Here is a 96,391-nt window from a genome sequence, read left to right as displayed (position 1 = left end):
GCTACATCCAGCGTCGGCTGCAGATCGGCTACAACCGGGCGGCCTCGCTGATGGAGCGGATGGAGAACGAGGGCATCGTCGGGCCCGCAAACCATGCCGGTAAACGCGAAATCCTGATCGACCATCTGACGATGGACGATTGAGGCTCCGGCATTGTGTCAAAGAGAACAAAAAAGGCGGCTCATGGGAGCCGCCTTTTTGTTTTAGGTCTGCAAGAGATTATTCGATGACCTGCACGACCGTGCGAGTGCGCGGATCGACGAGAACCGTCTGGTCGTTCACGATGGTGTAGCTGTAGGGGTTCTGGAGGCCGACGCTCGAGGGCACGTCATAGAGGCGTACACGCGAGGGAAGAGGCTGGCCGACGACGACCTCTTCCGACATCCGCATCGAAGGACGGCGCTGGGCGACAGTGTAGGTGCGAACGCGGGTGGATTCATCCGCCGACAGCACAGTGCCTACGGCTGCACCGGCAACTCCGCCGACGGCAGCACCGATGGGGCCGCCCACGATGGCGCCGGTCACAGCGCCGCCAGCGGCACCTGCAGTGGTTCCGCTCTGACAGGCGGCGAGAGCGAGAGGGAGGGTGAGAACGGCCAGCGTGGCAGCCGAACGTAGGACACGATTGCGCATGACGGACTCCTTTCCGATTGGCAGAATGCGAACGCGAGAAAAGCTTGGCCAGTTCCATGAGGAGGGACGTCATGTCAGGAAGTTCCAAAGTTGCCATCGTCACAGGTGCGGGCAGTGGTGTCGGAAAGGCGATCGCCGCCGGGCTTGCAGAGGCAGGTTACAATGTTGTCATGGCGGGGCGGCGCAAGAAGGCCTTGGAAGAGGCTGCTGCCGAGATGGATGCGAATGGCCGCATCCCGCTGACCATTCCGACCGACGTCACCGATCCGGAATCGGTTGCGGCGCTTTTCGCCAAAACCAGGAAAGCTTACGGCAGGCTCGACCTTCTCGTGAACAATGCCGGCATTGGCGCTCCTGCGGTTCCATTGGAGGATATTTCACTTGAACAGTGGCGCAGCGTCGTCGATACGAACCTCACCGGAGCGTTCCTCTGCACGCAGGAGGCGTTCAGGATCATGAAGGCACAGGATCCACGCGGCGGGCGTATCATCAATAACGGCTCGATTTCCGCCTATGCGCCGCGCCCGTTCTCGTCGCCCTACACCGCAACGAAACATGCCATCCTGGGGCTGACGAAATCCACGTCGCTTGACGGGCGTGCCTACGACATCGCATGCGGCCAGATCGATATCGGGAATGCGGCCACCGACATGACGGCGAGAATGGCGACGGGCGTTCTTCAGCCGAACGGCACGATCACTGACGAGCCGACGATCGATCCCGTCCATGTGGCCGAGGCTGTCGTCTATATGGCAGGCCTGCCGTTGAGCGCGAATGTGCTGACCATGACGGTTATGGCCACCAAAATGCCTTTTGTGGGACGCGGGTGATCTGAAAATCGCGTGTATATGTCTAGCCGTTCCGGACGAATAGCCTAGCTTCTCCCTGAGGATGAAAGCGGTCCTAAAACAGCCGTACTATCCAGCTTACATTCAGGTTGTCTGCCATAGCGTGTTTCGGCTGTCCGGTCGCTTTCACCATGATCCGAGGGAGCCGATCGTTCAATGATGGCGGTGGAATGAGCGCTATTCTCGTCAAGATTTTTGCAACGGCCCTGACTCTGAGTCAGGTTCTCGTCGATCCTGAGTCGGTGAGAACATCGTTCGATCCTGTTGCGGATCAGGAAAGGGTTGCTCAAATCCTCAAGAGTGGCTGCACGCATATGCGCCGCGCCTTCGACATCGAGGACATCAATCTCGATGATCTGATGGTGACTGCCATGGACGATCCAGAGGCCGTCACCGGCGAGCTGAAAATTCTGCAGGGCTTGAGCTTCAGTGACCTGCATGCCAGTTACCGGCTCTTCTGTAAGAACGAGCAGGTGGAGCCTTCTCCGGTCAATCTCGGCGAGGTCGTCACTTACTATAATGGGGCTGTTGCCGATCTTCCTGATGCAGGCAAGCTGAAAGACCTCAAGTTACCTGGCGCCAGTGTCGTTCTGGACGGAGAGGGCAAAAAGTTCGCGGAAGTGTTCGAGGCAGATCACCGGCGCGTCTGGGTGCCTTTGTCGGGGATCCCGAAATCCGTGCAGCAAGCCTTCGTCTCGGCCGAGGACAAGCGCTTCTACCAGCACAAGGGAGTCGACGAGCGCGGCGTCATCCGGGCCTTCGTGAACAATCTCGCCAATCCAGGACGGCCCGCGGGCGGCTCCACGATCACGCAGCAGGTCGCCAAGAACCTGCTCGTTGGCGACGACGTGACCTATGAGCGGAAGATGCGCGAGATGATCGTGGCATCGCGGATCGAGAGCACGCTGAGCAAATCGGAGATCCTGGAGATCTATCTCAACTCCATCTATCTCGGCCGCACCTCCTGGGGCGTCGAGATGGCCGCTCGAAGCTATTTCGGCAAGAACGCCGGGGCGCTATCCGTATCCGAAGGTGCGCTCCTGGCGGGGCTTGCGAAGGGGCCGAACTATTACAACCCGGATACGCAAGCCGAGCGCGCGCGGGAGCGGATGGCCTATGTCTTGAGCCGGATGCAGGAAGATGGTTTCCTGACGCCCGATCAGGTGCAGCAGGAGGTCCAGGCGCTACCGAAGACGATACTCTTCGAGCGCCCACGCCGCACGACCGGATTTTATTTCATCGATCACATCAACCGGGATGCACGCACGCTGGCCGATATCGAGAACCTGACAGCAGGATCCTACACCGTGCTCTCGACCATCAACGCTCCCTTGCAGCAGGCGACCGAAGCCGCCTTGCAGGAAGGGCTGGCGCGTTACGAGATGAGCATCGGACGGCAGCGATTTCAGGGTGCCGAAGCCAATCTTGCCGAGGCCGTGAAGACTCTCAAGAATGCAAAGGATGCGCCGGAGCCTCCATGGCAGCGGGCTCTCAATGCCGCGCGGCTGCCGCTCTACGATGTGCAATGGCCTGCAGCTGTCGTCATCGAGAAGGGCAAGGACCGCAAGACGGGCGCCAACATTCTGCGCGTTGGATTGAGCGATGGGCGTGTGTTGCCGCTCAATGCCTGGGAGGCAGCGCGGCGCGACCTGAAGCTTTATGATGTTGTCCGCGTCCGGCTGATCGAACAGAAGGACAAGGGCGTGGCGCGCGCCGATTTGCGCACGCCCCCATCCGTGCAAGGCGCGGCTGTTGTTCTGGAAAACAAGACCGGCCGTATTCTCGCGATGGCAGGTGGCTTCTCCTATCCGTTGAGCCAACTCAACCGCGTCACCCAGGCGCAACGGCAGCCTGGTTCTGCCTTCAAGCCGCTGACATATCTTGCAGCTCTCGCGAAAGGTCTGCAACCGAACACGCTTGTCTGGGATTCTCCCGTCACTCTCCCGCCCGTGAGAGGCGAGGACGGCAGGAGGAGCGGCGATTACTGGCGACCGAAGAATTATGATGGCGGCGGCTCGGGCATCGTCACCCTGCGGAGGGCCTTGGAGAACTCGAAGAACCTCGTGACCGCGCGCCTTCTCGACGGCGGCATCGAAACCTCGCCAGAGCAAAGTCTGGAGCGGGTATGCGAGTTGGCCGTGGAGGCGCAGCTCTATCTCGAATGCACGCCGCACTATCCTTTCGTTCTCGGTGCTCAGCCGGTCCGCATCCTCGATCTCGCGGCCTTCTATGCCGCCATCGCCAATGAAGGAACGATGCCCGTGCCTCATGCCTTCGAGAGCATCGAACAGCGCGGGCGCATCATCTATAGCCGCAGATCGAAGGCCCCGGTGCGGCTCGGTTCGGCGGATGCGGCAGCCTTCTATCAGTTGAAGACCATGCTCCAGGGTGTGCTGGAGCGCGGTACGGCGCGCAATCTGAAAGCACTTGCTCCCTATGCCGCCGGAAAGACTGGCACATCGGACAATGAAAACGATGCATGGTTCGCGGGCTTCACGAATGATGTCACGGTCGTGGTCTGGGTCGGCCATGACAATGCGGAGGGCAAGCGACGGACCCTGGGGCGCGGGCAGACGGGCGCGAAGGTGTCAGCGCCCATCTTCAAGGATATCGTGGAGGCAGCCTGGGTTCATCACGCGCCGAAAACGCCCTTGAGTCCACCATCGCCGCAGGCTGCAAGGCAGCTCATCGCCATGCCGATCGATCTCAATTCGGGCGAGCGCGTCACCGACGGGCAGAGAGGGGCTTTCACCGAGTATTTCCGGCTCAACTGGTTCGGGCGCCTGAGCGAGACGCAGTACCGTCTCGTGCCGCAGGAGGAGGTCTATGCCTACCGTCATCCCGATCCATGGAGCGATGGCGACGAGCAGGGCGGCTACGATCCTTATGAGGAAGCGCCGTCTCCTCATGGTCCCGGCTGGCTCGACAGCTTGCGCCAGAATGCGCCTGCGCAGCCACGCTCCAATTACGGCTCGCGTTGGTGGTGGGAGGATGACCCTCCGCCACGGGCGCGGCGTGTCGATCCGGATTATCCCTGGGGTTCAAGGCGAGTTTATTGATGCGATTGTTTGATTGGTTGCGCTGTGGCCTGGTCGGCCTGGCGGCATTCTCCGGCTCTGCGCCAGCCTTGGCGGAATTCCGGATCGAGGACGTGCCTTTGGTGACGAGCGTCCCGCCATCCCAGTTGAAGACGAACACGATCCTGTTCAGTGACAGAAGCGGCGGCAAGTCGACCGAGGCTGAGACGGGCCTGATCCGCTTCGAGGACTGGGCGCGCGAGAACCCGCAACAGAAGCAGTTCTTGAGCCTTTTCCCGGATTATGCAGAGCCGACGATCAAGGTCTCCGTTCATGGCATCGTGAAGCCCTATACCGAGAAGCTGCATATATATGTGGCGGAAGCCCGGTTCCTGACCGGCAAAGCCGCGAGCGCCATCGATCTCACCCGCTATACCAACCTCGACGTGATCGAGAAGATCGATCCTTCCATCAAGCACCGTATCATCACGGCGGATCAGGCGCGTCCCAACACCGATCCGAAAAGCGCGCACAATCGCAATCCGAACCGGCGATGGTGCGAGGCCCCGCAAAGCATATGCATCGAGTCCCGCTACCCATTGGAAGGCAAGCTGCCGACCGGAGTTCGGCTTGCCAACAAGCTTGAGGAAGGTGGGAAGAAGATATCGGAATTCATGGAGTTCCAGAGCGAGATCAGGGTACTGCCATCGCAGGACATCGATCAGGCCGGATTGGCCAAGCTTACGGGATTGAATGCTCCGATTTCGGGGGTGCTCGAACAGACGATTTTCGACGTGAACCAGGTGATGCAGTTCGGGAAGTTGCTGGCCATATTGCAGGCGCATCCGGCAGACAGCGGCAAGACGGTTGCGACCGTCTTCATGGTGCTTGGCGTGGAAACGGATGTGTTGCAGCAGAAAAAGGAGTTCGCGAACGTCCCGGTGCTGCGCAATCTGATTCCGGCTCAGGTTCTGATGGGGAAGAGTTCCTTCAATTCCGGCAATTCCATCAGTGCCGGATTGCCAAGCTATGTACGCAATCGCATCCGTGCGATTGCCGAGCTCTTTTAGCAGGAAAAAGCCCCGTTCCAGGCAGGCTGAACGGGGCTGCGAGTTGGCGGAGGCGACAAGGGGTTGCGGGTGTGATGCCTCCGTATCAAACCAATTTATTCAGGGCATTGCGGGTTCCTTGCCATTGTGGGTAACAGCAAGCTTGGCAGGTTCACATTTTCTCGACTGCAACCAGACGTTCTCCGATTTTATCTCCCAGGTCGAAAACTGCTTCCGTCAAGCTTCCCTGCCTGCTAGTGCAAAAACGCTTCATTGAAACAGCAGGGCTCAACCCATGGCGAAGACCATCCATTCCATGATCCGGGTTCTGGACGAGCAGCGCTCGCTGGATTTCTACGGCAAGGCTTTCGGCCTCAAGACGGCCGAGCGTTTAGGCTTCGATGGCTTCACGCTCATCTATCTGAGCAATGAGGAGAGCGAGTTCGAGGTGGAGCTGACCATTAACCACGACCGGACGGAGCCTTACGCTTTGGGCGACGGTTATGGCCATCTGGCGGTGTCCGTCGATGACCTTGAGGCGGAGCATGCGCGCATGACGTCGCTTGGCCTGTCGCCACTCCCCATCAAGGAATTCATGCACGAGGGCAGGCTGCTGGCGAAGTTCTTCTTCATCCAGGACCCTGATGGCTACAAGATCGAGGTCCTGCACCGCGCCGGGCGCTACAAGTAGCTCCATGACCATCCGCCCCATCGTCCGTTTCCCAGACCCGCGCCTACGCCAGAAGGCTGAGCCTGTCCTCGCCTTCGATGGTGGGCTTGCGACCCTGGCGCGCGACCTGACCGAGACCATGCGGGCTGCGCCTGGAATCGGGATCACGGCTCCCCATATCGGAGAGCTCAGGCGCGTCGTCGTCATCCAGCTCGAAGCCGATCCTATCCCACGCATCTATATCAATCCGCATATCCTGTGGGCGTCGCCCGAAATGATCCGTCATGTGGAGGGCAGTGTCTCGATGCCGGGCGTGACGGACGAGATCGAGCGCCATGCGAGGGTTCGTGTCGGCTATCAGGGGCTCGATGGTGCCGCGCACGAGGAGGAAGCGGAAGGTCTCCTGGCTGTGTGCCATCAGCATGAGATCGATCAGCTCGACGGGATCTTCTGGATCGGCAGGCTGTCGAAGCTCAAGCGGGATCGCCTGATCAAGAAATACGAGAAACTGCAGCGCCTTCGGGCGTGACGGCGGCATCTCATCAAACTGGAGTTTCAGCTTCGTGATCGAAGTTTATCGCATCGAGACAGTCGCCTCCGAGGAGGCGGGAGGAGGGGTGATCCGGCGGATCATGGTCCGCACGGATTCCCTGGATAAGGCGAAGGAGAGGGCGCTCAAGGTTTTCTCGCTCGCCTGCCGTCCGCAATCCCGCGATCCCGAGATCCAAGCCGTGCGCATCCTCAATGGAGCCGGCTACGAGGTTTTTTCGATCAGCACACAGGACTGATCGAAGAATTTCGTCAACGCATGTGCATGACTGGACGAAAACGTCTCCAAACCATTTGACAGCATGCTCATTCACCGGTACGAGCGCACCTCCATCACTTGAAACCGGACTTCGGCCAGAGAGTGCTGGACAGGAAAATGCGCGGGCGTAGCTCAGTCGGTTAGAGTGCCGGCCTGTCACGCCGGAGGTCGCGGGTTCGAGCCCCGTCGCCCGCGCCATTTCTTCCCCTGACATTTTATCGACATCGGAAGCCTCTCGAGGCACCCTTTGTCGTGCCTCGCTCCAGGCGCCTGACAACACCTTTCGTCTTCCCCACAGCCCTCATCCTGAGGAAGTCGCGGAGCGACCGTATCGAAGGACGAGGGCGTTTCCAGAGATTGTTGGACGATCCTTCGAGACGCCAATGCGTGGCCCTCAGGATGAGATTGATGGATTGGAATCGAGAGCTCGGATGCAAGCGAGAGAAGAAGCTGCTGAAGCTACTTCATCGATTCCTCATTCAACCACGTCGCTACGCGATCTTCTCGCGTCCGTGCTTGGGGATCGCTGGAACGAAGGCGGGCCTTGTGCAGTCCATTTACTTTTCTCCGTCTTGGTGACGGGGCGTGGTTTAAAACCGCTCCATGTAAGCTGAATGACAGACTGAGCGGATCGAGCATGGACGATGTTTCAAATACCGGGACAGCGCTGCCGGGATCGTGTATGGATCGGAAATGACGAACGATGTTTCTGCCCTTCGGGCGCAATTATCCGACGAATGGCAAAAGCTTGCCATCGAACTGATTAAAAAGGGACTGCCCGCCGAGTTGATCTTCGAGACCCTGCTGACAGTGGGTCTCGCGGGGCAGGTGGAGGTGCTGGGCAAGGACGTGGCGGCAGGTCGCCTCGTGGCCATTGCAGAGCAATTGTCCGAACAGGTGTGCCGGGAAAAGGAGGCTTTGCAGGAAGCCTCGAATGCTACCAAGAACTGACTTTAGCCATTGCCTGCAAAAAAGTTCGTCGAGTTCACTCAGCCGGTGCAACACCTCGGCAGATTGCCGCGTTAAGCTCAGAAGGAGCCATGCGTGGCAGTGCGGCGCTGCTTCCTAGCAACGAATGATTGAGGTGATGTCCTCATGCAGCTGGCACCCGACAGAACTCTTCTGAACCGCTTGGCCATCCTTGGACGCGAGCGAGGACATCTCACTACGGAAGACCTGCGGCTCAATCTTCCCGTGGACAGGATGAGCGCGGAAGAGATCGCGCTGATCGTTGTGCAGCTCGAAGGATCGGGCGTGGCGGTCGAACTGGAAGACAGCCTGATCTCGCCGGCGCCTGAGCCGGCTCCACGCCGGAGCGCTGAGATCATTCCTTTCCCCAAACGTCCCACTACCGACCGAGCCCGCCCGAGGCCGGTACCGCTCAAGCCGGCGATGCCTCACCCGGTTGTGGAAGATCCGATTCAAGTCGAGGAAACGACGCCGCTGTCGCTCTGGATCTTCGCCTTGGCGGGCGTCCTGGCTTTCGTAGCCTTCACGCTGATCATTCTCGCGACTGCAATTTAGGACGGTCAGTTCGTCCGGGGTTCGGCTCCCGCCCATTGAGTAGCAGGCATGTCCGGAACACCGTCAGGCGCCCTCACCGCTGGCCCGGTGAACCGCGTCGTGCTGAGATCGTCCGCGAGCTTGGGTGCGAAGCCGTTATCGGCAAGGGCGATCCTGGGTTCGAACAGAGACCGGATTGCGGCTTTCTCATTGAAACCGAGGATGGGCTGAACCAATCCGATGCGCCGTGTCGAAGTCTTCTGCTCATCCGCCTCGCTGACAATGAGGGCATTCGGCTCCGCGACGGCGACCTGTGTCGCTTCCAGTCTCGGGCGCTGCGGCGGAAGCGGAACGACGGTCGGTTCGATTGCCGCAGCCTTTTCAGGCTCGACCGAGGCGACGACTGTCTCGCCTGCCGGGACCGGAGCGGATGCCGGCGTCTTTCGACCAAAAATATTGGCGAACAGGCTGCCGATGGAGCCTCCGCCCGCCGAGGCCTGAGTGGCGAGAGTCTCGTTGCGGGCCGCGATCTGGACACGCGCCTGTTCATAGCCGGGCAGGGGCTTTCCACTTGAAGGCAGATGAGCCGTGTTCCCGTCCGGGAAAAGGCGTGCCAATTGCTGCTGGGACATGCGCGGCCATGCGCGCACATTGCCCGTGTCCACATGGACGAAGCCCGATGAGGCGTAATAGCCGACGCCGCCATATTGCATCTTCATCGCGATTTCCCGAAGCCGCTCCGTCGTGACATCGGGCAATCGAATGTCCATCGCCTTGCCGAGCATGTGCTGGCTGTTCTCGGCCACGCCACTCGATCGCCGCCGCAGCGCTGAGTTCGTTTCGGGCGAGCGGTAGGACGAGATGATATGGATCGGCTGCCGGGAGCCGGATTCGCGATAGACTTCCCACAGAATGTCGAAGAGGCGCGGATCCATCTTCGTGGGCTTATCGTTGCGCCAATCGCGCAGGAACCAGTTGAGCTGAGTGAGAGCCTGTTCATCAAAGCGTCCGTCCCGGCGGAAAGTGACGGTGGCGGTTTCCTGGCTATGGGTGTGGAAGAAGGAGAGGCTGCGCGTCTCGCCTTCCGCATGGGCGCCGGCCCAGAATGATCCCGCCAGCAACAAGGCTGTGCAGGACGCTATCGGCGCGAAAGTAAGGATGTTTTTCCTGCTGGTAAGGCGGCTGATTGCAGGCGCACGAACTGATTCACGTCTGCCCTGCGACCCTGATGGTCGGGCAACAATATCCCACATGTCGGCTTATGTCCCGCTTCCCTTACGAGACATGTGACGGCCAACAATGGCGAAAATAGGCGCAAATGGCCTGTTCTCGCCAAGGTCGGATCAAAATCAGAGCCGGGCCGCGGTCTGATTACGTTTCGGCCGTGCGGAACCGACCACGACCACCTTCGTGCCATCCGGAACGTGGCTGTAGAGATCGATCACGTCCTGATTGATCATGCGGATGCAGCCGGAAGATACGTTTGTACCGATGGTCCACGGCTCGAAGGTGCCATGGATACGGTAGAGCGTGTCCTTGTTGCCCTGCCAGAGATAGAGGGCTCGCGCACCGAGAGGGTTGCCGGGACCGCCCGGCATTCCCGGGCCTCCCGGCAACTCACCCATCTGCTCCATCAGCTCCGGCTGGCGGCCGAACATCTCCTTGGGCGGGTACCAGTCCGGCCATTCCTGCTTATTCTTGATCACGGCATTGCCGGACCAGCCGAAGCCCGCGCGGCCCACGCCGACGCCGTAGCGCACAGCCATGCCGTCCCGCAGGACGAGATAAAGGTAGCGGCTTCGCGGATCGACAACGATGGTGCCCGGCGCCTCGCTGGTCTGGTAGGGCACGACCTTGCGCAGATAGTTGGGATCGACCCGGGTGAGATCGATGCCGGGGATCGGATAGATGTCATCGTCGATGGGCGCGTACATTACCTGATAGGTCGACCGGCTGATCGTGGCCTGTGCAAGGCTGGGGCCGGATTGAAGGCTGGAGCAGATGGCTGCGGCTGGCACACCCAGCAGGAACGAGCGCCGATTCAGATCCATCTCGCATTCTCCCAAATATTAACTCGACAGTAAGAAGACGCGGGAGCATAGGGCCGGGTTTCATCCTGCCTCACTTGAAGCGCGGCATGACAAAGCTAATAAGTTCACGAAAGCGTGGGCATTGGAGAGTGATGGTGGATTGGCAATTCGGACAGGGAGCGTGGATCGGGCTCGCAGGCATAGTCATGCTTGCCCTGCTGATGGTGTTGTACCTGTCGTGGGCCCGGCGCCCGCGCTTCAAGCGTTGCACGGTGATGACGGCCAATGAGCGTGAGTTCTACCAAAGGATTCTCAAGGCCTGCCCCGATTGTGAGATCTGGCCGCAAGTGCCGCTGCTCGCTCTTGTTCGGCCCGAGGGCAGGGAGGGCTCCCGCGCCTTCTGGACAGCTTTTCGTCAGATTTCGAACACGCGTGTGGATTGGGTGATTGCGCAAGATACGGAAGTGCTCGCGGTTATCGAACTCGACGACCGTTCCCACGACGCGAAGCGGGATGCCAGACGCGACGACATCCTGAAAGGCTGCGGCTATCGGGTGCTGCGGTTTCAATCGAAAAACCGGCCTGAGCCTCAGCAGATCCACGATGCGATCTTCACAGGGCGCTAGGCTTTAGGCGCGTGTGCTGGCCTCGAGCAGAGGGGCCGGGCAGCTCTCTTAGCCGCCCGGCCTTCAAAACAGATCAGGCTTCGTCGGCTTCGTCCGGATCGGTTACGTCGACCAGAAACATGATGTAGGGACCTTCATCCTCGTCATCATCGCTTTCCTCGTCGTCGAAATCCGCATCCTCGAACTCGGCCTTTTCGGTGTCGTTCGCAGCGCGGACGTTAAGGCTCGCAAAGCCATCCCACAGAGGAGCGCCGTTGCTCTCAAGGACCTTGAGGTCATCCTTGAAATCATCGCTCAAGAGGAGTTCGCGGGCTTCCTCCTCGTCGGCATTCGTGATGGCAATCGGCTTGTCGCTGATTGTGAGTGTGAACATGGTTCTTCCTTTCCATTTGCCCGCAGGGAATGCTCGTTAACGCACGACCCCGCCGGTTGGAACCAGGTCACGGTCGCTGAATGCGCAATGGCCAAGCTCTACACGTTCCAGGCTGGCATTGACACCTCAAAGGTGACGGGCTGCGCATCCTTCTGGAAAGGACAATCGCCCCAAAGTCTTAGGCCCCAGGGCGATGCCGAAGGTAGGGGCTTACTTAAAGCCCTTCTTTTTGAGCCATTCCCGCATCTCGGCGATCTCGCGTTCCTGTTCGCGGATTACGTCCGTCGCCCATTTGCGGATCTGCTCGTCCTTGGCGTGCTGCAGGGCAACCTTGGCCATGTCGATGGCGCCCTGATGATGGGGAATCATGCCGTGCACGAAGTCCACGTCGGAATCGCCGCTAAAGGCGATGTCCATGTCGCGATGCATTTTGGCATTGGCCTCGCGGTAGCCTTTCGTTGACGAGGCTTCGGATGAGCTCTGGCTTTGCATCGGCGTCGAGTGAGCGCCATGCGGATGGCCTTGGGCGAATGCCAGGGAAGGAACAAGCGCAACCATGGCGGCCAGCATCAGATAGCATCGTTTCATCTCGGCTCTCCTGAACGAAGGATGGGGTCTGAAGCGCCTAGACCTTCCCACCATTGCAAGGTCAAGCGGCTCCTCGCGCGGCGTGTAAGCCGAAAGAGGGGCATGAAGGTGTAGAGAAAGGGTGTATCGATGATGCCGGGTGCTATCCTGTCACCTATGGTTAAGGTTATATGCGTGGTTGTAGGGAGTTGAGTCCTACGGCTTATGAAGGAATTGGGCGGTGCCGGTGGCAAGAGGTAGGGTTTCATGAAGGTCGTTACCCATAGCGGAACCTTCCATGCCGACGATGTCTTCGCCTCTGTCGTTCTGCGCGCCGCTCTCGGCTCGTTCGATCTGGTCCGCACCCGCGATACCGATGAGATCGCTTCAGCCGATATCGTTTTCGATGTCGGCGGAATCTATGACGCCGACGCCAGGCGCTACGATCACCACATGCGGGACCTTCCTCGCCGGGAGAGCGGCACGCCCTACAGCTCGGTCGGGCTGGTCTGGCGCGATTACGGCCGGAAGGCCCTTGAAGCCTTCATTCCCGGCATCGAGGCCGATGCGGTCGAGATGGTCTGGCAGGACATCGACAGCGGCATCATCCTTTCCATCGATCAGGCGGATAACGGTGTTGCTTCCACCAGCCCCGGTCATCTGTCCCTCCTGATCGAAGCCTTCAACCCCACCTGGGACTCGGCTCAGAGTTTCGATGACGCCTTCGCCGAGGCCGCCGATTTCGCTCGCGGCATTCTCGTGCGCTCCTGCCGTCAGGCGCATGCCGAAGCGCAGGCCATAGCATTCGTGATGGCCGCCGCGCGGAAGGCGAAAGACCCGCGTGTGATCGTCTTGGATCGGAAGCTGCCGTGGGAGAAGGCGGTCTTCGAAAGTGGCCTCAACGACCTGCTCTTCGTCATCTACCCCAATGAGGATTCGACCTCCTGGTACTGCCGAACCGTGCCGCCGGAGCCGAACTCTTTCGGCCAGCGCCTTTCCCTTCCAGAGGCCTGGCGGGGATTGCAGGAAGAGGCCTTCTCGGAAGTGGCCTGCATCCCGGACGGTGTCTTCTGCCACCCGAGCGGCTTCATCTGCGGGGCGCGCTCGCAAGCCTCGACTTTCAAGCTGGCAGAGCAGGCGATTGCCGAGGGGCGGCGGATCGGCGCGATCTAGGCTCGCGGCATGAAGCGGGGAAAATCATGTTTTTGACCAACCAGGATGTGGTGGATCTCACCGAATGGCGGCGCGAATTGCACCGCGTTCCGGAGGTATCCCGGGAGGAAGCCGAGACGGCTCGCAAGGTCCAGGCTTTCCTGAAGGCCAATTGCGCCGACAGCATCATCTCCGGCCTCGGTGGACATGGGGTTGCCGGTATCTTCGCGGGAAGCGAGCCCGGACCGACAGTTATGTTCCGGGCAGAGCTCGATGCCTTGCCGATCGAGGAAATCTCCAACGCTTCCCACCGTTCGTCCGTCCCTGGTAAGGCCCATCTATGCGGTCATGACGGACACATGGCGATCCTCGCGGCATTGGCTCGCGGCCTCGGCCGCGAACGTCCGCAGCGCGGGCGCGTAATCCTGCTGTTCCAGCCTGCCGAGGAGGACGGTTCGGGAGCCGAAGCCGTTGTTGCCGATCCGAAATTCTCCGAAATCCAGCCCGATTTCGTCTTCGCGCTTCACAATCTGCCGGGCATGAAGCTCGGCAAAGTCGCGCTCATCGAAGGGCCGGTCAGCTGCGCGTCGCGAGGAATGCGCATCACGCTGACCGGCAAGACCGCCCATGCCTCCATGCCTGAAACCGGCCTCTCACCGGCCAATGCCATGGCGCGCCTGTTACCGGCGCTGACGGCGCTCGGCAGCTTCGGCCCGATGGACGAGACATTCGCCATGGTGACGGTGACCCATGCCAGGTTGGGGGAGGCCGCCTTCGGCATCGCTCCGGCCCATGGTGAAATCTGGGCGACCCTGCGGACAATGACGGATGCCGGCATGGACGATCTCGTCGCCAGGGCCGAAGGCTTGGCGAAGGATGCCGCGCGGGAGCACGGGCTTGCTCTCGAAATCACCTATGACGACATCTTCCGCCACTGCGAGAATGCACGGGAAGCAGTGGAGCAGCTGAGACGGGCGCTCGATACTGAAGGCGTGCCCCATGATCGGGGCGATCTGCCCATGCGTCCCTCCGAGGATTTCGGAAATCTCGGTGCGAAGGCTCCTGCTGCCATGTTCTTCCTGGGTGCAGGCGAGCGGCATCCAAGCCTTCACAACCCGGATTACGATTTTCCCGATGAGCTGATCGCCATCGGTTCAAGGGTGTTCATGCGCACCCTGCGCAACCTTCTCGGTTAAGGCTGTTTGGGCCGCGCGGCATCTGGATTGGCCGTATCCGGATTTGAAGGGATCGTACCCGTCGTCTCCTGGCTTTCTACCCGCCCCGGCGCAGTATCTTGAGCATTATAAGTCGAGTGCAGGGCGAAGAAGATAAGGACGATTGCCCATGCGATTGACGCAAGCGCGACCCAGCGGCGCGCACCCCATGATGCGCTCCTGAATTTGAAAGATCAGAAGGGCTGAACACGGGGCACGTGGGGTGGTTCCGCAAATACTCCTGGCTCGTAAGCCGGGAGCAGGTCCGATAGGTTGATCTCACGCAGCCTTGGTCGATTTCTGAGTGGATCTTTCAACGCTGTCCACCTGAACCGTCATATTGCGGGTTGCCTCATCCGCCATCTGGATCGCGAGTTCTGCGATGCGGCGGCTGTTGTTGACGGTCTGCTCCACATTGTCCCGGATGAGGGAGCTTTGAATGGCCAGGAGGTCCGCCATTGAGCGGCAACGGACAAGATCGTTGAGCCCATCGAGATTGCGCTGCATCCGCTTTTGACTCAGCTCGAAGCATTCGCGGGAAACATCCTGGAGACCGCGCGCGACGACGGTGCCGGAAAGCATTGCGGCACGCATGTTCTGTGTCGCTTCCTCGGTCAGGTCCCGGGTTTCCCCGTTGGGTTGCGAAAGCATCTGCATGTTTCGTCCCGTCGAGTAGCGGGTCAGTTCCGAGAAGGCGTAGAAGCTGTTCTGGAGGGCCTCCTGCATGGTCTGGACGACGTTTCGGGTGCTCTCGGCGCTGACACGCATCGTATCGGCCACTTCATCCGTAACCTTGCGAATGGCTTCCGTCTGTTGCTGCGCCCGGCGCGAGTCGATCCGCTTGATCTCGCCGATGCTAGCCATTTCGTCCTCCACCTTCTCCACGACGGCTTCGGCCTCTTCTTTGCTGAGCACTTCGAGCACGGCGGGGATCAGCTCCTTCTTATCGTCGCGAATATGCTGCTGGAAGATTTTTTCCAGTTCACCGATCCGTGTCAAAAACTCCCCGGAGTTCTTGGGCATGCTCTCGATCTCGACGAGGAGCGCCACGGTTTTCTCGTTGTCACTCGTTGCAGCATCCACGAGGTCCTGCATTCCGCTGCCTGTGAGAACCGGGAAGAGATGTTCTTCCTGAAGGTTGGCGAGAAGTTGCAATTCTTCCTTTAGCTCCGCAAACAGGCGCTCGCGGGTCTTGAGGGCGGACTCCGATGTGGCGAGAATTTTCTCGAAGAGCTCGTTCGCCTTGTCGGGCGGAGTTTGGTTGAATCGTCTATTCGTAGGCATGGTTCCTCGCAAAAATGTAAAGGGTGGCGTTAAATCATTGGAACGCAAACAAGTGGGTTGAGACGGTTCTTGGCTAGGGCCGCGAAGCTTCATCGAAACGCACGCTTAAGGAAGCGGACGAAGCCATGACAGAGATGTGTCAGATGCCGGGCCGCTCTCTGGTGGGGCGACGCATCGCAGGCCTCTTTGAGGCAGGCCGTCCGGCGCACTCGCCGGACGGAGGAATACATATCGGATAAATCTATGTTGTTTTTGGGGCGTGAGGCTCACGGCCGCTGCGGAATTTCAAGTCCGCGCTGTACGGCAGGGCGGGCAAGACCACGTTCGAGCCAGGCGGGTACGTTCTTCAGCGTGTCGTATTCCACCAGTTCACCCGCCCCGTAGAAGCCGATAAGGTTGCGCACCCATCCCAGCAGAGAGATATCGGCGATGGTGTATTCGTCGCCCATGATCCACTGACGCCCTTCGAGGCGCGTTTCCAATACGCCGAGAAGGCGCTTCGACTCGGCGCGGTAGCGCTCGAGCGGGCGCTTGTCCTCGATCTCCCGTCCGGCAAATTTATGGAAAAAGCCGAGCTGGCCGAACATGGGGCCGACCGCGGCCATCTGGAAGAACACCCACTGAATGGTCTCGTAACGCTGCGCCGGGTCCTTCGGCAGGAATTTGCCCGTCTTCTCCGCAAGGTAGAGCAGGATCGCCCCTGACTCGAACAAGGCCAACGGTTTTCCATCAGGGCCATTGGGATCGATGATTGCCGGAATCTTGCCGTTGGGGTTGAGCAACAGGAATTCGGGCGTCCAGGTTTCGTTCTGGCCGATATTGATCGCATGCGGCTCATAAGGCAGCCCGGTCTCCTCAAGCATGATGGAGGCCTTCACCCCGTTCGGGGTCGGCAGGGAATAGAGCTGGATGCGGCCCGGATGGCTGGCGGGCCAGCGGCGAGTGATGGGAAAGGCGGACAGGTCGGTCATAGGATCTCCGTAAGGCCTCTGGGAATCTTCGAGCCTCGGCCTCCTCACTCAGTTAAGCGGCCCGTTTGCCTGATGAAAGGCCGGCGCCAAGCATGGCTGCCATGACGGCTAAGCCTCGTCATCCGCACGATGATTGAGAGGATCGGCCTGAATACCTTATTTTTGAGCTTTATGAGCGGGGACATCCTGTCCTTTGCCCTAAGGGAAGATGTCCTTTATGGTAATAGGGTTCAGTCGTTTCTGGCCCCGATGACCCATTTTGTTTCAGATCTCAAGGATGAGACCCTAAGCTGCCTCGTGGAGGCGCTCGGCCAAAGCGGGCAGGCGGTTTCCATCTACGACTCCGAGGACAATCTCCGCTTCGCGAACGTGGCCTATGCGGGCATGTTCCTAGGCGACTTCAAAGGCCCTTTCACTTTCACCGAAATCCTTCGCTACGGAGCGAAGAAAGGGATTGGTGTGCGTATCGATGGTGACGATGTGGAAGCCCTCATCGCCCGCACGCTTCCCCGGCGGCGAAGCATGCCGCGCAAGTCCTTCGAATCCGATTTCATGGACGGCCGGTGGTTCTGGTGCGAGCATACGGTGCTTCCCAATGGCTGGGTGCTGACGGTGGCAACCGACATTACCGCGCTCAAGCATAATGAGAAGACCTTGCGGCAGGCCCACGAGGCAGCCCTCGAGGCCTCGCGTACGGATCAGCTTACGGGCTTGGCGAACCGGCGCTACATTCTGGAACTGCTTGACGATGCGCTTGGGGTCCATGAGGATACAGGCTGCGGGCTCTGCATGGCCTCAATCGACATCGACCTCTTCAAGACTATCAACGATGCCTATGGTCACGATGCAGGCGACACGGTGCTCCGGCACTTCGCCCATTTCTGTACCGAGAGAATGCGGACTCAGGATTGTCTGGGTCGGATGGGCGGCGAGGAGTTCCTGCTGCTTCTCCCCGAGACGAAGCTTGAAGATGCCCTGGACCTGATCAACGGGATCCGTGAGGACTTCCCGGTGGCCCTGCTCGACGAGGAGGGCATAAAACTGGCCTACACCTTCAGTGCGGGCCTGACGGAGGCTCTGCCTGGCGAGACCCGCAGCTCCATTCTTCGCCGCGCCGACCGCGCCCTCTACAGCGCGAAGACGGAGGGGCGTAACCGCACAGAAATCGGCCAGGAACTCGCCAGGTGAAATTGACGGCGGAGCGGAGACGCTTCGCCGAAAAATGCTCTATAGCATCGGACCTAAAAGTGGATTTGCACTTCTGGGATAGACCCGATGCTTTCTCCTTCAATGAGAACATCGTTCCTGCAAAAACCGGATCCACTTTTTTGCACGATGCTCTATGTGTTCCGCGCGGAACGTCCCGTGCGGTTGTTCACGATGGGAGGCAGGAGATCCTGCCCACGCCCGGCCGTCACGACCATGCGCTTCACCTCGCCGCGCAGGAAGGCCTGCAGGAACTTGTTGTAATCCTTGAACGACACGCAGCCATTCGAGTCGCCACGCGGCCCTAGCATGTAGGTATGCGCCAGGATGCCGTCGCGTCCGTAGATCGACGCGCTGCCGCCGACCGGGTTCATGCGGATGGCGCGCACGCCATGGAACAGGGCTTCGCGTTCGGTGAGAACGTAAGTTCCGGGCGGTGTCGCGCCTTTCATGCGCACATTCACGTGGCGCGGATCGTCCATCTTGTCGCCGAGGCCCGAATGAGCCTCCAGCTTCTCGCCGTTGGGCATGTAGACGATCTTCGCCGAGATGTCATAGACGGCCGTTCCAGGCTCAGGCGCGAAGGCCGAGCCGAAGCGCGCGGTAGGATTGATGCTTCCCGTTCCCCTGTCCAGAGCCGCATAGCTCAACGCGTTACCGGGCGGGGAGGCTGGTTTGACGCCGAACATCTTCTCGAAGAAGGACCGGTCGTCCGACGGCGCGCTCGGTGGCGCAGGCTCGGACTGAGCGACACTCCTTTTGGGGGCAGGGACATCCGCGCTTGCCACCTGGCGCGGCTCAGCCGGCTTTTGGTAGCGGAACTCAGGTGGGCGTGGAACCGGCAGCGGCGCAATCGCGATAACTTCCGCCGTCTGCGTTTCCTCGGGCTGCTTCTGGGGAATGGCGGCAATGTCATGATCCATTCCGGCCTTCGGCGTGCCGAGGATGCTGAAGGCGGTCGGCGATGGTGCATGATGAGCCAGCTTGAAGGTCTGAAGCTTCAGGGCGGGCGCCGGGTCGAAGAGGGGCGAGAGGCTTGCCGGCTGAGGCGTTTCCGCGACGACTTGAGGAGTGCGCTTCTGCAGCGGCGCCGGTGTCAAGGAAGCCACCGCCTCCGGCGTCGGGGCTTTGTCCTTCAGATCCGCGAAATAAGCCACAGGGCTCAGCGAGACCGCCACGAGCAGAGATGTCGTGAAGAGACTGCGCCGGCTGCGGCGCGGGACATGACGGGGAGAGGAGGTATAGCGGTGCGCCATGGCGGTTCTCTACGCAACAATTTGAACTGCGCCCGGCATGCCCCGTCCCTGGAGACGAGAGCAAACCCTTGTGCGCCAAGGGCCGCCGCGCGCGAAAAGGCAATTTCAGTCTTCGCCCATTAAAAGACGGCTTGGTTAAAACATGGCTAACCGCGTGCTTGTGGAGTTAGGCTATCTTTCGAGCTTGCCTCCGACTCGGCTGCTCGCCCTTCAGGGCGTCAAGAGCTTCCGCCTGAGTCTTCGTATTGGATGATCTTGCTTTTTGTATGCATGATTTAACAATTGTATCGTCATTGTATCTATGATGCAGTCGCCTTGCACAGCAGTTCGTCCTCGACCTTTATGATCGTGACGGTTGGCCATGGGTGATAGGGAGGGTATCGATCATGCGCGATGTCGTATTGGTGACGGGCGGCGGAAGAGGGATCGGAGCCGCCATTGTTCGCGCGGCGGCTTCCAGGGGGTATGCCGTCTGCTTCAGTTATCTGCGGGACAATGAGGCCGCCGGGCAGCTCGTCAATGAGCTGAAGAATGCCGGGCACGAGGCTTATGCCATTCGCGGCGATGTTGCCGATGCCGCCTTCGCGCAGACTTTCTTCGATGAGGCCGAGGCCACCTTCGGGCCATGCACGGCGCTGGTGAACAATGCGGGCATCACGGGCCGTATCGGCCTCTTCCGCGATGCCGATCATACGACGATGCGCAAAATCCCGGACACAATGTCCTCGGCACGATGGTGATGGCGCAGGAGGCCATCCGCCGTTGGGGCGATGCGGGCATGGCTGGGCGAATGGTCAACATCTCCTCCATCGCCTCGACCCTGGGAGCGCCGAACGAATACGTTCATTACGCCGCGAGCAAGGCCGCCGTTGAAACCTTCACCATCGGCCTTGCCAAAGAAGTCGCCCCATCCAGCATACGCATCAACGCGGTCGCTCCAGGTACGATCTACACGGATATCCATGCGGCCGCGGGAGAGCCCGAGCGTCCCGCTCGCGTCGTTTCACGCGTGCCTATGGGGCGGATCGGGCAAGCGGACAAGATCGCCAATGCGGTGCTGTGGCTTCTGTACACTGAAGCGTCTTATGTGACCGGCGCAGTTCTGCGCGTATCTGGCGGATTGTGAAATCAAGGAGACACACATGGATTATCCCATAGCCGTCAAGGCTATCGACGCGCCTCCGCGCGTGAAGCTTTCCAATTACCCGGAGCCGTTTGCCTCGCGCATGAATGGGCGGACCAAGCGGCCCCTCGGTGATCTCTTCGGTTTGTCCAATTTCGGCGTGAACCTCACGACGCTCGCGCCCGGAGCCGTCTCGGCTCTCCAGCACCGCCACACCTTGCAGGATGAGTTCGTCTACGTGGTCCAAGGAGAGGCGGTTCTCGTCACGGGCGATGCGGAAACCGTTCTGACTGCCGGCATGTGCGCAGGCTTCAAGGCCGGCGGCGTCAGTCATCACCTCGAAAACCGCTCGGATGCACCGGCTCTCTATCTCGAGATCGGAGATCGCACGAAGGGCGACGAGGCTACTTACCCTGCCGATGACCTCCTCGCCGTCGCCGGGCCGAATGGCTGGATATTCGCCCACAAGGACGGCTCACCGTACTGAAAGGATTTCGACTATGCCGACACAAATGGAGAAGGCTGCGCTCTTTCGCAAAATGCATGAGGAGCGACGGGCTTTCGTCATGGCCAATGCCTGGGATGCGGGCTCCGCCGGAAGGCTGACGGCGCTCGGCTTCGAAGCCTTAGGCACCACGAGCGCCGGTCTTGCGCTGTCCCTGGGGGTTGAAGATGGACATGTGGGGCGCGAGGGTACGCTCGCCAACGCCTACCAGATCGTGCAGGCGACGCATCTGCCGGTGTCGGCTGATCTCGAGAATTGTTTCGCGGATGATCCTGCGGGTTGTTCCGAAACGATCCACTTCGCTATCGATGTCGGCCTCGCTGGCGGTTCCATTGAGGATGCCACGGGAAACGCGGATGAGGCGATCTACCCATTCGAGCTCTCTGTTGCGCGCGTGCGCGCCGCCGCCGAGGAGGCAAGAGGAAGCGGGACCGGTTTCGTGCTGACTGCCCGCGCGGAGAACTTTCTGCACGGACGCCCAGATCTCGACGACACGATTGCGCGCCTTCAGGCCTATGCCGAGGCCGGGGCCGATGTGCTCTATGCGCCCGGTCTGCCTGATCTACGTTCCATCCAGGCAGTCTGCGAGTCTGTGAGCAAACCTGTGAACATGCTGATGGGACTGAGCGCCCCGCTTGTCTCGGCCTCCGACCTCGCCAGGATCGGCGTTGCCCGCATCAGCCTGGGCAGCGCGCTTGCCCGCACCGCTGACGCTGCCATGCTTCACGCCGCATCCCAAATCCGGCAGCAGGGTCATTTCACCTACGGACGGCGCTAAGGCATCGGACCAAAAAGTGGATTTGCACTTTTTGGATGAATCCGATGCTTTCTCTCTGAAGGAGAGCATCGTTCGCGCGCAAAACCGGGTCCACTTTTGCGCACGATGCTCTAAGGCATTTTTCGGCGAAGTGGATCCGGCTCGCGGCGGCAGGGCCGCTTAACGAATACGCTTTCAGATCACCGCTTCATCCGGATTGGCGATGAGGCCTTTGATGGTGCGCAGAGCGCGCTCCAGCTCGTTACGTCCAGACGGCGCCAGGACGCAGAGGCGGATGCCTCCGGCGCTGGAGCCTTCCACCACCATGGAATCCGGCGGAGTAAGGCGAACGCCATGTTCGCGCGCGCGGCGGGCCAGCTTCTCGGCGGCGAGTAGGGGTATCGGCAGCCAGACATGCGGCGAGCCGTCGGGCATAGGCAACGACGGCAGGCCGATGATGCCGGCCGTAAGCTTCAGCCGCTCCTTGGCCTCCGCGCGAAGAAATTCGGCGGCTCGGATATCCGCCTCGCTCTCGACCAGCGCACAGCCGACGCCTATGGCCAGCGACGATGCTCCCCAGATCTCCGCCCGCAGGCGCAGCGCCACCTTCGGCCGCCGCTCCGATGGCGGTAAAATGATGCCGGTGCGAACGACCGGCGAGAGAACCTTGGACAGGCTTGTCACAAAATAGACGAGATCCGGCGCGAGCGACTTGTACGTGATGCGCCCCTTCGTGCCGTAAAAGCCGTAGATGTCGTCCTCGACGATGAAGGCGCCGTGCTTGCGGCAGACGGCGAGGATGTCTTTGCGGCGCTGCAGGCCCGTCTCGAAGCCGAGGGGATTGTGGCAGACGGGAGTGGTGTAGATTGCCTTGCACGCGCCTTGTTTCAGCACGCGATCAAGGTCGCCGGGGATCATGCCTTCCTCGTCATACGAGACGGGAAGAACCTCGAGACCTAAATTTTCGGCGGCAACCATGGCGCCGTTAAAGGTCGCAGCCTCCGTCGCGATCGATGGAGTGATGGAGGAGAGGTCCGCGAAGCTTAGGAAAATGCCGTGCTGGGCGCCGACGCAGAGGATGAGATCATCTGCGTCGAGTCCTTCGAGGCGCGTGCGGTTGAGCCAGGCGGCGAGCGTCGCGCGCTGGTCGGGCGTGCCGGTAAGGTCCACATAGCCGCCATGGGGAAGGGAGGCTGCGTAACGGGCGGCTCGCTCGGCGGCGGCGGCTAGCACATCGGGCTTTATCACGGGTGGGGGGGCGTTGATGCTCAGATCGATTGGGCCCTGCACCTGCGGTGTCTCCGCGTCCTCGACGAAAGTGCCGCGCCCAATCTCGCCACGCACGATGCGGCGGCGGCTTAAAGAGTCGATGGCCTTCGTCACGGTGCCGATGCCGACCTCGAAGCCTTTGGAAAGCTCGCGATGCGTCGGCAGCCTCTGCCCGGCCTTGAGGTTGCCGCGCAGGATCGCGCTCTCGATGGCATCGGCCAGGCGTTCATGCAGGGGCAGGTCTGTGTCGGGCAGGGAGATGTGGGCAAGGCTGGAAGTTTTTCCCGACAAGGGCCGTCCTTCGAATGCTGAAATCTGCAATGGGCCGGATCATATCGGCCGGGCGGGCACGAGACAAATACAATCGGGCAGCGCAGCGTGACAAATCCCGCGTGCCGGCCTGAAAAGCCCTGAAGCCTGAGCCGTGCCTACTGAGACTTGCGCGGGTCGTCCGCCGGGTTCACGTAGGCGATGCTCCAGGGGCCGCGCGTGCTCAGCTGCACGACGGCTTCCTTGTTGGTCTGGACGTAATGCTGCATGCCCGGCGGCATGGCGGCGACGGCGCCTGCTGTCAGGGTTTTCGTCTTTGCGGCATCGAATTGCGGCCCCATGCCGAATTTGATCTCGCCGCTGACCACGGTCACGATCTCATCGACCGAGTGAGTGTGAGGCGGGATCTTGTAGTTGGCCGGGAATTTCAGACGCATCACGAAGATGCCGTCCTTCGTTGGATCGCCATAGAGAACCGACATCTGCGAGCCTTTCGGCAATGACGGAGGCCCTTCTTTCCAAGCGATGTCGCCCGGATTGACCATGGCGTGCGGCTGTTCTTGCGCGAAGGTGGGACCAAGTAAAGAGAGAAAGCTTAAGCCGCAGGCTGCGGCCAGGAGTTTGGACTGCATCACGACCTCCCGATGCGGGTGATGTGGCGGACGCAAACGCGGGCGGAAGGGCAAGGGCCTGTCGCTCAGTCGAGGCTCTGCCTTCCCGGGCCGGATGTCAAGGAATGCAAGGGTTACGCGGTGAGGCCTAAGCCCATGCGGGCGATGAAACCTGTTGCCAGCCCTCCGGGAAATCATCAAGGCGAGAAATGATAATGTTTCATTATCACAGGTCCGTATATCGAGAAGCCGACGTGCTTTAAACACGCCTATACGACGCTGTTCCCCCTGGGAGTGGCATACCAGCCCCACGCTCTCGGCATTTGCGAGACGTCATTAAGTTGCGTTATCACACATCATGTCCTTCCGCGATTTCCTCCTGATGTTCTTCGTCTGCTTCGTGTGGGCCGCTCATACAGTCGTCAGCAAGCTCGTCGTCTCAGGCATGGAAATCCCGCCGCTGTTCTACGCGGCGATCCGCTTCGGCATCGTAGGCCTAGTCACCCTGCCATGGCTGCTGCCTGCACCGAGGCCGACATGGCGCATGCTGGTGGTAGGCTTCCTCATGGGCGGCGGCGGTTTCGCCCTGTTCTTCCTCGGCATCAGGACCGCGAGCCCTTCCAGTGCCGCGGTGGTGGGCCAGCTTGGTCTGCCGATCACGACGTTGCTTTCCGTCGCCATGCTCGGCGAGAAGATCTACTGGAGGCGGGGGCTCGGCATCACGCTCACCTTCATCGGCGGCATGCTCGTCATGTGGGATCCGTCGAGCGGGTTCCCCCTGTCGGGCGGCCTCGTTCTGATCCTGCTCGGGGCCTCCGCCGGCTCTCTCGCCGCCGTGATGATGAAGCAGATCAAGGGCGTCCATCCGCTGCAGTTTCAGGCCTGGATCGGGCTGGCTTCCGTGGTGCCTCTCGTTCTCCTGACGACGGGTCTTGAGACCGGGCAGATCGCGCGGTCCATGGAGGCCGGATGGCCGTTCGTGGCGGCGCTGCTGTTTTCCGCCCTTGTCGTGTCGCTCGGTGCTCACACGATCTATTACGGCCTGATCGGCAAGTACCCGGCCAACCTGATCGCCCCTCTGCTGATCATGACTCCGCTGCTGACGGTGGCGATGGGCATCGTGGTGACAGGCGACCGCTTCGACACAAGGATGGCGCTCGGGACGGGCATAGCCCTTTGCGGCGTGCTGATCATCGCGCTCAGGCGCAATCACGTCATGCCGCTCGCCACCGTGCTGTGGGGACGCTTTCGCTGAAGGGCGAGCTCTCAAAGAACATGCGGGAATATCCTCGCGGCGTCTGTGGCCCGAGGCTTGATGGTCGAGGGAGGGCGCGAAGGGCGATCCGGCTCGATGTGAGGTGAGGGAAGAGCAGGACTGCCCCTCGCGCACGGCTTTTTTAGGCGGACAAGCGCGGCTGGCTCACGAACTGCCGGAAGCGGACACCGTCTCTATTACGGGCGGCTTCTGACCAGAACTGAACCCGGCCTCTCGCCTGGGCCTCCCGTCACATAGGCTTGCGTCAGCCCATGCACGAGACCGTGCCCGACCCCACAATCACGACGCCTCGCGAGCGCGCCCCTCGGTGGATCAGGCTGTGCCAACCATAGCCAAGGTTAGGAGTATTGTCAAGAACAAATGCAGAACATAGCGGCGCGACGGTATTCCCTACCCCTTGCGGGGAGGACCAGGGTGGGGGTGGTCTGGCTGGGCGAGCGACTAGATCAGTCCATGCTCACGTCATCACCGGCCTTGTGCCGGTGATCCCGATCATGGTGAGCGCTGCGCTCTTCTCATCGGGATGGCCGGGACAAGCCCGGCCATGACATCGTAGGGCTGTTGTAGTGTCTGGATGGCACGAAGCACTCTGACTTTGCGACCCCCACCCTGACCCTCCCCGCAAGGGGGAGGGAAACATGCGCCTCATCCTGCATCCGATCCCGGATCGGCTCCGCCTTCCGGGATGACAGCTCGACGTCCTCCGCGCCTCAGTGCGGCGGGTGAGGGTATGCGGTATCGGGACAGGGCATGCCCTTACCTCTGCCCCTCACTAGGGAGAGGGATATTTTCGCGCTATGATCGTCAATCAACCCCGGGTTCTGCTTCGCAGCCCTGGGGTGACAGTGCGGCGAGGGGGCGTCGCGGGCTTGGACAGGAGAGATCGGCGCCATGGTCGACACGGCGGATCATGCTCACGTCATCATCCGGCCGCCACTGGCCTGGGGGCTTGCGGTTCTCGCCGGGCTTGTCCTGCGCTGGCTCGTGCCCTTGCCGTTCCTGCCGGATGACCTGCCTGCGGGCTGGATCGGCGCGCTGATATTCGTCGCCGCATTGGCGCTGGGTGCCTGGGCCATCAGGACGATGACCGGCGCCGGATCGAACGTCCCGACAAACCGGCCCTCCACCACCATCGTCGAGAGCGGGCCGTACCGCTTCACGCGCAATCCCATCTATCTCGGTATGTTCTTAAGCCTCGTGGCTTTAAGCACCGCTTTCAACGATCTCTGGCTGCTCGTGATGCTGGTGCCCTTCGCACTCGTCATCCGCTACGGCGTCGTGGCGCGAGAGGAAGCCTATCTCGAACGCAAGTTCGGCGATGCCTATCGCGGGTATCGTGAGCGCGTGCGGCGGTGGCTCTAGCGCATCGTGCGCAAAAGTGGCCCCGGTTTTGCGCGCGAACGATGCTCCGGTTCAAAGAGAAAGCATCGGATCGATCCAAAAAATGCAGATCCACTTTTTGGTCCGATGCTGTAGCGCCTCGCAAAAAACCCGTTCCCCGTCATGCCGGACACGATCCAGGCATCCACGCATAAACCCGCTCAAAGACATGGATGGGCGGATCAAGTCTGACCGTGACGGCGCTTATGATGAGAGATCGCGGTTTTCGCAGGCGCTGACGAACGCCGCCAGCCCGGCGCGCAGCGCATCGGATGCTTCCGCGCTTCGCATGTCTATGGTCACATCGGCCTGTGGCACGAGCCGCGCCGACATGGTGGCGAGCACTTCGCGCAAAGCCGCCTGCGCATGAGAGGCGCGGGGAGAGGTATTGRCGAGCATCACCGGCTTGCCCGGAAAATTCTCGCAGCCGACGAGCCAGTCGAGCGCATTCTTGAAAGCCCCTGGAATGCCATGGGCATATTCGGGACAGGCAATCACCAACCCATCCACCGCCGCCACCTGCCGCCGGAAGTGAGCGACACTCTCCGGCAAGGCGCTCATCTCCAGATCGGGATTGAAATGGGGCAGGGCGCTGATGCCTTCATACAGTGTGAGCGCGATCCTCTCCGGCGCGAGCTTTTGCAGCGCGCGTAGAGCCATGGTGTTGAAGGAGCTCGCGCGCAGGCTGCCGGAGAGGGCGAGAAGGTGCATGGGCTTAAGCTTCAGAGTGCGCCGACGCGCTTAGGGCCGAGGGCAGGGCATCGAGGACCGATGCCACCGCATCGGGCGCAAACGCACAGGTATCGACCACGAGATCGAACGAGCGGTCCTTGAGGCTTGAGAGATCCCGATGCCGATAGCCGACAAGAACCTCGATCCCCTCCGGCACCGCATCCCGCTCTTTCTGCCCCCGGGTAAAGATCGCAACCTCATGCCCCTGCGCCAGCGCATCCCGCGCAACGGCGCCGCCGAGAAAACCCGTTCCGCCTACGACGAGGATGTTCATGGTGTGCTCCCCAACCGCGTTCAGCAGTTCATGCATTTGTGTTGCATAGGGAGGAAGCTGGCAAGTTAAAGCCTCATATTCTTTGATTCTACTTGTCTTCAATCGCTCCCATCTTAGCTAGCGTTCTTTCCACGGCAGGTTTTATTAAACGATCAAGGAAACCGTTATTTTTAGTAGAGGAGTCCTGAGTTGAGGTGTGCCCAGGGTTCGTTAGCAGCTCCGTGAAAACTGCAGCTGCTATCTGCTCTTGATATGCAGGTGCTTGAGTTTTGAAGCCCTCCACCGATGCCGCAATAGCCCACTTATGGCTATACTGTTCTCTTAGGCGGAAGAGCGCAGAGTGGCGTTTGGCAGCAAACCCAATAAGAAGAAGCCCAGGTAGAATTACTAGGAACCTAGAAGCCATATTCGTGAATGCTTGGATTGCAGCCGTGCCTGTTGATGCATCGATAATGTTATTAAATGCTGTATCTTTCTGCGGGCCTGCTTCTGCCTTAAATTTATTTGTTTCTTCGGCGCCTGCATCGGCGCGCGGCTGCGGCGCAGCCGACGTTGTTGGTAAGAGGTTGCTAGTACTTGGCCGATTTGCAGAATTAGCAGAGCTAGCGGCTGGTAAAGATATTGCATCACGGCCTGATGCTTTCTCTGTTGTAGTTGCACTCGTAGCTTGACTAATATTGCTCTGGTTGGATGATTTTGCAAAACTATGAATCAAATCAGCTATCTGATTTAGATTTACTGCAGCTAGAACGGAAATGAACAGGAAAAACACCGCTCCGTGGAATCCTCTCTTGGCTGCCTTCAATTGAAGATCGATGTCTTCAAAGTGAGATTTATAAGCGTGAGAGAGGCCGGCGGTGGTAGCGCCTCCTAGCATCTCCTTTGCTTTAGACATTAACCCTTCAATTTCTGCGTCCTTTGCAGAGAGCTCTGCTCTAAGAGTTGCAAGGGCTTCGCTTCCTTCTCGGAAGTTCTTCTCGCGTTGATCTAGTGCTGCCTGAAAGGCATTAAAATCACTCTCATATTCGGTTATCTGAGATTCTAGTGAAGTGGCATCTGATACAATATTGTTGATTTTTGTCGCTGCTGCGATTGCCTTCTGTTCATTCTCTTCCGTAGTTCGACGAGATTTTTCGATCTCTCCTAAAATTCGAGATATCTCCTCTGCCCCGGAATTAGCAGATTCAGTATAGATCTTAGCTTGACCTAATTCTTTCTTTGCATTGGTAAGGACGGAGTCTAGTTGATGTGCAATTTCTGTGGCTTCTGTTGCACTATCTTTCAATACCTTTGAGGCAGCTCCGAAGCTCAACGTAGCGCGGGGCCGCGTGATGGGGGCAACGTCAAAATAACTATCTAAGGATTGTTCTGTTAGGCTGTTGAGATTTCGAATTGGGTTGTGAAAGTCAAAAGCGGTTCCGTTAATCGCATACACATGGAAGTTCGATGCATCGTAGCGAGCGTATCCGCTCGCTTGAGTTAGTTGGTTTAATAGGGAATTGACCTGAACAACGTGCGTGCCAAGTGTTTTTACGCGATCTCGTAATTGAGCTATCCTTGTAAGCGGCACAAGGTTGAATTTCTCGTCGCTTTCATTGAGTAATGCTTTTGCTAGACTCTCAAATTTTGTCAAACGTAAGATTGATTCATCTACTGACAGGGAATTACTTATGGCCGTTTCTCTGACTGACTCCGGAAGAGCAGGGATTCCTTTCAGCAGGGTTGCGGTTTGATCGCTCAGAGAGCCAACTTCTGTCCGTAAATCACTTAGAAGAGCCGTCATCTTAGACCTGTACTTTAACTTCTCTGTCGATGGTTATGCGATGATCGCGGCCTATGGTAGAGGAGTGTGTACTAAAAGTTGCTTTGCAGCACTTTTTGCCCACACGAAAGAAAATAGCCGGGTCACCCCGGCCATTCCTTGGAAGCTGTAGACGCCCCCAAAGGATGCCTCGCCCTTTGTTCTAAGTGCTTGAAAAGCAAGGGTTCTATATTTTGAAATGCCTCATGCGAAGGGCGTTGTAAGGCATTAGACCGCCTCACCTTCGTAGGCATCAGTACGCCTCATGATGAGGCAGTCTTTGGCTACCGGCACGAAAAAAGCCCCGGCGGTGCCGAGGCTGCTGGAGAGTCAGTCGGCTTGATCGGTCAGGTGATCAAGCCGGCTTGGAAAATGCTTATGTGCGTATCCCCGTGACAGAGTTCCGGTCGTAGAACGTGGCATGCACGATCTCTGGTGGGAAAGCCGGATCGATGTCGGCCGAGGTCAATCGCGACTTCAGCCACAGGAAATGAACCCCTGCGTTCTTCGCAGCCGCATGCAGCGTGACGTAGCGGGCTATGAACGCATCCAGGTCTTCTTGCTTCACAACTTGTCGGGGACAACGGTTCACGGGATTTATCTCAATTTTTGATAGCAAGTGGCCTTGTTCAATCAAGGCTTTGACTACCGGAGTGCTGGTGCCGAGCCGCCGTTCGACCTCGCGAAGGGTGAGGCTGCCCTCGGCCTGCCCATGCACGAACGGCTTCACCTCCTCGGGGTCGACCAGGACCGACATATAGCCAGGCACGTCGTCCCGGTGCCGGACTCGGGTTAGTTGCCGGTCGAGGAGCAGCCGAACGATCTCCATTGCGGAGCAAGACGCCCGCTTGGCCGCCGACGGGATCGGCAACAGCGCCTCATCCTCTTGAACCGCGTCGGATGCGTCCGCCAGCAAACGCCCCAGGAAGGCATCGAGGTCGCGCTTGGCGAACGCGTGATCGTTCAGGGTGCCGTTTCCACCCCTCACGAACGGCACGATGAACCCGGCCTCGTACAGCAGGCGCTCGTGCGGACGCGGTACATTGAGATAATCCGCAGCTTCCCTGAGCGTCATCGCCTCCGACACACGTTCGAGGAAGCCCTGTGTCGCCTCCGCGTCGAACATAACCCGCGCGTCCGACAGGGCCATGGCCTCGGACGTAACGTGGCCCGCCGCGTGCAGAAGCTTGCGCAGGCGCTTAGGATGGGTACCCGTCTCCAAAGACGCCGAGCGAACGGAATGGATGTGCCGCACCGTTACCTCGCGCCCGAACACGTTGTCACCTGGACCTACCGGCATCGTCTCGACTACGTGACGCCTGATTATGTCGCGGAGTGGATCAAAAGCCGGATCGTCCGATTCATGAGCAAGCCACTCATAGAGGCGGCCGAAAACCAGTCGCGGGCCCCAGTCGCTTCTGGTTGATATGAAGCGATCCTGGAGGCCAGAGAGGAAGGCACGGATGCTATCCTCTCCCTCTGAGGCGATCTCGAACCCGGCAGCTCCCGCCTCATGCCACTGGTCACTTGAGAGATGCTCAGCCCTGAACCGGATGCCATGCAGTGCGACCGCTCCGATCACCTCGCATCCCTTTGTCGCCGCATAGAGCGGCAGGGCGCTTAGGAAGGGCAAATTGTCCGATCTGCCAGCTGCACAGCGGGCGATGACGTAGTTCTCGAGGGCAGAAACGGCACGCCTCGGGGCATTCGCTTCAAGGTTCACAAGAGCCGGCAGAGCTGGCTGCACCAAAGCGGCGAAGTCGTGGACCCGATGCGGATGACCGTCTTCAGAAATCGAAACGAGACCGATACCATGCTCCGGGCAGGTGCGGACCGAGCCAATGAGCCAGAGGGTCCTGCCGAATGGGCGTGTGCCTGACGGACCATCCTGAGTATCCATGTCACAGACCAAGCAGCGAGGACAGACACGCAATGTCTTGCGGCTCAGGCTCTCGCGAATGAAGGCTTGGCCCTCGAACGTGTAACGGCGTTCTCCGATCTTTGTGACTGAGCCCGTTGCGAGTTGCCTGGAGTCCGAATGCGTTCTCCGAGCCAAAACTTCGAGCGCTTCAGGTTCTCCATCCACAATCTTCTGGAACGGTCTCCCCATGTCGAGGCTGAAGGCGCGAGCGGTAAGGCCCAGCAGCAGAGCGCTACGGGAGCAGAAGCTTTCTGGAGTCTCTTTGTTTCTGAGAGGAAGCGTCAATGAGGGGTGCAATGGTCTCATGGATTTCTCCTGTCCCGGGGCTTGGGTTGTTTGCCCTCATTGCGCCCGCAGTGTTCGCTATCCTCCTTGACTCCATCGCCAGCATATTTGTGCACGAGGCCCTCGCGAGGCTTGATCAGCCACCAATGGCTCTCGGCCGTGAATAAGTTCTCCTCAGGTAGGCAGCCTGACCTGGCCATGTATGCCGCGGCGAAATGCTCAACGGTGAGGGCTTCGCTCTCACGCAGAAGAGCCTCCCGGATCGCGTCCTGAATAATCTCGATAAGGATACCAAATCGGCCGAGTGCGGCGTGAAGCAGCCGCGCAATGAACGAGTCGCCCATGACTGTGTCGGTCGAGAGATGGGCCTTGTCCTGCGCGTAGGATGTGATCAGCCGGCAGACGAGAGACGCATCCTCTTCAAGGATTAAGTCGTCGAAGGTGACATGCCGTGACCTGCGCCACACCTGCTCGTCGTCGGCAAAGAAACGCCCAATCTCCGGTAGCCCGGACAAGATAAGCCACACGGGCCACGTTCTATTCTGCATCAATCTCTTCAGTGTGTCCTGAACCTTGCCGATCTCGACGGGGTTTCGGGTCTGAAGGACATGCTGAAGCTCGTCGATGTGGAGGAAGCGGACCTGACGTAAGGCCAATTGGCTTTGCACCATGTCCCAAACGACGTTTTCCTCGAGCCTACGGGAGGTTTCGTATCCGAGCGCTGCCAGCACCTCCATCCCCAGCAGCCGTAATGTACATGGGGAAGGCGTTGATACCGAAACCAGAATACAGTCCGCATTACGATCGCCATATCCGTTGAATTCTTCCCGTTTGAGGAAGTGGCGCTCAAGCGTTCGGGTCTTGCCCGCTCCCGATTGTCCCGTCAGCGTCAGCGCCCGACCCTCACGCAGGCGTCCAACCTGCCGGGGCAAGCCGTCATCGACGGCTTGCTGTGCGAGCAGAAAGCTATCGATGAGGCCGTCCAATTCGGCCTCAAGGATTTTATCGCGTGGGGTAGTGATGTAGGCGGAGAGCACTCCCGCCATCACCGCGCTGCTCCGGGCACGCCGCTCCGATTGAAGGCGCCGCATCCGGGCAATTGTATCCTCGCCATCTTGATCGATCACACTGGTGTTCATGATCAATCCTCCAGACCGTAACTGTCATCGTCGGTCGGGTCATTCTCGCTGCTTCTCGCCTTGGGAGCCGGATCAAATTGATCCGGCATCTCAGCGCCGTCCTGTGTGGTGATATCGACAGCGTCGAGTACTGCCGGGCCGTTCTCAGGACCGCGGTCGAAGGCAAAGGTGCGGAACACACTGCGGTCCAGACCGTCGATGTCTGCCGAAGTGATGATTGGGGAAGCGATGCTGGCACGCTTCGTGGCGGAGGCCGAGAAGGCCTTGATGTCGGCCAGGGCCTGGAGGACAACATCCTCGGCCAGGTGCGCCCTGTCGGCATGCCCACGGCGCAGGTTGCGTTCCGCCGCAACCCAGTGCTCGAGCGGGACACCATCGAAGCCCGCCTTCACGCAGGGGACGGTCAGCCAACCGTCTGGGGTCCGAACCGATACATAGCCGAGGTCCCCTTCGTCGATGCGCACCAGAACGGGCTTCTGATGGGCAATCCGGCGCAATCGCTGGAGCTCCTCGGACTGGTAGTGGAGACCAAGCACCCGAACGCCGGTGTTGGTGATCCGGCACTCAACCGTAACGCCGAAAATGTGGCGGCACACATCAGGGCTCGGCGGAGGCAGCACCGGGTGCAGGCGCGTGGCACGGATCCAACAGTCGCGCGGGGTCTCGCCGCCCAGGCCGTCGTGAGGCGTGTTGTGGTAGACATCCACGATCCAGCGCACGATGACGCGTCCGAGCTCATCGGGGTCGATGACAGCGTTGAGGTCCGACTCGTAGTCGCCCTTGGCAACGACGTTCTCAAACGTACGACCGTGGAAAAGAGCCACGAGCTGGACGTGAATGGTGCGGAAAAAGCGCTCGATCCTGGCACGGTTCTGTGGGGTTCCAGCCGGCGGGAATAGCATCTCGCTCCCCATATCGGTCACCGCGGCCCGCGTCTCGTAGGCTGTGTAGGCCGTATCGTTGTCCATCACGTAGCTTTCACCAGTCCCATCGTAGTCCCAGGGAGTGATGCAGCCAGCCTCTTCTGCGAAACGCGACTTGTTCATCACCGACATTGCGATCGTCGACACGGCGGAAGTGGAGGTGTTGCTGCTAATGATCCGAGCCGCCAAGACACAGCGGGTGTAGCAGTCGATAGCCACCGACAGCCAAAGCCGTGCACGCTCGACCTCCTTCCTGAGCTCAGGCGCGAGTAATGCCCATACGCCGGCCTCCTCGAGAATGACGTGAAGAGAGACGAGCCAGGCGTCCATCTCCACGCGCTCAAGGGGGCGCGACACGTCGAGCCCACCACGGACGATAAAGAACTTCTTGCGCGCTGCCTCTTCGCCCTCGCGTCCGGCGTAGACCATGAACGGATCGAGGCTTTCGATCACCCGCTCGAACGCCGCACGGCTTGGCTTTTTCAATAGCCGCTTGCCGGTCTGCTCGCGCTCGTTGTTGGCATCCTTGATTGCCGTGGCTAGGTCAGAATAGAGCGAAGCCTTGGTGGGCTTGAGACGGCTCGCGTAGCGCTCGGCGACCTCGCGCATCAGCGTGCGCTCCTCGATCTCGACCTTCGGCGTGCGGTTGCCGCTACGGCCATAGCCATCGCGAAGCGCCATGGCATCGAAACAGCACGCCTCGTACTTGCGCAGCGACTTTCGCAGGGCCGTCGGGCTTGGCGGACGCTTCAGGATGATGTCGTCACTACCGCATCGTCCCTGCGGTAACAACGCCATGAGGATGTTGATCACGTTGTCCTTGAGCCAAGGTTTCATGGAATCATCGGAACGAGAGACCTTGCCTGCGGCCTCGTCAGCGAGAAACGCGTCGCAGATCGCCTTGCGGGCGAGCAGCCTCTCGCGGCGCTTGGGCTTGAGTTCGGTGATCAGCCTTTCCGGTCCCTCCAGCCGGATCGCCGCCGCAGATGAGCGGTGGTAATCCCGGATGATGTTCAGCCGACCATCATTGAGCAACGCTGCGAACTCATCATGAGAAAAGGACACGCACAGGTCCGGATTGTCGGCGCGGCGCAGGACATGGCCGAATTCGTCGCTGGACTTCGCCACGAACTCAGTGACGCCGTCGATGACGTATTTCGCATGCCTTTCGAGGCGATATCGCGGCACAGCCGGGACCGGGAGAGAACTTTGGATCTGGGCATTATTTGAATTTGACATGGTTGGGCGCTCTCTCAGTGCGTGCGGGTCACAATGTGGACGATGCGAATGATGCTATCGTGGGAAATTCGGTCGGTGCCGACGTGCTCCAGCACGCCATCCGAGATCAGGCAGAGCACTGCCATGAAGCCGTATCCGTCATTCCGAGATGCTGCGAGCAGGGTGCTGATCTTCACCGAGCCGCAGAGGGTGGATGCAACGGCGTTGACGGCAGCTACGTCCTCCGCGTTTCTCATCCGAATGCCTTTGGCAACGATGCGGGCGTTGTAGGCGCGATTTCGGGTGATGTGATCACCGGTTCGAATCTCAAAACTGTCCGCGAAGCCTCGGGGGCATTGCGAACGGATCGCGCTTATGACGTCCGCAGTGCCGCTTGATGCGACCTTGGCAGCAGGCTTGACTGCGAAGGCAGTGCGCGACCCATCGGTCTTGCGGATAAGGAAGTCGAACGTATGCTTTCGAGTGACACCTTCACTGTCGATGTATTCGACCGCTTCCGGCTGGTCCTGGACCGCTGTCACGCATGGAGATGCTAAAAGGATGTAGGCGAGGTCGCGCTCCAGTGTGCTCTCGAAAACAATTTCCCGATTCGTTTTGGGGTTGACGAGAGCGCCTCGGAACGAGCCGCGAGATCGCAGGGCTGGCCGGCGGCTTGCGAGCGACGCGGAAGGAGGAATCCAGACTGCTCCGCAACGGTCGCCCTGAGGATCGGATTTCTGTTGGTACTCAGTAGTAGGCATGACTTGTCCTTTGCCGCTGATGACGTGAGACGGCCCAACCAGTGGCTCCGGTTGGACAGCGTCTCGCCAAAGGGCGGTTCATTTGGGAAGGTATTGGAATGGGTTCAGTCGATCTGAGACGACCTGGCGCTGTTCATGCAGGCGGTCTTTGTCTCAAGCGACCTGTCGTTTGGACCGATCGGACAGTGCTGTGAGGCATCTGGCCTAAATGTCGGCAAACGGCTTGGGCCGACCCGGCCTAAATTTGGGGTTTGTCCTTCATGGATACGCCTCTGTTGGCGGATCTGCGGGAGCGAAGGGGCCTTTCCAAGAAGGCTCTTGCCTATCTTCAGCAAATAGGTAAGATCTCACCATCGCTGGCAGAAATGCCGGGGTGTCTACAAAGCTCGTTTTACCGGGTTGGTTGGCGAGCAGATGAATTTTAAAGGCTCTCAAGTTGGCGCTTGAGGGCCTTTTCTTATGCCGTGGTGGCTAAATGCATAGGCTTCTCCAGAATTTGATGTAGATCCATCTCATGACGAGTGGAGCGCTCAAGAGAACGAGAACTGCACAAAGAGTCGAGAGCCGAGACGAACGATAAGGCGGGGGCGAGCACTTATATTTTGAGGCCCATCTTGATGTTCATATGAGCATGTGGTATGTGTCTACTGTGTGTTTTAGGGCAAAAAAACGCACCAAATCTGAACGGTTTAGGCGCCGAACTGCTTTTTCAACAGGCTGATTTTTCGCTTCAAGATTTATTTTTTTTTGCCCGATAGCCGAGCCACTTATCCACAGTTTTTCAGGCGCTACCGGCCAGTGCGAGTTGAATCGCTTTCGTGCCGTGACTGTTCTTCGATCATTCGACTCTTGTGAATAGAGGCTCGCCTGACGGAGCTCTTCCCGTATAATCCTGCTGGAGGAGAGCTTCGAATGCCCGGTTCGCCAGATCCGCTAGTTGATAGTGACGTCGCTATAGGCATGAAGGCGGCAGCTCGTGCCGCTGAACGTCTTCAGGTTTCAGATCATGTGCTGGGGCTAATCTTGGGATTGCCGGAGGCGATGGTGCCCCAGATAAAGGATGGCGCAGCGCCCGTCGATCTCACCCGACATGCCGTTGTGCCGGCGCTTCTTTTCGTGCGCGTCTATCAGCTCCTCAATACCATCGTGGGCGGGAACGAAGCCGCAGCAGCCTCATGGTTCAATAGCTACAACACAGCCCTGAATGCGCGGCCGGTTGATGCGGTCCAGTCCGTCCCAGGGCTTGGGCAGATCGTCGAGTACTTAGAGGTCCGTCGCGCGTGATCCGTTCCTAATTTCGGGGTGTGGGGAGCGCTGAAAAATGGACAAGTACTCTGTCAATAAGCCACATCAGAACAACTGGGGCCAATATTAGGCTGAGCGAACCCAAGTGGAGACCCGAATGATCCATGCTGACGATGTTCACTTGCTCCACGATTGGGCCATCTATGGGCCTCGAAACGAAGAGATTGCTAAGGTGGTTGAGGCCTTGGCCGAGAAGGGCATGCGGGTCGAAGCAATCGAGGCGCAGATAGAGGCTTTCTTGAGGGGGGCTCCGTAAATTGGAACAGGCATAGGGACGCCTATCTTGCTCGTGAGCGGAGACCCGTTTTTCATCGCCAGGCCGGCGCCGGAGCGCCATGCATCAGGGCGACTGCTTACAAGTGATAAGCAGACATTTGGACGGCCTTACTCGGGGCCGGCCCCAGTCTGAGCCAGACCCGAAATTCAATCTCCTAATGTCGAGAACTGAAGCGACACGGTCCAAGGGCGCTGAGCTAAGACGGTTATTGCTTTCGGCATTCACCCTTAGGTTAAATACCCGCGCAAGGGGACTTTACACACAGCGGATCCGTGCGATGTTCAAAGTACCTATCGAGCTATCGTCTCGATGGGCTGGGGGCAACGATCATGACCGACAATCCCGCGGAAGACGGGGTCTCTCATGCTGCTGGTACACGCCGGCAGATCCTTCTGCATCTTGAATCTTCCCTTATCAAAGACCTCAAGAGAGCGGCCGTCGACCTTGAGACCTCTGCATCTGCCAACGCGAACGAGGCGGTCGATGCGTGGCTTCGTGCCCGCAGCCTGAGACGCGACGACGTCCAAATGGGCAGCCAGCTGGAGACCGGACGATGACCGGCTCCGTGACGCCTTCAACCTTCGACCTGCTATCGAACGCGTTCGCGCTCCTGGGCGTGAAGATGACGGCCGACACACGCGAGATCGAGGATGCCTTTGGGGACGCGGTCGCGGACGAAGTCGCCCCCGAGCAGGATCTTCAGCGGGCCCGCCAGATCTTGATGACACCGCGCATCAGACTGGAAGCCGAGGTGTCCTACCTCCTCGATGTCGATCATGGAACAGTCCAGGAGGTCCTGAAGACCCTGAAGTCTTTCGGACTTACTCGAGATGCGGCAGCCGCTCTTTCGACGAAGCTCCATTCGCTTCCACGTTCGAACTTCCTAGCACATGTGCACGCGCGGGTGCCTGCTGACGGATCGGCCCTTGCAGCATTGCTCCAAGCGCAGGCAGCAGCGGCCCCAGGTGCCGTTCTCGACGCCATCAACGATGCCCGCGAAGCTGCCGGCATGGTCAAGGCCGATCGCGAGGCGGTCGCCCAGGCGCTGCGAGAGCTCTTCGAAACCCAGGACAAGGCGGTCCTCGCCACTTTTACGAACCCGGACACGCTGACAGAAGCGGTCACCCAGGCGATAGAACCCCTGCTCGAGACATCCGACTCTGCCTTGGCCGAACGCCTCGACGTGTTCCTGAGCGCCTACGGGCAGATCTTGGACCCCGAGCTCTCGCGGCGACTCGAGGCCATCCGTGCAGCCTGTGAACAGCTGAAGGAGAGGCCCAAGGACCCTGAGCCTCCCGAGGCCCTCATCCGGAACCTCCACGCCTGGAGCTGCATAGGTCGGCCTCTGCAGATCCTTGAGGAGCACAAGGGACGGGATGACCCGAGGGCGCGAGAGGTGTTCGGTGAAGTCAGGGAAATCTACCTCTGGGTCGCCAACGAGCACAGCCAATACTCCCTGTCAGGGAAGATCTTGCACGCGGCCATCGAAGCTTTCGCCCGACTTCCTCGGGCGAGCGAGCAGATGGCGGAGGATCTTGAGACTCTCCAGAGTAACCTCGCCTTCGAGCCCGTCAGACCTCTCGTCGAATACATCCGGGAACTGAAGAACGCCCTTACCTTCCTGGATGCCGATCTCCGGCGCGGTGGTTTCGGCGCCGAGGCCACGGGACAAGCCAATCGCCTCTTCGAGTTGTTCGTGGCCGCGGTGGCGGGAACGAAGGGCACGGATCTGTCCGATGCTCCATGGATGGCGATCCGTGACTTGGCCATCTCCCTGAACAACGACCTCGATGCTCCCCAAGGTGCGCTGGCACTGCTGAATGGCGTGCTGTATCACGCGAGCCGCCACCCATCGTCGCAGGAGGTCAGCGACCGCCTGAAGTCAGACAAGCGCGACATCGAGGGCATCCTTGCCCAGCGCGAGCTCATGGAGCACGCCAAGGCGGGGCGTCACGATGAGGCGCTTGCGATCGTCAACAGACTTCTGGGCGATGCCCAAGTCACTGGGGAGGAGAGAGACTTCCTTCTGAAGGTTCGTACAGGCCTTGAGCATCAGAGGAAGCAGAAGAGTAAGCGGCTCGTGAGCCGGCTGTTCTGGGGGGGCGCAGCCGTCGTCGGCATCGCCCTCTACGTTTCCAATCAGAAGCCAACCCCCACCCGGACGACGTACTCGCAACCCCCGTACACGGCGCCGGCCCCACGCCCAACGCTGCCCCAACCTCCCACCGTCCCGAAGTCCGATCCTGCACCAACGGTTCCTGCGCGACCGGATACCGAGGAAATGCCGCCGGTCGGCGACGGCTCCCGCCTGTTCACTGCATCGCAGATCAGGTACTGCCTGTTCCAGCAGGTCCGACTCGAAACCATCCGGACCGAGCTATCCGAGAGCCAGGACGTTTCCCGCTTCAACGGTATGATCGACGACTGGAACTCCCGCTGCAGCCGGTATCGCTACCGGGAGAGCGAAATGACGGCTGCTCAGTTCTCACTCTCGTCGAAGCGATCGGAACTTCAAGCTGAGGGCCGGCGTATCGCCTCATCAATGCCCTCGAGCCCGCCGCCCGCTTCCAGCAGCACCTACAATTCCGCGCCGGCCGCTCCAGTGGCCATCCCGCAGACTCAGCTCCCACCGCCTGCCAGCGCCCCGGCGCCCTCGCCGGTGCAGCCGCTGCCGCCTCCGGTGGAAATCGCCCAGACCCCGAGTGCCGGGGCTGGGAGCTATGCCGCTGAACCCAGCGACTTGATGAGAGTGGAGAATGCGACCCGGATCCAGCAGCGTCTAGCGGATTTGGGATACTTCTCTGGGATCGTCGACGGGATGTGGGGGCCAAGGTCTCGAACCGCCTTGCGCGACTTCAAGCTGGCCAATGGCCTTGCGCGGGATGACGTTTGGGATGAGCGGACTGAGACGACCCTCTTCACCCAATACGCCCGATACGCATCTGGGACGCTGACGAGTAAGACGGATCGATGGGTACCGGCCGACTACCCGCCGCCTCTCGGTGCATCACTCAACCCTTTGAACAAGCCTGATGCGGTCCGCGTGCAGCACCGCCTCTCTGAGCTCGGGTTCTATAGCGGGGCGGGCGATGGCGTCTGGGGCCTGGGCTCACGCTATTCTCTCCGCGACTTCAAAGCGGTCAACAACCTTCCAGGTGACGATTCCTGGGACGCCAGAACCGAGAAGGCCCTCTACGGATCGCGAGTAACTCGTGCTGACGAGACAGTCATCGGAGTCTGGGCACGAGAATCAACCTATTGCCCAACACCGGGAGGCAACGCGTCCAACTCCCTTCGCATCACCTCGTACGAACTCGAAGGGCTCGGGCGCGAGTGCAAGGTCCTCGGCTTGTCGCGATCCGCCAAGAACTGGACTGTCACCGTAGAGTGCCCAGCGGGCATCGGGAACCTTGGATACGTTCTCTCGAACGGTCGTCTGTACCGAGAAGAAGACCTGCTGAGATACGCCTATGTGCGCTGCCCCACAAACTGAGAGAGTTCGATGGACGATGTTAAAACCATAGCCGCCCTGGCGACAGAATTCTGGAAGGTGCTCCGCACGCTAGAGCGGGCCGCCGAAAACGTGCCGGATGCGTCGAAGGCTCGCCTCCAAGCGCAGGCCCGATATGCGGCCGGCAGGTTAGATGCGATCCTCTCCGAGCGCGGGATGTCCGTCCTCGGGTTCGACGGCCGCACGTTCGAGGTCAACCTTCCGGTCTCAGCCGTGAACGCGGACGATTTCTCTGACGAGGAAGGTCTCGTCATCGAACGAACACTCGAGCCTGCGGTTGTGGCCGACATGGTCCCCGTGGTGACGGGCAAGGTTTTTCTCGCCAGGAGCGAAGCGAATGCATCTCGGGATTGATCTCGGCACCTCGAACTCAGCCATCTTCGGCAACGACAAGGGCGCTCTTCGGCTGTTCAAGACCGTCGAGGGTGCGGATGTTCTTCCCAGCGCGATCCTCATCGATCGGCGCGGAAATATGCATGTCGGCAGGAAGGCTTACGAGCAGACGGCGTTCTCCCCGGAGAACGTCGCCCAGGGCTTCAAACGCCTCATGGGGACGAGCAGCACGGTGAGCTTCCCAGGGCCTAACAGGACCATGAGCCCCGAGGAGGCCAGTGCGGAAGTGGTCAAGGCTCTCCTCGCGCAGACCAGATTGGCAGCCGGAGAGTTTCTGGTAGAGGGGACGATCATCACGATTCCCGCGGCCTTCAACCAGATGCAGTCCGAGGCCACGATGCGTGCCGCGGCGGCGGCAGGCCTCGACAAGGTCGGACTCCTCCAGGAGCCGGTAGCAGCGGCGATGGCCTCGATCGCTGAGGCCTCAAATAAGAACGGACAGTTCCTTGTCTACGACCTCGGTGGCGGCACGTTCGACGTCGCCATCGTCCAGAGCGTCGGCGGCACGGTGAACGTGGTCGCACATGCCGGTATCAACATGCTTGGTGGACGCGACTTCGACCGTGTGATCGTGAATTCGGTCGTGCGTCCCTGGCTCATGGAGAAGTTTGACTTGCCGGAGAACTTCCAGACTGATCCGACCTACAATCGCATGCTCAGGGTCGCCCAGTTCTACTCCGAACGAGCCAAGATCGAGCTTTCGGTCCAGCAGACCGCCCGCGTGTTCGCCGACGAGAACCAGATCGGGGCTCGGGATCGCAGCGGAGTGGAAATCTACCTCGACGCCGAGCTCACCCGCGCTCAGCTCGAACGGCTTATCGTGGACGAAATCGACCGCTCGATTGCCCTGTGCCGCAAACTCCTCGCGGACAACGGGTACCAGCCCGGCGACATTGATCGGATTGTATTCATCGGCGGCCCTAGCCGCATGCCGATCGTCCGCTCCCGCGTGCCAGAGCAACTCGGTATTGCTGCGGACTTGGATACGGATCCTATGACGGCTGTGGCCAAGGGCGCCGCCATCTATGCCGAGAGCCGTAACTGGAGCGGGACGGCCTCAAGCGCCAAGTCCACCCGCGGCTTGGCCCGCGCGGAGGGACCGGTCGACATCCGCTTCGACTACCCCGCACGCACGTCCGACAGCCGGATCAGGATCAGAATCAGGCCGGGTGAGTCGGTCGCCAGCGGCTACCGCGCTCAAGTCGACAATGCGGAGGGCTGGACATCCGGCCAGGTCGCGCTTGAGGGGAATACGTCGGTCAACGACGTTCCGGTGCCGAGCCGCGGCGACAACCGATTCCGGATCACCGTCTTCGATCCGAATGGCTCGCCTGTTCCCGAGGCTAGTCTCCAGTTCACCGTGACACGGACAGATGCCAGTGCAGTGGGTATTCCCGCGACCCAAACAGTCTCGGTCAAAGTCGTCGAGGGCCCTCCAGGAGCCGAGTATAACGCGCTCCACGAGCTTGTCACTAAGGGAACACTCCTTCCGGCGAGCGGAACACAAAAGTTTCGCTCCGCAAGAGACATGCGTGCTGGCGACGGAACTCACCTCGATTTCGAGTTGTTCCAGCAGGCCGAAGGTGTACGCGATCCGGACCTCAACCTGAACATTGGCGCCTTCCGTATCGACTCCGATCATCTCGAGCGAGGCGAGGTGGTCAGGCGCGGAGACGAGGTGATCTGCCAGTGGTCGATGGACGACAACGGTCTCCTGAACTGCACCCTGTCACTGCCGGCGATCAGCCGAGAGTTCAGCGTCGGCAAGCTTTACGTCGCCACCGCCGGTCACCGGAATTTCGATGGTGACGAAGGCACGAAGCTCGCCTCTGCTGTCCTGGACGACGCCCAAGTAGATCTCGACAACCTCCAGGAATCCCTTGGGACGCGGGTGCAGGCAGAGGCAGCAGAGATCTCAGCGCGTATCGACAGACAGCGTGTGAACCTTGAGTCGGCATGGGACGCGGATACTCGTCGTTCCGTGGCGGAGGAGGGACGCCTAATCCGGCAGGAGATTGCCCGGATCAAGGCGCAACCAGAGAATCTCGGACACACTATTGCTGCCGAGATCAGGAACTTCCGCGGCGCCTATGATGAAGCCGTCAGGCCGGATGCCGATCCAAAGCTCAATGCCCAGGTAGATCGTCTTTTTTCTCACGCGCAGGATGCCGTCGCACGCGGGACCCCGGACGCGATCCGAGACGCCCAGGCCTCGCTCCGCGAGGCAGTAGCTCTAGCCCAGGCAGATATGTACAAGCGCCCGGAGTTCATCGTCTCGATCTTCCGGGACATGGCGGGCGACAGGCACTTCGCCATAGACAAGGACTTGCACGACAGACTTGTCCGGGAGGGTGAGGAAGCGATCAGGCAAGCTGACATCGACGGAGTGCGTCGCGCCATGTCGCGAGTGCACGACAACATGTTCAGGGTTGGGGCGGCAGCGCAGACCTCCACTCTGGCCAGCCTAATGCGGTGGTGAGGCAAATGCATTCCTTTCCGTGGTTTCCTATTGGCTGTGTGCTTCCCGACGCCCTGGAGGTGGGGCGTCTCATCCGGGAGGGATCAGGCTATCAGGTGATCGCGAGCCGAAAAGATGCCCGCACCGCTCTTGTACTTAGACCGGGCGACGCGACAGGAAGCGGCCTAGCCAGGCAGCCGGCGCATATCCGCCAGCTCTTCCTGGAGTTCGAGTATGCACGAGAGACCTACCTCGTTGCACCGATCGCTTCGGGTGAAGAGGTGATCACGTTGCGTGATCGTGTGAAGCGGGGGCCAGTCAACGAGTCGGACGAAATTGAGGAGATTGCCTCTGCCACAGCGTGCCTCCTAGAGCGTGAGTCCGACGCTGATCTATCGTCCGCTCTCATCCTCACCGGTCGTGCTCTACTTTCCACACGCAGCGGTGACGGCAAGGAAGGTCGTCGGGAATTGGCGATAGCTCTCCTGACCGGAGGCGTCGCACTGGCTAATCTGTCGAAGGATGAGATCCGCTCATTCAACGGCCGGATCACCGATGACGAGATCGAACTTTTCCTGACAGCCTTTGATGGAGGAGACATCCAGGCGATGTCGGAAGGAAGGGATCGTCCCTTGAAGGGACCTATATCATTCTCACTGCCCGGCCGACCTGAGCTGGAGAAATTCTTCAACGAGTATGTCATTGAGCCGAGTTCCGACCAGGAGCGCTACGAGGCTCTCGGCGTAAGGATGCCGAACGGCATTCTTCTCTATGGGCCACCAGGATCTGGGAAAAGCTATACAGTCGATAAGCTCAGGCGCGCGCTTGGTTGGTCAGTCTTCGAGATCAACTTGGGCGCCGTCGGAAGCCCCTTTATCCATCAGACAAGTGTAGCGCTTCGCAAGGTTTTCGACGAAGCCAAGGCAGCCGCTCCCTCGCTCGTAGTGTTGGAGGAGATTGACGCCGTGGCAGCAGCTCGAGGGGCCATGAGCCATGATCACAAGATCGAGGAAATTACCGAGCTTCTGAGGTTGATCGAGAAGGCATCCCAGAACGGGATCCTCGTAATCGGGACTACGAACCGCCGCGATGCGCTCGACGATGCAATTCTCCGGCGCGGTCGCTTCGACCATTCGATTGAAATCAGCTATCCAAGCGCGGATGAGGTCGAGCTAGCACTGAAACACATGCTGGCAGAGCGTCGCCACGCAGATATGCCTAACCTATCTAACATTGCAGTGAAGCTAGCCCGGCGCCCTATGAGCGATGTAGAGTGGGTAGTGAACGAGGCTGCACGGCGGACCGCCCGGGCCAAAAGAGATGTGATTTCCGAGTTTGATCTGATGGCTGCTGTGGTTCGCCTTCACTGAGCTTTTGCATGCCGCAATTAATGCGTCTTAGGTGAGTTAAAATGTCGAACTTCCTCGGGACATTTTTCGCTACGTTAGTCTAACCCTCCCGCAACTGAGACGATGCAACCTGGTCAGTTTCAATCCGAGAGCAGACATTTGGAAAGGTAAGCTGCTCCAGCGGTCTAGCGTGTTTGCTTGCGCTGTCGTGGATCATAGTCGCTGTTGAGCAGATGCTTGGCGGTGCAAACGACATAGGCGACAACTCAACCGCGAGCGGTCATGCCAAAGATCTCTTTGTACAAAATCTCGGTAGCAATAATCCACAGAAACAACTGTCAGCGTGGATTGGCTCTGATTGCTCCGCGCTACTCAAAATATTTATTCAAGTAGAGAGCTCTAGTGTAGTAGGTATTACCGCGTCGATGTCCATGATCGTTACGTCATGGTCCTTGCCGCCGTTGTCTGGCAAGCGAACGACCGACATCTGGCTGGCGACCACAAGTCGCGTTCCCGGTGGCAGCAACACTTCATGCTCGCGACCTCCAATAAACAGCGCAGGTGAGCCCTTAGGGAGCCTAATGCGGGCGATATGGGCACGGCCGAATTGGTTGATGCTGCCATGTTCGATTGCAATAGCGGAACTCAATGATGTCGCAGTAAAACTGGCATGTGGATACAACTCGGATCCCCGAGGGGCTGACAGATAGCTTTCACGACGGTGATCATCGAACCCATGCCATAAGACTACTGGCGCGAGTGTTTTATTCTTTACGCATGACCGTGCAAGGGCGAACATCGCCTGCCAAGCCTCGGGGTGCTGTGATCGGGCCGCCGGATCGGCGAAGAGCCTCGAATACAGACGGCTTGGGCCTCTCCAACAATCGGCGGCATCACGGGCTTTGCCCTCAAGAGGCTTTCCAATTAGCCTCTGGCCCAAATACTGCGCTACTTTTAGCTTTGCTGCCTTACTCAAATCGGAACGATGAATGTAGAACGTGAGGTCCACACCATGCATCCAGTTATGGTCCAGCAGGCCAAGATCGCTCTCTATCCGTTGACAAACGTAGGCTATGGCAGCGTTTTCAACGACCACATCGGCGAATGCAAGATCGGGGTCAACAACCTGAGATCCGTATTCCTGCAAAGTCGCCACGATCTGACGAATTCTCCCCCATTTTGCTATCCATTCTACATTGATAGTTTTATCCAGATCATCAAGCCACTGTGTTCGCCGATAGCTCGGCTGAAAATAGTCAAAGTAGTCTTCTGGCAGGGCCTTTCGCCAACGATGAGCTTGCTCTCTAACGTCTCTGATCTTCGCATTCGCCAAAGTCTCTATTGCTGCTGATATCGTGCCTAATGGTGACGTGTCCCAATTGCAAACGCTGGCGCCCCACGTAGCCTGCGGCAATGCGGCGATCCTGCTGATTGTCCGTTCGAATTCGCTTTTTGCAACTCGGCTATCCTTCAAAAACAAGGTCTTGGCGTAATCGAATATGCTTGTCTGAAAAAGGTATGACCATGTCGCGAGGAAGGGGACATGTAGACGGCTAAAATCGGTATCGAACCTCCTGATACCAGCGATATTCTTGCAGCCATCAGAACTTGTCGCGATCTCCACACTATAGCCATTCGGCAACAAGAGAAGCTCGGGTTCTCCGTTGATCTTCAAGATGGCAATCTCATTTGGTGACCTGTTCCTTCCACCAGGACCGTAGCCTCGATGAGTTGCTCGATGCCGTTGAAGGCAGCTGGAAAGGAGGTACAAAACAGGGTGACAAGGCGGTTCACTGTCAGCATGGAAAAATGCGGTAGCAGTTGAAGCACGCAAGCCGCGGCCAACCGGATCCGAAATTGACACCTGCGTCTTCAGTCCGCGTCATGTTCTGCCAAGGCCTTGCGTGCGGTCATCAATTCATTGGATATACCAATAATCGCATCCGCCATAATGTAGACCGTTGTCGGGCAGTCGAGGCGTTGCTGCACTGCCGTCAAAGCTCCGAGACAATCGTGCTTGTGGCCTTCGATATATGCGGAAAGGTAGAGGGGCACATGGGCTTCGGCCGCCATCATCAGTGGCAGTAGGAGGCGTCCGACCCTGCTGTTGCCATTACGGAAAGGGTGTACCGCCTCGAAATGAGGATGCGTTATTGGCATGTGCATTAGGAACGGTTGAGCGGCAACTTGGAATCCATTGCTCCGCATATAAGCCAAAGTCTCTTCTGGCACGGTATTCGCACCAGGGAAAGGTATCTCTCACATACTCTGTAAAGCCTCATTTGCGTGGCGATCTCCTAAAAGTTCAAGATGAGTTCGCCTCACTATAGGGCGAGGACGCCAGACGTGACTCACGTGGTTGAAGCACGATCCGATTGCTTGTTCTCTGCATTACTGTGGATTGGCCGATCGTTAGCCTCCGAATACAGATGACAGAAACCTACAGCTGAGGCATTCCTGATTCTAGGGGGCTTTGCCATGGGTTTTCGGTTCCGCAAGTCGTTCAAGCTCGCGCCAGGTGTAAGAGTAAACTTGTCAAAAAAAGGAGCAGGCGTCTCGCTGGGAGGCAAGGGCCTCACCCACTCAATCGGACCTAGCGGCCGGAGGACGAGTATAAGTGCGCCTGGTTCAGGGATGTCCTTTGCCGTCCAGCACAAAAAAGGCCGGGGTAAAGATAGGTCTGAAGGCAGTGCACTTTTGGGCCTGTTATGGCTAATCGGTATTGTGACCTTTCTCGTTTGGTTGCTGAAATGAAGAAGGGATTTTTTTATTGCGGCCTTGCCGCCCTTCTCGCGTTTCCTGCCGTCGCTCAAACGTTTTCAGGCCAAGCCGATGTTGTCGACGGCGACACCCTTGGGATACGCGGTCAATCTGTTCGCGTCCGCCTTTACGGTGTCGATGCTCCGGAAGGGAAACAAACCTGTGAAGATGGCGCTGGCAAGCGGTATCTGTGCGGCTCAAGAGCTGCTGAAGCCTTGGCTTCGATTATCGGTCGCAATGGCCGCGTGACCTGCGAGCAGGAGGACCGCGATCGGTATGATCGGATTGTAGCCGTGTGCCGAGCGAATGGTCAGGACATCAATGCAGAGCTGATCCGGCAGGGCTGGGCACTGGAGTACAAGCAATATTCCAATGGCCGTTACACCGGTGAGGAGACAGAGGCCCGGAAAGCCAAACGCGGCTTATGGGCCGGGAAGTTCGCCGAGCCTTGGGACTGGCGCCGAGGCGAGCGGTTGACGTCGGAAGCTACGACGGGCTCCGACCGGACTTGTGCCATCAAAGGCAACATCTCCAATTCCGGTAGGATCTATCACGTGCCGGGTAGTCGGTCTTACGCAAAGACAGTCGTTAATGAAGCTGACGGTGAACGCTGGTTCTGCAGTGAAGAAGAAGCGAAATCTGCTGGATGGCGTGCGCCAAGAGGTTAGGAAGCCCATGATGAGGAAGGTAGTGATCGCAGCTTTGGCTGCAATGATTTCGGCTGGGACGGCCCAGGCGGCGGGAGGCCTGCCGGGCGAGCCATCTAAGCACGCCATTGAACGGGTCAAAGAATTCGTCGTGGCTCAGCGCCGAAGCTGTAAGGCTGCGAGCACATGTGAAGATGCCGTTGAAATGTGGTGTAGTGGTTACAGCCGGGCAGATGCTGATGACGACGGCATCCCCTGCGAAAACGTTTGCCGATCAAAGTCCCAGGTCGACTCAATCAAGCAGCGGATAGGCTGCTAAGGTCAAAAAAATGCGCCTCTCCTAAGAGGCGCTTTATGACCAGAAAGATTAGACGCTATGGGCAGTGATGCTGGCCGCAGCCAGGACGGCGGCAATCTTCCAGTGCTTCTGTATGTGCTGATGAAGCGTCATTGCGGGTCCTCGATGGCGGCGGATCGTTCGGTAAAACACGGCAGCTCCCTAACGGAAGTCATTCAAAGTCGCGTGATGAAGATGGTCCGTCAAGGTTTGTGGCCCGTATTGGCCGATCATTACGTGACCTTCAAGTACACTCCTGCCATGAAGCCGGCCATGATAGCGGTCACTATGATGAGAGCACGAATGGATCGCGGGCTGGGGTATGATTGTTGTCCCACGCGCTTCATTGCGCAGCCCTTACAGCCTTCGTGCGCTCACTGAGCGCTTTTACCTGCTCGACAGACTTCACTCCTCGGACGCCCTTTCTTTGGCTCAGAAAGATTCCCGTTCGTCCTTGACCATCATTAGGACGACACTTGCTTCGTATTCATGCTGCCATTCCTCAGACCAAGTGCTGACGAATTGGCCGGTTAAGTCAGAGAGGGCAGTTGTGTCGCGAGAGTAGTTCATGCCTATGGCTCTCTCAATAGTTCTGTGGCTCGCCTATATCGTTCAAGCCTCTCTAGATCTCGCTCAGTAGGAGACTGGAGGCGAGAAAGATCCATATTGTCTTTCAGATCCGCCAATTTCACCACACGCGCAATTGGGTCTCGGCCGCATCTTGCGACGAATGCCATGTAATCCTCAGACGGACGTCGTGTCAGGCAATCGAGGGCAGTCATGATGGCAGGGCTGAATCCTTCGGCCGCAAGCCGCCCCTTCGTCCAGTCGGGGCAGTCCTCAATCACATCGTGAAGGACACCAGCTATTGCGGCTTCGTCACCACCGCGCTCCCGTGAAGTCATCATAACGCGTACGGGATGAAGGATGTATGGGTTGCCACCTTTGTCGCTCTGCCCAGCGTGTGCTTCCGCGGCGATAGCGATGGCGCGTTCCAACGTGCTCAATTGAAGCTTCCTTTCTGTATGGCAGGGAAGAGTGAGGAGCGGTTTTATAGATCCTGAAGCTTCGTGCCCGTAGGGATGTTCCTCTCAGTCGGCTCCTCAGCCAGGCGCGCATCGGATAGCGCGGAGGAAAAGCGGAGCCCCGAATAAAATCTAATTAGCGCGAACATGCTTCGCTCCTGCAGTATTGAGTAGTCGTACGTATACCCTAGAGCTGCAGTCTGCGGATCTCGCATGATGGATGCGGCACTTGAAAGTAGTTCTCTGACTTCTCCAACAGTTGGGTGATCAAGAGATGTCTTTTTGCTCCGTTCTTCCCTAGTGGCAAGGATCGGATGAGCCGCGTACTTATTCCGGTAGTTTCTTATTTTCGGAAGTGCGCCATCCTTTTCTAGCTTCTTCTCAATATCTCTGAATGCACTGGGCAGGCCATCGATCGCAGAGGCACGTTCTTCTAGCGACGGGATAGAGACACCTAACTCATCGGGGGGTAGGGGCAGGTCCATGCTGTCCTTTAAAGCTTGCAGGACGCTCGGATGATCTAATGTGGTGCAAAGCGTGGGATGCTGAAACCTGCCGGATCAAATCTTTCCCAAATGCCGGCCGACTCAACGAGCAGCGTTGTCGCAATGAGTTGGAATATAGTGCTCGCGGCAATCCGCGATGCTGCATCGGTAGTTTGACCATGGAAGTCGAATTGAACTGCTGCTTTTAGATGATTTTCGAGGACCATGACGCCCCAAAGATACTGGTGTGTCCGAGGAAGGCGCGAGCGAGCGATAAAGATGCGCTCTTCAACGGTTAGGAAACTGAAATTGACAGGATCTGCAGCCACTGATTCCCCCGGGGTGCGGTGACGGCAAGTTATCGACCCGTATTCCCCGCTGGAAGAGGGTATGAGAATCCATTGTTCGTTCCCAGCTGATTATCTCACTCATGATGCACTCCAGTTCTCGCACGCACGATCCGTCTGGTGATGCCCGTTCCCTCTCGGTCTGGAGCAAGTTGGGAGGGCGGGAACAAGTGTTCATGCCCTGATGCGCTGCACTGCTCCAATGACGCCGTAACTGATGGGGTACGAGTGGCGTAACTCCATGGAGTATGCATCAGGAACCTCGTCTTATGCGTTTCCTGAACGAGGCAGCCTGTCACAGCTGGGTGGAGCGCGGCGCCCCGGCCTCCCGGGCCAGTCACACGAAAGGGACCGACTATGAGAAGCCTAGTTCTCGTTTTGGCTCTTGCGGCCACTCCCGCAGTTGCTCAGCCGGAGCGCGTTACGCTGCAGAGCCTTCACGTCCTTTGCTCGGCAGAGGCCACGGCCAGCCGCTTGAATGAGTTGCGCGGCAACAACAGCGCCTGGACGGCACAGGTCAAATCGGAAACTGCCCAGAAGCACTGTACGATCCTGCCGGCAGCAAGGAATGTGTGGGTGGAGGGTCGCTCCGGCGCGCTGACATGTGTCAGAGGGGATGACATACCCAGTTGCGGATGGACCGTGCTGAATGCGAGCTGACAGCTTCACGGGCCGGGGGAGAACGCATCAATCTCCCTCGCGTCCTCTGTTGGGGTGAAGCTCATTGTATCGATTGGGGCGTCGGACGGGCCGGCAGGGCTAAGGTTCCTTAGTCTGTTTCACGGCCATCGGAATTTTGAGCTTCCGGCTCTGATAGCGTCGAGAACCACTCCGCGTAGGGTGTGTTCATGACCATATGCTGAAGTAGTTGGAACTTAATCTGACAGACGGTGTCGATTGGCTGAGGCATGAGCCGAGGCTGGGCGCGGAGTGGACGGGGTGCGCAGCGCCCGGCCTCGGCGTTCACAAGGAACACCGTCATGACCAACGAGCAGAAGATCATCCGGGCCAAGGTCGGCCTGCTGGAACTGGCCAAGCAGCTTGGCAATGTCAGCCAGGCCTGCCACATGATGGGCTACTCGCGCGACAGCTTCTACCGCTTCAAGGAGCTCTACGAGACCGGCGGCGAGATGGCCCTGCAGGAACTGACCCGGCGCAAGCCGCTCCTGGCCAACCGCACGCCAGCCGAGGTGGAGGCCGTCATCGTCGATCTGTCCTTGGAGTTGCCGGCTTTCGGCCAGATCCGCATCGCGAACGATGTGCGCAAGCGCGGCCACTCGATCTCACCCGCCGGCGTACGCGGGGTCTGGCAGCGGCATGATCTCGAGACCATGAAGAAGCGGCTCAAGGCGCTCGAGGCGAAGGTCGCGCAGGAGGGCCTGATCCTGACCGAGAGCCAGTTAGCTGCCCTGGAGAAGGCCAAGACCGAGAAGGAGGCGCATGGCGAGTTCGAGAGCGAATGCCCCGGTTATTGCGGCGGCCAGGACACCTTCTACGTCGGCAACATGAAAGGGGTCGGACGCATCTACCAGCAGACCTTCCTCGACACGTACACCAAGGTAGCGTTCGCCAAGCTCTATGATCGCAAGACACCGATCACGGCCGCTGACCTCATCAACGATCGGGTCCTGCCCTTCTTTGATGCCTACGAGGTGAAGCTGTGTCGCGTGCTCACTGATCGCGGCACCGAGTATTGTGGCAACCCCGAGCACCATGAATACGAGCTTTATCTGGCGGTCGAGGATGTGGATCATTCCAGGACCAAGACGAAAAGCCCGCAGACGAATGGCATCGTTGAGCGCTTTCACAAGACGGTGCTGGACGAGTTCTACCGTGTAGCATTCCGCAAGAAGATCTACGGCTCAATTGCCGAACTGCAGAACGATCTCGATGCCTGGGTACGGAGTTATAATGAGGAACGGACGCACCAGGGGCGGTGGTGCTTCGGCAAAACGCCGATGCAAACCTTTCTGGATGCCGTGCCGCTCGCGAAGGAGAAAATGATTGCAGCCTGATCCTCTCGGACAGGCTCGACCCGATCACTCTCTGACGCCAACTGTCTGATCAAATGCCGACTACTACACATATGCCGATTGTAGTCTGGCGCTTCGTCGTCCCACCACACGGGCCCTCGTTCGCCAAGAGCGATCTTCGCGGCCTGGACCCGCATCCGCGCTGCTCGTGTAGCCTCCGGTTCGCCTTTGGCGTCACGGACGGCGCAGCGCGCAGCCATCAACTCATTGATGCGACTCTGTTTTGCAGCCGGATCCAGGGCGGGATTGCTCATGCGCCAGAGCCGTCCCTTGACGACGAAGTAACGACCATCTGGTGTGCGGGGATAGCGATCAGGCGCAGACACGGGGCCTGCTCACCAGCATTGAAGCGACGTGTCGGCTAGGGTGGAGCGTCCAGGCATTATCAGATCCAGTCCCTTACTATGGGCCATGGCACAAGGGGGTGAAGGGAAGGTTGCAATGAATCGAGCTCTAACGCTTCAGACGCATGATATTGGCGCGAACCCTGCGTCGATAGCCTTTCACCACTTTATGCGCCGTTCCGCCGGTCGCTATCGTCATAGTGGCTTCGTTCAAGGCGGCCATCTTCTCCGTCACCATCCGAAGGTTCTCTGCTGCCGATCCCCGCCCAAGCGCTATTTGTGACATGCGCGTCCATACAACGCTCTGAGCCTCAAGCCCAAGCATTGTGGCCTCGACGCTCAGCCGCAACCAAGTGGAAAACATCTGCAAACTCGCATTCCTGTGCCTGATTGAAAATACACGAGCACTGAGATTGATCCCGAATGTAATCGCCGAAATGAAGCGGAGGGAGGTAGAACTTCCGCAGTCACGGGGCTGGCGAACTTCTACGTGGCCAACTTAAAGGGCAGTTAGGTACCTGCAGTGAAATCTGAGAGTGTAAGCGTCCTAGGTGTCTCTTAAGTTCGGATATCGCCACGAGTGAGCTTGCACTCCACCCAGTTTCGCCTTCATATCGGTCGAACTGGGGCACTGCGATGGCAAGACAGCATTCGACACCACTGATCATATCCAGCGACAGAAAGAGCGTCGCCGCCGCGAGCCTGCTCGAGCTTGGCGTCGGCGGCCATGGTATGACGGAAGGGGAAGTCCAAGATCTTGTCCACCGGTTCCCTTCCTGCCTTCCCATCGCAGAAATCGATCCCCTGTTCGCTAATCCTGTGCCGGTCTGCCGTGAGCTTTCAACGCCGGCTGGCCCAATTGATAATTTTATGATCACGCCGACTGGTTTGCCTGTTCTCGTAGAATGTAAGCTGTGGCGCAATCCAGAAGGTAGGCGGGAGGTCGTCGGACAGATCCTTGACTATGCTAAGGAGTTGGCACGCTGGACTTCGTCTGACCTCCAGCGGGAAGCCGGGCGGCGGAATGGCGTCGACGGAAATGTGCTGCTCGACCTTGTGCGTGCGGCTGGTCACGAAGTGGACGAGATCGGTTTCAATGATGCGCTTACCCTCAACCTGAGGCGCGGACGGTTCCTGCTTCTAATCGTAGGTGATGGTATCCGTGTTGGAGTGGAGACAATCGCCGAATATCTTCAGGGCCATTCTGGTTTGCACTTCACTCTCGGCCTCGTCGAATTGCCCGTTTACCAGCTTGCGGATGGCGCCCGCATCGTTGTGCCTCGCGTGCTTGCGAAGACGCAGACATTGGTCAGGAGCGTCATCGAGGTTCCCGAGGGTTTCGTTCTGGCAGAAGGAGAGGAGGAGGAAGAAACCAGCCCTAGCTTGCTCGAGACGCCGGAGAAGCGCGCTGGCCGCGAGCGGCGGAATGCAATTCGGCAAGGGTTCTGGAAGGACTTTCTAGCCGGTCTCCATCTTGACGACCCAGACCAGATGCGCCCCCCGGCCTCGCTAGGCGGACACATAGTCTTCAAATTTGGAGCACCAGGGGGGTCGAGCTGGCTGACGGTCTACCGCGATATGCGCGCTAATCGCGTCGGCATCTTCCTGTCCTCCAACCGAAACTCGGTGGGGGAACGAGCCTCGAAAGCATTGGCTGCGCACGCAGATGAGCTGGCGGATGAGCTCGGCCGCGAGGTAACGATTGATTTCGACCGCGAACGACCAGTAGTTGAGCAGGTATACAGCGTACAAGACCTTGAAGACCCTGAGGACCGGGCCCGGGCGATCGCTTGGCTTCAGGAGCGTACAAACGCATTCATAAATGCGCTCCGCCCACGAATTCGCTCTGCACTACGAGACCTGGCGGAAGAGTAAAACGCTACAGGTCGAGTACCCGACTGGGGGCTTGGCGCATAAGTGCTATCTATATGCTCAGAAATGGCGGGACTGGGCCAGGAGCCGGAAGTGAGTGATACGGAAGATTTGCTGGCAATCGCGACTGAAATTGCAAACCTGGAGCCTAAGTTCTTCCAGTCTCTAGGAGGGCCGCGATTTGTTCGGCCTGATGATGAGCGCCGGGTCTCAGCCTTGGTCGTTGAGGCTACCGCCATCATGAAAGAGCATCTTGGCCCTCTGAATGACTTTAGCTTTGCGATCGCAGACGCAGCCAGAATGAATGATGTTGGTGATATCGAGCAGCAGATCCGTGCAGCTGCCCGTCACATCAAGCGGAAAGAAAGGAGTGAAAGGCTGGCTCCGACCCCAATCCCACTATCAGGATCTATTCCTCACCACGCTCCGTACGTATCCCCTTTGCGGATAGCTGAGATTGAGGCGCTAAAAGGTGGTGGATGGGATTTTGCGAAGCTGGCTCGGCTTTGCAACGAACTCAACGTCGCTCACTCCAGCGACTGCTATTTTGCAACGGCGATGCTGATCCGAGCGATCACAGACCATGTTCCGCCTGTGTTTGGAATGACGTCCTTCACGCAGGTTGCTTCCAACTATAGCGGCTCCCAATCTTTCAAGAAGTCGATGCAGCATTTGCAAGGATCACTTCGTAATATCGCTGACGGGATACTGCACGAGCAGATCAGGTCAAAAGAGTCACTGCCGTCTCCGCAGCAGGTCGATTTTCGGCAGGATTTGGATCGTCTTATGGGCGAGATTGTTCGGATCACGAGCCAAGTCTAATGGCGAAAGGCCCATTACTTGGCCGCAAGCTACTCATCTGCGCAGCTTCTCTCCGAAGGATTGGGTATGTTGCTGCGCAGTGGGCGGTGCTTGAGATCGAGATAGACTCGACACTCGAAATTTTGCTTGCTCACCCCAATGGAGGCATCTGCTCCCAGAGACGATGCGTTAGTTGTTCGACCGGCGAGCTCTGCTCTTAAAGCAACGTGTGGTATTCGATCCAGCTATGTGTTTCACATCCGGGAAGGTCCCGTTTTCGCACTAAGACGACATGAGTCTGATGTCAGCTAACTTGAATAATGCGGACATTCACTCAGCAGGGATCCTCTGAGGCTGGATCGACCTGGTCTATCTCCGGTAGCCTCATAGATCAGCCATCGGACACCAAAGGAGCCTCACCGAAAGGTCGGTTTACAATCAGCAAGGCTTCCGGCGCAGCAAAAATCCGATTCCTCTGATAACCTGTCCTTTCTAGCAGGATCTTCGCGTCGATGAGTTGCTCGATGCCATTCGAGGCGGCTGGAAACGAGATGCCAAGCAGGCGGGCAAGACGGTTCACTGTCAGCATGGGAAAATGCGGCAGCACTTGGAGCGCACGAGCCGCAGCCGACCCAGCCCGAAACTGACGTCTGCGTCTCCAGGTCGCCTCAAGTTCCAGCAGGGCCTTGCGTGTAACCATCAATTCGTTGGCCGTGCCAATGACGGCATCCGCCATAAAACGAACCATTGCCGACCAGTCGAGGCGTTGCTGCGCTGCCTTCAAGGCCTCGTAGTAATCATGCCTATGCGCTTCGATATACGCGGAAAGGTAGAGGGGGACATGACCCTCGGCCGCCATCATCAGCGACAGAAGAAGTCGTCCGACCCTGCCGTTGCCGTCGCGGAAGGGATGCACCGCCTCGAAATGGGCGTGCGCGATTGCCATGCGCACCAGGAGCGGTTGATCCGCAACGTGGGATCCGCCGCTCCGCATGTAGGACAAAGTCTCCGCAAGACATGGCGCGACATCCTCGGGAGGCGTCGGATTGTAGGTCGAGTAAGTGATATCTCTGCCCGATCCGATCCAAACGACAGCGTCTCTCAGGCATCCTGGTGTATCGCGATAGCCGGGAACACGTTGCACTACAGCCCGGTGAAGATCCAGCACGAGATCGATGGTGAATACGTCGGGACCTGTCGTTTGGGCGCGCGGCAGAACGGTATCTAAGGCACCGGCGTAGTCACGCACCTGCGCCGCAGTACCTCGAGCTTCCTCGTCGGTCATCTCGCCCGCTAGGAGCAATTCGTCGAGCGTGCTCCGGATTCCTTCGATCGCGGAACTGCTGATCGCCTCCTGGCGTGCGAGAACACGGCTGATGATGTACGGGTCATGCCTTTCGGCGGCGAGCCCATCGAGCCTGGCGATCGCTTCCACGGCTTGGTAATGCCGGCGACCCGTTTCGCCCTGAGGAATAAAGCTGTCAGGCGGGGGCAGAGGCACAACGCCGTAGTGACGGGTATAAGGCTCAGGATAGCGCTTAAGCCGCTCTTGGACTGCAGGCGTGAGATCTTCGCGTTTCATCGAACAACGTTCAATTAGGCACCAAAGAAAGCGATCTTATTAAAGGTTATCCCTATACCTCAGATAAAGCTTCGGCTCCACAGCTCATATTGGCGGTTCCCGCAGGGTGAGATGCTCGGAGCGAGGGGAGAGCCATTGGATTGTCGCTCCCGGTCTCGGTGGCCCAGTCTGGCGCCTCCAAGCGCCAGGCGTGACAGCCGAATGGTCTCCATCAACGAAAATTCCGCGCGGTCACCTTAATGACAGCCTCATCGGGTTCGGCCTTCGCCTTTAGCTGTTGAGTGGCTTCGCGGGGACCGCTGCGAACCCAGTCCCATGTCCCGGTCTTTGCTTCGTCTCCACGTCCGCTGCGCAGACGAAGGTCGCTGTCGCGATCGGCGACCGAGCGCAAGAGATCGGACAGGTCGAGAAAATGCTCGGCGATCAGGTGAGTGACGCCGCCCTCGCGTTGAAGCTGTCCACGGCAGCCGATCATGCGGGAGGACAGAATCAGCCGGCGATGCTTCTCGAAGACCGCTGACCAGATCACGAGATTGGCGACGTCGGTCTCGTCCTCGATGGTCATAAAGGTCACGCCCTTGGCCGAGCCAGGTTTCTGACGCACGAGGACCAGGCCCGCTGCCGTCACCCATTGTCCGTCCCGGACGCGCTGAAGATCGGCGCAGGATCGGATCCGGCGCTCGGTCAGCTCCTGGCGCAGGAAGGACACGGGATGCCGGCGCAGCGACAAGCCGATGGAACGATAATCTTCCACGACCTCGCGCCCCTCCGTCATGGGCACGAGATCCACAGAAGGCTCGATGATCTCGGGCCGAATGGCATGATTCTGTTCGTTTGCGGCCGCAAACAGCGGCAGGACTTCGTCCGCCAAGCCTTCGATGGTCCAGAGCGCCTTCCGGCGATCGTCACGGAGAGATCCGAAGGCGTCGCTCTCAGCGAGACGTTTAAGCGTCGATGCCGGAAGCCCGGCACGCCGCTGGAGATCTTCAATGGAGGTCTAGGGCTGCTCCACCCGGGCAATCGGGATCATGGCGGCATCCGTATTGGAAAGGCCATGCACCATCCTGAGACCGAGCCGGACAGCAAACCGTTGCGGATTCTGGGTTGGCTCCAGAGTACAGTCCCAGCGCGAGTGGTTGACGTCGACGGGGCGTACCTCGATGCCGTGAGCCTGGGCATCCCGCACCAATTGGGCGGGCGCATAAAAGCCCATGGGTTGCGCGTTCAGAATGGCGCAGCAGAACACATCCGGATGGTGGCATTTCAGCCAGGACGAGGCATAGGCGATCTTGGCGAAGCTCGCGGCGTGGCTCTCCGGGAAGCCATAAGAGCCGAAGCCCTCGAGCTGCTTGAAGGTGCGCTCGGCAAAGTCGGCATCGTAGCCGCGCGCGGTCATGCCGGAAATCAGCTTGTCGCGGAACTTGGATACGCCGGCCGTCAGTTTGAACGTCGCCATGGCGCGCCGGAGCTGATCGGCTTCCGATGGCGTGAAGCCTGCGCACTCGATCGCCACGCGCATGGCCTGCTCCTGGAAGAGCGGCACGCCGAGCGTCTTCTTCAGAACGCGCTCGAGTTCGGGCCGTGGATATTCTGGTGCCTCTCGTCCTTCGCGGCGGCGCAGATAGGGATGCACCATATCGCCCTGGATCGGACCGGGACGGACGATCGCGACCTGGATGACGATGTCGTAAAAAGTCTTCGGCTTCATGCGCGGCAGCATCGCCATCTGGGCGCGACTCTCGATCTGGAACGTGCCAACCGTATCGGCCTTCTGGATCATGGCGTAGGTCAGTGACTGGCCAGCCACCATCTCGGCGGTGATGCCCGTGATCCGGGTGATTTCAGGGCTGATAGGAACCGACGGTTCCCGTAGTTTACTGAAGGTGCCGATGATATCGCCGACACGGCCCTTGTCGTCGTAGACGAATGCGACCATGCCCAGTTCGATGATTTCATCTTTGGTGTGGTCCAGGCCTGTTGTCTCGGTATCGACGATGACGCCAATTCGTTCGTTCTCATTGAGGAGACGTGGAGAGGCGATCGGCCGTGGCTTCAATCTGCGGAGTATTCGGTACTCGCCCGTTGCCGCAAGAATTTGCGCTGCGGCTTCAAAATCGGCAGCCTTGAGGCGCAGGGCCTTACGCCCTTCGTTATGAGATGTATCCCCCGGTGGCTGGACACGGATCGCCTCGGAGCCTTGATCTCCTAAAAAAAGGTCTGCCTGCTCCTGCACTCTTCGATCTCCAGGCCCTTAGTTTATGAACCCTAAGGTTCTTGAGATCGATGTTACACACCTGCTGATCGCTAACAGGTTAACTCGAGGAGAGCGGATCAGAACAATCTGGCCTCAGCTTAAAAGCCTGAGTTTTTCATCAGATAACCGAGTGTGGCTCCTACCACGCTAGCGAGGATAATGCTGGCTAGTGCAAGGTTCCTCTGCCTTCTATGACGAGCCATGACGGCTTCAAACTGGGCGTCAAAGCTGCTCGTTGTATAACCGTCGTCATGGTCTTCAGCAGACATCTGATCCTTCCAAATGCTCTTAGATAGGGCTGTGTTATTTGTCGCCATTATTAAAGGTTGTCGATGTGAATTAAAATGAATTGTTGTCTACAACATATATCGAAAGTCTCTGGGAAGCTTGAGGTTAACTGAATGCTCGGACTGTCCTGATGAAAGGCGTGCTCCAGAAATAAGGACGCAAGTATCAGGGCGCTTGTCTCAGAAGACTGGAATGGATCCAGCCCCAGGGTTGCGCGTCACCGACTCGGGCCCAAGCGCCTTGTCGCTCGAATACTTTCAGACGTGTTCCGACTGGAACAACACGTACGGAAGTCGTCGAGCGATCCGGACCTGTGCGAACATTCGCGGCCTGAACCGTCGCGAATTGCTGTTGCTGTAAGCCTGCTGGAGTCGGCTGGGCAATGACGGGGCCGTCAGCCGGAGAGCCAGGCGCCATAGGCGTTACCGATGGTGCTTGCGCTGGCAGTTGAGCCGGCGTGACAGGGTTCCCCTGTTGAACGGACGAAGCAACGGGCAGACTCTCTGAAGCGGTTAAGTTCGCTTTTGCCTCAGGTCGGTCTGTCTCGCCCCCCATTAGCAGAAACGGTGCACAGATAGCAGCAATAGCAAGCGCAGTGACCTCGTGCGCTCCGCCGACCAAAGGGAGTGCTGGAAGGCTCGCGGATATGTCGTCTATTTCCGAACTCATCTCGGTTTGCTCCCGTGGGGCCGGGAGAGGGCGCGCTGCCTGACGACGTAACTCGGCTTGCAGCCTCTGGAAGGCTGCACCGAACGCGAGAGCTGCTTCGCAATTGCTGACCTGATAGGCCTCGGCAATGCCAGTCGGCGTTGAGAACCGGAGTTCTCCATACCGCACGATCGGGATTTGGTAGTTATCTTTAAAGCGGCGGTCTGGAGATCCGTCGCGATTTGACTTGGCCCAAGCGTACCCCGTAATTTGGCTATCGCCAGGCACGCTCTCGCTTTCGATGAAGGCAATTGGCTCGACGTCTAACCGGAGCTCCCTCAGATCAACGAGGGCATAGTCTGTTTCTCCCTTCGCACGCATGAGCATGAAGCCAGGAAAAATATCCAGATCACCGCCATTCGCGTTCTGAAAGCGCAAGCCTTTTTGGGAGCCCGCTACAATTCCATCCATCACCGAAGTCAATTGAACGGGCCGGCGGGTGACGGCTGTCGACGCCGCCGAGCGCTCTCTCACCCGATCAACCCCGACGGACGAGGTGACATCCCATATGCGATGTGAGCGGGAGAGTGATACGTGGGCGGATTCGAGCGCAAACTGCGCTGCGAGCGTCTCAGCATCCATATCGAATGTCACCCGAATCTGACTGACGGCTAAGGCCTCGGCGACCTTGATCGCTTCGTTCTCCGCCTCCTTGAAGGCAGCTTGCGCCTTCGGGATCGCCTTCTTCAGGATCAGTCGTAGCGGGAACTGCTCGCGTCGCCGCAATTTTCGCCAGGCTTTCCGCCGACTAGCCAGTGCAGCCTCGAAATCGGGAGTGAGAGCAGCCTTTTGCGCTGAGGCCTCATTGATGAGCCGTTTGAGGCCTGCCAAATCCGGGCTGGTCAGCGCGGCGACTTCAGCGCTTCGGATCTCGCCGATAAGGGGCAAGTCTTCGGCGATGTCCAATGGTATCGGGTTGAAGCTGGGCTGGGGAACAGAGGCCTCTGGTGGGCTATCGGGCCGCGGGCGGGGCTTGGAAGACAACTGGTGTCGGTAAGAAAGACCGGTTCCAGGAAGGCCTATGGTTACGGAGCTCCCGCGTGAGCCGAAATTGAGCGTTGCTCCAGGGCCACCTACGCTGACGCTCATGCCCGACTTGCTCAAGTTCAGGCGGACACCAGGGAATACGCGAACGGACTTACGAAATCTGAACGGCAAGACACTTCTCTCTTCCACGACTTTTGCGTGTATCGTCTCCAGAAAGCTGGATCCTGACAAGATGCCGTAGGGGAAGTCGCCGTGGATTTGAGAGATCCCGAACGTTAATTTTTGTGCCTGTCGCTTCTATTTACAATTGCGGCTCGACCTGGAATTAATATCTTTATATCTCACGCTCACTGCACTCTATCCATGACGCATGGACACCTCGCCAAATCCCAGCTTGCCGGACTCGATGCGAATGAGCTCGTCCGTTACGCAGCCAAGAGAATAGACCTCGACTACCCTGACGATGCTGATCCGGCTCTCGACGCTATCCTCGAGCTTCAGGCCCGCGCGGATCAGAAGAGCTTGGATGTCTGCATCGAACTATGTCGCCGCGAATCCGCACGGGACAAGCGCGTCGGCGCGATCGTACTAGGCCAATTCGGCTACACCTCTGAAGACCGGCGCAACGTCTTCAGGAACGAACGGTACGCCTGTCTGGCAGCTTTGCTTGAAGCTGAGTTGACCGGTCCGTCAGACCCGAAGGTCCTGAGTGACATCTGCTATGCTCTGGGATGGCTGCATGATCCGCGAGTCATTCCACTGGTCTTGCCTCTCCGCAGCCACCCCGACACCGAGGTCCGGCGGGGCGTACGGCATGCGCTTGAGGGACATGACGTCCCAGAAGCCATCGAAGGGCTGATAGAGCTCTCGGGAGATCCGGAACCGATCGTGAGAGACTGGGCCACTTTCAGCCTGGCCCAGCAGATCGATACAGACACCTCCGCTATCCGCGAGGCCCTCTACCAGAGGCTCACCGATCCTGATGAGGGTACGAGGGCCGAAGCGATGATGGGCATGTGCCGGCGGAAGGATCCCCGTGTCATTCCGGCTCTGATCGAGGTCCTGACTTTAGGTGAGTTCACAGGCCTTATGCTTGATGCGGCCATGGAAATGGCCGACCCGAAGCTCTGCTCCGCACTGCAGGCTGCCCACAAGCACGCCTTGGAACGTGGATCTCAATCCGTCATGGACGAGTTGCAAGCAGCCATGGAGAGCTGTCGTTGCCGGAGCGGCGCTTAGTCATCGAACATAGCATCGTCATCAGCCTTCATCTCCGGTCGGGCGAGGAAGCGCTCCGCTCCCTTCAATACGGCCTGGACGCGCCTTAATTCATCTTCGGATCCCGAATAAGCTGCTGCCGCGAGGTGGGCCTCGCTGGCGCTTTTCAGGTCTGACAGATCGTAAAGCGCCTCATCTGGTCGTTCGTGCATAGAATAGTGCCGACCTGTCTCGGAGACTGAATAGGCAAGGAGGCCCTTTGTGAGCTTTGCGAGACAAGCCGGATCTGACGCGATGCCTGCTTTGATCCATTCGCGCGGTTTCTCTGGGCCGCTGAGATGGCCCCAAGCCCGGACGATGTTCCAGTAGAACGGCGCGTTGCTCAACGCTCCTGACCCAGCAGCGCCCTCAATCATTTCCAAGAGCTTTTCCCCGAGCTCCTTGAATCCATCCTCGCTGATGCGCACGGCGTGTGTCGTTCCCTCGGCCGGCAGCTTCCCGAGCTCGCGGGCGCGGTCGACGAAGATCTCCGCACAGACGGTCACGGAGGCCGCCCTGTTAAAGGCTTCAAGCAGATTCGCCGTCGCCTTTTCCGGCCCCCAGGCTTCCAGGATGCTTTGCACCAGGAAAGAGAAGTTTGCTCTGGGAGACAGCATCAGCATGCCGCCGCTCCAGTCGATCCGTAAGACGTCCTCGCCGACTCGCAACAGCGCGTCGAGCATCTCCTGGGTTGGCTCTGCTGCGTCACGGCCTAAGAACCGGTACCGAATTTCCTCCAGCAGGGAGCCGATGAGCGGCCTCTGATGATTGCTGCCCTTGCCGATGTATCCCAAGAAGGTGGAAACCAGGAACTCCTCGTCGTCCATCCTCGCAATCATCGTATCGATAACCGATTTCGGAACGGCATCCGGCGATGGAAACAGGCTGAAATACGCATCATATCCAGTCTGGTGCGCGATACCGCCCCTGTTGACGATCTCAAAGTAGTTCTCGTGCTCACCATAGGCATCTCGGCCACGGATGATTTCCGCGCGTGTGGGGAACAGGGTGCAGAGGACATCGACAATCTGGTCGCGCGTCTCAGGCGGAAGCGAGTTGCGCAGGTCCTCTCCCACCTTATTCTTTGCCTTATCCTGCGCCAGGACAAAGCGCCCCTCGGAAAACAAGAAGTCTCTGTTCTGGCGGACCCATTCGAATGCCTGGTTGTCAAACAGGCGTAGCCCTTCCATGCCGAGAAGATCCTGCGGGTCGATCTCACCTTCCAAAGCGGGCCACGAGAACTTGACCGCGTTAGCGAGGCGGGAAACGTCTCGGGGATACCGGATCCAGCGCGCGATACCGTTTTGCACCAAATACTGCCACCGCGTCGTGTTCGGAATCAGGCCGAGCATGAAGGCGAGTTCCGCATCGAGGATCGACAGCAGGGCCTGCTTGGACGGGCGGGGCAATTCCAACTCGTGCTGCACGATCTTCTCGGCGAAGGCGGGCTCTGACCTCTCCTGGGAAGATATCCCGTCGAGGGCTTGCCATACGATCGTCCGGTCGTAGGCGAGGAGATAGGTCACATTAGGAAGGCGGCCGACCGTCTTGACCATCTGCATGATTGACCGGATTTCCGGCTGATCGAGGCGGTCGATGTCGTCGATAATCACCAGGAAGCGCTTGTCCTTCTGTGCCAAGGAGGTTCGCAGTTGCTCATAGGCTGCTTGGAGGGACGGCTCCGCAAGCCAACGGTCTATCGCGCTGCTGAGAGACTTTTTCGCGATGGCGACGGCAGCCTTCGACGCCGTGCCCCCACTCGGATCCACGGTCACGCCGACCGTCGCGGCTGCGGTCAGAAGCGGGTCCGAGGCGTTCTTAAAGAAGCGAAGGAAGGGCTTCTTGAGCTTGGCCCAACGGCCCGGTGGCCCCGTGAGGCCTTCCGTCAGAACCTTGAAGAACGCACCAATGAGATCCTGATGGCCGGACACGATCCAAGGACGAAAATCGATGATCCTGAGCGCGGTGTTCGGTTCTTGGAGCTCCTGATTGTGCTTCTCAATGAACGCCTGGACGAAGTTGAGCGCCGTGGATTTGCCGCTGCCCCAAGCTCCCTGAAGTCCGATTACGTAGCCATTGCTCGCCTGATGGCCAATGATGACTTTCGCAAGGCGCTGCGCAAAGGGCCGGTATCCAAGCCTATCTTCAGTCCACGGGTTTTGCTTCGGCGTATCGTCGGAGAAGTGGTGCATCTTATTCATATTCGCGTCGAACTTCAGGAAATTCCTGGCGCAACTTGCTCAGGTGTTACCGCTTCATCTGGGAGAAACTGAGCAGCTCGACGCCTATGAGGTTATCGACGCAACTCTCGAGGGGGAGGGCAGAACTCTGAAGGATCCGTTGTAGAAAAGCCCGCCTCATTGGGTGAGGCGGGCTTTGGCTTTATTCGAGGCGCGCTATGGGGTGATTATGGCCATCCTTTGCGAGCGTCCTCAGAAGCTTTAGATACTGTTGGCTTACGAGCAGCCAGTGGTCGATCCGCAAGTATCGCACTTCAAGCAGGTCCCGTTTCGCACCAGCGTGAAGTTCGCGCATTCGGGGCAGGATTCGCCCACATAGCCCTTCATCTTGGCCTCGGCGCGCTTGTCCGCGATGGAGGGGACTGCGGGGGCGGTGAAGGCGAGCTTGGACATTTCGGCTTCGCCGACCGTCACTTCCTGCGCCGCGGGTTGGGCGAGCTCGCTCTTGAGAGCGTTCGCGCCGACCGTATTCGGACGTTGAACAATGCCTCCGCCGCTGGCGGCCCCGCCGGGGATGAGCATGAGGCGGTCCACGTTGCCGCGGGTGAAGCCGCGGGAGACGATTGTCGTGGCGGGCGCGGCTTCCGGGGCCTTCGACTGGGCTTCGCCCGTGCCGATGGTGGTGGGGCCGAGTTCCGACGGGTCCACATGGGCGAGGTCGTTGCGGGCGAGGTAGGACACCGCGAGCTCACGGAACACGTAGTCGAGGATCGACGTCGCGCTCTTGATGCGCTCGTTGCCCTGCACGAAGCCTGCCGGCTCGAAGCGCGTGAAGGTGAAGGCCTCCACATATTCCTCCAGCGGCACGCCGTATTGCAGGCCGAGCGAGATCGCGATGGCGAAGTTGTTCATCATCGCACGGAAGGCGGCGCCTTCCTTGTGCATGTCGATGAAGATCTCGCCGAGACGGCCATCGTCGTATTCGCCGGTACGCAAGTAAACTTTATGGCCACCGACGACGGCCTTCTGGGTGTAGCCCTTGCGACGGTCGGGCATCTTCTCGCGGTCGCGCATCGCGACCACGCGCTCGACGATCTTCTCGACGATCTTCTCCGAAACGTGGGCTGCTTTCGCCGCAGTTGGCATGGCGGTGAGCGCTTCCACCGCATCCTCGGAATCCTCTTCCTCATCGGCGATGAGCGCGGAGTTCAGCGGCTGCGAGAGCTTGGAGCCGTCGCGGTAGAGGGCGTTCGCCTTCAGCGCCAGCTTCCAGGAGAGCATGTAGGCGCTCTTGCAATCCTCGACGGTGGCGTCGTTGGGCATGTTGATGGTCTTGGAGATCGCGCCCGAGATGAAGGGCTGCGCCGCCGCCATCATGCGGATGTGGCTTTCCACCGAGAGATAGCGCTTGCCGATCTTGCCGCACGGGTTGGCGCAATCGAACACGGCGTAGTGCTCATTCTTAAGATGGGGTGCTCCCTCGAGGGTCATCGCGCCGCAGATGTGGATGTTGGCTGCTTCCACATCGGCCTTCGAGAAGCCGAGGAAGGAGAGGATGTCGAAGGACGGATCGTTGAGCTTTTCCGCCGGGACTTTGAGCGTGCCGGTCAGGAAGTCGTCGCCGAGCGTCCAGCGGTTGAAGACGAACTTGATGTCGAAGGCCGACTTCAAGCCCTTCTCGACAGCCTCGATCTTCTCATCCGTGAAGCCCTTCGAGCTAAGCGCGCCCGGGTTGATGGCGGGAGCCTGCTTCATGGAGCCGTGGCCGACAGCGTAAGCCTCGATCTCAGCGATCTCGGATTCGCGGTAGCCCAAGGTGCGCAAGGCATCCGGCACGGCGCGGTTGATGATCTTGAAATAGCCGCCGCCTGCGAGCTTCTTGAACTTCACGAGAGCGAAGTCGGGCTCGATGCCGGTGGTGTCGCAATCCATCACGAGGCCGATGGTGCCGGTGGGCGCGATCACGGTGGACTGGGCGTTGCGGTAGCCGTTCTTCTCGCCGAGTTGGAGCGCGAGGTCCCAGGCCTGCTTCGCATGGGCGACGAGGCTCTGGTCGGGGCAGGAGGCGTGATCGAGCGGAACCGGGTTGACCGAGAGACCCTCGTACCCTTGAGCCTCGCCATGCGCCGCGCGGCGGTGATTGCGGATCACGCGCAGCATGGACTTGGCGTTGGCCTTGTAGTTCGGGAACGGCCCAAGCTCGCCCGCCATCTCGGCGGAGGTGGCATAGGACACGCCGGTCATGATGGCGGTGAGAGCGCCGCCAAGCGCACGGCCCGCGTCGCTGTCATAGGACAGGCCCATGGTCATGAGCAGGCCGCCGATATTGGCATAGCCGAGGCCCAGCGTGCGGTACTCGTAGGAGAGCTGCGCGATTTCCTTGGACGGGAACTGCGCCATCATCACCGAGATTTCGAGCACCACCGTCCATAGACGGCAGGCATGCTCGAACGAGTCGGCGTCGAACTTGTGCGCGGCGCGGTCGAAGAACTGCAGCAGGTTGGCGGAGGCCAGGTTGCAGGCCGTGTCGTCCAGGAACATGTATTCCGAGCAGGGGTTCGACGCCCGGATGCGGCCACCGGCGGGGCTGGTGTGCCAATCGTTCATGGTGGTGTTGTAGTGCAGGCCGGGATCGGCGGACGCCCAGGCGGCGTGGCCGATCTGCTCCCACAGGTCGCGGGCCTTCAGGGTCTTGAGAACCTTGCCGTCCTTGCGGGCCTTGAGCTGCCAATCGGAATCGTTCTCGACGGCACGCAGGAATTCGTCCGTCAGTGAGACGGAGTTGTTGGAGTTCTGGCCGGAGACCGTGAGGTAGGCTTCCGAATCCCAGTCCGTGTCGTAGATCGGGAATTCGATGTCGGTGTAGCCCTGCTTGGCGAACTGGATGACGCGCTTGATGTAGTTGTCCGGGATCATGACCCGGCGCGCCATCTTGATTTCCTTCTTCAGAGCCGGGTTCTTCTCCGGATCGAAGCAGGCATCGCCTTCAGCCTCGCAGTTCACGCAGGCCTTCATGATGGCCTTGAGGTGCTTGTTGCCGAGCTTGGAGCCGGTGACGAGGGCAGCAACCTTCTGCTCCTCCTTCACCTTCCAGTCGATGTAGCTCTCGATATCCGGGTGATCGACATCGACCACGACCATCTTCGCCGCGCGGCGGGTGGTGCCGCCCGACTTGATCGCGCCCGCAGCACGGTCGCCGATCTTGAGGAAGGACATAAGGCCGCTTGAGCGTCCGCCGCCGGAAAGCTTCTCGCCCTCACCACGCAGGTTGGAGAAGTTCGAGCCGGTGCCCGAGCCGTATTTGAAGAGGCGCGCCTCGCGGACCCACAGGTCCATGATGCCGCCTTCATTCACCAGATCGTCCTCGACGCCCTGGATGAAGCAGGCATGCGGCTGCGGATGCTCGTAGGAAGACTTGGACTTGGTCAGCTTGCCGGTCTTGTAGTCCACATAATAGTGGCCCTGGCCGGGGCCATCGATGCCGTAGGCCCAGTGCAGGCCGGTGTTGAACCATTGCGGCGAGTTCGGCGCGACCATCTGGTTGGCGAGCATGAAGCACAGCTCGTCATAGAAAGCGCGGGCATCTTCTTCCGATGTGAAGTAGCCGCCCTTCCAGCCCCAATAGGTCCAGCAGCCGGCGAGGCGGTTGAACACCTGCTTGGAGGAGATCTCGGAACCGGTACGGCTGTCTTCCGGCAGCTTGGCGAGCTTTGCCTCGTCGGGAACCGAGCGCCACAGCCAGGAGGGGACGTCGTTCTCTTCGACCTTCTTCAGGTGAGCCGGAACGCCGGCCTTGCGGAAGTACTTCTGTGCGAGAACGTCGGACGCCACCTGGCTCCAGGTCTCCGGCACCTCGATGTTCTCGAGCTTGAAGACGATCGATCCGTCCGGATTGCGGATCTCGCTCGTCGCGAGCCGGAAGGAGAGGGAGGAATAGGGATCCTGGCCAAGTTTCGTATAGCGCCGCTCAATCCGCATCGGTCTTTATCCTAAGTGTGGAGACAAAAGTCTCCAGCGCCGCAAGCCGCGCCTGCAGCGGTAAGCCCCAAAAATTTTTCGATACCCCAACGACCCGTTTTGCGGATCGCTACACGCACCACGCCCGAGTTACGGTCTCCTTGGAGACGCCACAGCTCACGCGGCAAACAACTCGCCGCGGGCTCTTGAACGCTCACTTAGGGGAGATTTCGACCTCCCTTTCGGGTCGGTCGCCGGTCTCAGATCGGATCCCCGGCAAGCTAGTCGTGATGTGAGCCTTACGTCAAGAACTTGTGCCGAACGTTTCTGTTCCAACTATATGTAGTGGGCAATTGTTAACAATGTGGAAAAGTGGCTAAGCCTCAGAGACTCCTTTCAGAATCCAAATCGCACTTTCCGAATGGCCAAGTTTGGCCGGCTCAGTTTTGCGTTTTTGCACCCCATAAGAGGCGCTAAATGTTGTGCCGGCGCATCAATTTCCCATAGGGAAACCATGTCGGCTAAAAAAGTCCGCTCGGAAGCCAAAATCCAGTGAATCCGGGAAAATCGCCTCAGAATCGCCCAAGTAGAATCGGCGGAGAATCAGTTGCGGGTTCAAGGTTGGAAAAGCTGGACTTCGCGACGGGGGGAAGCCATATTCCGCACAAATTCAAGAACCCCTTCGGCGGTAGCGATGAAAACCTTTTTGGCTCAGTTCTTTACCTGGTGGAACGGACAGACCCTTGGCACGCGATTCTTCACTTGGCGCAAGGGACAGTTCGTCGGCCAGGACGAGTTCGGTAACACGTATTACCGCTACACCCAGGCCCAGGCCATCGACTCGAATGTGGGCGCTGAGCGCCGCTGGGTGGTCTATAATGGCAATATAGATGCCTCGCGGGTTCCTCCCGGCTGGCGCGCATGGCTGTGCCATAACGGCGACGTCCCCCCGAGCGAGGAAAACTACCAGCCGTACTCTTGGGAAAAGCCCTACGTGCCCAACATGACCGGCACACCCAACGCCTATCGTCCGCAGGGATCCCAGCTCGCGACCGGCCAGCGCCCGGCCGCCACGGGCGATTACGTGCCCTGGACGCCGGCCGAGTAAGGTTCTGGCGTCCTCACGCTCAAGTGGTTGACCCGGCGGGCAGATCAGAACTCAGCCGAGGCCATAGAGAATTCGCGCCCTGACCTGATCCACTGGCCGATCATAGGAAGTTTCCAGGAAGTATTCGAGCTGCCAGGCCTGGCTTCGCGCAGCCTGCCGACTCTCCGGCTTATCCCATGGCGGATAAACGCGGATGGCGCGTTTCCCGCCTTTGCCATTGCTTGAGAAGATGTCTCGTTGGCAGAGAACCGTTTTCGGCAATACAAATTGCCCGGACAGTCTGTCCGCGCGGCAGTGAATTACAACCACCTCGACCGGATCGGTTTTGTCGAAGGGCTGAATCGGACCGTTGCCGATCCTTTTCCATAAGGTGACGAACTGGCCGATCTTCGTGGGCGTAATCTTCGCGACGCGAAAGCGGGCAGGGAGGCCTCCCAGCTCAAACCTCGCCGCGCCGTATTCACGGCTTTCCGGTTCAAGCTCGATCTTCGAGTAAGTCAGCCCAAGCGGCGCGAAGACATGGTCCGCAGCGAATGTGAGGTCCTGAGGGATCGCCGCGTTGGATACATCCGGTTTCTGGGCCATCTGATGCAATCGCAGTCCTAGTTGATCTTGCTTTTCAGCCACTCGCCGATGACCCGGCCTGCTTCCGGATTATACTCGCTCTCCTTGCCATCCCGACGGATCGCGAAGCTCTCCGCCTGATCCTTCATGCGATAGAAGGAATGATCCATTCCGGCGATCTCCACGAAGGTCGCCGCGCCAGGGCGGGCGGCATTGATGGTGTCGAGAATCTCACGGTGTTCGTCCGCGCTCGTCAGGAAATCGGCGCTGCCATAGACCAGCAGGGTATCGGGCTTCAGCCGCGTCCACAGATCCGCGAAGTCGATGGCGGCGATCTGCTGGAGATAGGCATCGGAGGAGGGGATCTTCATTTCCTCGGCGCAGGCCGGACGCTTTTCCAGAATCTGCGCGCGGGGCGTCTTCTCAATAAGCAACTGATGCATGCACCATTGCTTGAGTTGCATCTGCGCGCCGATCTTGGCTGGTGACACGCTCTCCAGCTTGAGCTGGCGGCGGCGGTTGATGAGCTCGTATTCGAACCATGTGCTGCCCACGGTCGCGGCGGCGGCGATGCCGCGCACGGGCTCGCGCTCGGCGATCAGCGGGCCGACGATGCCGCCGATGCTGTGGCCGACGATGAAAACTTTCTCGGGATTCACATAGGCCTTCGTCTTCAGGTCCTTCAGGCCCGCGACGTAGCCCTCGACCTCGGTTTGCATGTCCACTTTGGCGCAGGCTTCGCCCTCGCTGTCGCCCATGCCGCTCTTCTCGACGCGCATGGTCACGAAGCCGTCGCGGCTCATGGATTCGATGAGCTGGCGATAGGGTGTCTCCCGGTCGAACGGGTAATCCATGCTGTAGCAGCCGATGCCGCCCACGAAGAGCACAGCGGGCTTGTGGCTATCCTGTTTCGGCTTGGTGATGATGGTGCGGCGGCGGACACCTGCAGCCTCGACCGTTTCGTAATACGTCTCGTGATTGGCCGAGGTTTCCGGCGGGAAGCCGATCAGGCCGACCTTCTGTTCCATGGGCTTACCGGCCCGCACCAGCGAGAGGTTGAGGCTGTCTCCGGCCCGTTTCTTGCGAATCGCCGCCGATACGTCCCCCGTGGAGCGGATCGTCTCGCCATCGAGCTTGAGTACGATGTCACGAGCCTGAAGTCCTGCTGCTTCCGCGGAGGAACCGGGAATTACCCGCTCAAGGATGATGCCTTCGCCCGCCGGCAGCTTGGCCTCGGTCCTCACGGCCTCTGGCACCGCAGCCATTCCGATTCCCATAAAGGCGCGGCGCGCCAGTTCGGCGCTCTCGGCGTTGGAAGCCAGTGTAAGCAGGAAGGAAGCGGCCAGTAGGGCGCGAGCAGAGAAGGGCATGAGTCAGATCCTTTATCGATGTTATTTTATCCGAAACTCGCCTGGCTGCTAAGCTTTGTTACGCATCGCCCTTTTTCCAACACGGTTGACGTGTTAACGCGGGGCGAGAACATGGAAGCGGCCGTGCGTGGCCGGGCCATGACAGCGTGGACCAGTGATCATGAAACTCGGGTGGACGCGGGCGGCTTTCGTGCTCGCATCGATCGTCGGCGGCATCTCGGCCGCCCAGGCGGACAGAATCAAGAATCCGACGGCGGTCTTCTCGGGGCTCGACAAGATCACCGGGCGTATCGTCTCGTTCGAGGTGAAGGTCGATGAGACCGTGCAGTTCGGCGCCCTTCAGATGACGCCGCGCGTGTGCTTCACCAAGCCGCCGACGGAAACGCCTGACACCACTTCCTTCGTCGAGGTGGAGGAGCCTGGCGCCGAGGGCGAGGGCAAAAAGGTCTTCTCCGGCTGGCTCTTCGCCGCGAGCCCGGGCCTGCATGGCATCCAGCACCCGGTCTACGATATCTGGCTCGTGGACTGCAAAGGTGGGACGGAAGTGATCGCCGAGCCCAAGGAAGTGGTCGAGCCGCCTCCGCCCATCGAGCAGGACGCAGCCCGTACGCCTCCCGCCGCGCCGCGTTCCGGCGGCATCATGGCTCCAGCCGAGGGCGCTCAGCGCGCTCCTGCGCCGCCCGCCGTCCAGAGCGCGCCGTTACAGCAGCCTGCACGCCGCCTGCAGACGAGAGAAGCGCCGCTCGTCAATACCGATCGCTAGAGAATCGGCCCCAAAAGTGGACCCACTTTTGGGGCTAATCCGATGCTCCACTCTACAGATAGCGCATCGTTCGATGCGCTGAGTTCAGAGAGCGGCGAGCACTTCCTCGCCGCTCACCACCTGTCCGCGCGGCCAGACGTTCCAATCGCCCTCCCGCTCAAGAGCCTCGCGCAGCATCTGCTTGTATTCGCGGCGGGGCACCTCGACCGCTCCGAACTGTGAGAGATGCGAGGTCACGAACTGCGTATCGAGCAGGCTGAAGCCGCCGCGCTTGAGACGCGCAACCAGATGGACCAACGCAATCTTCGAAGCGTCCCGCTCCCGGTGAAACATGCTTTCGCCGAAGAAGGCTCCCCTCAGACGCACGCCATAAAGTCCGCCGACGAGCTGCCCATCCCTATACACCTCGACCGTGTGACAGAAGCCCTTGTCGAACAATTGGCCGTAAAGGTCTCGGATGCGGCTGTTGATCCAAGTCTTCTCACGGTCGGCTCCAGGCGCGGCGCAGCCGGCGATCACTGCATCGAAATCGCGGTCCACGTGTACGGTGAATTCCTCGGCCCGGATCGTGCGGGCGAGCCGTTTGGGCAGGTGAAAGCTGTCGAGCGGGATGATGCCCCGCTCCCTGGGCTCGACCCAGAACAGGGAGGGATCGTCGGCGTCCTCCGCCATCGGGAAAATCCCCGCGGCATAGGCCTTCAGCAGGATCTCGGGCGTGATGGTGATGGTATCGTCGGGAGACAGGGTCATATACTCGCAGATCCGGCCGGGGGATCATGCCATAGATAGACACCACTGCGCCGGAAGTCAGACCGGCGTGAAATAGATTTTTGCGAGTTCACCGAGGGACGAGCTTATTCTCGGCGATGACAATAACGCCTCGCCCGGAATCAGCTTCCCCCCGCTGCGACAGTCCTGATCTTGATTTCGTTCTTGTTGCGCGAATAGATCTTCCTCTCGGGAGCGATGCGGGGAACCTCCACATTGGTGCCCTCGAGATAGTCCAGCATCTTCTCCGGGTCATCGAGCGGAATGTCCGGCTTCTGCTCAAGATGCCGTGGCAGATCATAAGCCCACCATTTGCTTTGCAGGAGCCTGTCGATGAGAGGCTGGTCGAAGCGATACTTGACGACCTTGGCCGGATTGCCGACGGCAATTGCATAAGCGGGAATGTCCTTCGCAACCACCGCGCCTGCCCCGATGATCGCCCCGGTTCCGATTGTCACACCGGGAAGAATGATCACGTGCGAGCCGATCCAGACATCGTGCCCGATACAGGTTCGCTTGTCATAGCTGCTGAAGGTGAGGGGCGGGGTATACTTGCGGCTTGCCGAATAGAGATTCGTATAAGGGAAGGGGTGGGAGGAGAGCCAATTCTTAGGGTGGGCGCTTCCGCGCATGTTCACGTTATCGCCGATGGAGCAGTAACGCCCGATCGTGGCGTGCTGGATCTCGACCTTGGGAGAAATGTAGGAATAAGCCCCGATTTCGACATCCGTCAGCCGGCTGGAGCGGAAGATCTTGACAGGCACCTCCCAAACCAGGCTGCCGCCGATCGTTCCATCGAGATCGAGCCCATGCTTGAGAAGGATGGTCCGCAACCCTTCCTTCGATGTCGCCTGCTTAGTCGCACTCATCGCTCTTGGCCCCCGGGAGATGCCAGAGCGATACTACATATTGTTACTGTGGACTACCTGCCTTGTGTTGCAGGCCACGTCCCATGAAGGGCGCGGCCTGCGACTGGTCGTTGCCTAGGCGCTTTCGTCCCCAAGCCCGCCCGTCTTCAGGAAATTCTCCAACCAGTGAATGTCGTACTGGCCGTTCTGAATGTCGGGGTTGCGCACGAGGGTTCGGAAGAGCGGGAGCGTCGTGTCCACGCCGTCCACCACGAACTCGTCGAGCGCGCGGCGCAGGCGCATCAGGCACTCGTTACGGGTGCGGCCATGCACGATGAGCTTGCCCACGAGAGAGTCGTAATGCGGCGGGATGCGGTAGCCCTGATAGGCCGCCGAATCGACGCGGACGCCGAGACCGCCCGGCGGGTGGAAGTAGCTGATCGTGCCGGGCGAGGGGCGGAAGGTTGAGGGATGCTCGGCATTCACGCGGCACTCGATGGCATGGCCTTCGATCTTGATGTCTTCCTGCTTCACGGAGAGCGGATGACCGGCAGCCACGCGGATCTGCTCGTTCACCAGGTCGATGCCGGTGATCATTTCCGTGACCGGGTGCTCCACCTGGATGCGGGTGTTCATCTCGATGAAATAGAACTCGCCGTCCTCGTAGAGGAATTCGATAGTGCCGGCGCCCGCGTATTTCAGGTCCTGCATGGCTTTCGCCACAACGCCGCCGATGCGCTCGCGCATTTCGACGTTGAGAGCCGGCGAGGGGCCTTCTTCCCAAACCTTCTGGTGGCGGCGCTGGAGCGAGCAGTCGCGCTCGCCCAGATGGATCGCGTTGCCCTTGCCGTCGCCGAGCACCTGGATCTCGATGTGGCGCGGCTTCTCGAGATATTTCTCGATATAGACGGCATCGTCGCCGAAGGCGGCCTTGGCCTCGGTCTTGGCGGTCTGGAGCGCGTGAACGAGGTCTTCCTCGGTGCGCGCGACCTTCATGCCGCGACCGCCGCCGCCTGCTGCCGCCTTGATGATGACGGGATAGCCGATCTGCTTGGCGACTTTCTTGGCCTCGCCCTCGTCGGAGATTTCTCCCTCGGAGCCCGGCACGCAGGGGATGCCCAGACGCTTCGCTGTGCGCTTCGCCTCGATCTTGTCGCCCATGATGCGGATGTGTTCCGCCTTGGGTCCGATGAAGGCGATGCGGTGATGCTCCAGCACCTCGGCAAAGCGGGCATTCTCGGAGAGGAAGCCGTAGCCGGGGTGGATGGCGTCCGCGCCGGTGATCTCGCAAGCGGCGATCAGGGCCGGGATGTTGAGATAGCTGTCGCGGGCGGCCGGTGGGCCGATGCATACGCTCTCGTCGGCGAGGCGCACATGCATGGCATCCGCGTCGGCGGTGGAATGCACCGCGACGGTGGCAATGCCGAGCTCCTTCGCCGCACGCAGGATGCGCAGGGCGATCTCGCCTCGGTTGGCAATGAGGATCTTATCGAACATGTCGCGCCTTACTCGATGACGAGGAGGGGTTCGCCGTATTCAACAGGAGTTCCGTCTTCGACAAAGATGGCGGTCACGGTGCCCGCGCGGGGAGCGACGATCTCGTTGAAGGTCTTCATGGCCTCGACCAGGAGCACCTTGTCGCCGGCCTGAACCTTGGAGCCGATCTCGACGAAGTCCTTCGCCTCGGGCGAGGGCTTGCGGTAGGCGGTGCCGACCATTGGGGAGAGCACGGCGCCCGGATGGGGCGCGCCGGGCTTTGCACCAGCCGCAGAAGCCTCGGCGGCAGCCGGCGGAGGAGCGACCACGGCGGGCGGCGCATAGGCTGCGGGAGCCGCCGTAGGAACCTGTATGGCTGCCTGGATCGTGCGGGCCACGCGGATGCGAAGATCGCCCTTCTCCACTTCGATCTCACTGAGATCCGTATCGGCGATCATGTTCGCCAGCTCCCGGACGAGATCGGGATCGAAAGGGGTATCCTTGGCCATGGGGCTCACCTCTTATTTTGAGGAACTAGTGCTGCGATGGTTTGGCTTGCCGAGCCCGCTCAACCATGACGCGGTGAACCGCCTCCAGGCCGAGCAGGTAGCTCATGGCCCCGAAGCCGGCGATGACGCCGACGGAAACGGGAGCGATGAGCGAGCGATGACGAAAGCTTTCGCGAGCATGAACATTGGAAATGTGAATCTCGACCGTTGGCGCGCCGCTGCCGGAAATGGCATCGCGCAGGGCGATCGAGGTGTGGGTATAGGCGCCGGCATTGATGACGATGCCCGCACCTTGCGCTCCCGCCTCCTGGATCCAGTCGACCAGATGTCCCTCGTGGTTGGACTGGCGGAAGGTGATCGCCGCCCCCAGGGTCTCAGCCTTCTCGCGAACGAGCTTCTCGATGTCCGACAGCGTCGTGCTGCCGTATACCTGAGGCTCTCTGCGGCCGAGCAGATTGAGGTTGGGTCCATTGAGGACGTGGACGTTGATCATCGCGAAAGGAGCGTTCCTTGAAGCCCCGCCAGGCGGAGCCGAGACGCCCTCTTAGCCAAAAGGCGAGCATGGGGAAAGGGGAAAAGCGGGACTTTCCCAAGGCTTGAGCGGGTTTCCGTAGGGGGAAGGGGCCAAATCCGGTTCTTGAGCCGCTGTGTGCGCCCTCTGTCATTCCGGGGCTGCGTAGCAGAGCCCGGAACCCATAACCATTACGCTCCAAGAAGAAGCGTTGCCATGCGAACAGCTTAATTCTGCACTTTCGGTGTTTATGGGTTCCGGGCTCGGCTCTGCGAGCCGCCCCGGAATGACAAAAGGTGTGTTAGCCGCAGCTCGCCTTGCCGCAGGAGCGGACGTTGTCCACGGTCTGCTTAAGAGGCTCCGCGCCGACGGCGCCGGGGATCACCGTTTCGCCGATGATGAAGGCGGGAGTGCCGGTGAGGTTCAGCTTATCGCCGAGCGCCATGTTTTCCTGAAGGGCGTTGCGGACGTCTGCGCCTTCCATATCCTTCTGCAGCTTGGCCAAGTCGACGCCCAAATCCTTGGCGACAGCCATGGCGCGCTCGCCATTGACCCGGCCACGGCTTTCCAGAAGCTTGACGTGGTAATTCATCATCTTGTCGCCCTGAAGCTGCTTGCCCACGGCAAGCGCCACGCGGCTCGCCTCGACCGAGTCGGGTCCGAGAACGGGGAAGTCCTTCAGCACCACGCGAAGCTTGGGGTCGCTCTTCATGAGGGTCTGCACGTCGGCGAGCGCCTTTTTGCAGTAACCGCAATTGTAGTCGAAGAATTCGACCAGGGTGACGTCACCCGACGGATTGCCCGCCACATAGGAATGCGGGGCGTTCAGCAGGGATTGCTTGGTTTCCTGCACGGCGCCCGCCTGGGCCACCTGCTGCGCTTCTGCCTGGCGCTTTTCGAGTTCCGCGATCACCTCGGTCAGAACCTCCGGGTTCTTCATGAGGTAGTCCTTCACGACTTCGCCGATGGCCTGCTTTTGCTGATCGGTGAAGACATTGCTCTGGGCCTGAGCGGCGGGCGCGAGCGCCAACGCGCCGATCAGGGCCACGGCCTTGCCGATTTGGGGAAGCGAGAAGCGCATGTCGGTCCTTTTTCGGAATAGTCTTTAGGGCTTGGCCCCTGGTGATGGGGCTGCCCACGCCTGAAATCATAAGTGGCGTGAGTTAGCGTTTTGTGGAGTGTGGCGTCAAATCACGCCTTTGTTTTGTTCGCTCCCGTTGTCATTCCGGGGCTCCGCTGCGCGGCCCCGGAATGACAGAACCGTCTTGAGACACATCGTTCGACGGGCTACGAACTTAACCATGACAAAATCATCCGCCGATCTCCAATTGCCCGCCATCGCCCGCCGCATGGAGCGGGTCTCGTCCTTCCTGGCCATGGACGTGCTGAGCGCCGCGGCAGCCAAGGAGCGGCGAGGGGACAGCGTGATCCATATGGAGGTCGGCCAGCCCTCGGCTCCTGCGCCGAGGGCGGCCCGCGAGGCGGCCAAGGCCGCGCTCGATCTCGGGCGAATCGGCTACACTGAAGCCCTCGGCATTTCGGCCTTGAGAGAGCGGATCGCCCGCCATTACCGTGAGGCTTACGGGGTTTCCATCGCGCCGGAGCGGGTCGTCGTCACCACAGGCTCCTCGGCGGGCTTCGTGCTTGCCTTCCTGAGCCTCTTCGATGTGGGGCAGCGCGTCGCCATCACGGCGCCGGGCTATCCGGCCTATCGCAACATTCTGGAGGCCCTCGGCATCGAGCCGATCACGATCCCGCTCGCCAAGGCCGATGGCTGGATCATGACCGCGCAGGCCATCGAGAAGGCCCATGCTGAAAAACCACTCCATGGCATTCTGGCCATGAGCCCAGCGAACCCGTCCGGCACGATGATCGGGCAGAAAGCCTTGGCCGAACTCGGCGAGACCTGCCGCCGCCTCGGTCTCTGGTTCGTATCGGACGAGATCTATCACGGCCTGACCTACAGCGAAGCCGCCTCGACCGCGCTCGCCTCCGACGACGATGCCATCGTCATCAACTCGTTCTCCAAATATTACTGCATGACCGGCTGGCGCATCGGCTGGGTCGTGGTGCCCGAGCGCCTCGTGCGGCCCATCGAGCGGCTGGCGCAGAACCTTTACATTTCGCCGCCCTATCTCTCGCAGGTGGCGGCGCTTGCAGCTTTCGATGCCGGCGAAGAGCTTGAGGCCGTGAAAGCAGGCTATGCGCGAAACCGTGCGTATCTGCTGGAGGAATTGCCGAAAGCCGGTATTACCGAAATGCATCCGGTGGACGGCGCGTTCTACACCTACGCCGACATCGCCCGCTATACGAACGACTCCATCGGTTTCTGCAAGCGCATGCTCGAGGAAACCGGCGTCGCCGCAACACCCGGCCTCGATTTCGACCCCATCGAAGGCTCGCATTATATGCGCCTCTCCTTCGCCGGTTCGGAAAACGATTGCCGCGAGACGGTGCAGCGGCTGAAGGGATGGTTGCGGTAGGCCCCCTTCCATCATGACCGGGCTCGTTCCGGTCATGATGGAAGAGCGCGGCGCTTCAAGCCATCGAGATCACCTGCACAGGGCCGGTGATGACGTGGAGTTCGTAGATCGGTCGCGATGCGCTGAGAGCGACGACCTTAAAACGAAAAATGCCCGGTCGAAACCGGGCATTTTGCTATCCGTAATCTTACGATCCGCTCAGGACCGACTTGGCTTTCGACCACCAGCCGGCGCGCTTCGGGCGTTCCGGGTCGGGCGGGGTCAGCACGACGGCGACGGGTTCGGGCTCCGGGATCATCGGGCGCGGCTCCTCGGCCTTCTCGATGGGCTCGGGCACGGGCTTGGGCTGGATATGCTCCTGAGCAACCATGGGCTGAGCGGCTTCCTCACGCTCGCGCGCCGGAGCCGTAGACTGGCTCTCGTCGGAAGCGCCGACAGCCTCGGCGACGGCTTCGGTGACGGCCACGAAGCCTTCCTCGGAAGCGAATTCCTCGGCAGCCTCGTCACGGCCACGGCCACGGCCGCCGCGGCGGCCACGACGGCGGCGGCGGTTGCGGCCTTCACCTTCCGCGCCGGCCTCTGCCGCCTCGCTCTCTTCGCCGGAAGCTTCTCTCTCGGCGCCTTCCGATTCCTCGCCCTCGGCTGTTTCGTCTTCTGAGCCTTCTTCGCCCTGAGCAGCCTCGACGCCATTCTCACGGTCGCCGCGACCGCGACGGCGGCGGCGGCGGCGGCGGCGGCGTCCGCCGCCTTCGCCGCCTTCGCCGTCCTCATCGCGGCCTTCGCCTTCGGAAGCGCCGGTCTCTTCCGTGGTCTCGTCCTCGGCCTCGATCTCGACTTCATCCTCTTCCGGCTCGTCGACAGGCACGATGGCGTCGATCTGGATGCCGGTGGCGGCGGACTTGTGCTCGAGGCGAAGCGCAGGATCTCCACGATCGATGGCGTAGTTGATGGTGCCGGTGAGCGTGTCGTCCGCGACGATGGAGATCATCACGCCGAACCGGGTCTCCAGCTCGCGCAGGTGAATGCGCTTCTGGTTGAGGATGTAGAAGGCCGCCTCCGTCCGCGTGCGGACGACGAGGTTGTAGCCGGCATTCTTGATGAGAGTTTCCTCGATGGAGCGCAGCACGTGCAGCGCGACCGACGGCGTCGAGCGGACGACGCCCGTGCCGGCGCAGTGCGGGCAGGGGACGGAGGAGGATTCGAGCACGCCCGTGCGGATGCGCTGGCGCGACATTTCGAGCAGGCCGAAGGGCGAGATGCGGCCTACCTGGATGCGGGCGCGATCGTTCTTCAGGCACTCGTTGAGTTTCTTCTCGACGGCGCGGTTGTTGCGCTTCTCCTCCATGTCGATGAAGTCGATGACCACGAGGCCGGCAAGGTCGCGCAGGCGCAGCTGGCGCGCAACTTCCTCAGCCGCTTCGAGGTTCGTGCGAAGCGCCGTGTCCTCGATGTTGTGCTCACGGGTCGAGCGACCGGAGTTCACGTCGATGGAGACCAGTGCTTCCGTCGGATTGATGACGAGATAGCCGCCGGATTTCAGCGTCACGACGTTGGAGAACATCGCGTCGAGCTGGGCTTCGACGCCGTGCTTCGCGAAGAGCGGCTGCGGCTCGCGATAGGGCTGGACGATCTTGCTATGGCTCGGCATGAGCATGCGCATGAAGTCCTTGGCCTCACGGTAACCGTCGTCGCCGGAGACCATGATGTCGTCGATCTCCTTGTTGTAGAGATCGCGGATGGCGCGCTTGATGAGCGAGCCTTCCTCATAGACGAGCGCGGGAGCCGCCGAGCTGAGCGTCAGCTCGCGTACGCTCTCCCAGAGGCGCATGAGATATTCATAGTCGCGCTTGATCTCCGGCTTGGTGCGCGAGGCGCCCGCCGTGCGCAGGATGATGCCCATTCCCTCGGGCACCTCCAGCTCCTGGGCGATTTCCTTCAGGCGCTTGCGGTCGGCTGCGTTGGTGATCTTGCGGGAGATGCCGCCGCCACGGCCCGTGTTGGGCATGAGCACCGAATAGCGGCCGGCGAGCGACAGATAGGTGGTGAGAGCAGCGCCCTTGTTGCCGCGCTCTTCCTTCACGACCTGGACCAGCAGGATCTGGCGGCGCTTGATGACTTCCTGGATTTTGTACTGCTTACGCGGGGTGCGGCGCTGGGGAAGGTCTTCCATCGCGTCGCCGCCGCCGAGCTGTTCGACGTGATCCTCGTCCTCGCCTTCCTCGCCCTCGGCATGTTCGTCGTCGTTGTCTTCCTCGTCCTCTTCCTCGTCGCCTTCGGACTCGGAAGCCTCAGTGGGCTCTTCGAAAGACGCGACAGACTCAGCCTCGACGGCGAAAGCCGTGACCTCTTCGCTGCCCTCGGCAGCTTCGGTGGGCTCAGTGGATTCGATTTCGAAATCGCCTGCGGCGGCAATCAGGTCGATGGTCTCGTCGGTGCCCTCGACAGGAACCTGACCCTCGGTGCCTTCCGCGCCGGCTTCGGCCTCGGTGGAGACGACCGTATCGCCGGTAGGCTGGCGGCGCGGCGAGGAGCGGCGGCCGCGACGGTTGCGGCGGCGCTCTTCCTCGCGCTCTTCCTCGGCCTGGGCCTCGGCTTCGGCCTCAAGGAGGGCCTGACGGTCGGCGACCGGGATCTGATAGTAATCGGGATGAATTTCGCTGAAGGCGAGGAACCCGTGACGGTTTCCGCCGTATTCCACGAAGGCCGCCTGAAGCGACGGCTCTACGCGCGTGACTTTCGCGAGATAGATGTTCCCGCGCAACTGCTTCCGGTTAGCGGATTCAAAGTCGAATTCTTCGACCTTCTGTCCACGTACCACCACAACCCGGGTTTCTTCCGGGTGGGAGGCATCGATAAGCATCTTGTTTGCCATGTTGAACTCTCGACATGGCGATCGAGGGCAGGACCTGAGGCAGTGGCCGCAGTGAAGGCGGGTGGCCTCGCCGCAAGAGAAGGCGGCGGGCTGGAATTGCGTTCGGAGTGCTGTCGATCGCCATCGTGCGCCTTAGAGAAGCGCATTCTGGGTTGAAACGGGTCGGCATCGAGCCGGATGAGGTGGAGCGAGGGCGAGCGCGAAAAGAGACGCGCGCTTGGAACGGTGCCGTAACGAGAGTCAGTGCTGACTTCGTGTGCGCAACCATTCAAGACTGCCCTTTCTAAGGAACGATGAGCCGAATTGAGGTCCGGCCATCGGTAAAACAAGCGGCGATCTGTATCGCCTACTGAACCCTTCCTGGCGCCTGTCGAGGGTGACGGGGGTCCTTGGGGATCGGTCAATACAACCGTCTCCCCAGGTCCGCCGTCAGATTCGGCCATGCCGGACGGGGTCATAGATCATTACAGAGCGAATGGGGCATTTGGCAAGATGCCGAGGCAATGTGTCGTTAATGCAACAGAGTCTCGATAACGGCCTTCCTGTGGGAAAGCTTCATTAACCAAAGCCCGCCTATGAGATAGGAAGGAGGCCCCGGACTTCCAGCGATGAACTTGAAACCTCTCATACGCCTCCTCGGTGCATGTCTCCTGGCGACCTTCGTCGCTTCAGGCGCGGGCCGCGCGTGGGCCAATGCCCCAGAGGCGAAGTCAGCAGGACCAGCCATCGCGGCGGACGTATCCGTCGAGGTGGATGGCCCCAAGACGAGGTTCAGAATCACCCTGTCCAAGCCCGTAACGGCCGAAGCCTCCCTGATGGAGCGGCCCGACCGGCTCATCATCGATCTTCCCGAGGTCGCCTTCCATCTCCCGCCCGAATCGGGACGCCAGAAGGCGGGGCTGATCTCTTCCTATCGCTACGGCCTCTTCGCTCCCGGACGTTCCCGGGTTGTGATGGACCTGACCCAGCCCGCCGTGGTCTCCGGCTTGACCGTCGAGCCCAACATGGCGGGCGGCGCGGCCCTTCTGACCATCGAGCTGACCGGGACCGAGCGGGCCGATTTCCGCCGCGCCGCCACCGAGAGCGCGGCCAAGGCGGCGCAGAATCCGGTGCCCGAGATCCGTACTCAGGCCAAGGATGCACGGCCCTTGATCATGATCGATCCCGGCCATGGCGGCATCGACCCTGGTGCCGCGGCCTCGGGCTCTATCGTGGAGAAGGATCTCGTTCTCGCCTTCGCCCAGCGTCTCCAGAAGAGGCTGGAGACGGACGGTCGCTATAAAGTCATCATGACCCGCGACAAGGACGTGTTCATTTCCCTCGGCGACCGGGTCAAGACGGCCAGGGCCGCGCAGGCCGATCTCTTCATCTCCATCCACGCGGATTCGATTTCCGGTGGACAAGAGGTGAGGGGCCTCACCGTCTATATCGGAGCCGAACGCGCCTCCGATGCCGATTCAGCACGGCTGGCCGACCGCGAAAACAAGGCCGACGCGGTGGCGGGCATCGAATCCACGGAAGTGGCGGACGACGTATCCGACATTCTCGCGGATCTGACCCTTCGCGAGACGCGCGGTTTCTCTCACAGTTTCGCGACCCGCCTCGTGGGAGAGTTCGATTCCGTCGCCCGGCTTAACAAAAACCCGCACCGGCAGGCCCGCTTCCAAGTGCTGCGCGCCCATGATGTCCCCTCGGTTCTCGTGGAGCTGGGCTACCTGTCCAGCAAGCAGGATCTCGACCTGATCATGTCCGAGGAATGGCGGGGAAAGATGGTCTCGGCCATCGGCGTGGCCGTGGATCGCTTTTTTGCAACACGGTTCGCCAGACAGGGCTCTGCCGCAGTTTTACCATAGATAGAGTGTGGATACCCGTAGCGGGGGCGCGATTCCTCGGTTAACAGAGCGGGGCAGGCTGCCCCCGATAGTGTTGCCCGGTATCGGCTCAGGATCTGCATGAAGAGGTGCCGCAAGGCGCCGACAACGGAAACATTCTCGGATGCGTTTTGTCCTACGATTCTTCGGCTTCCTGTTCAGCATCGGAGCGATCTTCTTCCTGATCGGCGCCGTGGGGCTGGCCTATGGATTCTGGTTCTTCTCGAAGGACCTGCCGGATCACGCCCAGCTCGCCAATTACGAGCCGCCGGTGATGACGCGCGTCCACGCCTCGGACGGCAGCCTGATCGCGGAATATGCCCGCGAGCGGCGTCTCTACGTACCGATCCGTGCTGTGCCCAAGCTGGTGAAGGATGCCTTTCTCTCCGCTGAGGACAAGAATTTCTACAAGCATGTGGGCGTCGATCCGGAAGGTCTGGTCCGCGCCGTTGTGGTGAATCTCCGCTCGGGGGGCTCGCGTGAGCAGGGCGCGTCCACCATCACGCAGCAGGTGGCCAAGAACTTCCTCGTCGGCAACGAGCGCAGCTATGAACGCAAGATCCGCGAGGCGCTGATCGCGCTGCGCATCGAAACCACCTTCTCGAAGGACAAGATCCTCGAACTGTACCTGAACGAGATCTTTCTCGGCACCCTGACGCCCGGCCGCAACCTGCACGGCGTCGCTGCCGCGGCTCTCGATTATTTCGGCAAGTCGATCCAGGAACTGACCATCGCCGAGGCCGCCTATATCGCGGCCCTGCCGAAGGGCCCGAACAACTATCATCCCTTCCGCCAGCGTAAGGCCGCCATCGACCGCCGCAATTGGGTGATCGAGCGCATGGCCGTGAACGGCTATATCACGCAGGAAGCCGCCGAGGCGGCCAAGAACGAGCCCCTCAACGTCAAGCCGCGCGTTGTGTCTCCGAACAGCATTGCCTCCGGCTATTTCGCAGAGGGGGTGCGCCGCGACATCGCCGAGCGCTATGGCGAGGAAAGCCTCTATGAGGGCGGCCTTCTGATCCGCTCGACCCTCGACCCGAAGATGCAGGCCATGGCCCGCAAGGCGCTGGTCGATGGTCTCGTGCGCTTCGACGAGGCGCGCGGATGGCGCGGAGCCCAGCAGAAGATCGACCTGACCGGCCGCGAATGGGGCCTGGCGCTTGGCGAAGTTCAAACACTGGGCGACGTTCAGCCCTGGCGCCTAGCTGTCGTGCTGGAAGTCTCCGGTGGGCGCGCCCGCGTCGGCCTCCAGCCGCGCCGCGAGGCCTCCGGCCAGCAGGTTCGCGACCGCGAGACCGGCTTCGTGGGTGCCGATGGTGTGAAGTGGACCCGCCGCCCTGTGGAACGCGCCGTGTCCGTAGGCGATGTGGTCTATGTGGAGCCCATCGAGGGCAAGCAGGGCCAGTTCCGTCTGCGCCAATATCCCGAGATTTCCGGCGCCATCGTCGCCATGGATCCCAATACGGGCCGCGTGCACGCCATGGTCGGCGGCTTCTCCTATGACCAGAGCGAGTTCAACCGCGCCACGCAGGCCATGCGTCAGCCGGGTTCGTCGTTCAAGCCGCTGGTCTATGCCACGGCACTGGATAACGGCTACACCCCGTCGTCGCAGATCATGGACTCGGCCTTCGTACTCGACATGGGGCCGGGGCAGGCCGCCTGGGCGCCGTCCAACTACGACGGCAAGGCTGCGGGCCTGCGGACACTTCGCTACGGCATCGAGCATTCCAAGAACCTGATGACGGTGCGTCTCGCCAACGAGATCGGCATGCCTGCCGTCTCCGAATATTCCCGCCGGTTCGGCGTCTATGACGACCTGTTGCCGCTGCTCTCCATGTCGCTCGGCGCAGGCGAGACCACGGTCATGCGCATGACGGCAGCCTATTCCATGTTCGTGAACGGCGGGCGACGCATCAAGCCGACCCTGATCGACCAAATTCAGGATCGTAATGGCCGCTCCATCTACCGCCATGACGACCGCAAATGCACCTCCTGCGATGCGGGTAAGTGGGATGGCGGCGCGGCACCCAAGCTCACGGAAAACCGCGAGCAGGTGATCGATCCGCTCACCGCCTATCAGATCACGTCGATCCTGGAAGGCGTGGTCCAGCGCGGCACGGCGCAGTCGGTCAAGGCCGTCGGCAAGCCGCTTGCCGGCAAGACGGGCACGACCAACGACGCGAAGGACGTATGGTTCGTCGGCTTCTCGCCCGACCTAGCGGTCGGCGTGTTCCTCGGCTTCGACCAGCCGAAGTCGCTCGGCAACGCGGCTACCGCCGGCCAGTATGCTGCACCGGTCTTCCGCGACTTCATGCAGATGGCCCTGAAGGACAAGCCCGCCACGCCGTTCCGCGTACCCGCCGGCATCAAATTGATCAGGGTGAATGCTTCCACCGGCACCAGAGCCGGTAGCGAAGGAGGTGGCACGATCCTCGAGGCCTTTAAACCGGGCCAGTCCCCCCCCGCCTCTTACGCCCCCCCTGACGAGGACGCTGCACCTCAGGCGGAGTATGAGCCGGCCCCGCCGCCCGAACCCGCCCGCCGCGCGGTTGGCGTCGGCCCGACCGGATTGTATTGATCCACCCCTTGCGGTTCCCATATGAGCCGCATCTCGGAAATCTCATGATCGCTGCGGCGCATCGGCGCCGCAGCGATCATCGGTTTTGAGGAAGGCGCTGCTTTACACCATGAAGCGCGCCCCTTAAGACCGCCCAACCCAAGCACCGGACTCGAAAAGCACCACAATGCGCGCCGAAATCGAACACCTCGTAGAAGAGACCAAGCAGTCAGTCGGGCTGCTGAGGAGGCATCTTTGACTGGGATAATGCCCAGCGCCGCCTCGCCGAACTGAACGCCAACGCCGAAGACCCGAGCCTCTGGAACGATGCGGAGGCCGCGCAGAAGATCATGCGCGAGCGTACGACGCTCGAAGAGCAGATTTCCTCCATCAAGCGCATGGAGCAGGAGCTCGACGACGCCGCCACGCTGATCGAACTCGGCGAGATGGAAGAGGACGGGGGCACCATCCAGGAAGGCGAGGATGCCATCCGCGCCCTCCAAGAGGAGGCCGCCCGCCGTCAGGTCGAGACGCTTCTCTCGGGTGAGGCCGATGCCAACGACACTTATGTCGAAGTGCATTCAGGCGCCGGCGGCACGGAAAGCCAGGATTGGGCCAACATGCTTCAGCGCATGTATGCCCGCTGGGCCGAGCGTCGGAAGTACAAGGTCGAGCTTCTCGAAATCACCGATGGTGAAGAGGCCGGTATCAAGAGCGCTACGCTCCTGATCAAGGGTCACAACGCCTATGGCTGGCTCAAGACCGAGTCGGGCGTGCACCGCCTCGTGCGCATTTCGCCTTACGACTCCAATGCGCGCCGCCATACGAGCTTCGCGTCGGTGTGGGTTTATCCGGTAGTGGATGACCGCATCAATATCGAGATCAAGGAATCGGACTGCCGCATCGACACGTTCCGTTCGTCCGGCGCGGGCGGCCAGCACGTGAACACCACGGACTCGGCGGTGCGCATCACGCATATTCCGAGCGGCATCGTCGTGGCGTGTCAGCAGGAGCGTTCGCAGCACAAGAACCGCGCGACTGCCTGGAACATGCTGCGCGCCCGTCTCTACGAGGCGGAGCTGAAGAAGCGCGAGGAAAAGGCGAGTGCCGAAGCCGCTTCCAAGACGGATATCGGTTGGGGACACCAGATCCGCTCCTACGTGCTGCAGCCCTACCAGCTCGTGAAGGACCTGCGCACGGGTACTCAGTCCCAGACCCCGCAGGACGTACTCGACGGCGACATCGACCCCTTCATCGAAGCCTCTCTCGCTCAACGCGTCTATGGCGGCGGCGAGGATGTCGAGGACATCGATTAAAACGGAAAAGGCCCGCTCGTTAGAGCGGGCTTTTTTCTATTGCAGATGCGGAGATTCAGACGACGAGAATATCATCGGCGTAAATGCTCACCAATCCTGCGAATTTCGCGAAACGCACGGCCGCCAAGGGGCCGATGCCGTCAGGATCGTAGGAGAGAGAAAGCTCATCGTTGTTGTATATGACACGGTCTTTCGCATCTGTGGCAGCCGGACCTTTCACGAAGGCTTCATCGTGCAAACTGCCTTTTTCAATAGTGCTGAAAATGATTGCGGACAGGACGATCCTGTCTTCCGAGCTTTTGAAGTCCATGATCTGGTCGACATCGTCGACTCCATTGAACCAGGTGTCGAAAACGAATTGATCGTCGCCTGCGCCCCCTATCAAGGTGTCGCTTCCTGCGCCTCCTTGTAAGACGTCGTTGTCGTCTTCATCGAAGTACAGACTGACATCGTCGTCCCCGCCTTCCAGATAGTCATTGCCGGCTCCACCTTGCAGGTTGTCGTTGCCGTCACCACCGCGCAGAACGTCGTCACCGTTGTCACCATACTGGATATCATCACCATCATTGCCGCTGAGGGCATCATTGCCCGCGCCTCCGTACAGCGCGTCGTCCCCGTATCCTCCTCTGAGGACATCGTTGCCGATATCTCCGTAAAGGACATCGTCGCCGTCGCTGCCGCTCAGAAAATCGTCGCCGCTATCTCCATGGAGAATGTCGTCGCCCTCGTAGCCGTAGATCTTATCATCGCCACGACCGCCTTCGATGATGTCCTTGACGGCGACGCCGTGGATCACATCCGCTTTGCTTTTGCCTATCTGGGTCAGGGTTTGCTTGGCTTTGCTCCAACTCCACTTCGCGACCTGCTTTCCATCCTGAGACGGGCTACCGTAGAGAGCTTGGATTGCCTGGATGTCCAACGCGCCGAGGCCTATCGACGGCATTTTGATGTCGGCTCCTGTGTAGCTCATCACTGTGTGATTCACGTGATCCAGGTCCGTCTTCAACAATTGCTTGTTATAAGGCATTTTGTGGAAGGAGTGCTTGAGCCCGAGCGCGTGGCCGATCTCGTGCAGCATAACGTAGAGCTTGAACGCCGGATATTGCGCAATCTCGGTGCGATAACGTTCATTCATGTAGATATGGCCGCCCATATCATCCCGAAGCAGGCCTTCGTCCGACGTGTCACGGCTGAGCTTCGGAAATTCCGCCCGAGCGCTATGTTCTCCGAATTCCCAATCCCAGTGAAACTTCAGTTCTGCATCTTCTCCTTTGACCTCGAAGAATCGGATACCGGAGATATTTCCCCACATGTTCAAGGCTTGGCGCGCCATGCCCTTGTCTGCATTGCTGAATTTCTCTGATCCCCACCAAGTGCCACCAAATGTATAGGTGAGAAACACTGGCTGTTTATTATTCTTCAGAGAGGAAAGAGCATTCCAGCTCTGCCCTGAAAAAATAGCTTTATAATCAGGCATGGAAGTCTCAAAAATAAGATGCTCCTTATTCATTAAATGATATGACGTCTCAATTCAACTTGAGATGCCATTGGTCACAAGTTGCTACACGCACGTGTGCAACGGAAACGCGCTTATTCTTATAATAGGCTATTCATAGTCTACGAGCCGCCTCAAGCACTTCCTCAACGTGCCCCGGCACTTTCACCTTGTTCCAGATCCGGGCAATGTTGCCGTCACGGTCGATCAATACGGTGGTACGCTCGACGCCCATATACCTGCGGCCATACATGCTTTTTTCCACCCAGACGCCATAGGCATGGAGCATGGATTTTTCCTCGTCCGAGGCGAGGGGGAAATGCAGGTCATACTTGGCGCGGAACTTGTCGTGGCTTTTCAGGCTGTCGGGCGAGACGCCAATGACCTCTGTATCCGATGCGGCGAATTCCTGCCGCAGCGCCTGGAAATTCCGAGCTTCCAGCGTGCAGCCGCTGGTGTCGTCCTTCGGGTAAAAATAGAGCACGGCCTTTCTGCCCTTGAGGCTGTCGAGGGTAATCGCCTGGCCTCCCGTTGCGGGCAGGGAGAAGGCAGGGGCTTGTTTTCCAGGAGTTAGAGACATTGTTCGCCTTCCTTTTGGCGGAATGTATTGGTTGGAACCTCAATGTGCACGATGGGAAAGAAGCGGTAGGCGGGAAGCTCCCGGGACGTCTAAGGTCCACCCACTGATTCCCTCGCTATCGCGAAAGTACATCAACCCGGCTGCCTGACATCACAAGAATGAAGTTGCCATTCCGCACCAAACTGTCCCGGCGAGAACCGGCCAAGCGGAGCGCCCTACGCAGGGTGCTTCGGGGTGCGCTGTACGTGAAGCTTGGGCTCATCGTTTTCATTGGTGTGGCTTTCGGTCTGGTCTACCTGCGCCTGTCGGCCGCGCCCCTGAGCTTTGGACGCCTGCCGGAGCGAGTGGCAGAGTCGATTGCTGCCCGCATCGGCCCCGGCTGGGCCGTGACGTTGCGCAACACCGCCATCGAGCTGCAGGACGGAACGCCGGCCCTGCGTGCGAATGGGCTGGACATCCGCGCCCCTGGCGGCGAACTCGTCCTCCGCGCTCCCTATGCCCTAGTGAGCATTGATTTCCTGTCTCTGCTCACAGCCAACCTCCAGCCGAAATCCATCGAGGTGAGGGATCTGCAATTGCGGGTCCTGGTCAATCGGGACGGCTCGCTCGCCTTTTCACCGGTTCCCAGCAATGAGGAAGGACAGGGCGCGATACCTCCAGTTGTCAGGCCCACCCCCTCCACGGAGGCCGCCGCTTCGCTGTCAGTGAATATTGACGGACCTTCGCAGGTCTCGGGCACGGTCGGCTCTCTCTTCGATCTCGTGGTCGGCCCGCGCAGCATCCTGAGTTCCCTCGGCAGCGCCCGGCTGACCAATGCCAAGCTCGTCTTCATCGATGCTGATTTGCGCGAGCGGGCGAATTACCAGCGCTTGGACGCGACCTTCGACTGGACCGAGGACGGTGGGCGCCATTTCGCGGCAACCGTGATCGGCGATCAGGGGCCATGGCAGCTCAGCGGCGATGCCAGGACCGAGGGCAATGGGGCCTATCGAGCCATCGTCTCGGCAGATGCCGCGCCGATCCAGGATATCCTCCTGCTCAGCGGCATGTCGGACCTGCCCGCCGCGACCGATCTCGAGTTCTCGGGCCGCTTTGACGTGGCCTATGCCGATGGCCGCGTGACGGAGTTGAAAACTCGCCTCGAGAGCAATGCCGGCACGATCCAGATCGAGGACAAGGATACCTCGGCCCTGCCGGTGGAGCGCGCAACCATCGTGGCCGAATGGGATGAGAACAGGAAAACCCTCAACCTGCCGACGGTCGAAATGAGGGGCGGCGACACTCGCCTCAAACTCGAAGGGCGGCTTTCCGCTCCCACGGCAACCGATCCCTGGCGCCTGCGCCTGAGCGGGAAGGACATCGTGTGGGCAGGGGCAGCGCCCGGCGATGCGCTTGTTCAGGTCGCTAATGCCGAGGCGGACCTGTCCGGTCCTGACGGCCTCACGATCAATTCGTTGAAGCTGCGCGGTCCGGATCTTCACGTGGCTGCCAGCGGTGCTGTTGCCGCCGCCGCCGATCCCAAGGGCTTGAAGTTCGATGTGACGGCTTCGAAAACCAATATCCGCTCCGCTCTGCGGATCTGGCCGGAGGCGGTTGCCCCTCCCGTGCGGCGCTTCCTTGTCGACAACCTGAAGGGCGGACTTCTCGAAAGCTTCGACCTCAAGGTCGATATGAAGGGCAGCGATGTCGAGAAATCGATGTCGGGCGGGCCGATTGCGGATGAGTCGGTGAAGATCAACTTCGCGATCTCTCAAGGAATTCTCCAGGCCGCCGAGGGGCTTCCGCCGATCTCGCGCCTGAATGTGACCGGGCAGATTTCCGGCACCAAGGTCTCGCTTCGCGCGCCGACGGGCTATGTGGAGATGGCAGACGCCCATAACCTCAGCGCCTCGGAGGGGACCTTCGCCCTCGACAATTACTGGGACGACAATTCCCAGGCGCGCATAAACTTCCGGCTCAATGGTGGTGCTGACGGCGTGGGAGCATTGCTGCAATCCCCACTCGTGAAGGAATTGGCCGGTTTCGAGGTCGATCCAGCGACCATGAAGGGCAAGGCGGATCTGCGTGTCGGCATTGGCCTGCCCGTCGCCAACATTCCCGCTATCCAGGATCTTCCCATCAAGATTGCCGGAACCTTGAACGACCTCTCCATCGACAAGGTTTTCGGCAAGGACAAGCTCGAGGGCGCCAACCTCAACATCGCCTATGACAAGGGCGATCTGGCGATCAAAGGCGAGGGCAAGATCGGTGGAGGTCCTGCGACCATCGATGTGCAGAAGGGCCGCCAGGGCGGACAGGCCGTGGTGTCCTTCGCGATGGATGAGGCTGCGCGCTCCAAACGCGGCCTGTCCTTCGGCTCGCAGCTGACCGGCAGTGTCGCGATCAAGGCCACACTCCCGCTCGGACAATCCGCCCCGGCCGGTACTCTCGTCGAAGCCGATCTGGCGAAGGCCGGCGTTGATCAGCTGATCCCCGGTTGGACCAAGGCCGCAGGTCGCCCCGGCAAGGCCACCTTCACGATGATCGATACCCCGCAGGGCATGGAGATCCAGGATCTTCAGCTCGACAGCGGACCGGTTCAACTGCGCGGCACGGCGACCTTGTCCGGCGACGGCAATCTCGAAAAGGCCGACCTGGCCACGTTCAAGATCTCGCCCGGCGACGACATGCGCGCGCAGCTGGAACGCGCGAACGGCGCCTACAAGGTCACGATCAAAGGAAACACGGGCGATGCGCGCCCCTTCCTGAAGAGTTTCGGCGGTCAGTCTTCACCGTCGAACCGCAACGGCTCATCCTCCTCGAAGGATGTCGATCTCGATCTGAACCTCAACATTCTCACCGGCCACAACAACGAGGCGGTCACGAATGCATCGATCAAGGCCTCTATGCGCAAGGATGTGCTCCGCCAACTCGACATGAAGGGACGCCTCGGCGCCACGAACGTCATCGGGCGCACCGATGCGCAGGGGCGCACAGGTTCGGTCATCATCGTCCAGGCCGAGGATGCAGGCTCGCTCCTGCGCTTTACCGATACCTACCGGCGAATGGTTGGCGGCGATCTCATCCTGCACATGGCCACGGGCGAGGGGCCGCAGAGCGGCTTCGTGATGCTGCGCGATTTCGCTCTCGTGAATGAGCCCGCACTGCGCCGCATCATTCCGACACAAACGCAGGTCATCGCCGGACAGGATCGCGCGGGCAATTCGCAGGCGGTGCGGGTCGATGTCAACGAGATCACGTTCAGCAAAGCCCGAGTGGAATTCACCCGCGCGGCAGGCCGTATCGATTTCAAGGATGCGGCGATCTTCGGCAACCAGATAGGCTTCACCCTCGGCGGCTTCATCGATTATGCCCGCGACCGGATGGATATCTCCGGCACCTTCGTTCCCGCCTTCGGCTTGAATAACGCCTTCGCGCAAGTGCCGCTTTTCGGCCCTCTGCTCGGAGGTGGGCAATATGAGGGGCTTTTCGCGGTAAACTTCCGCGTCGGTGGACAGGCCAGCGCGCCGACGCTGACCGTCAATCCGCTCTCCGCCGTTGCGCCGGGGTTCCTGCGCAAACTCTTCGGAGTCGGAGGCGTGGAGCCGCCGCAGACGGATGCGGCGCCTGCGACGCCTGAGCGGTAGACCCGGGCTATGTGCAGAAAATAAAAATGGCCGGGACATGCCCGGCCATGACGCAAAGCTTCAGAGATTTTAAACAGCTCGCAGCAGCACGTGCTTCTTCTTGCCGAAGGACAGCTTGATCACGCCTTCCGCCGTCAGGTCCGACAGGCTTAATGTCCCGCGCTCGTCGGAGACGGTCTGGTCGTTGACTTTGAGGCCGCCGCTCTTCACCTGGCGCCGCGCCTCGCTGGAGGAGGGCACGAGCTTCGCGTAATCGGGGCCGAATGCGGTGAGGACGCCGAGGCCTTCAGCAAGCACGCTGGAGGCAATTTCGACGGTGGGCAGGCTCTCGGCGAGCGCGCCTTGCTCGAAAGTCTTCTGCGCGGTTTCTGCTGCCAGCTCTGCCGCCTCGCTGCCATGGAGCAGGGCGGTCGCTTCGGTCGCCAGCACCTTTTTTGCCTCGTTGATCTCGGCGCCCTGGAGAGAGCTGAGCTTGGAGATCGCGTCCATCGGCAGGATCGTGAAGAGCTTGAGGAAGCGGGGAACGTCCGCGTCTTCCGTGTTGCGCCAGAACTGCCAGTAATCGTAGGGGCTCAACATGTCGGCGTTGAGCCATACGGCGCCGGATGCGGTCTTGCCCATCTTCGCACCGGAAGCGGAGGTAAGCAGCGGGCAGGTGATGGCATAGAGCTGCGGCGTGCCCAGGCGGCGGCCGAGATCGATGCCGTTGACGATGTTGCCCCATTGGTCCGAGCCGCCCATCTGCAGCACGCAGCCGTATCGCTTGTTCAGCTCCACGAAATCGTAGGCCTGGAGGATCATGTAGTTGAATTCCAGGAAGGACAGCTCGTGTTCGCGCTCGAGCCGCATCTTCACGCTGTCGAAGGACAGCATGCGGTTGACCGAGAAGTGGCGGCCTACATCGCGCAGGAACTCGATGTAGTTGAGCTTGGTCAGCCACTCGGCGTTGTCGACCATCATGGCGTCGGCCTTGCCGTCGCCGAAAGAGATGAAGCGCGAGAACACGGTCCTGATGCTCTCCTTGTTGGCCTCGATCTGCTCGACGGTCAGGAGCTTGCGGCTCTCGTCCTTGCCGGAAGGATCGCCCACGCGCGTCGTGCCGCCGCCCATGAGCGTGATCGGCTTTCCTGCGCCTGTCTTCTGCAGCCAGTGCAGCATCATGATGGAGAGCAGATGGCCCACATGGAGCGACGGGCCGGTGCAGTCATAGCCGACATAGGTCGTGAGCCGCTTCTCAAACGCCGCGGCATCCACCCCCTCGAAATCGGAGGTCTGGTGGATGAAGCCCCGTTCGGTCAGAACCTTCAGGAAGTCGGATTTCGGCGCGCTCATCGCGTCTCTCTCATGGCTGTTGGTCACGTACGAGGGGGACCCTCTAACAGCTTCACCACAGGATTTCACGTGCTTTTGGCGACCCAAACGCGAAGTTTGGCCAATTGGAACCCGTGAGTGGGGTTGCTGAGCTATAGGATTATGAACCCACAGTTCGGCGTATTAAATTGACAAAGCTAGGCCGTTAACATTATTAATGTAATATTGTTAAATTGGAGGGCTCCCATGTCCTGGATTTCAGATGCTTTCCGCTCCGCTGGAGATTGGGTCGTAAATACAGTCCGGGATATCGCAGACGGAATCGGCGGTGCCCTCGATTCGGCTTGGAACTGGGTGTCCGATAATATTTCGGGGCTCCCGCTGCAATTCTTCTCTGCCATGGGGACTGCCTTCCCATCGTGGACCATCGGCGGTGCCAAGTATTTCGTGCCGAATCATGCCGACAGCGATGTCAATGCTTTGATGTCTGGCACCAAATGGGGCGGAGAGACTATAACCTACGCAATGCCGGACAGCCGCTCCGATTACTCGCTTATCAATCCGAGCGCAGATGGCTTCAAACGCCTATCAACGGGGAGCGAAGGTGCAGTCCGTGATATCATGGATGTGCTCGTTGCGGGCTATGTGAATAAGAATGTGGCCTATAGCGGCCGCGGTGACGCTAATATTCAGGTTGCCGGTTTTGAGCCCGGATCAGTGATCAACCGAAGCCATGGCTATTATCCAGGTGTGCCAGCTTATGGCGGTGAGACTTGGCTAACCAACGGTGAGGCCGCCAATGTCAAAAAGGGAAGCCATGACTACTTGCTGGTCATGCATGAACTCGGGCATTCTCTGGGCCTTAAGCATACTCATGATCACGCAGACAAGCTTCCTAAGATGTCGGGGGAGCGTGACAGCACCGAGTTTACGGTGATGTCCTATAACGAGACGGTAAATCGCCCGCAGTCGTTCATGCAGTACGATATTGCTGCCTTGCAGATGATGTATGGCGCGGACTTCACCACGAATAGTGGCAACACCACCTATAGCTGGAAGCAGGGATCGGGCGAGACCCGTGTGAATGGGATAAGCCAAGGGCAGACATCTAGCGAGACTATCTTCCTGACCCTATGGGACGGTGGCGGTATCGATACATACGATATGTCAGCGTTCTCCGATAATGCCGTAATCGATATAACCCCGGGCGGATCGTCCAGCTTCTCGAATGCACAACTGGCGAAAAAAGATTCGACGGGCGCAAAGGTGAAGGGGAACGTTTACAATGCGTTCCTGTACGGCGGAGACCTTCGTTCCTTGATCGAGAATGCCATCGGTGGCAGTGGGAACGACAGAATCATCGGTAACCAGGCTGCCAACGTGCTACAGGGCCGTGACGGTAACGACATTCTCGACAGCGGTGCCGGCAACGATACGCTTTATGGCGGCGCGGGCGATGACATCCTGTATGGTGGCGCGGGTGCCGATATCCTCGTCGGCGGCGCTGGCCTTGGTGACATGGCGGCCTATGCCGCGACCAATGGTCAGGGTGTGACAGTCAATCTGGCCAACCCGCAGTTCAACACCGGCGAGGCGAAGGGCGATACCTATGACGGCATCGAGAACATCGCCGGCACACAATATACCGACATCCTGACAGGCGATGCCAAGAACAACATCCTCTACGGGCTAGGCTCCGACGATATTCTGCGCGGCGGCCTGCTAGGCTCCGACGATATTCTGCGCGGCGGCCT

At 59.8% G+C, this 96,391-nt stretch carries 79 protein-coding genes, 1 tRNA gene and 2 pseudogenes; 40 read left to right on the top strand and 42 right to left on the bottom strand.

Translation table 11 applies throughout. The features are described from left to right. Positions 1-143, top strand: a 143-nt coding sequence (locus tag AB4Y85_RS16400; RefSeq protein ID WP_441985990.1) for a DNA translocase FtsK, incomplete at its 5' end; no start/stop codon positions are given. A 76-nt stretch (positions 144-219) separates the two neighbouring features. On the opposite strand, the gene AB4Y85_RS16395 is transcribed toward AB4Y85_RS16400, so the two are convergent. Next, a complete protein-coding gene (locus AB4Y85_RS16395) occupies positions 220-633 on the bottom strand; it encodes a DUF1236 domain-containing protein (RefSeq protein ID WP_441985987.1) in 414 nt (137 codons plus the stop codon). Between the two features lie 71 nt (positions 634-704). On the opposite strand from AB4Y85_RS16395, the gene AB4Y85_RS16390 reads away from it, so the two are divergent. From AB4Y85_RS16390 to AB4Y85_RS16350, 9 genes are all read left to right on the top strand, one after another. Next, positions 705-1,463 (top strand): SDR family oxidoreductase, encoded by a 759-nt coding sequence (locus AB4Y85_RS16390; RefSeq protein ID WP_441985986.1) that lies wholly within the window; start codon positions 705-707, stop codon positions 1,461-1,463. Positions 1,464-1,651: 188 nt separating this feature from the next. Then, the gene (locus tag AB4Y85_RS16385; protein WP_441985985.1) at positions 1,652-4,540 is read left to right on the top strand and encodes a penicillin-binding protein 1A; all 2,889 of its coding nucleotides are present in this window, start codon (positions 1,652-1,654) and stop codon (positions 4,538-4,540) included. Next, positions 4,540-5,568, top strand: a complete 1,029-nt coding sequence (locus tag AB4Y85_RS16380) for a hypothetical protein (RefSeq protein ID WP_441985984.1) — start codon at positions 4,540-4,542, stop codon at positions 5,566-5,568. The genes AB4Y85_RS16385 and AB4Y85_RS16380 overlap by 1 nt, the downstream gene beginning before the upstream one ends. A gap of 274 nt (positions 5,569-5,842) precedes the next feature. Next, positions 5,843-6,238, top strand: coding sequence for a VOC family protein (locus tag AB4Y85_RS16375; RefSeq protein WP_441985983.1), 396 nt, complete (start codon positions 5,843-5,845; stop codon positions 6,236-6,238). A 4-nt stretch (positions 6,239-6,242) separates the two neighbouring features. Then, positions 6,243-6,746, top strand: coding sequence for a peptide deformylase (locus AB4Y85_RS16370; RefSeq protein ID WP_441985982.1), 504 nt, complete (start codon positions 6,243-6,245; stop codon positions 6,744-6,746). Positions 6,747-6,780: 34 nt separating this feature from the next. Next, positions 6,781-7,005 (top strand): hypothetical protein, encoded by a 225-nt coding sequence (locus tag AB4Y85_RS16365; protein WP_441985981.1) that lies wholly within the window; start codon positions 6,781-6,783, stop codon positions 7,003-7,005. A gap of 141 nt (positions 7,006-7,146) precedes the next feature. Beyond that, positions 7,147-7,223: transfer RNA gene (locus AB4Y85_RS16360), tRNA-Asp, on the top strand. 495 nt (positions 7,224-7,718) lie between these two features. After that, positions 7,719-7,976, top strand: coding sequence for a hypothetical protein (locus AB4Y85_RS16355; RefSeq protein WP_441985980.1), 258 nt, complete (start codon positions 7,719-7,721; stop codon positions 7,974-7,976). Between the two features lie 144 nt (positions 7,977-8,120). Further along, on the top strand, positions 8,121-8,549 hold the full coding sequence (locus AB4Y85_RS16350; protein ID WP_441985979.1) for an RNA polymerase sigma factor region1.1 domain-containing protein: 429 nt from the start codon (positions 8,121-8,123) through the stop codon (positions 8,547-8,549). 5 nt (positions 8,550-8,554) lie between these two features. Here AB4Y85_RS16350 and AB4Y85_RS16345 read toward each other — a convergent pair whose 3' ends face one another. Together AB4Y85_RS16345 and AB4Y85_RS16340 are read right to left on the bottom strand one after the other, a co-directional pair. Next, complete coding sequence (locus AB4Y85_RS16345) at positions 8,555-9,649, bottom strand: DUF882 domain-containing protein (RefSeq protein WP_441985978.1); 1,095 nt, start codon at positions 9,647-9,649, stop codon at positions 8,555-8,557. Positions 9,650-9,877: 228 nt separating this feature from the next. Continuing rightward, positions 9,878-10,579, bottom strand: a complete 702-nt coding sequence (locus AB4Y85_RS16340; RefSeq protein ID WP_441985977.1) for a L,D-transpeptidase — start codon at positions 10,577-10,579, stop codon at positions 9,878-9,880. A 131-nt stretch (positions 10,580-10,710) separates the two neighbouring features. Here AB4Y85_RS16340 and AB4Y85_RS16335 point away from each other — a divergent pair, with 131 nt between their 5' ends. Continuing rightward, positions 10,711-11,184 (top strand): DUF2726 domain-containing protein, encoded by a 474-nt coding sequence (locus tag AB4Y85_RS16335; protein WP_441985976.1) that lies wholly within the window; start codon positions 10,711-10,713, stop codon positions 11,182-11,184. Between the two features lie 73 nt (positions 11,185-11,257). Here the strand turns inward: AB4Y85_RS16335 and AB4Y85_RS16330 are convergent, their stop codons facing one another. Both AB4Y85_RS16330 and copM read right to left on the bottom strand, forming a co-directional pair. Then, positions 11,258-11,557 (bottom strand): hypothetical protein, encoded by a 300-nt coding sequence (locus AB4Y85_RS16330; RefSeq protein ID WP_441985975.1) that lies wholly within the window; start codon positions 11,555-11,557, stop codon positions 11,258-11,260. A 210-nt stretch (positions 11,558-11,767) separates the two neighbouring features. Next, positions 11,768-12,145 (bottom strand): CopM family metallochaperone, encoded by a 378-nt coding sequence (copM, locus tag AB4Y85_RS16325; RefSeq protein WP_441985974.1) that lies wholly within the window; start codon positions 12,143-12,145, stop codon positions 11,768-11,770. A gap of 246 nt (positions 12,146-12,391) precedes the next feature. Between copM and AB4Y85_RS16320 the strand changes: the two genes are divergently transcribed. Next, positions 12,392-13,297 carry an MYG1 family protein gene (locus tag AB4Y85_RS16320; RefSeq protein WP_441985973.1) on the top strand — a complete coding sequence of 302 codons (906 nt, stop codon included), beginning with the start codon at positions 12,392-12,394 and terminating at the stop codon, positions 13,295-13,297. A gap of 26 nt (positions 13,298-13,323) precedes the next feature. Continuing rightward, positions 13,324-14,472 (top strand): amidohydrolase, encoded by a 1,149-nt coding sequence (locus AB4Y85_RS16315; protein ID WP_441985972.1) that lies wholly within the window; start codon positions 13,324-13,326, stop codon positions 14,470-14,472. A gap of 297 nt (positions 14,473-14,769) precedes the next feature. On the opposite strand, the gene AB4Y85_RS16310 is transcribed toward AB4Y85_RS16315, so the two are convergent. Further along, positions 14,770-15,774, bottom strand: a complete 1,005-nt coding sequence (locus AB4Y85_RS16310; protein WP_441985971.1) for a phasin family protein — start codon at positions 15,772-15,774, stop codon at positions 14,770-14,772. A 266-nt stretch (positions 15,775-16,040) separates the two neighbouring features. Next, positions 16,041-16,745, bottom strand: coding sequence for a glutathione S-transferase N-terminal domain-containing protein (locus tag AB4Y85_RS16305; RefSeq protein WP_441985970.1), 705 nt, complete (start codon positions 16,743-16,745; stop codon positions 16,041-16,043). Between the two features lie 249 nt (positions 16,746-16,994). Between AB4Y85_RS16305 and AB4Y85_RS16300 the strand changes: the two genes are divergently transcribed. Next, positions 16,995-17,933 (top strand): diguanylate cyclase, encoded by a 939-nt coding sequence (locus AB4Y85_RS16300; RefSeq protein ID WP_441985969.1) that lies wholly within the window; start codon positions 16,995-16,997, stop codon positions 17,931-17,933. A gap of 152 nt (positions 17,934-18,085) precedes the next feature. Here the strand turns inward: AB4Y85_RS16300 and AB4Y85_RS16295 are convergent, their stop codons facing one another. Beyond that, positions 18,086-19,207 carry a tlde1 domain-containing protein gene (locus tag AB4Y85_RS16295; protein ID WP_441985968.1) on the bottom strand — a complete coding sequence of 374 codons (1,122 nt, stop codon included), beginning with the start codon at positions 19,205-19,207 and terminating at the stop codon, positions 18,086-18,088. Between the two features lie 386 nt (positions 19,208-19,593). Here AB4Y85_RS16295 and AB4Y85_RS16290 point away from each other — a divergent pair, with 386 nt between their 5' ends. From AB4Y85_RS16290 to AB4Y85_RS16275, 4 genes are read left to right on the top strand one after another with little or no spacing between them, the layout of a single operon-like run. Beyond that, on the top strand, positions 19,594-19,947 hold the full coding sequence (locus tag AB4Y85_RS16290) for an SDR family NAD(P)-dependent oxidoreductase (RefSeq protein ID WP_441985967.1): 354 nt from the start codon (positions 19,594-19,596) through the stop codon (positions 19,945-19,947). Continuing rightward, complete coding sequence (locus AB4Y85_RS16285; protein ID WP_441985966.1) at positions 19,947-20,333, top strand: SDR family oxidoreductase; 387 nt, start codon at positions 19,947-19,949, stop codon at positions 20,331-20,333. Before AB4Y85_RS16290 ends, AB4Y85_RS16285 begins: the two co-directional genes overlap by 1 nt. 16 nt (positions 20,334-20,349) lie before the next feature. Next, complete coding sequence (locus AB4Y85_RS16280; RefSeq protein ID WP_441985965.1) at positions 20,350-20,817, top strand: cupin domain-containing protein; 468 nt, start codon at positions 20,350-20,352, stop codon at positions 20,815-20,817. 13 nt (positions 20,818-20,830) lie between these two features. Beyond that, positions 20,831-21,613, top strand: coding sequence for an isocitrate lyase/PEP mutase family protein (locus AB4Y85_RS16275; protein ID WP_441985964.1), 783 nt, complete (start codon positions 20,831-20,833; stop codon positions 21,611-21,613). Between the two features lie 174 nt (positions 21,614-21,787). On the opposite strand, the gene AB4Y85_RS16270 is transcribed toward AB4Y85_RS16275, so the two are convergent. Together AB4Y85_RS16270 and AB4Y85_RS16265 are read right to left on the bottom strand one after the other, a co-directional pair. Beyond that, positions 21,788-23,152 carry an aminotransferase-like domain-containing protein gene (locus tag AB4Y85_RS16270; protein WP_441985963.1) on the bottom strand — a complete coding sequence of 455 codons (1,365 nt, stop codon included), beginning with the start codon at positions 23,150-23,152 and terminating at the stop codon, positions 21,788-21,790. A gap of 137 nt (positions 23,153-23,289) precedes the next feature. Next, entirely contained in the window at positions 23,290-23,763 is a 474-nt protein-coding gene (locus tag AB4Y85_RS16265; protein WP_441985962.1) for a cupin domain-containing protein, read from the bottom strand. Positions 23,764-24,100: 337 nt separating this feature from the next. Between AB4Y85_RS16265 and AB4Y85_RS16260 the strand changes: the two genes are divergently transcribed. Together AB4Y85_RS16260 and AB4Y85_RS16255 are read left to right on the top strand one after the other, a co-directional pair. Next, positions 24,101-24,997, top strand: coding sequence for a DMT family transporter (locus AB4Y85_RS16260; protein WP_441985961.1), 897 nt, complete (start codon positions 24,101-24,103; stop codon positions 24,995-24,997). 912 nt (positions 24,998-25,909) lie between these two features. After that, complete coding sequence (locus AB4Y85_RS16255) at positions 25,910-26,380, top strand: methyltransferase family protein (RefSeq protein WP_441985960.1); 471 nt, start codon at positions 25,910-25,912, stop codon at positions 26,378-26,380. Between the two features lie 222 nt (positions 26,381-26,602). On the opposite strand, the gene AB4Y85_RS16250 is transcribed toward AB4Y85_RS16255, so the two are convergent. The 7 genes from AB4Y85_RS16250 to AB4Y85_RS16220 all read right to left on the bottom strand — a co-directional run bounded on the left by AB4Y85_RS16250 (position 26,603) and on the right by AB4Y85_RS16220 (position 35,233). Next, entirely contained in the window at positions 26,603-27,109 is a 507-nt protein-coding gene (locus AB4Y85_RS16250; protein ID WP_441985959.1) for an NADPH-dependent FMN reductase, read from the bottom strand. Between the two features lie 4 nt (positions 27,110-27,113). Then, the gene (locus AB4Y85_RS16245) at positions 27,114-27,404 is read right to left on the bottom strand and encodes an NAD-dependent epimerase/dehydratase family protein (protein WP_441985958.1); all 291 of its coding nucleotides are present in this window, start codon (positions 27,402-27,404) and stop codon (positions 27,114-27,116) included. 88 nt (positions 27,405-27,492) lie between these two features. Beyond that, complete coding sequence (locus AB4Y85_RS16240; protein WP_441985957.1) at positions 27,493-29,187, bottom strand: hypothetical protein; 1,695 nt, start codon at positions 29,185-29,187, stop codon at positions 27,493-27,495. A gap of 394 nt (positions 29,188-29,581) precedes the next feature. Beyond that, the gene (locus AB4Y85_RS16235) at positions 29,582-31,432 is read right to left on the bottom strand and encodes a TniQ family protein (RefSeq protein WP_441985956.1); all 1,851 of its coding nucleotides are present in this window, start codon (positions 31,430-31,432) and stop codon (positions 29,582-29,584) included. Further along, entirely contained in the window at positions 31,429-32,550 is a 1,122-nt protein-coding gene (locus AB4Y85_RS16230) for an ATP-binding protein (protein WP_441985955.1), read from the bottom strand. The genes AB4Y85_RS16235 and AB4Y85_RS16230 overlap by 4 nt, the downstream gene beginning before the upstream one ends. A gap of 2 nt (positions 32,551-32,552) precedes the next feature. Continuing rightward, a complete protein-coding gene (locus tag AB4Y85_RS16225) occupies positions 32,553-34,601 on the bottom strand; it encodes a Mu transposase C-terminal domain-containing protein (protein WP_441985954.1) in 2,049 nt (682 codons plus the stop codon). Positions 34,602-34,726: 125 nt separating this feature from the next. Continuing rightward, positions 34,727-35,233, bottom strand: coding sequence for a hypothetical protein (locus AB4Y85_RS16220; RefSeq protein WP_441985953.1), 507 nt, complete (start codon positions 35,231-35,233; stop codon positions 34,727-34,729). A 1,131-nt stretch (positions 35,234-36,364) separates the two neighbouring features. Between AB4Y85_RS16220 and AB4Y85_RS16215 the strand changes: the two genes are divergently transcribed. The 6 genes from AB4Y85_RS16215 (at position 36,365) to AB4Y85_RS16190 (ending at position 44,766) form a co-directional block, all read left to right on the top strand. Further along, a complete protein-coding gene (locus AB4Y85_RS16215) occupies positions 36,365-36,736 on the top strand; it encodes an antitoxin Xre/MbcA/ParS toxin-binding domain-containing protein (RefSeq protein ID WP_441985952.1) in 372 nt (123 codons plus the stop codon). A gap of 627 nt (positions 36,737-37,363) precedes the next feature. After that, positions 37,364-37,591: a hypothetical protein gene (locus tag AB4Y85_RS16210; protein WP_441985951.1), complete on the top strand. Its 228-nt coding sequence runs from the start codon at positions 37,364-37,366 to the stop codon at positions 37,589-37,591. Continuing rightward, the gene (locus AB4Y85_RS16205; RefSeq protein WP_441985950.1) at positions 37,588-40,527 is read left to right on the top strand and encodes a peptidoglycan-binding protein; all 2,940 of its coding nucleotides are present in this window, start codon (positions 37,588-37,590) and stop codon (positions 40,525-40,527) included. Before AB4Y85_RS16210 ends, AB4Y85_RS16205 begins: the two co-directional genes overlap by 4 nt. 9 nt (positions 40,528-40,536) lie before the next feature. Next, entirely contained in the window at positions 40,537-40,899 is a 363-nt protein-coding gene (locus AB4Y85_RS16200; RefSeq protein ID WP_441985949.1) for a hypothetical protein, read from the top strand. Continuing rightward, positions 40,883-43,417, top strand: coding sequence for an Hsp70 family protein (locus AB4Y85_RS16195; RefSeq protein ID WP_441985948.1), 2,535 nt, complete (start codon positions 40,883-40,885; stop codon positions 43,415-43,417). Before AB4Y85_RS16200 ends, AB4Y85_RS16195 begins: the two co-directional genes overlap by 17 nt. A 5-nt stretch (positions 43,418-43,422) precedes the next feature. Beyond that, entirely contained in the window at positions 43,423-44,766 is a 1,344-nt protein-coding gene (locus tag AB4Y85_RS16190; RefSeq protein WP_441985947.1) for an ATP-binding protein, read from the top strand. 364 nt (positions 44,767-45,130) lie between these two features. Here AB4Y85_RS16190 and AB4Y85_RS16185 read toward each other — a convergent pair whose 3' ends face one another. After that, positions 45,131-46,420: a hypothetical protein gene (locus AB4Y85_RS16185; protein ID WP_441985946.1), complete on the bottom strand. Its 1,290-nt coding sequence runs from the start codon at positions 46,418-46,420 to the stop codon at positions 45,131-45,133. 197 nt (positions 46,421-46,617) lie between these two features. Beyond that, positions 46,618-46,977, bottom strand: coding sequence for a Fic family protein (locus tag AB4Y85_RS16180; protein WP_441985945.1), 360 nt, complete (start codon positions 46,975-46,977; stop codon positions 46,618-46,620). Between the two features lie 246 nt (positions 46,978-47,223). Here AB4Y85_RS16180 and AB4Y85_RS16175 point away from each other — a divergent pair, with 246 nt between their 5' ends. Continuing rightward, complete coding sequence (locus AB4Y85_RS16175) at positions 47,224-47,499, top strand: DUF4236 domain-containing protein (RefSeq protein ID WP_441985944.1); 276 nt, start codon at positions 47,224-47,226, stop codon at positions 47,497-47,499. Further along, positions 47,496-48,173, top strand: coding sequence for a thermonuclease family protein (locus AB4Y85_RS16170; RefSeq protein ID WP_441985943.1), 678 nt, complete (start codon positions 47,496-47,498; stop codon positions 48,171-48,173). Before AB4Y85_RS16175 ends, AB4Y85_RS16170 begins: the two co-directional genes overlap by 4 nt. Positions 48,174-48,921: 748 nt before the next feature. Here the strand turns inward: AB4Y85_RS16170 and AB4Y85_RS16165 are convergent. Genes AB4Y85_RS16165 through AB4Y85_RS16150 form a run of 4 tightly spaced genes read right to left on the bottom strand, consistent with a single transcriptional unit; the run spans position 48,922 to position 50,328 of the window. Further along, the gene (locus AB4Y85_RS16165) at positions 48,922-49,059 is read right to left on the bottom strand and encodes a DUF7696 family protein (RefSeq protein WP_441985942.1); all 138 of its coding nucleotides are present in this window, start codon (positions 49,057-49,059) and stop codon (positions 48,922-48,924) included. 2 nt (positions 49,060-49,061) lie between these two features. Then, positions 49,062-49,487 (bottom strand): HD domain-containing protein, encoded by a 426-nt coding sequence (locus AB4Y85_RS16160; protein ID WP_441985989.1) that lies wholly within the window; start codon positions 49,485-49,487, stop codon positions 49,062-49,064. Between the two features lie 53 nt (positions 49,488-49,540). Then, positions 49,541-49,999, bottom strand: a complete 459-nt coding sequence (locus AB4Y85_RS16155) for an AbiU2 domain-containing protein (protein WP_441985941.1) — start codon at positions 49,997-49,999, stop codon at positions 49,541-49,543. 35 nt (positions 50,000-50,034) lie between these two features. Next, positions 50,035-50,328 carry a hypothetical protein gene (locus AB4Y85_RS16150; protein ID WP_441985940.1) on the bottom strand — a complete coding sequence of 98 codons (294 nt, stop codon included), beginning with the start codon at positions 50,326-50,328 and terminating at the stop codon, positions 50,035-50,037. A 998-nt stretch (positions 50,329-51,326) separates the two neighbouring features. Between AB4Y85_RS16150 and AB4Y85_RS16145 the strand changes: the two genes are divergently transcribed. After that, positions 51,327-52,361 (top strand): IS481 family transposase, encoded by a 1,035-nt coding sequence (locus tag AB4Y85_RS16145; protein ID WP_441985939.1) that lies wholly within the window; start codon positions 51,327-51,329, stop codon positions 52,359-52,361. 471 nt (positions 52,362-52,832) lie between these two features. On the opposite strand, the gene AB4Y85_RS16140 is transcribed toward AB4Y85_RS16145, so the two are convergent. Continuing rightward, positions 52,833-53,009: a hypothetical protein gene (locus AB4Y85_RS16140; protein WP_441985938.1), complete on the bottom strand. Its 177-nt coding sequence runs from the start codon at positions 53,007-53,009 to the stop codon at positions 52,833-52,835. A gap of 350 nt (positions 53,010-53,359) precedes the next feature. On the opposite strand from AB4Y85_RS16140, the gene AB4Y85_RS16135 reads away from it, so the two are divergent. Together AB4Y85_RS16135 and AB4Y85_RS16130 are read left to right on the top strand one after the other, a co-directional pair. After that, positions 53,360-54,598, top strand: coding sequence for a hypothetical protein (locus AB4Y85_RS16135; RefSeq protein WP_441985937.1), 1,239 nt, complete (start codon positions 53,360-53,362; stop codon positions 54,596-54,598). Positions 54,599-54,688: 90 nt separating this feature from the next. Further along, complete coding sequence (locus AB4Y85_RS16130) at positions 54,689-55,417, top strand: hypothetical protein (protein ID WP_441985936.1); 729 nt, start codon at positions 54,689-54,691, stop codon at positions 55,415-55,417. 370 nt (positions 55,418-55,787) lie between these two features. Here AB4Y85_RS16130 and AB4Y85_RS16125 read toward each other — a convergent pair whose 3' ends face one another. From AB4Y85_RS16125 to AB4Y85_RS16110, 4 genes and pseudogenes are all read right to left on the bottom strand, one after another. Then, positions 55,788-56,831, bottom strand: a complete 1,044-nt coding sequence (locus AB4Y85_RS16125) for a Fic family protein (protein WP_441985935.1) — start codon at positions 56,829-56,831, stop codon at positions 55,788-55,790. 358 nt (positions 56,832-57,189) lie between these two features. Then, positions 57,190-59,211, bottom strand: a pseudogene (locus AB4Y85_RS16120) (helix-hairpin-helix domain-containing protein). Positions 59,212-59,685: 474 nt separating this feature from the next. Continuing rightward, the gene (locus tag AB4Y85_RS16115; RefSeq protein WP_441985988.1) at positions 59,686-61,134 is read right to left on the bottom strand and encodes an SH3 domain-containing protein; all 1,449 of its coding nucleotides are present in this window, start codon (positions 61,132-61,134) and stop codon (positions 59,686-59,688) included. 96 nt (positions 61,135-61,230) lie between these two features. Then, positions 61,231-61,404 (bottom strand): annotated as a pseudogene (locus AB4Y85_RS16110) (DUF4236 domain-containing protein); the annotation flags it as partial. Between the two features lie 174 nt (positions 61,405-61,578). Here AB4Y85_RS16110 and AB4Y85_RS16105 point away from each other — a divergent pair. Continuing rightward, complete coding sequence (locus AB4Y85_RS16105; protein WP_441985934.1) at positions 61,579-62,454, top strand: HEAT repeat domain-containing protein; 876 nt, start codon at positions 61,579-61,581, stop codon at positions 62,452-62,454. Here the strand turns inward: AB4Y85_RS16105 and AB4Y85_RS16100 are convergent. Together AB4Y85_RS16100 and AB4Y85_RS16095 are read right to left on the bottom strand one after the other, a co-directional pair. Next, the gene (locus AB4Y85_RS16100; protein WP_441985933.1) at positions 62,451-64,673 is read right to left on the bottom strand and encodes a KAP family P-loop NTPase fold protein; all 2,223 of its coding nucleotides are present in this window, start codon (positions 64,671-64,673) and stop codon (positions 62,451-62,453) included. The two genes, AB4Y85_RS16105 and AB4Y85_RS16100, sit on opposite strands and share 4 nt — an antisense overlap. Positions 64,674-64,928: 255 nt before the next feature. Next, entirely contained in the window at positions 64,929-68,630 is a 3,702-nt protein-coding gene (locus AB4Y85_RS16095) for a vitamin B12-dependent ribonucleotide reductase (protein ID WP_441985932.1), read from the bottom strand. Between the two features lie 673 nt (positions 68,631-69,303). Between AB4Y85_RS16095 and AB4Y85_RS16090 the strand changes: the two genes are divergently transcribed. Then, positions 69,304-69,717, top strand: a complete 414-nt coding sequence (locus AB4Y85_RS16090; protein ID WP_441985931.1) for an NADH:ubiquinone oxidoreductase subunit NDUFA12 — start codon at positions 69,304-69,306, stop codon at positions 69,715-69,717. A gap of 51 nt (positions 69,718-69,768) precedes the next feature. Here the strand turns inward: AB4Y85_RS16090 and AB4Y85_RS16085 are convergent, their stop codons facing one another. Together AB4Y85_RS16085 and AB4Y85_RS16080 are read right to left on the bottom strand one after the other, a co-directional pair. Further along, positions 69,769-70,344 carry a MepB family protein gene (locus AB4Y85_RS16085; RefSeq protein ID WP_441985930.1) on the bottom strand — a complete coding sequence of 192 codons (576 nt, stop codon included), beginning with the start codon at positions 70,342-70,344 and terminating at the stop codon, positions 69,769-69,771. Continuing rightward, positions 70,320-71,651, bottom strand: a complete 1,332-nt coding sequence (locus tag AB4Y85_RS16080) for an alpha/beta hydrolase family protein (protein ID WP_441985929.1) — start codon at positions 71,649-71,651, stop codon at positions 70,320-70,322. The genes AB4Y85_RS16085 and AB4Y85_RS16080 overlap by 25 nt, the downstream gene beginning before the upstream one ends. 160 nt (positions 71,652-71,811) lie before the next feature. Here AB4Y85_RS16080 and AB4Y85_RS16075 point away from each other — a divergent pair, with 160 nt between their 5' ends. Continuing rightward, positions 71,812-72,414 (top strand): DUF2155 domain-containing protein, encoded by a 603-nt coding sequence (locus AB4Y85_RS16075; protein WP_441985928.1) that lies wholly within the window; start codon positions 71,812-71,814, stop codon positions 72,412-72,414. Between the two features lie 84 nt (positions 72,415-72,498). On the opposite strand, the gene aat is transcribed toward AB4Y85_RS16075, so the two are convergent. The 6 genes from aat to AB4Y85_RS16045 all read right to left on the bottom strand — a co-directional run bounded on the left by aat (position 72,499) and on the right by AB4Y85_RS16045 (position 77,607). Then, complete coding sequence (gene aat, locus AB4Y85_RS16070; RefSeq protein ID WP_441985927.1) at positions 72,499-73,164, bottom strand: leucyl/phenylalanyl-tRNA--protein transferase; 666 nt, start codon at positions 73,162-73,164, stop codon at positions 72,499-72,501. A gap of 140 nt (positions 73,165-73,304) precedes the next feature. Beyond that, positions 73,305-74,051, bottom strand: a complete 747-nt coding sequence (locus AB4Y85_RS16065; protein WP_441985926.1) for a CatB-related O-acetyltransferase — start codon at positions 74,049-74,051, stop codon at positions 73,305-73,307. 114 nt (positions 74,052-74,165) lie between these two features. Then, on the bottom strand, positions 74,166-75,527 hold the full coding sequence (gene accC / locus AB4Y85_RS16060; RefSeq protein WP_441985925.1) for an acetyl-CoA carboxylase biotin carboxylase subunit: 1,362 nt from the start codon (positions 75,525-75,527) through the stop codon (positions 74,166-74,168). Between the two features lie 8 nt (positions 75,528-75,535). Continuing rightward, positions 75,536-76,015, bottom strand: coding sequence for an acetyl-CoA carboxylase biotin carboxyl carrier protein (gene accB, locus AB4Y85_RS16055; RefSeq protein WP_441985924.1), 480 nt, complete (start codon positions 76,013-76,015; stop codon positions 75,536-75,538). A gap of 25 nt (positions 76,016-76,040) precedes the next feature. Continuing rightward, entirely contained in the window at positions 76,041-76,508 is a 468-nt protein-coding gene (gene aroQ, locus AB4Y85_RS16050; protein WP_441985923.1) for a type II 3-dehydroquinate dehydratase, read from the bottom strand. 319 nt (positions 76,509-76,827) lie between these two features. Then, a complete protein-coding gene (locus AB4Y85_RS16045; protein WP_441985922.1) occupies positions 76,828-77,607 on the bottom strand; it encodes a DsbA family protein in 780 nt (259 codons plus the stop codon). A 220-nt stretch (positions 77,608-77,827) separates the two neighbouring features. On the opposite strand from AB4Y85_RS16045, the gene AB4Y85_RS16040 reads away from it, so the two are divergent. Beyond that, complete coding sequence (locus tag AB4Y85_RS16040; RefSeq protein ID WP_441985921.1) at positions 77,828-79,009, top strand: pyridoxal phosphate-dependent aminotransferase; 1,182 nt, start codon at positions 77,828-77,830, stop codon at positions 79,007-79,009. 187 nt (positions 79,010-79,196) lie between these two features. Here the strand turns inward: AB4Y85_RS16040 and AB4Y85_RS16035 are convergent, their stop codons facing one another. Further along, positions 79,197-81,881, bottom strand: a complete 2,685-nt coding sequence (locus tag AB4Y85_RS16035) for an Rne/Rng family ribonuclease (RefSeq protein ID WP_441985920.1) — start codon at positions 81,879-81,881, stop codon at positions 79,197-79,199. Positions 81,882-82,489: 608 nt separating this feature from the next. On the opposite strand from AB4Y85_RS16035, the gene AB4Y85_RS16030 reads away from it, so the two are divergent. From AB4Y85_RS16030 to prfB, 3 genes are all read left to right on the top strand, one after another. Next, the gene (locus AB4Y85_RS16030; protein ID WP_441985919.1) at positions 82,490-83,734 is read left to right on the top strand and encodes an N-acetylmuramoyl-L-alanine amidase; all 1,245 of its coding nucleotides are present in this window, start codon (positions 82,490-82,492) and stop codon (positions 83,732-83,734) included. Between the two features lie 142 nt (positions 83,735-83,876). Further along, complete coding sequence (locus AB4Y85_RS16025) at positions 83,877-86,330, top strand: penicillin-binding protein 1A (RefSeq protein ID WP_441985918.1); 2,454 nt, start codon at positions 83,877-83,879, stop codon at positions 86,328-86,330. Positions 86,331-86,496: 166 nt separating this feature from the next. After that, a protein-coding gene (gene prfB, locus AB4Y85_RS16020) for a peptide chain release factor 2 (protein ID WP_441985917.1) occupies positions 86,497-87,625 on the top strand; the annotation gives its coding sequence in 2 pieces (ribosomal slippage) (positions 86,497-86,565 and positions 86,567-87,625; 1,128 coding nt in all). Between the two features lie 55 nt (positions 87,626-87,680). On the opposite strand, the gene AB4Y85_RS16015 is transcribed toward prfB, so the two are convergent. Next, positions 87,681-89,102, bottom strand: coding sequence for a matrixin family metalloprotease (locus tag AB4Y85_RS16015; protein WP_441985916.1), 1,422 nt, complete (start codon positions 89,100-89,102; stop codon positions 87,681-87,683). Between the two features lie 133 nt (positions 89,103-89,235). Beyond that, positions 89,236-89,700 (bottom strand): peroxiredoxin, encoded by a 465-nt coding sequence (locus AB4Y85_RS16010; RefSeq protein WP_441985915.1) that lies wholly within the window; start codon positions 89,698-89,700, stop codon positions 89,236-89,238. 245 nt (positions 89,701-89,945) lie between these two features. Between AB4Y85_RS16010 and AB4Y85_RS16005 the strand changes: the two genes are divergently transcribed. After that, on the top strand, positions 89,946-93,326 hold the full coding sequence (locus AB4Y85_RS16005; RefSeq protein ID WP_441985914.1) for a hypothetical protein: 3,381 nt from the start codon (positions 89,946-89,948) through the stop codon (positions 93,324-93,326). 69 nt (positions 93,327-93,395) lie between these two features. Here AB4Y85_RS16005 and tyrS read toward each other — a convergent pair whose 3' ends face one another. After that, the gene (gene tyrS, locus AB4Y85_RS16000) at positions 93,396-94,658 is read right to left on the bottom strand and encodes a tyrosine--tRNA ligase (RefSeq protein ID WP_441985913.1); all 1,263 of its coding nucleotides are present in this window, start codon (positions 94,656-94,658) and stop codon (positions 93,396-93,398) included. A gap of 225 nt (positions 94,659-94,883) precedes the next feature. On the opposite strand from tyrS, the gene AB4Y85_RS15995 reads away from it, so the two are divergent. Continuing rightward, on the top strand, positions 94,884-96,391 hold a 1,508-nt coding region (locus tag AB4Y85_RS15995; protein WP_441985912.1), incomplete at its 3' end, for a M10 family metallopeptidase C-terminal domain-containing protein.

The organism is Microvirga sp. 2YAF29 (genome assembly GCF_052114605.1).
GTDB lineage: Bacteria > Pseudomonadota > Alphaproteobacteria > Rhizobiales > Beijerinckiaceae > Microvirga.
Note: the sequence above shows the minus strand (reverse complement) of the source record. Positions and strands in the feature narration are given on the sequence as shown.

Excerpts from the sequence above, each read along its gene's own strand:
- AB4Y85_RS16395 (WP_441985987.1), bottom strand. The coding sequence starts at position 633 with ATGCGCAATCGTGTCCTACGTTCGGCTGCCACGCTGGCCGTTCTCACC.
- AB4Y85_RS16390 (WP_441985986.1), top strand. The coding sequence starts at position 705 with ATGTCAGGAAGTTCCAAAGTTGCCATCGTCACAGGTGCGGGCAGTGGT.
- AB4Y85_RS16385 (WP_441985985.1), top strand. The coding sequence starts at position 1,652 with ATGAGCGCTATTCTCGTCAAGATTTTTGCAACGGCCCTGACTCTGAGT.
- AB4Y85_RS16380 (WP_441985984.1), top strand. The coding sequence starts at position 4,540 with ATGCGATTGTTTGATTGGTTGCGCTGTGGCCTGGTCGGCCTGGCGGCA.
- AB4Y85_RS16375 (WP_441985983.1), top strand. The coding sequence starts at position 5,843 with ATGGCGAAGACCATCCATTCCATGATCCGGGTTCTGGACGAGCAGCGC.
- AB4Y85_RS16370 (WP_441985982.1), top strand. The coding sequence starts at position 6,243 with ATGACCATCCGCCCCATCGTCCGTTTCCCAGACCCGCGCCTACGCCAG.
- AB4Y85_RS16355 (WP_441985980.1), top strand. The coding sequence starts at position 7,719 with ATGACGAACGATGTTTCTGCCCTTCGGGCGCAATTATCCGACGAATGG.
- AB4Y85_RS16350 (WP_441985979.1), top strand. The coding sequence starts at position 8,121 with ATGCAGCTGGCACCCGACAGAACTCTTCTGAACCGCTTGGCCATCCTT.
- AB4Y85_RS16340 (WP_441985977.1), bottom strand. The coding sequence starts at position 10,579 with ATGGATCTGAATCGGCGCTCGTTCCTGCTGGGTGTGCCAGCCGCAGCC.
- AB4Y85_RS16335 (WP_441985976.1), top strand. The coding sequence starts at position 10,711 with ATGGTGGATTGGCAATTCGGACAGGGAGCGTGGATCGGGCTCGCAGGC.
- AB4Y85_RS16330 (WP_441985975.1), bottom strand. The coding sequence starts at position 11,557 with ATGTTCACACTCACAATCAGCGACAAGCCGATTGCCATCACGAATGCC.
- copM (WP_441985974.1), bottom strand. The coding sequence starts at position 12,145 with ATGAAACGATGCTATCTGATGCTGGCCGCCATGGTTGCGCTTGTTCCT.
- AB4Y85_RS16320 (WP_441985973.1), top strand. The coding sequence starts at position 12,392 with ATGAAGGTCGTTACCCATAGCGGAACCTTCCATGCCGACGATGTCTTC.
- AB4Y85_RS16315 (WP_441985972.1), top strand. The coding sequence starts at position 13,324 with ATGTTTTTGACCAACCAGGATGTGGTGGATCTCACCGAATGGCGGCGC.
- AB4Y85_RS16310 (WP_441985971.1), bottom strand. The coding sequence starts at position 15,774 with ATGCCTACGAATAGACGATTCAACCAAACTCCGCCCGACAAGGCGAAC.
- AB4Y85_RS16305 (WP_441985970.1), bottom strand. The coding sequence starts at position 16,745 with ATGACCGACCTGTCCGCCTTTCCCATCACTCGCCGCTGGCCCGCCAGC.
- AB4Y85_RS16300 (WP_441985969.1), top strand. The coding sequence starts at position 16,995 with ATGACCCATTTTGTTTCAGATCTCAAGGATGAGACCCTAAGCTGCCTC.
- AB4Y85_RS16295 (WP_441985968.1), bottom strand. The coding sequence starts at position 19,207 with ATGGCGCACCGCTATACCTCCTCTCCCCGTCATGTCCCGCGCCGCAGC.
- AB4Y85_RS16290 (WP_441985967.1), top strand. The coding sequence starts at position 19,594 with ATGCGCGATGTCGTATTGGTGACGGGCGGCGGAAGAGGGATCGGAGCC.
- AB4Y85_RS16285 (WP_441985966.1), top strand. The coding sequence starts at position 19,947 with ATGGCGCAGGAGGCCATCCGCCGTTGGGGCGATGCGGGCATGGCTGGG.
- AB4Y85_RS16280 (WP_441985965.1), top strand. The coding sequence starts at position 20,350 with ATGGATTATCCCATAGCCGTCAAGGCTATCGACGCGCCTCCGCGCGTG.
- AB4Y85_RS16275 (WP_441985964.1), top strand. The coding sequence starts at position 20,831 with ATGCCGACACAAATGGAGAAGGCTGCGCTCTTTCGCAAAATGCATGAG.
- AB4Y85_RS16265 (WP_441985962.1), bottom strand. The coding sequence starts at position 23,763 with ATGCAGTCCAAACTCCTGGCCGCAGCCTGCGGCTTAAGCTTTCTCTCT.
- AB4Y85_RS16260 (WP_441985961.1), top strand. The coding sequence starts at position 24,101 with ATGTCCTTCCGCGATTTCCTCCTGATGTTCTTCGTCTGCTTCGTGTGG.
- AB4Y85_RS16255 (WP_441985960.1), top strand. The coding sequence starts at position 25,910 with ATGGTCGACACGGCGGATCATGCTCACGTCATCATCCGGCCGCCACTG.
- AB4Y85_RS16245 (WP_441985958.1), bottom strand. The coding sequence starts at position 27,404 with ATGAACATCCTCGTCGTAGGCGGAACGGGTTTTCTCGGCGGCGCCGTT.
- AB4Y85_RS16240 (WP_441985957.1), bottom strand. The coding sequence starts at position 29,187 with ATGACGGCTCTTCTAAGTGATTTACGGACAGAAGTTGGCTCTCTGAGC.
- AB4Y85_RS16235 (WP_441985956.1), bottom strand. The coding sequence starts at position 31,432 with ATGAGACCATTGCACCCCTCATTGACGCTTCCTCTCAGAAACAAAGAG.
- AB4Y85_RS16230 (WP_441985955.1), bottom strand. The coding sequence starts at position 32,550 with ATGAACACCAGTGTGATCGATCAAGATGGCGAGGATACAATTGCCCGG.
- AB4Y85_RS16215 (WP_441985952.1), top strand. The coding sequence starts at position 36,365 with ATGCCCGGTTCGCCAGATCCGCTAGTTGATAGTGACGTCGCTATAGGC.
- AB4Y85_RS16210 (WP_441985951.1), top strand. The coding sequence starts at position 37,364 with ATGACCGACAATCCCGCGGAAGACGGGGTCTCTCATGCTGCTGGTACA.
- AB4Y85_RS16205 (WP_441985950.1), top strand. The coding sequence starts at position 37,588 with ATGACCGGCTCCGTGACGCCTTCAACCTTCGACCTGCTATCGAACGCG.
- AB4Y85_RS16200 (WP_441985949.1), top strand. The coding sequence starts at position 40,537 with ATGGACGATGTTAAAACCATAGCCGCCCTGGCGACAGAATTCTGGAAG.
- AB4Y85_RS16195 (WP_441985948.1), top strand. The coding sequence starts at position 40,883 with ATGCATCTCGGGATTGATCTCGGCACCTCGAACTCAGCCATCTTCGGC.
- AB4Y85_RS16190 (WP_441985947.1), top strand. The coding sequence starts at position 43,423 with ATGCATTCCTTTCCGTGGTTTCCTATTGGCTGTGTGCTTCCCGACGCC.
- AB4Y85_RS16175 (WP_441985944.1), top strand. The coding sequence starts at position 47,224 with ATGGGTTTTCGGTTCCGCAAGTCGTTCAAGCTCGCGCCAGGTGTAAGA.
- AB4Y85_RS16170 (WP_441985943.1), top strand. The coding sequence starts at position 47,496 with ATGAAGAAGGGATTTTTTTATTGCGGCCTTGCCGCCCTTCTCGCGTTT.
- AB4Y85_RS16165 (WP_441985942.1), bottom strand. The coding sequence starts at position 49,059 with ATGAACTACTCTCGCGACACAACTGCCCTCTCTGACTTAACCGGCCAA.
- AB4Y85_RS16155 (WP_441985941.1), bottom strand. The coding sequence starts at position 49,999 with ATGGACCTGCCCCTACCCCCCGATGAGTTAGGTGTCTCTATCCCGTCG.
- AB4Y85_RS16145 (WP_441985939.1), top strand. The coding sequence starts at position 51,327 with ATGACCAACGAGCAGAAGATCATCCGGGCCAAGGTCGGCCTGCTGGAA.
- AB4Y85_RS16140 (WP_441985938.1), bottom strand. The coding sequence starts at position 53,009 with ATGTCACAAATAGCGCTTGGGCGGGGATCGGCAGCAGAGAACCTTCGG.
- AB4Y85_RS16135 (WP_441985937.1), top strand. The coding sequence starts at position 53,360 with ATGGCAAGACAGCATTCGACACCACTGATCATATCCAGCGACAGAAAG.
- AB4Y85_RS16105 (WP_441985934.1), top strand. The coding sequence starts at position 61,579 with ATGACGCATGGACACCTCGCCAAATCCCAGCTTGCCGGACTCGATGCG.
- AB4Y85_RS16100 (WP_441985933.1), bottom strand. The coding sequence starts at position 64,673 with ATGAATAAGATGCACCACTTCTCCGACGATACGCCGAAGCAAAACCCG.
- AB4Y85_RS16095 (WP_441985932.1), bottom strand. The coding sequence starts at position 68,630 with ATGCGGATTGAGCGGCGCTATACGAAACTTGGCCAGGATCCCTATTCC.
- AB4Y85_RS16090 (WP_441985931.1), top strand. The coding sequence starts at position 69,304 with ATGAAAACCTTTTTGGCTCAGTTCTTTACCTGGTGGAACGGACAGACC.
- AB4Y85_RS16080 (WP_441985929.1), bottom strand. The coding sequence starts at position 71,651 with ATGCCCTTCTCTGCTCGCGCCCTACTGGCCGCTTCCTTCCTGCTTACA.
- AB4Y85_RS16075 (WP_441985928.1), top strand. The coding sequence starts at position 71,812 with ATGAAACTCGGGTGGACGCGGGCGGCTTTCGTGCTCGCATCGATCGTC.
- aat (WP_441985927.1), bottom strand. The coding sequence starts at position 73,164 with ATGACCCTGTCTCCCGACGATACCATCACCATCACGCCCGAGATCCTG.
- AB4Y85_RS16065 (WP_441985926.1), bottom strand. The coding sequence starts at position 74,051 with ATGAGTGCGACTAAGCAGGCGACATCGAAGGAAGGGTTGCGGACCATC.
- accC (WP_441985925.1), bottom strand. The coding sequence starts at position 75,527 with ATGTTCGATAAGATCCTCATTGCCAACCGAGGCGAGATCGCCCTGCGC.
- accB (WP_441985924.1), bottom strand. The coding sequence starts at position 76,015 with ATGGCCAAGGATACCCCTTTCGATCCCGATCTCGTCCGGGAGCTGGCG.
- aroQ (WP_441985923.1), bottom strand. The coding sequence starts at position 76,508 with ATGATCAACGTCCACGTCCTCAATGGACCCAACCTCAATCTGCTCGGC.
- AB4Y85_RS16045 (WP_441985922.1), bottom strand. The coding sequence starts at position 77,607 with ATGCGCTTCTCGCTTCCCCAAATCGGCAAGGCCGTGGCCCTGATCGGC.
- AB4Y85_RS16040 (WP_441985921.1), top strand. The coding sequence starts at position 77,828 with ATGACAAAATCATCCGCCGATCTCCAATTGCCCGCCATCGCCCGCCGC.
- AB4Y85_RS16035 (WP_441985920.1), bottom strand. The coding sequence starts at position 81,881 with ATGGCAAACAAGATGCTTATCGATGCCTCCCACCCGGAAGAAACCCGG.
- AB4Y85_RS16030 (WP_441985919.1), top strand. The coding sequence starts at position 82,490 with ATGAACTTGAAACCTCTCATACGCCTCCTCGGTGCATGTCTCCTGGCG.
- AB4Y85_RS16025 (WP_441985918.1), top strand. The coding sequence starts at position 83,877 with ATGCGTTTTGTCCTACGATTCTTCGGCTTCCTGTTCAGCATCGGAGCG.
- AB4Y85_RS16015 (WP_441985916.1), bottom strand. The coding sequence starts at position 89,102 with ATGCCTGATTATAAAGCTATTTTTTCAGGGCAGAGCTGGAATGCTCTT.
- AB4Y85_RS16010 (WP_441985915.1), bottom strand. The coding sequence starts at position 89,700 with ATGTCTCTAACTCCTGGAAAACAAGCCCCTGCCTTCTCCCTGCCCGCA.
- tyrS (WP_441985913.1), bottom strand. The coding sequence starts at position 94,658 with ATGAGCGCGCCGAAATCCGACTTCCTGAAGGTTCTGACCGAACGGGGC.